This window comes from Kosakonia sp. CFBP8986 (assembly GCF_034044935.1).
GTDB classification, from domain to species: Bacteria; Pseudomonadota; Gammaproteobacteria; order Enterobacterales; family Enterobacteriaceae; genus Kosakonia; species Kosakonia cowanii.
Window position 1 is genome coordinate 56,617 of sequence record NZ_JAXCXB010000008.1, and the last position, 114,466, is coordinate 171,082.

Consider the following 114,466-nt stretch of genomic DNA (forward strand, 5'->3'; position numbering starts at 1 on the left):
GCCCATGTGGTATTTCACGTCGCCGGTGCCGAGATGCTCTTTATGCTTGCCGGCAAACTCGTCAAACAGGTCCTGCGGCTTTTTGCCCAGCACGTTAACCAGCACGTTCAGACGACCGCGGTGCGCCATGCCCAGCACCACTTCGCGGGTGCCGCTTTTACCGGCGTGGCGGATCATCTCTTTCAGCATCGGCACCAGCGCATCGCCACCCTCAAGGGAGAAGCGTTTCGCGCCAGGGAATTTCGCGCCCAGATAGCGCTCCAGCCCTTCGGCGGCGGTCAGTTCGCTTAAGAAGCGCTTTTTCTCTTCTGCCGAGAAGCTGGATTTACCGGTGGCCGACTCGATGCGCTGCTGGATCCAGCGTTTCTCTTCGGTGCTGGTGATGTGCATGTACTCCGCGCCGATGGAGCCACAATAGGTCTCTTTCAGCGCATGGAGCAGCTCGCCCAGCGGCATAGTGTCTTTGCCGATAGCAAATGACCCGACATTGAAGCTGTTCTGGAAATCAGCTTCGGTCAGGTCATGGAATGCGGGATCGAGATCGGCGACCCTCTCCTGCTGCCATAATCCCAGCGGATCGAGATTCGCATGCTGGTGACCACGGAAGCGGTAGGCGTTAATGAGCTGCAGGACTTTGACCTGCTTAACGTTGGTATCGGGGTCGGAAATCGAGGAGGAGTAACGTGAAGCGTCCTTCGCCAGCTGGCGGAAGTAATCACGCGTTTTGGAGTGGAACTGATCCGGTTTGACTCCGGTACCTGGTAACTGCTGGAACATAGATCGCCAGTTCGCATCTACCGAGTCAGGATCGGTTAAGAAGTCTTCATAGAGCTGTTCTATCCAGCTCTGGTTAGACCCAGAGAGGTAAGAAGAGTCCAGCCAGGCTTTCATTGCGCCGTTCTGCATCGTGATCCCTTAAGCATTGTTATGCTTACTTCGCCGTGGATAACTTCGACGTACACGTACGCGCACGTCCCAGGGTTCACCTGCGGGTTCTTTGACCCGCGAAGGAACCTTTAAAAACAGCCTAATCTTCGTTGTTCGGGCTGCGACGGCGTTGGCGGCCTTCACTCACCTCGGTCACATAGTTCACTATGCTCCCCGGGATGCGCTCAATTGCCGCCTTGTCTCGCGCCAAACATCTCAATTATGTTTCAGTGGCGGTTTTTAGAGGTTTCTGCTGCTTTTACTCGCCCGGCGCGCTTGCGCTTACCGGGCTTATCAATACTGTAGGCCGGATAAGCGCAAGTGCCATCCGGCTTTACCTTTTTATGCACTGCGTTGCAGCAACATTGACTTAATGTGGCCAATGGCGCGCGTTGGGTTAAGCCCTTTCGGACATACACTGACGCAGTTCATGATGCTGTGGCAGCGGAATACGCTGAAAGCATCGCTCAGGCCATCAAGGCGCTCATCCGTTTCCGTATCGCGGCTGTCGATCAGGAAGCGGTATGCCGCCAGCAGGCCTGCCGGGCCGATGAATTTCTCCGGGTTCCACCAGAACGACGGGCAAGAGGTCGAGCAGCAGGCACAGAGAATACACTCATACAGACCGTCGAGTTTCTCACGCTGTTCAGGCCCTTGCAGGTGCTCACGCGCCGGCGGATTTTGCCCATTATTCAACAGGTAAGGCTTAATTTTTTCATATTGGGCATAGAACTGCCCCATGTCCACCACCAAATCGCGGATCACCGGCAGGCCAGGCAATGGGCGGATCACAATCTTCTTCTTGCCGTTGCCAAGCGCGGAAATCGGGGTGATACAGGCCAGCCCGTTTTTGCCGTTCATGTTCAGACCATCGGAACCGCACACCCCTTCACGGCAGGAGCGGCGGAACGACAGCGTGGAGTCGGTCTCTTTCAGCTGCATTAACGCATCAAGCAGCATCATGTCGCGACCCTCTTCCGATTCGAGGGTGTAATCCTGCATACGCGGCGCGTCGTCGACGTCCGGGTTATAGCGATAAATCGAGAATTCGAGTTTCATCAATCCTGTCTCCGCATTAATAAGTACGAATCTTCGGCGGGAACGCCGGACGCAGTTTCGGTTCCATATTGACGCTGCGACGCGTCATAGATTCCGTCTCTGGCAGGTACAGGGAGTGACACAACCAGTTCTCATCGTCACGATCCGGATAGTCGAAGCGGCTATGCGCGCCACGGCTTTCGGTACGGAAGTTGGCAGAAACCGCCGTTGCATAGGCCGTTTCCATCAGGTTATCCAGTTCCAGACACTCAACGCGCTGGGTGTTGAACTCGCTGGAGGTGTCGTCCAGACGGGCGTTTTTCAGGCGCTCGCGGATCACTTTCAGCTGCTCAAGGCCCTTCGCCATCGCATCGCCTTCACGGAAGACCGAGAAGTTGTGCTGCATACACTCTTGCAGCGCTTTACGAATGGTGACCGGATCTTCGCCATCGCGGTTGTTGTTCCAACGGTTAAGGCGCTCAAGGGAAGCGTCGATATCAGAGTCGCTGGCATCACGCAGCGCGCCCTGCTCGGCGATAGACTCCTGCAGATGCAGACCCGCCGCGCGGCCAAATACCACCAGGTCGAGCAGCGAGTTGCCGCCCAGACGGTTGGCGCCGTGTACCGATACGCAGGCGATTTCGCCTACCGCAAACAGACCCGGAATAACAACGTCTTCGCCCTGGGCGTTAACGGTCAGCGCCTGGCCGGTCACTTTGGTCGGAATACCGCCCATCATGTAGTGGCAGGTCGGAATAACCGGGATCGGCTCTTTGACCGGATCGACGTGGGCAAAGGTGCGCGACAGCTCAAGGATCCCCGGCAGGCGCGATTCCAGCACCTCTTTACCGAGGTGATCGAGTTTCAGCTTGGCGTGCGGGCCCCATGGACCATCGCAACCGCGGCCTTCGCGAATTTCGATCATGATCGAGCGCGCAACCACGTCGCGGCCCGCCAGATCTTTCGCGTTCGGCGCATAACGCTCCATAAAGCGCTCGCCATGTTTGTTCAGCAGGTAACCGCCTTCACCACGGCACCCTTCGGTGACCAGTACACCTGCGCCGGCAATACCGGTCGGGTGGAACTGCCACATTTCCATATCCTGCACCGGTACACCGGCACGCAGCGCCATCCCAACACCGTCGCCGGTGTTAATGTGTGCGTTGGTCGTGGACTGGTAAATACGCCCCGCCCCGCCGGTTGCCAGCACGGTTGCACGCGCTTTGAAGTAGACCACTTCACCGGTTTCGATACAGAGCGCCGTACAGCCGACCACCGCGCCATCCTGGTTTTTAACCAGATCGAGCGCATACCATTCGGAAAAGATGGTGGTGTGGTTTTTCAGGTTCTGCTGATAAAGGGTGTGCAACAGCGCGTGACCGGTACGGTCCGCTGCGGCCGCAGTACGTGCCGCTTGCTCGCCGCCGAAATCTTTCGACTGGCCGCCAAACGGACGCTGATAGATACGGCCATCTTCCAGACGGGAAAACGGCAGACCCATATGTTCCAGTTCCAGAATCGCTTCCGGGCCGGTTTTACACATATATTCAATGGCGTCCTGGTCACCGATATAGTCGGAGCCTTTTACCGTGTCATACATGTGCCATTCCCAGTTATCTTCATGGGTATTGCCCAGCGCAACGGTGATACCGCCCTGCGCAGAGACAGTGTGGGAACGGGTTGGAAAGACTTTAGAGAGCAGCGCACAGGTTTGCCCGCTCTGGGAAATTTGCAGCGCCGCGCGCATACCTGCGCCACCTGCGCCAATTACAACAGCATCAAATTCTCTGACTGGCAGTTTCATTACACACCCCACACCACAACGAATCCATAAATGACGTACGCGAGCAGCGCAACAACAATCACCAGCTGCAGCAGCAGGCGCGTTGCAACGTGTTTAACGTAGTCGGTCAATACCTGCCACATGCCGATCCACGCGTGGATCAGGATGGAAAAGAGCGCCAGCAGGGTAAAGACTTTCGTGAAGGCGGAGGAGAAGAAGCCCGTCCAGACACCCCAGGTCACTTCGCTATGCAGCGCGAAAAAGCCGACCATGTAGATGATGTATAACGTCAGGACAATAGCGGTAGCACGGACGAGAATAAAATCATGTACGCCGTTGCGTCCTAATGCGGAGGCGTTGCTTACCATACGAGGACTCCTGCGAGAATTGAAAGCACGACAGTGATCACAAAAGAAATATTAGCGGAACGTTTTCCTGCGGCGAAGTTCTCTTCCAGCCAGCCGAAATCCATAAACATGTGGCGAATGCCGCCGACAGCGTGATACGCCAGCGCGGTAAGGATGCCCCAGAAGATGAATTTGACGAAGAAACTGCTCATGATGGCAGAAGCGGCCTGGAAGCCCTCTTCAGATGACAGCGACAAGCCCAGTAACCACAACAGAATGCCGAGCGCCACAAACGTGATGACACCGGAAACGCGGTGGAGAATGGAAGCTATAGCCGTAACAGGAAACTGGATTGTTGTTAAATCCAGATTGACAGGTCTTTGTTTTTTCACATTTTTTATCATGAATAACGCCCACATGCTATTCTTATAGTTTCCTTCCTCCGGTCTGCGTGCGGGTCAGACAGCGTCCTTTCTATAACTGCTCGTCATGCAAAAAATGTGCTTCCATATGCTAAACGACAGGTTACAACGCTGGGTGGCTCGGGATGGCAGGGTATTCCGGAGACCTGGCCGCAGTATAGGTCGTTCACAAAATCATTACAATTAACCTACATATAGTTTGTCGGGTTTTATGCAGAACAGTGACCAAGGTCACGATAACAACATTATTTTAAAATTTAATCATCTGATTTGACAAAAGTTAAACATTCTTGTTACAAACTACGCCAGAAAGAACTTATAATGCTTAAAAGTTATGGGGTCTTGCTTTCACCTGAGAATAAGTTATGTAACAGTGTGATGGTATTGACCGATTTAATCAGGACAGTTATTAGTGATATACAGGTTTGATAAATTCGGACTGCTAAGACGCTGATTTGCTGTTTTTTCACTGTATTTTCAATGTGTATCTGCACGCGCCTATCGCTCTGTACCCTGGTATCTCCTCTTCGCAGAGCAGCGAGCTATATAACAATTCGTTAACATTGACGGTCAAGTGAAGGCAAACCCGGTGGCTGGCGGTCTTAAGCAATAAGGCGCTAAGGAGACCGTAAATGGCTGATAAGAAAGCAACCATCACCTACAATGGTGACGATGCTATTGAACTGGATGTGCTACAAGGCACGCTCGGTCAGGATGTTATTGATATCCGTAGTCTCGGTTCAAAAGGGGTTTTCACTTTTGACCCAGGTTTTACCTCAACCGCATCATGCGAATCGAAAATCACCTTTATCGACGGCGATGAAGGGATTCTGCTGCACCGTGGCTTCCCCATCGATCAACTGGCGACTGAGTCCAACTATCTGGAAGTGTGCTACATCCTGCTGTACGGCGAAAAGCCGACCCAGGCGCAGTTTGAAGAGTTCACACTGACAGTGACCCGCCACACGATGATCCATGAGCAGATCACCCGTCTGTTCCATGGTTTCCGTCGCGACTCGCACCCGATGGCGGTGCTGTGCGGCGTGACCGGCGCGCTGGCGGCCTTCTACCACGACTCGCTGGATGTGAACAACCCGCGCCACCGTGAAATCGCCGCGTTCCGTCTGCTTTCCAAAATGCCGACCGTGGCCGCGATGTGCTACAAGTACTCCATCGGTCAGCCGTTTGTTTACCCGCGCAACGACCTCTCCTATGCGGGCAACTTCCTGCACATGATGTTCTCCACGCCGTGCGAACCGTATGAAGTGAACCCGGTTCTGGAACGCGCCATGGATCGTATTCTGATCCTGCACGCTGACCATGAGCAGAATGCGTCCACCTCTACCGTGCGTACCGCAGGCTCGTCGGGCGCGAACCCGTTTGCCTGTATCGCGGCTGGTATCGCTTCCCTGTGGGGACCGGCGCACGGCGGCGCGAACGAAGCCGCGCTGAAGATGCTGGAAGAGATCAGCACCGTTAAACACATTCCTGAATTCCTGCGTCGCGCCAAAGATAAGAACGATTCGTTCCGTCTGATGGGCTTCGGTCACCGTGTCTATAAGAACTATGACCCGCGCGCCACCGTGATGCGTGAAACCTGCCACGAAGTGCTGCGTGAACTGGGCACCAAAGACGATCTGCTGGAAGTGGCGATGGAGCTGGAGCACATTGCGCTCAACGACCCGTACTTCATCGAACGCAAACTCTACCCGAACGTCGATTTCTACTCTGGCATTATTCTGAAAGCGATGGGGATCCCGTCCTCCATGTTTACGGTGATCTTCGCGATGGCGCGTACCGTGGGCTGGATTGCGCACTGGAACGAGATGCACGATGACGGCATTAAGATTGCCCGTCCACGTCAGCTCTATACCGGTTACGAAAAACGCGAGTTTTCGTCAGATCTGAAAAAAGATTAATCCCCGCTAATGCCCGGTGGCGCTGCGCTTACCGGGCCTGCAACTGCACTACCCCGTAATATTGCCCGATGGCGCTACGCTTATCGGGCCTACGATTGCCCTTCCCCGCTCAATGACACAATGACGCTGCGCTTATCGGGCCTGCGATGGTTGCGGTGGCACGGTCCGTAGGCCGGATAAGGCGTAGCCGCCATCCGGCACGTTCTCGTTTACCACTGACACCCCGGGCACCAATAAAAGGGTCGTGAGGAGAGCGTCGTCTTCTCAATGATCCCGCCACAACGCTCGCACTTCTTCCCGGCCCGGTGAAACACCTTAAAGCGAAACAGCGCCCCGTGATGCTTCTTCTCATCAACACGTCCCCGGGTCTGATATGAGAAACGCGGGATCGCTAACAACGCTTCTGCCAGCAGATCCAGCTCGCTCTCGCTAAGCTGCTCCGCTTTGCGCTGCCCGGTCAGCCCGCTGTGCCAGAGAATTTCGACGCGCAAATAGTTACCTAATCCTGCGAGAAACGCCTGATCGAGCAGCAGCCCGGCAAACTGCCGACGCCGAAAGCGCGGCGAGAGCAAACGCGCTTTCACCTCCTCCACCGTCAGGCGCATATCCAGCACATCCGGCCCTACGCGCAGCAAAAAGGGGTGCTGCGCCAGTTGCTCCGGCGTCAGCAATGCAATCTCCGAGGCGCTGTAGAGCAAAATCGCTTTATCTGCCGCCTGCAAACGCACGCGCAGCACGCGGTTGGTTTCTGGTATCTCCCCCGCCTTCACCACGCGCCAGACGCCGTAAAGCTGATTGTGGCTATAAAGTGTTAACCCGCCGGAAAAGTGCGTTAACAGCGCTTTGCCGCGTGTCTCAATGGCATCGATCTGCTGCCCCACCAGCCCGGCGGCATAATCAGTAAGATGCGGCTGGGCAAACCAGACCTCGGTCAGCGGCTTACCCTTAATCGCGGCTTCCAGCGTATCCGCCGCGCGGCGGATCTCCGGTCCTTCCGGCATGAAAACTCCTTATCAGCGTGATGAAACGGTAATGCCTTCGGCAATAAACGCGGCGCGTAAACGGCGGGCAAAGGCGAGCGCATGCGCGCCGTCCCCATGCAGACAGACCGTCTGCGCGTTAACGGGCGCATAGTCCCCCTCAACGCTTTTGACGCGCCCGCACTGCACCATCTCCAGCGTCTGTGTCAGCGCCAGCTGCTCATCCTCAATCAGTGCGCCCGGCTCACCGCGCGGCACAAGCTGCCCACTGGCCTGATAACCACGATCGGCAAACACCTCTTCACGCGTGGCTAACCCCAGCCGCTCGCCTGCGCGGATCAGCTCGCTGCCCGCCAGCCCGACCAGTATTAGACCAGGATTGAGATCCCGCACCGCGCGAGCGATAGCATCGGCAAGCGCCGTATCTTGCGCCGCCTGGTTGTAGAGCATGCCGTGGGGTTTCACATGCGAAAGGCTCGCGCCGCGGGATTTCGCCAGCGCCGCCAACGCGCCACACTGGTAGAGCACTTCGCTATAGACCACTTCCGGCGCGGTGGACATTCTCTTGCGGCCAAAATTTTCGCGATCGAGAAACGACGGGTGCGCGCCGATAGCGACATCGTTCGCCAATGCCTGCTCAATACAGGTGAGCATGGTGGCGGCATCACCGGCGTGAAAGCCGCAGGCGATATTCACCGAACTCACCACCTGCATCAGCGCGCGGTCGTTGTCGGCAAAGCCTTCGCCGATATCGGCGTTTAAATCAATCCGCATCGCGCAGCCGCCATGCCAGTTGATCGAGGAACAGCCGCTGTTCGCGCCGCGCCTGCAGCGCTTCGTCGAGCGAGCACTGCACAAAGTGCACGGGCTGACCGAGGCGAATTTGCGCCAGACGGTAGAGATCGGCTTCGATAATGCAGGCAATACGCGGATAACCACCGGTGGTCTGGCAATCATTCATCAACACAATCGGCTGACCATTTGCGGGCACCTGGATAACGCCGGGCAGCAGCCCGTGAGAGAGCAGATCCCGCTCGGTTGTGCGCACCAGCGGCTGCCCCTGCAGGCGGTAGCCCATGCGGTTGCTCTGCGGGTTGATATGCCATGGCAGACGCCAGAATGCCTCCTGGGAGGCGGCATCAAATTCGTGATACTCCGGCCCCGGCAAGGCGCGGATACGGTTTGTCCACAATAGCTGTTTCACGCCCTGCTGCGCGCTGAAGTCCCGCGCAGGTGTGCCGAGCGGCAGCGTGTCGCCATCGCGCAGCAAACGCCCCTCCAGCCCGCCGATAGCGGTTTTCAGATCGGTACTGCCCGATCCCATCACCTCCGGCAGATCGAAACCGCCTGCGACTGCGAGATAACTGCGCACGCCAAAGCGCGGGCGATTCAGCACCAGCCGCTGCCCGGCCTTCGCCGCAAAGCGCCAGCCGGTCCAGACGTCAGTGCCATCAAGTGTCGCATCGCAGCCCGCGCCGGTGAGAGCAAACCAGCAATCGCGGGCGAACTCCACTTCGCACTGACCGAGGGTGATCTCAAGTGCGGCAGCATCCGGCGCGTTGCCGACCAGCGCATTGGCAATCTCCAGCGCCGGGCCATCGAGCGCGCCGCTGTAGCTGACACCGGACTGACGCAGGCCGATGCGCTTACCACCCTGCAACGAGGTGTACATCCCCGCGCGATGAATTGTTAACATACGCCCTCCTTGCGCGGGATAAAGCGCAGCGTATCGCCAGGCCGCAGCAGCGACGGCTCCGCCAGGCGCGGGTTAAATAGCGTCAGATCGGTACGCCCAATCAGGTTCCAGCCGCCGGGGCTGGCTAGCGGGTAAATCCCAGTTTGCGCACCGCCAATGCCGACCGACCCGGCAGGCACGCTAATGCGCGGCTCCGCCCGGCGTGGTGTGGTGAGCGCCTCCGGCATGCCGCCGAGATAGGGGAAACCGGGCTGAAAACCGATAAACCACACCCGGTATTCGATAGAGGCGTGCAGCTCCACGACCTGCTTTTCGCTCATGCCGCAGTGGTCGGCGACATGCGCCAGATCCGGCCCGGCCTCGCCGCCGTAAACCACCGGGATCTCAATGGCCCGTGACTCCGGCTCCAGCGCCTCGCTCTCTTCCCACCAGCGCTGCAGATGCTCAATCGCATCGAGCGCCAGCGTGGTGGGATCGCGCAGCACAACGGTAACGTTATTCATCCCCGGGATCGCTTCCACCACCTCCGGAAATGTCGCCAGCCGCTGCGTCAGCCGCCAGATACGCTTTTGCGTCGCCAACTGCACCGGTGGCTCCAGCTCCAGCACGACGGCGGTTTCGCCTAACAGATAACAACGCGCTCGCTGCACTTGCCTGCTCCTTACGCCGGGTTAGGGATATCGATAAAGGTCACATCCAGATCGGTATTGGCGGTCAGCCACTCGCCGAGGGCGCGAATGCCGCCGCGCTCGGTGGCGTGGTGCCCCGCGGCGAAGAAGTGCAGCCCCTGCTCGCGCGCGGAGTGAATAGTCTGCTCAGATACTTCGCCGGTGATAAAGGCATCGACGCCGAAGGCCGCGGCTTTATCAATAAAGCCCTGACCGCCGCCGGTGCACCACGCCACGCGTTTGATGGTGGCAGGCCCGGTATCGCCGCACCACAGCGGTTTACGCCCGAGACGCGCTTCGATCCACGATGCCAGTTCGAGACCGGGAACCGGCATCGACAGCTCGCCCCACGGCACCAGCGGTTCAATCTCCCCTTGCACCGTGATGCCGAGCAGTGCAGCAAGTTGCACGTTATTCCCCAGCTCCGGATGGGCGTCGAGGGGCAGATGCCAGCCGTAGAGGTTGATATCGTTCGCCAGCAGGGTTTTCAGGCGGTTGCGCTTCATGCCGCGAATAATCGGCGCTTCGTTTTTCCAGAAGTAACCGTGATGCACGATCACCGCATCAGCTTCAAGGCGCACGGCTTCATCCAGCAGCGCCTGGCTTGCAGTGACGCCGGTGACGATTTTGCGGATCTCTTCTCGCCCCTCAACCTGCAGACCGTTCGGGCCGTAATCGCTGAACGCCGCACTGTTGAGTTTTTCGTTAATCAATTTTTCCAGTTCGGTATTTTTCATGCTCACTCTCTACCCTTTTCGCGCGGCTTCATAGGCCGCCAGCGTGGCGCTTCGCGCCTGTTTATGATCGACAATCGGGCGTGGATAATCGAGCTTAACGCCCTGCTTATCTGCCCAGACCCAGGGTTGATGGATAGCCTTCGGCGGCACGGTTTTCAGCTCCGGCAGCCAGCGGCGAATAAACTCGCCGTCCGCATCGAAGCGCTCCCCCTGGGTGGTCGGGTTGAAGATACGGAAGTATGGCGCGGCATCGGTGCCGGTCGAGGCCGCCCACTGCCAGCCGCCGTTATTCGCCGCATAATCGCCATCCACCAATTGAGCCATAAAATAGCGCTCTCCCACCCGCCAGTCGATAAGCAGGTCTTTGATCAGGAAGCTGGCGGTAATCATACGCAGACGGTTGTGCATCCAGCCGGTCTCATTCATCTGACGCATCGCTGCATCAACAATCGGATAGCCGGTCATCCCCTTTTTCCATGCTTCCAGATGCTGCGGGTTATCCTGCCACTGCACCTTTTCCGTCCACGTAATAAACGGGCGGTGCTTACACAGCGCCGGATAGTAGGTGATGAGATGGCGATAAAATTCGCGCCAGATAAGCTCACTCAGCCACACCGCGCCCGGCCCGCCCTCCAGCACACCCGGCTGCTCAGCGAGCAAGCGATGCAGACACTGGCGCGGCGAGAGCGCGCCGATGGCGAGGCTGGCGGATAGACGACTGGTGCCCTCAATAGCCGGGAAATCGCGCTGCTGCTCATACTCTGCCACCTGATGCTGGCAGAAGTGGCGCAAGCGGGCGATGGCCTGCTTCTCATCCGGCGGGAAAAGCTTTTCGTCAAAGGGCTGTTGCGGGTAGTTGAGCGACAGCGGCTCCACCTTGAGCGCTCCGCCTTCGCGCGGCTGCGGCGCAGCGACGCACTCCGGCAGATCCTCTTTTAAACGGCGCAAAAAGGCGTTTTTAAAGGGGGTGAAGACCTTAAACATCTCGCGATTGCCGGTCATCACGCTGCCGGGTGCCAGCATCACGCTGTCATCAAACCCCTGGCAGGCGACGTTAGGCAGCGCTTTCTCCACCGCCGCATCGCGCTGGCGCTCGTTAAGCTCGTATTGATAGTTGTAAAACAGGTGGCTGACCTGCTGCTGTTCGCAGACCTCAGCGACTGCCTGCACGCTGGCGGCAAAGTCATCCACTTCGCGGTAGATAAGCTCAATGCCGCGCTCGGCGAGCGCCTGTTGCAGCGCATTGAGATGGGACTCAATCAGTGCAGCCTGTCGCGGTGCCATCAGGTGCTGCTGCCACTGCTTCGGCGTGGCGATAAAGAGGGCTTTTACTGTTGCGTTCGCGCTGCGGCAGGCCGCCGCCAGCGCGAAGTTATCGTGCACGCGCAAATCCGTGCGAAACCAGACCAGATGGGTGGTCATAATGCTCCTAATGTCCGTAACGTAAGCGCAGCGCTTCCGGCCAGGGGTCAAAATAGCGCTGTCCGGAGAGATAAGCGTCCGGGAACTCAGCCATATAGTGTTTCAGTAAGGTGACGGGCGCCAGCAGCGGCTGAATGCCCTGGCGGTAGCTGTCGATCAGCTTCGACAGCTCTTCACGCTGGCGGGCATTGAGCTGCTTGCGGAAGTAGCCCTGCACATGCATCAGCACATTGGTGTGGTTACGGCGGGTTGCCTGGTGTGAGAGCAGATCCATCAGGCGCTGGCGATACTCCACAAACCACTCGTCGAGAGAGGCCCACTCATGGATGGCGGCGACAAAACGCCCCAGCTCGCGGTACTTCGGCTGAGAGTGCGCCAGCAGCAGCAGCTTATAGCGGCTGTGGTAGGCGATCAGTTCGCCACGCGTCAGGCCGCGCTCGCGCACGCTGTTAAGTTCATGCAGGGCGTAAATACGCTCAACAAAGTTCTCACGGATGTGGGGATCGTGCAGGCGACCATCCTCTTCCACCGGCAGCCACGGATGGGTCTCCATCAGAATGTCGGTAAAGATGCCGCGCCCGGCTTTGCGGTTGTTTTTGCCATCCGCGTCGTATATGCGCACCCGCTCCATGCCGCAGGAGGGGGATTTGGCGCAGACGATGTAGCCGCACAAATGGTCGAGACGGCTGACGCGCTCGCGGGAGAAGTGCGCCATCTGCTCGGTTAAATCTCCTTCCCGCTTGTCGCTAAAGCGCAGCGAAACTCCGCTCTCCTCTTTGACCAACCGCAGCGCCGGACGTGGCACCGGCAGGCCAATGGCCATCTCCGGGCAGACTGGCTCAAAACGCATCCACGGTGATAGCTCTTCAACTGCGAAGGCAAGCCGCTTATGGCCGCCGTCAAAACGGACTTGTTCCCCTAATAAACAGGCACTGATGCCGACAGGGATTTTCTCACTCATAGCGACTCCTTGATTAGACATAATCATTGTAGTCAAAGGCCGCAGGTAAAAAAAAGCCACCGCAAGTGCGGTGGCGCGATCGGGTTGCTGTGTGTAGCCCGATTAATAAAAGTCGCAGGTTGCTTTTTCTGCTTGATCCATCCATACCGGTTTCTCGCTGGTCTTAGCCCAGACGCGGTGCAGATAGCTGTAGAACCGTGCGCGATCCTTCCAGAACAACATCACCGGCAGTGCCAGCAGGCCCGCCGCAACGGCGAAAGCACGACGCATCAGCACAATGTGCGCTGGAAACATTTTGTATGTGTTCATAAATCTCTCCCCTTTGTCAGGCCGGTATCGGGCACAGGAAAAAAGTTACCGCAGCGGTAAGTGAGTAACGAAAAAACGCTGCGAGACTGAAATCTGCTCAAAATAATACCGGTTTGTTTGTAATTTTACTACTCATCCGACCACTATTTTTAGCTGATGCGCATTTATTTACACGCAATCCGTAAATAAGTTACAAAGAGGTTAAATTAATAATAACCATCGGTTAAATAATGGTTTTGAATGTTGCATTTGCGAAACGGAGCCGCTGGAGCAATCGGAACCGTGTAGGCCGGATAAGCGGTACGCGCCATCCGGCAACAGGCGTTGCATGTTGCACTGGTGGAAGGGTTCCGTTCACCATACGTGGTGGGGTTTCATTGACCTTTTATGCGGTGAACGGGACAAGGGGGGGACCGCTCCCCCCTTGTCAATCCCCGCGGCCCCGCGAGGAAATCGGTGCTGCGCACTGCGCTCACCTCCCGCGTGCCTGACTGTGGCCGGCTCGACTCGACTTGCTCGCCCGTACCGGGACTCGCTCCCTGTCTCGGTTCGCCTCTGTCCGCCATCCATGGCGTCCAGACCTTGTCATTCACGCTTCGGTTCGCCGATTTCAGCGGGGACACAACCCCATCGCTGTCATTTTGCAGATAACAGCAAAGTCGGTATCGCTGATACATTGCCGGATGGCGCTGGCGCTTATCCGGCCTACGCCGTTTCAGCGGTCTCCGTTTTTGTAGGCCGGATAAGGCGGAGCCGCCATCCGGCAAATGTGCCGCGGTGATAATGCCGGATGGCGCGTAAACGCTTATCCGGCCTACAAAACGTTCATTTCCCATCCATTTTTATACTTTTTTTACACCTCGCCCGGGGATTTTTGCGAAATCTTTGCGCCTGAAAAATTAGCCTCTCTGCACATCCTTAAATCACCCCGGAGGTGAACTGTGAGTGCAGGCGTGCTAATCGGCATCGTGCTGGTTTTCCTGTTATTGGGCTACCTGATTTACGCCCTGTTAAACGCGGAGGCATTTTAATGGCCGCTCAAGCGTTTCTTCTGGTTGCCGGCTTTTTGCTGGTGCTGTTCCTGCTGGCGCGCCCGCTTGGTTCGCTGCTGGCGAAGCTGATTTCCGGTCAGCCTTTGCCGGGCGTTGGCGTGGTGGAAAACCTGCTCTGGCGCGGGTTGGGTATCGACACCCGAGAAATGAGCTGGCGGCACTACCTGCTGGCGATCCTGTGGCTCAATCTGCTGGGCCTCGCCCTGCTGTTTGCCCTGCTGATGCTGCAAGGCATCCTGCCGCTGAACCCGCAGAACCTGCCTGGCCTCTCCTGGCACCTGGCACTCAACACTGCGGTCAGCTTTGTCAGCAATACCAACTGGCAATCCTACGCCGGTGAAAGCACGCTGAGTTACTTGAGCCAGATGGTCGGCCTGACGGTGCAGAACTTCCTCTCTGCCGCCACCGGCATCGCGGTAGTGTTTGCCCTGATCCGCGCCTTCGCCCGCCGCAGCATGGAGACGCTGGGCAACGCGTGGGTCGATCTGACGCGCATTACGCTCTGGGTATTGCTGCCGCTGGCGCTGCTGATCGCCCTCTTTTTCATCCAGCAAGGCACGCTGCAAAACCTGCTCCCCTACCAGCCCTACACCTCTCTCGAAGGGGTTCAGCACCTGATGCCAATGGGCCCGGTCGCCTCGCAGGAAGCGATTAAAATGCTTGGCACCAACGGCGGCGGTTTCTTTAACGCCAACTCCTCCCATCCGTTTGAAAACCCTACCGCGCTGACCAACTTTGTGCAGATGCTGGCGATCTTCCTGATCCCTGCCGCGCTCTGTTTCGCCTTTGGTGAAGCGGTGAGTGACCGTCGCCAGGGGCAGATGCTGCTGTGGGCGATGTCGATAATCTTTGTCGTCTGTGTGGCAATTGTGATGCGGGCCGAGTGGCTAGGTAACCCGCACTTCCTGACGCTCGGCGGCGACAGCACCATCAACATGGAAGGTAAAGAGAGCCGCTTCGGCATTCTCGCCAGCAGCCTTTATGCCGTGGTGACTACCGCTGCTTCCTGCGGTGCGGTCAACGCCATGCATGACTCCTTTACCGCACTCGGCGGCATGATCCCGATGTGGTTAATGCAGATTGGCGAAGTGGTGTTTGGCGGCGTCGGCTCAGGTCTCTACGGCATGCTGCTGTTTGTCCTGCTGGCGGTGTTTATCGCCGGGCTGATGATTGGCCGCACGCCGGAGTTCCTCGGTAAAAAAATTGATGTCCGCGAAATGAAGATGACCGCACTGGCGATCCTCGTCACTCCGGCGCTGGTGTTGATTGGCACGGCGCTGGCGATGATGACCGACGCCGGGCGCAGCGGCATGTTCAACCCCGGCATTCATGGCTTTAGTGAAGTGCTGTATGCCGTCTCCTCCGCCGCCAACAACAACGGCAGCGCCTTTGGTGGCCTGAGCGCCAACACGCCTTTCTGGAACTGTCTGCTCGCCTTCTGCATGTTTTTCGGCCGCTTCGGTGTGATTGTGCCGGTGCTGGCGATTGCTGGCTCGCTGGTGAGTAAAAAGATACAGCCCACCAGTTCCGGCACCCTGCCGACCCACGGCCCGCTCTTTATTGGCCTGCTGATCGGCACCGTGCTGCTGGTTGGCGCATTGACCTTTATTCCTGCCCTGGCCCTTGGTCCGGTGGCGGAATACCTTCAGTTTTGAGTCTGGCGGAGACCACTATTATGAGTCGCAAACAACTGGCCCTGTTTGACGCGAACCTTGTTCGCCAGGCGCTGATGGGTTCCTTAACCAAATTAAGCCCGCAGGTGCAGTGGCGTAACCCGGTGATGTTTATCGTCTGGATCGGCAGCCTGCTCACCACCTTGTTGGCAATCGCTATGGCAACCGGTCACCTGGTCGGTAACGCGTGGTTTACCGGTGCGATCAGCCTCTGGCTGTGGGTGACGGTGCTGTTTGCCAACTTCGCCGAAGCGCTGGCGGAAGGGCGCAGTAAAGCGCAGGCCAACAGCCTGAAAGGGGTGAAAAAGACGGTCTTTGCCCGCAAACTGCGCGCGCCACAGCACGATGCACCGATGGATCATGTTCCGGCAGATGAGTTACGCAAAGGGGATATCGTGCTGGTTGAAGCAGGCGACATTATTCCCTGCGACGGCGAGGTGATCGAGGGCGGCGCGTCGGTGGATGAGAGCGCCATTACCGGTGAATCCGCGCCGGTGATCCGCGAGTCCGGTGGCGATTTTGCCTCCGTGACCGGCGGCACGCGCATCCTCTCTGACTGGCTGGTGATCCAGTGCAGCGTTAACCCAGGCGAAACCTTTCTCGATCGCATGATCGCCATGGTTGAAGGTGCCCAGCGCCGCAAAACGCCTAATGAGATCGCGCTGACCATTCTGCTGGTGGCGCTGACTATTGTCTTTCTGCTGGCGACCGCCACGCTGTGGCCCTTCTCCCTTTACGGTGGCACGGCGGTCAGCGTCACGGTGCTGGTTGCGCTGCTGGTCTGCCTGATCCCGACCACCATCGGCGGCCTGCTGTCGGCGATTGGCGTGGCGGGGATGAGCCGCATGCTGGGTGCGAATGTGATCGCCACCAGCGGTCGCGCCGTCGAGGCAGCGGGCGATGTCGATGTGCTGCTGCTGGATAAAACCGGCACCATCACCCTCGGCAACCGCCAGGCGTCGGACTTTCTGCCCGCGCGCGGCGTCGATGAGAAGACGCTGGCCGATGCTGCCCAGCTCTCTTCGTTGGCCGATGAAACCCCGGAAGGGCGCAGCATTGTGATCCTCGCCAAGCAGCGCTTTAACCTGCGCGAGCGGGATATGCAGAGCCTGCAAGCCACCTTCGTCCCCTTTACCGCGCAAACGCGCATGAGCGGAATTAACGTGCAGGATCGCATGATCCGCAAAGGCTCAGTGGATGCCATTCGTCGCCATATCGAGGCCAATGGCGGTACTTTCCCGGCGGATGTTGAGACGGTGGTGGAAAATGTGGCCCGCCAGGGCGCGACGCCGCTGGTGGTAGCGGAAGGGGCTAACGTACTGGGCGTTATCGCGCTGAAAGATATCGTCAAAGGCGGCATTAAAGAGCGCTTCGCCCAGTTGCGTAAGATGGGCATCAAAACGGTGATGATCACCGGCGATAACCGCTTAACCGCCGCGGCAATTGCCGCCGAAGCGGGCGTGGATGACTTCCTCGCCGAAGCGACGCCGGAAGCGAAGCTGGCGCTGATTCGTCAATACCAGGCCGAAGGTCGGCTGGTGGCGATGACCGGCGACGGCACCAACGATGCCCCGGCGCTGGCGCAGGCGGATGTCGCGGTGGCAATGAACTCTGGTACCCAGGCGGCGAAAGAGGCGGGGAACATGGTCGATCTCGACTCGAACCCGACCAAGCTGATTGAGGTGGTGCATATCGGCAAACAGATGCTGATGACGCGCGGATCGCTCACCACCTTCAGTATTGCCAATGACGTGGCGAAGTATTTTGCCATCATCCCTGCGGCGTTTGCGGCCACCTATCCGCAGCTCAACGCGCTGAACGTGATGCATCTGCACTCCCCCTCTTCGGCGATTTTGAGTGCGGTGATCTTTAACGCGCTGGTGATTGTGTTCCTCATCCCGCTGGCGCTGAAAGGCGTGAGCTACAAGCCGCTGACCGCCTCGGCGATGCTGCGCCGCAACTTGTGGATTTACGGTCTGGGCGGTCTGCTGGTGCCGTTTATCGGTATCAAAGCAATCGATCTGCTGCTCACGCTGTTTGGCCTGGTTTAAGGAGTGAAAAAGATGGCTTTATTACGTCCCGCCTTTCTGCTTTTAATACTGCTGACGTTTATTACCGGCGGGCTTTACCCGCTGCTGACCACCGCCCTTGGGCAGTGGTGGTTTCACGACCAGGCGAACGGCTCGCTGATCGAGCAAGGCGACACGGTGCGCGGCTCCCGCCTGCTGGGCCAGGATTTTACCGCGCCGGGCTATTTTCACGGTCGCCCTTCCGTGACCGCCGATGCGCCTTATAATCCGATGGCTTCGGGCGGCAGTAATCTGGCGGGCAGCAACCCGGAGCTGGATAAGCAGGTGGCCGAACGCGTGGCGCAGCTGCGCGCGGCAAACCCGCACTCACCAAAAGCGATTCCGGTGGAGCTGTTAACCACCTCCGCCAGCGGGCTGGATGGTCAACTCTCGCCGCAGGCGGCCAGCTGGCAGATCCCGCGCGTGGCGCAAGCGCGCGGCTTGTCGGTGCAGACGGTCAATGATTTGGTTAATAGATACACCGATACACCGCTGGTTAACTTCCTCGGTCAGCCGGTGGTGAATGTGGTTGAACTTAATCTGGCGCTGGATGCGCTGAAGGACAAATAACGCATGAGTGATGAGCCGTTGCGCCCCGACCCCGACCGCCTGCTGGAGCATGCTGCAACGGCACACCGGGGCAAACTGAAGATCTTCTTTGGTGCCTGCGCCGGGGTAGGTAAAACCTTTGCCATGTTGCAGGAAGCGCAGCGGCTGCGGGCGCAGGGGCTGGATGTGCTGCCAGGCGTGGTAGAGACGCACGGGCGCAAAGAGACCGCCGCGCTGATGGCGGGCCTGCCCCTGCAACCCGTGCGGCGCATCGCCCATCGCGGGCGCGTGGTGCATGAGTTTGATCTCGACGCCGCCCTTGCGCGGCGTCCGGCGCTGATTTTGATGGATGAGCTGGCGCACAGTAACGCTCCCGGCTCGCGTCACCCGAAACGCTGGCAGGATGTGGAGGAGCTGCTGGAAGCAGGCATCGACGTCTTTACCACCGTCAACGTTCAGCATCTGGAGAGCCTGAATGATGTAGTCAGCGGCGTCACCGGCATTCAAGTGCGCGAAACGGTGCCCGATCCCTTTTTTGATAGCGCTGATGAGATTGTGCTGGTCGACCTGCCGCCGGACGATCTGCGCCAGCGGCTGCATGAAGGCAAAGTCTATATTGGTGGCCAGGCGGAGCGCGCCATTGAGCACTTCTTTCGCAAAGGCAATCTGATTGCACTGCGCGAGCTGGCGCTACGGCGCACCGCCGACCGGGTGGATGACCAGATGCGCGCCTGGCGCGATCGCCTCGGTGAAGAGAAGGTGTGGCATACGCGCGACGCCATTCTGCTCTGCGTCGGTCACGGCGCGGGTAACGAGAAATTGATCCGCACCGCAGCGAGGCTGGCAGCCAAACTCGGTAGCGCCTGGCATGCGGTCTATGTTGAAACCCCTACCCTGCACAAATTACCGGAGTCACAGCGGCGGGCGATCTTAAGCGCCCTGCGGCTGGCCCAGGAGCTGGGCGCCGAGACCGCAACCCTCGCCGATCCGGCGGAAGATCGCGCGATACTGCGCTACGCCCGCGAACATAACCTCGGCAAGATCCTGATTGGCCGCCGCGATAACCGCCGCTGGTGGCACCGCGAATCCTTTGCCGACCGCCTGGCGCGCCGCGCGCCGGATCTCGATCTGGTGATTATCGCCCTGCAGGAGAGCACCCAGCCGCTGCCTGCGCGCAGCGGTGATTCGCGCCCCTTTTTCGACCGCTGGCGCGTGCAGCTTACCGGTTGCGCGGTCGCGCTGGCGCTTTGCGCGGCAATCACTTTTATCGCCTTGCAGTGGCTGACGGCCTTTGAAGCCACCAACCTGGTGATGATCTACTTGCTGGGCGTGGTGCTGGTGGCGCTGTTCTATGGCCGCTGGCCATCGGCTTTCGCCACGGTGATTAACGTCATCAGCTTCGATCTCTTTTTTATCTCGCCGCGCGGCACGCTGGCGGTGTCGGATGTGCAGTATCTGCTCACCTTCGGCGTGATGCTGACCGTCGGGCTGGTGATTGGCAACCTCACCGCAGGCGTGCGTTACCAGGCGAGAGTGGCGCGTTACCGTGAGCGGCGCACGCGTCATCTCTATGAGATGTCGAAAGCACTGGCGGCGGGGCGCAATAATCAGGATATCGCCGCCACCAGCGAAACGTTTATTCACTCCACCTTTGAGGCGCGCAGCAAACTGCTGCTGCCGAATAGCGAAGGCAAACTGGCGGCGGTAACGGAAAACCAGGGCATGACGCCATGGGATGATGCCATCGCCCGCTGGAGTTTTGATAAGGGACAGCCTGCGGGCGCGGGTACCGATACGCTGCCCGGCGTGCCGTATCAAATTTTGCCGCTGAAAAATGACGATACGGTGTATGGCTTGCTGATTGTCGAGCCAGCGAATCTGCGCCAGCTGATGATCCCCGAGCAGCAGCGTCTGCTGGAGACCTTCACCCTGCTGGTGGCGAATGCGCTTGAGCGCCAGGCACTGGCGACGCGCGAAGAGCAGGCGCGGCTTGCAAGCGAGCGCGAGAGCCTGCGCAACTCGCTGCTGGCTGCCCTCTCCCACGATCTGCGCACCCCGCTGACGGTGCTGTTTGGTCAGGCGGAGATCCTGACGCTCGATCTCGCCAGCGAAGGGTCGAAACATGCCCCGCAGGCCAACGAGATCCGCCAGCATGTGCTCAACACCACCCGGCTGGTCAATAATCTGCTGGATATGGCGCGCATCCAGTCTGGCGGCTTTAATTTAAAACGCGAGTGGCTGACGCTGGAAGAGGTGGTCGGCAGTGCGCTGCGCACGCTGGAGCCAGTAATGGGCGGGCGGCAGATTGCGCTGTCGCTACCCGACCCGCTGATGCTGGTACATGTTGATGGCCCGCTGTTTGAGCGGGTGTTGATCAACCTGCTGGAAAACGCGGTGAAATATGCCGGATCCGGCGCGCAGATTGGTATTGAATCGCACAGCACACCGAGCGACTGGACGCTGGAGGTGTGGGATAACGGGCCGGGGATCCCGCCGGGCCAGGAGCACGCCATTTTTGAAAAATTTGCGCGCGGCACCAAAGAGTCGGCCATCCCCGGCGTTGGCCTTGGGCTGGCGATTTGCCAGGCGATTGTCGAGGTGCATGGCGGCACCATCGACGCGCAAAACCGTCCGCAGGGAGGCGCGCGCTTTTATGTTACACTCGCGCGGGAAACGCCCCCGCAACTGGATGAATTACCCGAGGATCTGTGATTAACGTTCTGATTGTCGAAGATGAACAGGCCATCCGCCGCTTTCTGCGCACCGCGCTGGAAGCTGAGGGGCTGCGCGTGCACGAAGCGGAGACGCTGCAGCGCGGGTTAATTGAAGCGGCAACGCGCAAGCCGGATTTGGTGATCCTCGACCTCGGTTTGCCGGACGGTGACGGTCTCGATTTTATTCGCGATGTGCGCCAGTGGAGCCAGATGCCGATTATTGTCCTGTCAGCACGCATCGAAGAGAGCGACAAGATCGCCGCGCTCGATGCCGGCGCGGATGATTACCTCAGTAAACCCTTCGGCATTGGCGAATTACAGGCACGGTTGCGTGTCGCGCTGCGCCGCCATGCCGCCAGCACGCCGGGCGAACCGGTGATCACCTTTGGCGATATCCGTGTCGATCTTGCCAGCCGCCGCATCCAGCGCGGCGATGAGGAGATCCACCTGACGCCGATTGAGTTTCGTCTGCTGGCGGTGCTGCTCAACAACCACGGCAAGGTGCTGACTCAGCGGCAATTGTTAAGCCAGGTGTGGGGGCCAAATGCCGTTGAGCATAGCCACTATCTGCGAATTTATATGGGGCATTTGCGCCAGAAGCTGGAGAGCGATCCGGCGCGCCCGCGTCATCTGTTGACCGAGACCGGGATCGGATATCGGTTTATGTTGTGAGGCAGGCGAGAGAGTAACCGTTTGATTGCCGGATGGCGCTGCGCTTATCCGGGTAATGTGTTTGATGCAGTTGTAGGTCGGATAAGGCGTCAGCCGCCATCCGACACAAAAAAGGCTCCCGAGGGAGCCTTTTTGCTGTGCCGCGATTTACGCGTTTTTCAGCACTTCGCTGACAATTTCCACCGCTTCTTTCTCAATCAGCTTACGGTGTTCGTCGCCGAGGAAGCTTTCACAGTAGATTTTGTAGGCGTCTTCGGTGCCGGACGGACGCGCGGCAAACCAGCCGTTGTCGGTCATCACTTTCAGGCCGCCAATCGAGGCGCCGTTGCCCGGTGCTGCGGTCAGGCGAGCGGTGATCGCATCGCCCGCCAGCGTGCTGGCGCTCACCATCTCAGGCGAGAGTTTGGACAGTGCCGCTTTCTGTGCGGAGGAGGCCGCAGCCTGCAGACGGTTGTAGCTTGGCGCGCCAAAGCGGGCAGCCAGTTCGTCATAGTGCTGCTGCGGGTTTTTGCCGGTCACCGCAGTGATCTCCGCTGCCAGCAGGCACATGATGATGCCGTCTTTGTCCGTGGACCACGGCGTACCGTCGAAGCGCAGGAACGAGGCACCGGCGCTCTCTTCGCCGCCGAAGCCGAAGCTGCCGTCGTGCAGACCATCCACAAACCACTTAAAGCCTACCGGCACTTCCACCAGCTTACGGCCAAGGTCGTTAACCACACGGTCGATCATTGCAGAGGAGACCAGCGTCTTACCGACAGCGACATCTTTGCCCCACTGTGGACGATGCTGGAACAGATAGTTGATCGCTACAGCCAGGTAGTGGTTCGGGTTCATCAGGCCAGCCGGGGTGACGATGCCGTGGCGGTCGTAATCCGGGTCGTTGGCGAAGGCGAGGTCAAACTTATCGCGCAGCGCCAGCAGACCGGCCATTGCACACTCAGAGGAGCAGTCCATACGGATCGCGCCATCTTTGTCGAGATGCATAAAGCGGAAAGTCTGATCGACTTCATCATTCACGATAGTGAGGTCGAGCTTGTAGTGCTCGGCGATACGTTTCCAGTACTCAATACCGGAGCCGCCCAGCGGATCGACGCCCAGTTTCAGGCCCGCTTTCTGGATCGCCGCCATATCGACGATCTCCGCCAGCCCTTCAATAAACGGCTGCACCAGATCTTTTTCAGTGACGTGACCAGAGGCCATCGCAGCATCCAGCGAAATGCGTTTCACGCCTTTCAGACCGTCGGCCAGCAGCGAGTTAGCGCGATCTTCCACCACTTTAGTGACGTTGGTGTCGGCCGGGCCGCCGTTTGGCGGGTTGTATTTGATGCCGCCATCTTCCGGCGGGTTGTGGGACGGCGTGATCACGATACCATCCGCCTGCGCACCACCGTTTTTGTTGTGCACAAGAATGGCGTTAGAGATGGCAGGTGTCGGCGTAAAGCCGTTATTTTCCTGCACAATGATATCAACGCCGTTGGCAGCCAACACTTCCAGCACGGAGATAAACGCCGGCTCAGAGAGGGCATGGGTGTCTTTACCGACATAGCACGGCCCGGTGATGCCGTTTTTCGCACGCTCTTCGGCAATCGCCTGCGCAATGGCAACGATGTGCGGCTCGTTAAAGCTGTGACGCCATGCGCTACCACGGTGACCTGAGGTACCAAATTTCACCGCATGGTCAGCATTGCCAACTTCCGGTTTCAACACATAGTACTGCGCAGTCAGCTGCGCGACGTTAATCAAATCGCCCTGTTGCGCAGGTTGGCCCGCGCGCGGATGGTTTGCCATTGCTTCGTCCTTTTAATGCAAGGATTAAATTGTGCCGCAAACTTTCTCAATCAGCTCCGCCGGGAACTGCATTGACTGCATGATGTGTTCAATCATGCTGCATTTACGGCCCGTATTCGTGTTGGTGATGACCCAGTAAGGGGTGTTCGGCACTTGCTTCGGCTTGGTCTGGTTGCCGTTCTGCAGCAGGGTGCGCTCATCAGCGGCAAAGTATACGCGCGTGCGACCGTGCAGAGATTCAGTGGATTCCGTAAACCCTTTGTCATCGAGTGAATAGAGTGTAGACAGGATTAGCAGAAAGCGATTAACCGCTTTTTTCTGCTCGGCGTATTCGTCGGAGAGCAGAAGCTCGCGAACCGCGCGGACTTTATCCCGGGTGGTGTTGGCCGGTTTCACCTCTTCGACAACGCTTGCAGCGCGTGTCTCTTTCACCGGCGCGGCGGGCGCTGCAGAGGGAGACGATGATGCGGCGGAGAACTTGAGCATACGCCGTAAAATCTCGGATGCGCTCTCGCCAATGTGCTTAGTATGGCTGGCAATGTAACTGTAGAGCTCATCATCAACTTCAATCGTTTTCATCTTAATCCAGTGCTATATAAAATCTGAATACAAGTATTGGGATTATAAAGTGAAATCCCAACAGCGGATAGGTACACCCCAGGATGGCGGCAAAACTCAGAGTAATGCTTAGCCTTGCAGCCGGGCGGCAGAATGTTCACCATAATAACCTAACCCGTTGGAGTGAAAAAAAGAACTTTGCCATGAAATTGAACACGCGCGCGCAAACTGCACAACATCCGCACAACAATTCCCCGATTGTGCTGGTTCACGGCCTTTTCGGCAGCCTTGATAACCTCGGCGTGCTCGCCCGTGACCTGGTGCAGGATCACGATGTACTGCAAGTGGATATGCGTAACCACGGCGTGTCGCCCCGCTCACCGGAGATGAACTACCCGGCGATGGCGCAGGACCTGCTTGATACGCTGGATGCTCATCAGATTGAAAAAGCGACCTTTATCGGCCACTCCATGGGCGGCAAAGCGGTGATGGCGCTAACTTCACTGGCACCGGAACGCATCGACCATCTGGTGGCGATTGATATGGCGCCCGTAGATTATAAGGTGCGCCGTCACGATGAGATCTTTGCCGCCATCAACGCCGTTAGCGAGGCAAATGTTTCGTCGCGCCAGCAGGCGGCGGCGCTGATGCGCGAGCAGCTTGATGAAGAGGGCGTGGTTCAGTTTTTACTGAAATCCTTCGTCGACGGTGAGTGGCGCTTTAACGTGCCGGTGCTGTGGGATCAATATGCCAATATTGTTGGCTGGGAGAAAATCCCGGCGTGGGATAAGCCTGCCCTCTTCGTCTGCGGCGGCAACTCCTCTTACGTCACCGATGCCTACCGCGATGCGCTGCTGGCGCAATTTCCCCAGGCGCGGGCGTATGTCATTGCCGGTGCCGGGCACTGGGTGCATGCAGAAAAACCTGACGCGGTGCTGCGTGCCATTCGCCGTTACCTGGCAGAGTAAGGCCAACTGATTAAAAAGGCGGCGACCGGTCGTTTCAACGCGCCCGGTCGTTGGCGTGCCGATGTTGGTGATGTATGATGGCGCGCTATTCAGCCCGGGCAGCGGCCCGATTGCGTGTTTTCCCGTAGTATTCATATCATGGCTAAAGAACAAACGGACCGTACGACACTAGATCTCTTCGCGAATGAGCGTCGCCCGGGACGGCCGAAGACCAACCCGCTCTCGCGCGATGAACAGTTGCGCATTAATAAACGCAACCAGCTCAAACGCGATAAGGTTCGCGGGCTTAAGCGCGTCGAACTGAAACTGAATGCGGAAGCGGTGGAAGCCTTAAATGAGCTGGCCGAGGCGCGCGAGATAAGCCGCAGCGAACTTATCGAAGAGATGCTGCTGGCGCAGCTTAAAGCCCTGCGCGGATAGCGATTCTTCTGAATCATCGTCAAATTCCCCTTTTCATGTGGCATACAGTGCAGTCCGCGGCAATAGCTGTTTCCGCGTTCTTCTCTGTTCTGCTATGATTGCCCTTATCTGTGGGCTTAGCGCTCCCCCTATACTCATTAAGATTCAAGAGGTTATTTTACTCATGGCAATTACAGGCATTTTCTTCGGCAGCGACACCGGCAACACCGAAAACATCGCCAAAATGATCCAGAGCCAGCTTGGTAAAGACGTCGCCGATGTTCATGACATTGCCAAGAGCAGTAAGGAAGATATCGAAGGGTATGACATCCTGTTGCTCGGCATTCCGACCTGGTATTACGGTGAAGCGCAGTGCGACTGGGATGACTTCTTCCCGACGCTGGAAGAGATTGATTTTAATGGTAAATTAGTGGCGCTTTTCGGCTGCGGCGATCAGGAAGATTATGCTGAGTACTTCTGTGATGCGCTGGGCACCATTCGCGATATTATCGAACCGCGCGGCGCGACCATTGTGGGTCACTGGCCGACTGCCGATTACCATTTCGAAGCTTCAAAAGGCCTGGCGGATGACGACCACTTTGTTGGTCTGGCGATTGACGAAGACCGCCAGCCAGAACTGACCGCCGAGCGCGTACAGAAGTGGGTGAAGCAGGTTTCTGAAGAGCTGCATCTGGATGAAATCCTGAATGCCTGATTTTTATGGCGCAATCTGCTGGTTGCGCCGTATCAATAGGTAAAAGCAATCGAAATAATTGCTACATTTTTTTAACTTTCCTATTCATCCCTGTACAATAAGCCCTGCTTAACGCGTTACGCTCGACCGGGAGTTGTCGGCGATACCACGTTTTAAAAGCTTACTTTACTTGAGGGCTTGCAGTTTTCATTTATACATGGCAGTTCTATAATGATACGCATTCGCCCGGGTGCATTCCTTATAACTTCCGAGAAGGAAGTGAATCGTATAGCAACAGGACAGATTCCGCATGACTGACAACAATACCGCATTAAAGAAGGCCGGCCTGAAAGTCACGCTTCCACGTTTAAAAATTCTGGAAGTGCTTCAGGAGCCGGATAACCATCATGTCAGTGCGGAAGATCTTTATAAGCGTCTGATCGACATGGGTGAAGAGATTGGTCTGGCAACGGTGTACCGCGTGCTGAACCAGTTTGATGACGCCGGGATTGTCACCCGTCACAACTTCGAAGGCGGCAAGTCCGTTTTTGAACTGACGCAGCAGCATCACCACGATCACCTTATCTGCCTCGACTGCGGTAAAGTCATCGAATTCAGTGATGATTCCATCGAATTGCGCCAGCGCGAAATTGCCGCTAAACACGGTATCCGCCTGACGAACCACAGTCTCTACCTTTACGGCCACTGCGCCGAAGGCGACTGCCGCGAAGATGAACACGCGCACGACGCAAAATAAGTTCTTCTGAACGTTAAAAGCCAACCGTCAGGTTGGCTTTTTTTATGCCTGTCGGCTGAGCGGCGCGTTAAAAGGTTACGCCGCTCAGGGTGGAAAGCGATCAGGCTTTCAGCGTGTCGACACGGCTGACGCGCCTGCCGTCCGGGCTTACGGTGCGCACCTGAATTTCTCCTTTAATCTGTGGACGGGATTCCGCTTCGTAGCGCTGCCACGTTTTGCCGCGATCGAGGGAGTACTCCACCACCAGCCCCGGGAAGCGGATGTTGACCTCCAGCACACCGTCAACAATTCGCGCCCCTGGCACCGGCAGACGATAATGGATGCCGGCTTTATCCAGCTTCGCCAGCTCGCGATGCCCTAACAGATTGGCAAAACGCTGCCAGTCAGCCGTAAGCGCTTTCTGATCGACCCACTGCGTCTCGCCGCCTTTGTATTCGCGGCCCGCCTGATAATCCAGCTCCCAGCTTGCGCGATGCCATGCCCGCTCAGCGACGGCGACCAGACGCGGATAGATCATATACTCCATCTGCTCATCCGTGCGCACCACTTCGCTCCACAACTCGGCGGAAAGCCCGTAGGCGCCCGGCCATGGCTTGTCTGATTTAGCGCTGAACGCGTTGCCATCACGGTCAACCGACGTTTCTGCATTTTGCGGCATGTTGTCCGGCGCGAAGCTGAAGATTTTGCGCTCATCGCTGAAACGCGTCCCCCAGTAGTAACCGCTCTCATCAGGGTGAACTTCACTCGGGAAGTCGAGATAGACGTAGTCCGGGTTGGAGACCACCACGCGGAAGCCCTTATTCGCCCAGTCGTTGACGGAATCGAAACCACCCCAGTAGAGCGCATCCCAGAAGTTGACATTCACATGTTGGGTGGCAAACACAGAAGCGTCTTTGGCATCTTTAAGCCCATCCTGCCACGCCTGCATCACATCAATGCCGTGCGCCTTAACCAGCTTGCTTACCTCTGCGCCAAAGTAGCTGGAGAGGTGTTCAACATCGCTCACTTTCCCGGCTTTGATCATCGCCTGGCAGGCCTCGGATTTCGCCCACGGCTTATCCTGCTTGCTCTGATCGATGATGCCTTTACCCGGCTGCGGATCTTTCATATCCGTATAACCAGCGCCCAGGTAGATATTTTTTGCTTCATCGCCGCCAAAGTGCCAGGTGCGCAGTGGCAGACCCGCTTCTCTGTGCATCTGCAGGATTTCGCCCATCACCTTATCGACGAAGTTGCGCGAGGAGTCCAGGCACGGATTGAGGTAGCCGGTGCGATCATAGAACTGTACGCCAGCGGTAACAGAGGTATCCGTCGGATCGAGCAGGCGGTAGCGGCTCGCCTCGCTCTCATCCTTACCCTCTTTTATCAGGCGATCGTAACGTGCTTCCATTGAGATCACAGCAGCGCGCGCATGGGCGGGCATGTCGATCTCCGGGATCACCTCAATGTGTCGCGCTTTGGCGTATTTGAGGATCTCGATGTAGTCGGCGCGGGTAAAGTACCCGCTGCCGTTGTTATCACGATCCGGTCCCGAGCCCAGCTGCGGCAGCAGGCACTGCTTCTCGCTCAGATCGTGGCAGCGCTGGCTGCCAATCTCAGTCAGCTCCGGCAGCCCCGGAATTTCAATGCGCCACCCTTCATCGTCCGTCAGATGGAAGTGGAATTTATTCAGCTTGTAAGCCGCCATCTGATCCAGCAGGCGCAGCACCGCCGCTTTGCTGTGGAAATTACGCCCGACATCCAGATGAATACCGCGATAGTCGAAGCGCGGCGCATCTTTCGCCGTCAGAGCGGGGAGCGTCATCGACCCCTGCGCGGGGAAAAGCGAAAGCAGAGATTGCAGGCCATAGAACACGCCGCTCTGATCAAAACCGGTCACCACCGCCTCTTTATCATTGATACGCAGCTGATAGGCACCGTTGATCGCCTCGTCCCCCCTGAACGCTTTACGGGCAATCTCGGTACGTAGCGGATAACTCCCCTCTTCCACGCCGAGCATGGCGAAGCGCCCTTTGATGGCGTTTTGCGCATCAGGCATCAGCGCTGAGAGGTCAAACTTCACTCCCTGGCTGAGATCGATATCCCGACCGTAGATTTTTACCTCGCGCGGCGTTGGCACAATCTGCCCGCGCAGCGAGGCGAGGTTAATTGTTTTGATATCGCTGTTTTGCGCAAAGCGCGCTTCAGCAGTCATCAGGGTATTTTTATCCTCCGGCGTCCGCTTCCAGTGCTCGCCAAGCGGCGTGACGAACCGGGCAAGATCTTCCGTATTGGTATTGGCGATGGTTTTTGGCGTTGCCTCCTCTCCTGTGACATACCAGCGCGGCAGCACGTCGGTAATAAAGAGTTGCCAGTACTCATTAATAATCGGGATCTCAACGGAGTGCTTCGCCGGAAAACCACTAAATTGCTCCGTAGGCTCAAGCTTATGCAGGTCGCCCATAATATGGGTCACTTTGAACTGCGGGTTCGCGACTTGCAGGATGGGACGAATGCTGTGGAAGTAGATCGCCCATGCGTTATCGGTCACCGCCTCGCCTTTGTTGGTCAGCGTGATCACCGCTTTGTTGCAGGAGGCCCAGTCTGCGCCGAGCTTCGCACAATCAACGCCATGCTGAGCGGCAAAGTTATCTTTTACGGCGTAGTTCAGGTTGAACTGGCTGATGGCGTCAACCGTGCTCTGGCTTGCCAGTGCCGCGCCGCTGCTGAGCAGCGCTGTGATGGCGCCCGCCAGCAGGCTTAAACGTGCTGTATGCATGCTCTATTCCTTAAGGTTGCCAATGTCCGGCAACAAATGACTTAGAAAAGGGTAAACGGCGCGATGACCATCAATTTCACGTCTCGCTCATCCTGAAAAATGTTGCCGTAACCACCGGCATAGCTCGGGATAGCAGAGTGGTTGTCATACTGGGTAAAGTGCAGCTTAAAGATCGTCCCTTTGGCGCGACCCTCTTGCAGGGTATAGATGGCATCGAGGCTGTAAGCGGACTCTTTCAGACGATAATCGGCGTTGTACCACGCATCCGGCACGGTCATTTCGGCAGGTTTCGCGCCCCACGCGTAGGCGTAAGAGGCGCCGATTTGCCAGCCGGGCAAGTTGCAGCTCGCCAGATCGTACATCGCCCCCAGGAAGAGCGCTTTTTCGCCGTTGGCATTGAAGTCGGAGCGGTTATCCCACCAGATATCGAGGCGGCCATTGGAAGAGGCGTAGGTTGGCGTCATGCGTTGCAAAAAGTAGCCCTGTTGGCCTTCTGCTTTTACCCACGTTCCTTCGAGGCGCAACGCGAGTGGCCCGACCGTGTAACCGAAGGTTAGTGCCTGTAGCCAGGCGGTGCCGTCGTAAAGATCGTTGATGCCGCGATCGCGGACTTTGTCGCGGGCACCATAAAACTGATAGCTGGTGCTGAACGGTTGGTTCGCCACATCAAGCTGGTAGCTGGCTTTTGCAAAATACTGATCGACATAGCCCTGCGCCTGGCCAAATGCAGCTTCCAGCACCAGATTGTTTTTGAAGTCATATTTTGCACCGAGCGAATGGAGATAATCGACCCGGCGCTGTCTGTCGTTTTGCCAGAACTTATCCATTTCGATATGCCACGGCGCTTTATATCCATTGGCCCACATATAGGAGACGCTCAGCGCGCCGGCATCGCCATAATCGTTATTAATGCCCGCTTCCGCACCCTGATAAGTGCCCGGCATAAAACTCCAGTGCGGCGCTAATAGCGTCTGCCCGGTGGGCTGAATATAACCTGCTCGCGCCCAGAGAGCGCCATATTTGAATTTTGCTGCGGCTTTATAGAGGCTGACTCCGCTCTTGTCGCCGGACCAGCGCTCTTTATAGGCTTTATTACTGGCGGAGAAAGCAATTTCATTTGGGTGAGCGCTATCGCCATTTTCCGCCATTTCGATTGCCGTGAAAGCAGCGATATCCAGGCCAAACATATCTGCTGCAAAGCCTGACTGGAAATCCAGATTCGCATTCCACGTGGCGTGAGAGAGGTTCGTTTTATATTTATTATCGAGAATATCCTTACGGTCGCGCTCACGTTGCCAGTAATAGATCCCGCCGGTGAGCGTTGAGTCATCAATAAAACCGCTCTCCTGCGCCTGCGCGGGAAGCGCCAGGCCTGACATGGCGGTAACGGCGGCAATAGCCAGCGAAAGCGTACTCCGTTTATCTGCAAACGCACGCATACATTGATTCCTTTTAAATGTAAAAACCCCCGCCGCGGCGGCGATAAAAATTAACAACAGGAAGCCGTTATGGATATTCCCTAAATAAACAACAGCACAAAGCCTATTTTTCGCCTTGCGAATTATCAATGTGTTTTTAAGCGAAAATAACGGAGTATGACGAAGTGCACAGAATTAAATGAGGATTAAAGCTCGTTTCATAAATCACGCAAATAATTAACTAAACCGTATTCACTCGATATTTAATTCTTTATCAGAAAGCGAGTTTTCCCACTATTCTGATTACTGCATCTGCAAGATTTCAGAAATAGAAAAGCAGAACACCAACAGGGGGCGGTATTAATTTTCAGCACGAATATGTATTAATTGTAATTCGGTGGTTAATAAATAAAAAACGCCGCGGGAAGCGGCGTTTTTAAATAGCGATCTCTGATTGAGGAAATCAGTCGCCGATTTTTGCCCAGGTATCACGCAGGCCTACCGTGCGGTTAAACACGAGTTTGTCTGCGGTTGCATAGCGGCTGTCGAGGCAGAAGTAGCCTTCGCGCTCGAACTGATACGCTTTGCCCGCCTGCGCCTCTTTCAGCGATGGCTCAGCAAAACCCTGCTTAATGACCAGCGATTCCGGGTTAATGGTGGCGAGGAAATCCTCGGCGGCGCCCGGGTTTGGCACGCTGAACAGACGATCGTAGAGACGAATTTCAACCGGCTGCGCATGCTGCGCACTAACCCAGTGGATCACGCCTTTAACCTTGCGGCCATCGGCAGGATCTTTACTCAGCGTCTCGGCGTCGTAAGAGCAGAAAATGGTGGTGATATTGCCTTCGGCATCTTTCTCAACGCGTTCCGCTTTGATCACATACGCGTTGCGCAGACGCACCTCTTTGCCAAGCACCAGACGTTTGTACTGCTTGTTGGCTTCTTCGCGGAAATCAGCACGATCGATCCAGATCTCACCGCTAAATGGCACTTCACGGGTGCCCATTTCCGGCTTGTTCGGATGGTTCGGCATGGTGACGATTTCGCTGCTGCCCTGCGGGTAGTTTTCGATAACCAGTTTCACCGGGTCGATAACCGCCATTGCGCGCGGTGCGTTTTCGTTGAGATCTTCACGGATGCAGGATTCCAGCGACGCCATTTCAATGGTGTTGTCCTGCTTGGTCACGCCAATGCGCTTGCAGAATTCACGGATAGAAGCAGCGGTGTAGCCACGACGGCGCAGGCCAGAGATGGTCGGCATACGCGGATCGTCCCAGCCCTCGACATGCTTGTCGGTCACCAGCAGGTTGAGCTTACGCTTGGACATCACGGTATATTCGAGATTCAGGCGCGAGAATTCGTACTGGCGCGGATGAACCGGAATGGTGATGTTATCCAGCACCCAGTCATACAGACGGCGGTTGTCCTGGAACTCCAGCGTACAGAGCGAGTGGGTGATCCCTTCCAGCGCATCGCTGATGCAGTGGGTAAAGTCGTACATCGGGTAGATGCACCACTTGTTGCCGGTCTGATGGTGTTCAGCAAATTTAATACGGTAGATAACCGGGTCGCGCATCACGATAAAAGGCGAAGCCATATCGATTTTTGCACGCAGACAGGCTTTACCCTCTTCAAAACCACCCGCACGCATCTTTTCAAACAGCGCCAGGTTCTCTTCTACACTGCGATCGCGGTACGGGCTGTTTTTACCCGGCTGCGTCAGCGTGCCGCGGTATTCGCGAATTTCGTCGCCGGTCAGCTCGTCAACATAGGCCAGGCCTTTATTGATCAGCTCAACTGCGTAGCTATACAGCTTATCGAAGTAGTCTGAGGAGTAGCAGATGTCGCCAGACCAGTGAAAGCCCAACCACTGCACGTCATTTTTGATTGACTCAACGTACTCGATATCTTCTTTTGCCGGGTTGGTATCATCGAAACGCAGGTTGCACTGGCCGTTATAGTCCTGTGCGATACCGAAATTCAGGCAGATGGATTTCGCGTGGCCGATATGCAGGTAGCCATTCGGCTCCGGCGGAAAACGGGTATGGACGGTGGTGTGTTTACCACTGGCCAGATCTTCATCAATGATCTGGCGGATAAAGTTAGTCGGGCGGGCTTCAGCCTCACTCATCACAGGTTCCTCAAGGCGTAAACAACGTATAACGGCATATGATCTAATAAGAGGACGCAGGAAACAACCTTTACTTATACAAATCACTGATGCTCAGGGGAAAGGTATTCGTCCGCATAGTGTGCCTGTCGACAGCGGAGATCCTGCGTGGTCGGCGTGAGGATCACAGGGCTGACGATCTCATCACCTCTTCCACTGCGCGGGAGATAACCGGGCGCTTCAATACACCAGCCCCAGGAGTAAAAATTGGTGCCGTGAAGAAAGAAGATCATATTTTCCCACTGGGATTTTTTCTCGACATCAATATGGCCCTGCCTGTCGGCGCGGAACTCCTCCGGTGCGGGATAGTATCCCGGTGGGGAACGCCCGGTGCTGACCCACATCATCGCTGTTGGCAGCGGCTCTCCGGCCGGATTACGCACATCCACTTCATAATGCGGACGTATGGTTGCGTAACGCGGGATACAGCCGCTAAGCGCCGTCGTCATCACCAGCGCGTATAAAATCCTTTTCATTATTCACCTCTGTAAAGTAGCGGCTACCAGTATGGCATTCATTAAACGGCGGGTAAAAAAAAGCGGCGGAGGAGATCCCCCGCCGCTTAAGGCTAATGTGCCGACTCAGGAGCAATCAGCCTTTAATTTCGTATAACGGCGTCTGACCCGCAACGACATGGCCTTGCGCCTTAATGACAAGACCACTGAAATCATCAATATTGCTGACGACAACCGGGCTAATCATTGAGCGGGCATTGGCATTGAGGTACGCCAGATCCATTTCGAGGATCGGTTGACCGGCAACCACCTCCGCGCCCTCTTCCACCAGACGGGTAAAGCCCTGGCCGCCCAGCGCAACCGTATCAATGCCCATATGGACAACAATCTCGGCACCTTTTTCGGTCTCCAGGCAGAACGCATGGTTGGTATTGAAGATTTTCACAATCGTGCCAGCTGCCGGGGAAACCACGGTTTTATCCGTCGGTTTTACCGCCACGCCATCGCCTACCGCTTTGCTGGCAAAGGCTTCGTCCGGAACCTGCTCCAGCGCTACCACTTCACCAGTGACCGGCGACAGGAGCTCGGCAATTACCACCGCGTTTGGCACCGCCTGTGGTTTTGCGGCGGCTACTGGCGCGGCCTGGGCCGGCGCTGCGCTGCTGCTTGCCGCTGCCGGGACATCCCCTGCCGTTTTCATCGCGTTGGCAATTTTCTCTGCCACAAAGCCGACGATAATCTGCACGCTGGTTTTATTAAGACGAATCACGCCAGTTGCGCCCAGGCGTTTCGCCATCGTTTCATTGACCAGGGAAGAGTCATTCACGTTAAGGCGCAGACGGGTAATACAGGCATCAATACCGGTCAGGTTCGCCGAGCCACCGACGGCAGCAATATACTGACGCGCCAGGCCGCTGACATCCTGCTCGCTATTAGCACTGATATTGACATCCTGACCATCGGTTTCATCCCCGGCGACAGCCAGTTCACGACCCGGGGTCAGCATGTTGAATCGCTTAATGGTGAAGCGGAATACCACGTAGTAGATAACAAAGAACACCAGCCCCTGCGGGATCAGCATCCACCACTGGGTCGCCAGCGGGTTCCGCGAGGAGAGCACCATATCCACCAGCCCGGCGCTGAAGCCGAAACCGGCAATCCAGTGCATGCTGGCTGCGATATAGACGGAGATACCGGTCAGAATGGCGTGAATGACATACAGCACCGGTGCCACGAACATAAAGGAGAATTCCAGCGGCTCGGTGATGCCGGTAAAGAAGGCGGCGAAGGCACCGGCCATCATAATCCCCAGCACTTTGGCTTTGTTCTCAGGACGCGCGCACTGATAGATCGCCAGCGCCGCACCCGGCAAGCCGAACATCATGATCGGGAAGAAGCCCGCCTGATAACGCCCGGTGATCCCCACTGTCGCTTTACCAGCTTCGATAGACTGCGCGCCGCCAAGGAAGTTAGGGATATCATTGATGCCCGCCACGTCGAACCAGAAGACCGAGTTCAGGGCGTGATGCAGACCTACCGGGATCAGCAGACGGTTGAAGAAGGCGTAAACACCCGCGCCGACAGAGCCGAGTTTCTGAATATGTTCACCGAAGCTGACCAGGCCACTAAAGACCACCGGCCAGATAAACATCATGATAAAGGCCACAGCGATCATCACAAAAGAGGTGATGATCGGCACCAGACGGCGGCCGCTAAAGAAGGAGAGCGCTTTCGGCAGCTCGACGGTGCTGAAGCGGTTATAAAGCTCAGCGGCGATGATGCCGACCAGAATACCGACAAACTGGTTTTCAATTTTGCCGAAGGCCGCGGGAACCTGATCCAGCGGAATTTTTTGAATCATCGACACCGCGGCAGGCGAGCAGAGGGTCGTTAACACCAGGAAGCCGACGAAACCGGCCAGCGCCGCAGCGCCATCTTTATCTTTGGACATCCCATAAGCGACGCCGACCGCGAACAACACGCCCATATGGTCGATGATCGCCGAACCGGATTTGATAAACAGCGCGGCCAGGGCGTTTTGGCTTCCCCAACCAACAGGGTCGATCCAGTAGCCGACTCCCATCAAAATCGCTGCCGCAGGCAGCGTGGCGACCGGCACCATCAGCGCGCGGCCAACCTTCTGTAAATAGCCTAAAATACTCACTTTATTCCCCCTATGAGCTCAACGTAAGCTCACTGAAACAGTTGTTTTTTATTGTGCAACGAACCCTGAACTGATGCCTGTTTTTCCACTACCTGACGAAGTGTCTGCAAAATTAATTCGCCTCGCAAATTAAACACGCATTTTCTGTGATTAAAATCACTAACTATCGTTATCACCACTCCTCAATACTGGCAATCAACAAAAACTTATTTTAAGATCAAAAATATCAAAGCGGATCGCTCCCTTCTTATGACGAAACCAGGTTACGCTTAACGCTGAGCCAGAAGGCGCACCGCCAATGCTTTTCATTAAACTTTGAGGTGAACAATGAGACTGATTCCCCTGGCGACAGCTGAACAGGTCGGTAAATGGGCCGCCCGCCATATCGTCAACCGCATTAACGCATTCAACCCCACCGCCGATCGTCCTTTTGTACTTGGCCTGCCAACGGGCGGAACGCCGCTTACGGCCTACAAAGCATTAGTTGAAATGCACAAAGCGGGCCAGGTCAGCTTTAAGCATGTCGTCACCTTTAACATGGACGAATATGTAGGCCTGCCGAAGGATCACCCGGAGAGTTACCACAGCTTTATGCACCGTAATTTCTTCGATCACGTTGATATTCCTGCTGAAAACATTAACCTGCTCGATGGAAACGCGCCCGATATTGACGCAGAATGCCGTCGTTACGAAGAAAAAATTCGCGCTTACGGCAAAATTCATCTGTTTATGGGCGGTGTAGGCAACGATGGTCATATCGCTTTTAACGAACCGGCATCGTCGCTGGCATCGCGTACCCGTATTAAAACGTTGACCCATGATACCCGCATAGCGAACTCGCGCTTCTTCGACGGCGATGTTAATCAGGTGCCAAAATATGCCCTGACCGTAGGCGTCGGCACGCTGCTCGATGCCGAAGAGGTGATGATTCTGGTGCTGGGCAACGTTAAGGCGCAGGCACTGCAGGCGGCCGTTGAGGGTAACGTCAACCATATGTGGACCATCAGCTGCCTGCAACTGCATCCGAAAGCGGTCATCGTCTGCGACGAGCCGTCCACGATGGAGCTGAAAGTCAAAACGCTGAAATACTTCAACGAGTTAGAAGCGGAAAATATTAAAGGTCTGTAAGTCTGTATCCGCTTCGCAGGCCACTGCGGAGCGGCACTCATCGTTAACCGGGGGTTGTTATGTATGCTTTAACCCATTGCCGAATCTTTACCGGCCATGAAATTTTGGATGACCATGCGCTCGTTGTAGCCGATGGCCTGATTGAACGCCTTTGCCCACAGGCTGAGCTACCAGCGGATATTGAACAACGATCGCTGAATGGTGCCCTCCTCGCCCCTGGTTTTATTGATGTGCAGCTCAACGGCTGCGGCGGCGTGCAGTTTAACGATACCGCCGAAGCTGTCAGCGTTGAGACGCTGGAGATCATGCAGCGCGCTAACGAGAAGTCCGGCTGCACCAGCTACCTGCCGACGCTGATTACCACCAGCGATGACCTGATGAAGCAGGGCGTGCAGGTGATGCGCGACTACCTCGCAAAATACCCGAACCAGGCGCTGGGCCTGCATCTGGAAGGGCCGTGGCTCAACATCATCAAAAAAGGCACCCACAATCCGGACTTCGTGCGTAACCCGGATGCGGCGCTGGTCGATTTCTTATGTCAAAACGCGGATGTGATCACAAAAATCACCTTAGCCCCCGAAGTGGCAGGATGTGAGGTGATCCGCAAGCTTGCCGACGCGGGGATTGTGGTTTCCGCCGGTCACTCCAACGCCACGCTGAACGAGGCGAAAGCCGGTTTCCGCGCCGGTATCACCTTCGCCACCCATCTTTATAATGCTATGCCGTACATCACCGGACGCGAGCCGGGTCTGGCGGGCGCCGTGCTTGATGACACAGATGTTTACTGTGGCGTGATTGCCGATGGGTTGCATGTCGACTACGTTAATATTCGCAATGCGAAGCGGCTGAAGGGAGACAAGCTCTGTCTGGTTACCGATGCAACCGCGCCCGCAGGTGCACATATTGATCAGTTCATTTTTGCTGGCAAAACAATATACTACCGGAATGGATTGTGCGTAGATGAAAACGGAACGCTGAGCGGCTCGGCCCTGACGATGATCGAAGGGGTGCGTAACCTGGTCGAGCATGTCGGTATTGCGCTCGATGAAGCGCTGCGTATGGCCACGCTCTACCCGGCTCGCGCCATTGGCGTTGACAAAAAGCTGGGCACTCTCGCCGCAGGCAAGGTGGCGAACCTGACCGCATTTACGCGTGATTATGAAATTATCAAGACCATCGTTAATGGTAACGAGGTCGCCACTGCATAAAGAGACGGTATGACATCAGGCGGACAAGCTCAAATTGGTAACGTTGACCTCGTAAAACAGCTTAACAGTGCGGCGGTTTACCGCCTGATTGACCAACACGGCCCCATCTCACGCATACAGATTGCCGAACAGAGCCAGCTTGCTCCCGCCAGCGTGACAAAAATCACGCGTCAGCTGATTGAACGCGGGCTGATCAAAGAAGTCGATCAGCAGGCCTCCACCGGGGGCCGCCGCGCCATCTCTATCATTACCGAAACCCGCAATTTTCAGGCCATCGGCGTGCGCCTCGGGCGCAACGACACCACCCTTACGCTTTATGATCTGAGCAGCAAGGTACTGGCCGAAGAGCACTACCCTCTACCGGAGCGCACCCAGGAGACGCTGGAGCACGCACTGCTCAACACCATCAGCCAGTTTATCGACGCCAGCCAGCGTAAAATCCGCGAGCTGATCGCCATTTCGGTGATCCTGCCGGGGCTGGTCGATCCGGAGAGCGGCGTGATCCGCTATATGCCGCATATTCAGGTTGAAAACTGGGCGCTGGTTGAGGCGCTGGAAAAACGCTTCAAATTGACCTGTTTCGTTGGGCACGATATCCGTAGCCTGGCGCTGGCCGAGCACTATTTTGGCGCAAGCCAGGATTGCGAAGACTCCATTCTGGTGCGCGTGCATCGCGGCACCGGTGCCGGGATCATCTCCAGCGGCCGCATCTTTATCGGTCGCAACGGTAACGTCGGTGAAATTGGTCACGTGCAGGTAGAACCCCTCGGCGAACGCTGCCACTGCGGTAACTTCGGTTGCCTGGAGACGATTGCCGCCAATGCCGCCATTGAGCAGCGGGTCCGCCATCTGTTACAGCAGGGTTATCAGAGCCGCCTGAAAGAGGAGGATTGCTCAATCAAGGCTATCTGCAAAGCCGCCAACAAAGGCGATGCGCTGGCCTGCGAAGTGATTGAGTACGTCGGGCGTCATCTCGGTAAAACTATCGCTATCGCCATTAACCTCTTCAACCCGCAAAAAGTGGTGATTGCCGGCGAGATTGTTGAAGCGGAAAAAATCCTGCTGCCCGCCATTGAAGCCTGTATCAATACGCAGTCACTGAAGGCGTTTCGCAAAAATCTGCCGGTTGTGCCCTCTACCCTCGATCATCGCTCTGCGATTGGCGCCTTCGCGCTGGTGAAACGGGCGATGCTGAACGGTCTGCTGCTACAGCGGTTGCTGGAAAACTGACAAGGTTTATAGTTAACACTTATTTTTTTATCCGGACACTCCATGACCATTCAGAATGTAATCTGCGATATTGATGGCGTGCTGATGCACGATAACGTTGCCGTTCCCGGCGCTGCCGAGTTTGTTACCCGCATCCTTGAAAAAGAGATGCCGCTGGTATTGCTGACTAACTACCCTTCTCAGACCGGTCAGGATCTGGCTAACCGCTTTGCCTCCGCGGGGATTGATGTGCCCGCCAGCGTCTTTTACACCTCGGCGATGGCAACAGCGGACTTCCTTAAGCGTCAAGAGGGGAAAAAAGCGTATGTGGTCGGCGAAGGTGCACTGATTCATGAGCTGTATAAAGCTGGCTTCACCATTACCGACATCAACCCGGATTTTGTCATCGTCGGCGAAACCCGCTCCTATAACTGGGAGATGATGCACCGCGCGGCCTTCTTCGTCGCCAACGGCGCACGCTTTATCGCGACCAACCCGGACACGCACGGCCGCGGCTTCTACCCCGCCTGCGGCGCGCTCTGCGCCGGTATTGAGAAGATCTCTGGCCGTAAGCCCTTCTATGTTGGCAAACCGAGCCCGTGGATCATTCGCGCCGCGCTGAATACCATGCAGGCACACTCGGAGCAGACGGTCATTGTCGGCGATAACCTGCGCACCGACATCCTGGCTGGCTTCCAGGCCGGTCTGGAGACCATTCTGGTGCTCTCTGGCGTCTCGCGGCTCGACGATATCGACAGCATGCCGTTCAGGCCATCGTGGATTTACCCCTCGGTCGCCGAAATTGATGTGATCTGAACGTAACCACGCCTTTGGGCGTGGTTTTTTATTTTTGCCGCCACAAAAAACCGCTTCGTTTAATAAATACCGCTTAATTTTGAAGAATCATCAATAAACCAGCGCAATACATACGCGATTTTCAGCATTCATTAATCAACGTTGCACTTTTTCATTTCCTGCCGCTAAAAGGCTTGCGCCCTGCCCGTCTTTTGCGGCATTTTGGCTACAAGCACACAACATTACAGCAATGCCCTCAAGGTTAACGGAGAAGTCTATGTGTTCAATTTTTGGCGTACTGGATATCAAAACCGACGCAGGCGAATTACGTAAAAAAGCGCTCGAATTATCCCGTCTGATGCGCCACCGCGGTCCGGACTGGTCCGGCGTTTATGCCAGTGACAAAGCGATTCTCTCCCATGAACGTCTGTCGATTGTCGACGTCAACGCCGGTGCGCAGCCGCTCTATAACCAACAAAAAACCCATGCGCTGGCCGTTAACGGTGAAATTTATAACCACCAGGCGCTGCGCGCAGAGTACGGCGACCGCTACGCCTTCCAGACCGGCTCCGACTGCGAAGTGATCCTCGCGCTCTATCAGGAAAAAGGGCCAGCATTCCTCGACGAATTGCAAGGTATGTTTGCCTTCGTGCTTTACGACAGTGAACAGGATGCTTACCTGATTGGCCGCGACCATATCGGCATCATCCCGCTCTATATGGGCCATGATGAGCACGGCAACCTCTATGTTGCTTCTGAAATGAAGGCGCTGGTGCCGGTTTGCCGCACCATTAAAGAGTTCCCGGCGGGCAGCTATCTGTGGAGCAAAGAGGGCGAAATCCGCTCCTACTATCAGCGCGACTGGTTCTCTTATGACGCCGTAAAAGATAACGTTACCGATAAAGACGCGCTGCGCCAGGCGCTGGAAGATGCGGTGAAGAGCCACCTGATGTCCGACGTGCCGTACGGTGTGCTGCTCTCCGGCGGGCTGGACTCCTCGGTTATCTCTGCGATCACCAAAAAATTCGCCGCCCGCCGCGTGGAAGACCAGGAGAAATCAGAAGCCTGGTGGCCGCAGTTGCACTCTTTCGCCGTTGGCCTGAAGGGCGCGCCGGATCTGAAAGCGGCGCAGGAAGTGGCGAACCATCTCGGCACCGTACACCATGAAATTCACTTCACCGTGCAGGAAGGTCTGGATGCGATCCGCGATGTGATCTATCACATTGAAACCTATGACGTAACCACCATTCGCGCTTCGACGCCGATGTATCTGATGTCGCGCAAAATCAAAGCGATGGGCATCAAAATGGTGCTCTCCGGCGAGGGTTCTGACGAAGTGTTTGGCGGCTACCTCTATTTCCATAAAGCGCCGGATGCCAAAGAGCTGCACGAAGAGACGGTGCGTAAACTGCAGGCGCTGCATATGTTCGACTGCGCCCGCGCCAACAAAGCGATGTCTGCCTGGGGCGTGGAAGCGCGCGTGCCGTTCCTTGATAAAAACTTCCTCGACGTGGCGATGCGTATTAACCCGCAGGATAAGATGTGCGGCAGCAACGGTAAGATGGAAAAACATATCCTGCGCGAATGTTTTGAATCCTACCTGCCGGCAAGCGTGGCGTGGCGTCAGAAAGAGCAGTTCTCCGACGGCGTAGGTTATAGCTGGATCGACACCCTGAAAGAGGTGGCGGCGCAGCAGGTGACGGATCAGCAACTGGCGACTGCCAGCTACCGCTTCCCGTACAACACCCCTTCGTCGAAAGAGGCTTATCTCTACCGTGAAATCTTCGAGGAGCTGTTCCCGGTCGCCAGTGCCGCTGAATGTGTGCCGGGCGGTCCGTCCGTGGCCTGTTCATCGGCTAAAGCATTCGAATGGGACGAAGCGTTCAAAACCATGAACGATCCATCGGGCCGCGCTATTGGTGTTCACCAGTCAGCCTACTGATGAGCGATGGTTATGCATACAGGCCCTGCGGGGCCTGTTGTTTTTGTGTCGCTGATTTCACGCAGAAAATCGTTTTTTGCTGAATAAAGCGACATGCTGTTCGCAACCTAACCAAACAGTCACATTCCGGCAATTTTCGATGAAAAAGGTGTTGACGCTCTCAGGCTCAATACGCATAATGCGCCCCGCAACGCCGATAAGGTAACGCGAAAAAAAGATGGCTACGTAGCTCAGCTGGTTAGAGCACAGCACTCATAATGCTGGGGTCACAGGTTCGATTCCCGTCGTAGCCACCATCTTTTTTTGCGGGAGTGGCGAAATTGGTAGACGCACCAGATTTAGGTTCTGGCGCCGCAAGGTGTGCGAGTTCAAGTCTCGCCTCCCGCACCATTCCCAAAGAAGCGTTGCACGGATGGGGTATCGCCAAGCGGTAAGGCACCGGTTTTTGATACCGGCATTCCCTGGTTCGAATCCAGGTACCCCAGCCATCTCTTCTTCGACTCCTGCGTGTTAACGCGTTAGTCGTTGGGGTATCGCCAAGCGGTAAGGCACCGGTTTTTGATACCGGCATTCCCTGGTTCGAATCCAGGTACCCCAGCCAGTCGATGACTGGGTAAGCAGTAAAATTTGGCTACGTAGCTCAGCTGGTTAGAGCACAGCACTCATAATGCTGGGGTCACAGGTTCGATTCCCGTCGTAGCCACCATATTCAAGGCGTAATGCTCAGGCATTAAACCGAAAAAGATTTGTTGGGGTATCGCCAAGCGGTAAGGCAGTGGATTCTGATTCCACCATTCCGAGGTTCGAATCCTCGTACCCCAGCCAACTTCAAAGACGTTTGCTTCGGCAAGCGCACTTTTGGGGTATCGCCAAGCGGTAAGGCAGTGGATTCTGATTCCACCATTCCGAGGTTCGAATCCTCGTACCCCAGCCAATCAAAACAAAAAAGCTCGCTTCGGCGGGCTTTTTTGTTTTCTGCCTCCTGACAATCAGTAGCTGTTAAGCGCCTGAACAGCATGCTAATTTGAGCCATCTTTCCCCTGTCGGGTGCGCACCATGAATTACCAAACTACGACTCTGTGGTTTTACTCCCCCTATCATCTGCTGCTGGTCGTCGCGGTTATTGCCGCCACCTTTCTCGGGCTGACCGCGCCAATCCTCTATTTTCTGGTTATCGGGCTGCTGTTTCCGGTGCTGGTCTCGATGCGGCTGCATATCCTGAGCGAGAACGGCAAAGCAACGTTGATAAAAGAGCGCGAGGAGTGGATGGTCTACGTGCAGGGGATCCCGGTGCATGAGAAGCGCGCCTCGCTGAAAAACCCCTGTTTTTCCACGCCTGAGCGGCTGTGCCAGTTTTTTATGCGCGGTTTTATGACGAGAGCGCTGATCCAACTCGCAGCCATCGCGATGTTGATCGACCAGGCGCGCGCCAATCCGCTGGTAAGTTATGAAGGGCTGGCGGCGGGCACCATGCTGGTTCTGCTGCTGATACCGCTCTACCGCACAGCGCGCGCCATCAGCGATGTGCATGCAGGGAAATGGGCGTTGCAGGAGATTGATGCGACAACAGGCTATCAGGCCTATTTCGTTGACAACAAACGGGTGAAGACGGCACTCGACAGGATGCTTGCGGTGCCGTAACGGTATACGCGAGCGACCTGTCGCTCGCGCTTTTTTACAGACCTAAGGCGTATTTCAGCGCCTGGCGTTTCAACCCTCCGGCGCGCTCTGCCGCCATCAGGCCAATATTGCGTAACACACGCAGCGGGCCAAGATCGTTACTGAACCCGGCATAAAAGAGATCCATACCGCTCTGCATAATGAAGTTATCCGCCCTGCGCCGCGTCTGGTAGCGTTGCAGCACCTCGCGGCTGGCCCATGCTTCGCCGTGGCTGCGGGCGCGTGACAGCACATCCAGCAGCGCATCAACATCGCGATAACCAAGATTCACCCCCTGCCCTGCCAGCGGATGAACGGTGTGCGCCGCATCGCCCACCAGCGCCAGCCCCGGCTGCACATATTGCAGCGCATGGCGACGCACCAGCGGGAACGACGCCGCAGAGACCGCCTTAACGCGCCCCAGCCGTGGTGGAAAGTTGCGGGCGATCTCCTGCTCCAGCTGCGTCATGGAGAGGGTTTGTAACTGGCGGATGCGCGCAGGCTTGTCGTACCACACCAGCGACGCCCAGCGATCATAAAGCGGTAAAAAGGCGTGCGGCCCGTTCGGCGTAAAGTGCTGCCAGGTCGACTCGCCCGCCTCCTGCTCGCACTCAACGCTTATCAGCATGCAGGATTGATCGTACTGCCAGGCATGAATACCGATCCCCGCAGACTGGCGTACCCAGGAGTTGGCACCATCCGCGCCAATCAGCAGTTGTGCCGTTAACGTTTCGCCATTTTCAAAACTTAGGGTTTGGCTGCCCTCACTGGCTTCACGCCCGCTTAGCGTCCCGGTGCTCAACGTCACCTGCGGATGCGCCTGTAACGCCTGCCATAAGGCATACTGCAGAACGCTGTTTTCCACCATATACCCGAGCAGCGGCAGCTTCAGCTCACTGGCGTCAAACAGCACATGGGCGTTTTCCCACTCCCACGTCTCCAGCTGTCGGTAGGGGTGGCAACGCATCGCTTCGATGCTCTCCCAGACGCCCAATCCGCGCAGCAGTTCGACCGAGGCGGCGCTGATCGCCGAGATGCGCACATCCGGCGGCGCGCTGGCATCAAAGGGCGCAGGCGTCTGTTTATCGATAACCGTGACGGCAAAACCCTGTTGCGCCAGCCCTAACGCCAGCGCCCCGCCGACCATACCGCCGCCAACAATAGCGACCTCTGTGGAGTGATTTGTCATGGCGAAGTGTCCTTTTAGATGAATGGCCTAAGTCTACCGGATTTTTGCGCCCTTGCCCCCCGTCAACCGTCATACTGGTCAGGGCGCAACCAAAGCATTACAATACGCGGCCTGCAATCCTGGCTTATACCCGTCATACTCCGGGTATACGAACTTACGCAAGAGCAAGTCGATGACAAAAAAACTCCATATTAAAACCTGGGGCTGTCAGATGAACGAATATGATTCATCAAAGATGGCCGATCTGCTGGATGCCACCCACGGCTATCAACTGACCGAGGTTGCGGAAGAAGCGGATGTGCTGCTGCTCAATACCTGCTCAATCCGCGAAAAAGCCCAGGAGAAAGTTTTCCATCAGCTGGGCCGCTGGAAGCTGCTGAAAGAGAAAAACCCGGAGCTGATTATTGGCGTCGGCGGCTGCGTGGCCTCGCAGGAGGGCGATCACATTCGCCAGCGCGCCCACTATGTCGACATCATTTTCGGGCCGCAAACCCTGCACCGTCTGCCGGAGATGATCAACTCCGTGCGCGGCAACCGCAGCCCGGTCGTCGATATCAGCTTCCCGGAAATTGAAAAATTCGACCGCCTGCCGGAGCCGCGCGCCGAAGGCCCGACCGCCTTTGTCTCGATCATGGAAGGGTGCAATAAATATTGCACCTACTGCGTGGTGCCTTACACCCGCGGCGAAGAGGTGAGCCGTCCTTCTGACGACATCCTGTTTGAGATCGCCCAACTGGCGGCGCAGGGCGTGCGTGAAGTGAACCTGCTTGGCCAGAACGTTAACGCCTGGCGCGGTGAAAACTATGACGGCACAACCGGCACTTTTGCCGATCTGCTGCGCCTGGTCGCCGCGATTGACGGCATCGACCGTATTCGCTTTACCACCAGCCACCCGATTGAGTTCACCGACGATATCGTTGATGTCTATCGCGATACGCCGGAGCTGGTGAGCTTCCTGCATCTGCCGGTGCAGAGCGGTTCCGACCGCGTGCTGAACCTGATGGGGCGTACCCACACCGCGCTGGAGTATAAAGCGATCATTCGTAAGCTGCGCGAGGCGCGTCCCGATATTCAGATCAGCTCTGACTTTATCGTCGGCTTCCCGGGCGAAACCACCGATGACTTTGAGAAGACTATGAAGCTGATTGCCGATGTCAATTTCGACATGAGCTACAGCTTTATCTTCTCTGCGCGTCCGGGTACCCCGGCTGCCGACATGGTTGACGACGTGCCGGATGAAGAGAAGAAGCAGCGTCTCTATATCCTGCAAGACCGTATTAACCAGCAGGCGATGGCCTGGAGCCGCCGCATGCTGGGCACCACGCAGCGTATTCTGGTGGAAGGTACTTCGCGTAAGAGCATCATGGAGTTGTCCGGTCGTACCGAGAACAACCGCGTGGTGAACTTCGAAGGCACGCCGGAGATGATCGGCAAGTTTGTCGACGTCGAGATCGTTGATGTTTATACCAACTCCCTGCGCGGCGTGCTGGTGCGTACCGAAGAGGAGATGGGGCTGCGCGTTGCGGAATCTCCGGCTTCGGTGATCGCCCGTACCCGTAAAGAGAACGAGCTTGGCGTAGGTACGTATCAGCCGTAAAACCTCAGGCCTGCCATTTCTGGCAGGCCTTGCTTTTCCCCGCGATCACCCCAACATGCTGTCTGATGCTTGCGACTTCTGGCGATGCCGTAAATACTTGCCAGAGAGACGCTATGGCGACACATATCAAAGAGGAACAGTTTGAACATAGATACGCGTGAAATCACCCTTGAGCCAGCGGACAACGCACGTCTGCTAAGTCTGTGCGGCCCGTTTGACGACAACATCAAACAACTGGAGCGGCGACTGGGCATCGAAATCAACCGCCGCGATAATCACTTCAAACTCACCGGACGCGAAATTTGCGTCAACGCGGCTGCCGATATTCTGCACACGCTGTATGTCGACACTGCGCCGATGCGCGGTCAGACCCAGGATATCGAGCCGAACCAGATCCACCTGGCGATCAAAGAAGCGCGCGTGCTGGAGCAGAGCGCTGAGAGCGTGCCGGAGTACGGTAAAGCGGTCAACATCAAGACCAAGCGCGGCGTTATCAAGCCACGCACGCCGAACCAGGCGCAGTACATCGCTAACGTGCTCGATCATGACATCACCTTCGGCGTTGGCCCGGCGGGTACGGGTAAAACCTACCTCGCAGTCGCAGCCGCCGTGGATGCGCTTGAGCGCCAGGAAGTGCGTCGCATTCTGCTGACCCGCCCGGCGGTGGAAGCGGGTGAAAAGCTCGGCTTCCTGCCCGGCGATCTCAGCCAGAAGGTTGACCCTTATCTGCGCCCGCTCTACGACGCGCTGTTTGAGATGCTTGGCTTTGAGCGCGTTGAGAAGCTGATGGAGCGCAACGTCATTGAGGTCGCCCCGCTCGCTTATATGCGTGGTCGCACCCTGAATGATGCCTTTATCATTCTTGATGAGAGCCAGAACACCACCATCGAACAGATGAAGATGTTCCTGACGCGTATTGGTTTTAACTCGAAAGCGGTGATCACCGGCGACGTCACACAGATTGACCTGCCGCGCAGCACCAAATCGGGCCTGCGCCACGCTATCGAAGTGTTGGCGAATGTCGATGAGATCAGCTTCAACTTCTTCCACAGCGAAGACGTGGTGCGCCACCCGGTGGTAGCACGCATTGTTATCGCTTATGAAGCCTGGGAAGAAGCGGAGCAAAAACGGAAAGCAGAACTGGCCGCCGAGCGTAAGCGCGAAGCCCAGGATCAGGAGCAGAAATGAGTCAGGTGATCCTCGATTTACAGCTGGCCTGCGAAGATAACACCGGCCTGCCGGATGAAGCGCAGTTTCAGGCCTGGCTGGACGCGGTGATCCCGCAGTTCCAGCCGGAAGCGGAAGTGACCATCCGCCTGGTCGACAGCGCAGAGAGTCACGAGCTAAACCTGACCTATCGCGGGAAAGATAAGCCGACCAACGTGCTCTCTTTCCCGTTCGAAGCGCCGCCCGGTATCGAAATGCCGCTGCTGGGCGATCTGATCATCTGCCGCCAGGTGGTTGAGCAGGAGGCGCTCGAACAGGTTAAACCCCTCGAAGCCCACTGGGCGCATATGGTGATCCACGGCAGCTTACACCTGCTGGGGTATGACCATATCGAGGATGAGGAAGCGGAAGAGATGGAAGGGATCGAGACAGAGATAATGCTTGCTCTGGGCTATGAGGATCCGTACATTTCCGAGAAGGAGTAGTCTGTGCGCCAGTTCGCTGGCGCATTGGCACAAAATGCCGTCCGGCGCTGAGTTTACGCGTGACGAGCGACAATTCAACCAACATGAGAACCCACACGACGCCATGAGCGACGATAACTCACACAGTAGCGACAACACCAACAGCAAAAAGGGATTCTTCTCCCTTTTACTCAGCCAGCTCTTTCACGGCGAACCGAAAAACCGTGATGAATTACTGGCTCTGATCCGAGACTCCGGGCAGAACGAGCTTATCGATGAAGATACGCGCGACATGCTCGAAGGGGTGATGGATATTGCGGACCAGCGCGTACGCGACATCATGATCCCCCGTTCACAAATGATCACCCTGAAACGCAACCAGACGCTGGACGAGTGTCTCGATGTCATTATCGAGTCCGCCCACTCGCGTTTCCCGGTCATTAGCGAAGACAAAGATCATATCGAAGGGATTCTGATGGCGAAGGATCTGCTGCCGTTTATGCGCAGCGATGCCGAAGCATTCAGCATGGAAAAAGTGTTACGCCCGGCAGTGGTGGTACCGGAGAGCAAGCGCGTTGACCGTATGCTCAAAGAGTTCCGTTCCCAGCGCTACCACATGGCTATCGTTATTGATGAGTTTGGTGGTGTCTCCGGTCTGGTCACTATCGAAGATATTCTTGAGCTGATCGTCGGAGAAATCGAAGACGAGTATGACGAAGAAGAGGATATCGATTTCCGCCAGCTGAGCCGTCACACCTGGACGGTGCGCGCGCTGGCGCCGATTGAAGACTTTAACGACACCTTCGGTACCCACTTCAGCGATGAAGAGGTCGATACCATTGGCGGTCTGGTGATGCAGGCGTTTGGTCACCTCCCCGCGCGCGGCGAATCTATCGACATTGATGGTTACCAATTCAAGGTCGCTATGGCAGACAGTCGACGTATTATTCAGGTCCATGTCAGAATGCCGGATGATTCTCCGCAACCGAAACTGGATGAGTAATGTAAATGGTATTTGCCGCCTTGTTTGAGCGCCAGCGCGTCCGTCTGCTGCTGGCGTTACTGTTCGGAGCCAGCGGAACGCTGGCTTTTTCACCTTATGACCTCTGGCCCGCCGCGCTTCTCTCCCTGATGGGCCTGCAGGGCTTAACCCTTAACCGCCGTCCGTTACAGGCCGCCTGGATTGGCTACGCCTGGGGGCTTGGCCTGTTTGGCAGCGGCGTGCACTGGGTCTATGTCAGCATCGCGCAGTTTGGCGGCATGCCTGGCCCAATCAATGTCTTTATCGTCGCGCTGCTGGCGGCTTATCTCTCGCTCTATACCGGCCTGTTTGCCGGCCTGCTCGCGCGCCTGTGGCCAAAAACCAGCTGGCTGCGCGTGGCGGTTGCCGCGCCGGTGGTGTGGCAGATCACCGAGTTCCTGCGTGGCTGGGTGCTGACCGGCTTCCCGTGGCTGCAGTTTGGCTATAGCCAGATTGATGGCCCGCTGAAAGGTCTGGCACCGGTGCTCGGCGTCGAGTCGATTAACATCCTGCTGATGGTCGTCAGCGGCCTGCTGGTGCTGGCGCTGGCAACCCGTAACTGGCGTCCGCTGGTGGCGGCGGTTGTGCTCTTCGCCCTCCCCTTCCCGCTGCGTTTTATTCAGTGGTATCAGCTGCTGCCAGATCGCACCACCCAGGTGACGATGGTGCAGGGTAATATTCCCCAGTCGATGAAGTGGGACGCAGGTGAGCTACTCAATACGCTGAAGATTTACGCCGGTGCGACAGAGCAGGTGCTGGGCAAGTCGCAGCTGATTATCTGGCCAGAGTCGGCAATCCCGGATCTGGAGATTAATCAGCAGGGTTTTCTCAACCAGATGGATAAAACCCTGCGGGCGAACAATGCCACGCTGATTACCGGTATTGTTGATGCGCGTCTCAATCAACAGAATCGCTACGACACCTACAACGCGGCGATTACGCTGGGGACCGGCAGCCCGTATAGCTATCGCTCAACGGATCGCTACAACAAAAATCACCTCGTGCCGTTTGGCGAGTTTGTGCCGCTGGAGTCGATTCTGCGACCGCTCGCGCCCTTCTTCGATCTGCCGATGTCCTCCTTTAGCCGTGGCTCTTATGTGCAGGCACCGCTGTCGGCTCATGGTTTAAAACTGACGGCGGCAATCTGCTACGAGATTATTCTCGGCGAGCAAGTGCGGGATAACTTCCGTCCGGACACCGACTTCCTGTTGACCATCTCCAACGATGCCTGGTTTGGTAAGTCAATTGGGCCATGGCAGCACTTCCAGATGGCGCGTATGCGTTCGCTGGAGCTGGCGCGCCCGCTGCTGCGCAGCACCAATAACGGCATTACCGCCGTGATTGGGCCGCAGGGGGAGATCCAGGCGATGCTGCCGCAGTTCACCCGCGAGATGCTGACGGCGAAAGTAACCCCCACCAGCGGGTTAACGCCGTATGCACGAATGGGTAACTGGCCGGTGTGGATTATCACGGTTCTGCTGGGCTTTGCCGCGCTGGTGTTGGGCCTGCGTCAACGCCGCCGTTAATTTCTGCCTTAGATTGCCGGATGGCGCTGCGCTTATCCGGCCTACAAAACTTCACACTTCCCCGTAGGCCGGATAAGGCGCAAGCCGCCATCCGGCAGTGACCTCATCTCTTTGCCGAATAGCGCTGCGCTTATCCGGCCTGGGTGACTTCTCACTTCTTCATCCGCCAAACTGGCATGCCGCTTGCTTATATCTACCCTGTGACGACCAAATCTGCCCGTGCGTAAACGGGTCGCACCGGCAGGGATCGGTCGCAGCACTATTCTGGTGCAATGTGAGATTTTTGCCTCTAAACGGTGCGGCGCGCCTCGCAAAAATAAACAATACCGCAGCAAATTCTTTACATTAAGCCAGACTAAATGTAACAAACACACACGACACTGCACGAATATGTAGCAGCACATAACAACAACACAACGGGTATCACTGTGCTTTACGCACTGACGATAAAGGAGTCTGGATATGCAATTACGTAAACTGGCCGCCGCCATGCTGGTGATGGGACTGTCCGCCGGTCTGGCACACGCCGAAGAGGCGAAGCCTGCCGACGCAGCGGCTCAGCAATCGACGCTGGATAAAATTGCCAAAAACGGCGTTATCGTCGTCGGTCACCGTGAATCTTCCGTACCGTTCTCCTATTACGACAACGCACAGAAAGTTGTCGGTTATTCACAAGACTACTCCAATGCTATCGTTGAAGCGGTGAAGAAAAAGCTCAACAAGCCGGATCTGGCCGTTAAGCTGATTCCTGTCACCTCGCAGAACCGCATTCCGCTGCTGCAAAACGGCACCTTCGATTTTGAGTGTGGCTCCACCACTAACAACGTCGAGCGCCAGAAACAGGCGGCCTTCTCTGACACCATTTTCGTGGTTGGCACCCGTCTGCTGACCAAAAAAGGCGGCCCGATCAAAGATTTCGCCGACCTGAAAGGCAAAGCCGTGGTTGTCACCTCCGGCACCACCTCCGAGATCCTGCTTAACAAGCTGAACGACGAGAAGAAGATGGATATGCGCATCATCAGCGCGAAAGATCACGGCGACTCCTTCCGTACGCTGGAGAGCGGCCGCGCGGTGGCCTTTATGATGGATGATGCCCTGCTGGCTGGCGAGCGCGCGAAGGCGAAGAAACAAGATAACTGGGAGATCGTCGGCACGCCGCAGTCGAAAGAGGCTTACGGCTGTATGCTGCGCAAAAACGATCCGGAATTTAAAAAGCTGATGGATGAGACCATCGCGCAGTACCAGACCTCTGGCGCGGCGGAAAAATCGTTCACCAAGTGGTTTAAAAACCCGATTCCACCGAAAAACATGAACCTGAACTTCGATCTTTCTGACGACATGAAAGCGCTGTTCAAAGAACCGAATGACAAAGCTCTGAACTAATTACAACCATTAGGGGCGGGTTTACCTGCCCTCTCGATTGTCGAAGCTGCACGGACAGACTATGCGTTGAGTGGCCGTTCCCCACTCAGCGTGAACATTCGCACTTCACACAATCTTCGAGGGTAGCGCTGCTACCCTTTTTTTTCTGGAGTAGATTTATGTCCATAGACTGGAACTGGGGAATCTTCCTGCAACAGGCCCCGTTCGGCAACACCACCTATCTTGGCTGGTTATGGAGCGGTTTTCAGGTCACCATTGCCCTGTCGGTGACGGCCTGGATTATCGCCTTCCTGGTCGGCTCCCTCTTTGGCATCCTGCGCACCGTTCCCAACCGCTTCCTCTCCGGAATCGGCACCTTATATGTGGAACTGTTCCGTAACGTGCCACTGATTGTGCAGTTCTTTACCTGGTATCTCGTGGTACCGGAGCTGCTGCCGGAAGATATCGGCATGTGGTTTAAGGCAGAACTGGATCCCAACATCCAGTTCTTCCTCTCGTCAATGGTCTGCCTTGGGCTGTTTACTGCCGCTCGCGTCTGCGAGCAGGTGCGTGCCGCGATCCAGTCGCTGCCGCGCGGGCAGAAGAACGCCGGGCTGGCGATGGGCCTGACGCTGCCGCAAACCTACCGCTACGTGCTGCTGCCGAATGCCTACCGCGTGATCGTTCCGCCGATGACCTCCGAGATGATGAACCTGGTGAAAAACTCGGCCATCGCTTCGACCATTGGTCTGGTGGATATGGCGGCGCAGGCGGGCAAACTGCTCGATTACTCCGCCCACGCATGGGAATCTTTTACCGCCATTACCCTCGCTTACGTGGTGATTAACGCCGTGATTATGCTGGTGATGAACCTGGTTGAACGCAAAATCCGCCTGCCGGGCAATATGGGAGGCAAATAACGATGTATGAGTTTGACTGGAGTTCAATCGTCCCTTCCCTCCCCTATCTGTGGGCGGGATTGCTGGTGACGCTGAAAATCACCGCCATCGCCATTGTGTTCGGTATCGTCTGGGGCACGCTGCTGGCAGTGATGCGTCTGTCGACCTTCGCGCCGCTGCGCTGGTTCGCCAAAAGCTACGTTAACGTCTTCCGTTCGATTCCACTGGTGATGGTGCTGCTGTGGTTCTATCTGATCGTGCCGGGTTTTCTGCAAAACGTGCTGGGCCTGTCGCCGAAAACCGATATCCGGCTTATCTCGGCGATGGTCGCCTTCGCGATGTTTGAGGCGGCGTACTACTCAGAGATTATCCGCGCCGGGATCCAGAGTATCTCCCGCGGGCAGTCGAGCGCGGCGCTGGCGCTCGGCATGACGCACTGGCAGTCGATGAAGCTGATTATTCTGCCGCAGGCGTTTCGCGCCATGGTGCCGCTGCTGCTTACCCAGGGCATCGTCTTATTCCAGGACACCTCGTTAGTGTATGTCCTGAGCCTGGCGGATTTCTTCCGCACGGCCTCCACGATTGGCGAGCGTGACGGTACGCAGGTCGAGATGATCCTGTTTGCCGGCGCTGTCTATTTTGTTATCAGTTTGAGTGCTTCGCTGTTGGTCAGCTGGCTGAAGAAAAGGACCGTCTAATGATTTCCCTGAAAAATGTTTCGAAATGGTATGGCCACTTTCAGGTGTTGACCGACTGCTCCACCGAAGTGAAAAAGGGCGAGGTGGTGGTAGTTTGCGGCCCGTCGGGTTCCGGTAAATCGACGCTGATCAAAACCGTCAATGGCCTTGAGCCGGTGCAGAAAGGCGAGATCCTGGTAAACGGCACCAAAGTGAACGACAAGAAAACCAATCTCGCAGAGCTGCGCTCCCACGTGGGTATGGTGTTCCAGCACTTTGAGCTCTTCCCGCACCTGTCGATTATCGAAAACCTGACGCTGGCGCAGGTGAAAGTGCTGAAACGCGATAAAGCGGCGGCGCGCGACAAAGGACTGAAGCTGCTGGAGCGCGTTGGGCTGACGGCACACGCCAATAAGTTCCCGGCACAACTCTCCGGCGGTCAGCAGCAGCGCGTGGCGATTGCCCGTGCGCTCTGCATGGATCCCGTAGCAATGCTGTTTGATGAACCGACATCAGCACTCGATCCGGAGATGATCAACGAAGTGCTGGACGTGATGGTCGAACTGGCTAACGAAGGGATGACGATGATGGTGGTAACCCACGAAATGGGCTTCGCCCGTAAAGTGGCGAACCGCGTGATCTTTATGGATGAAGGGAAAATCGTCGAAGACTCGGAGAAGGATGCCTTCTTTAACGATCCGAAATCGGATCGCGCAAAAGACTTCCTCGCCAAGATCCTGCATTAATCCCCTTACGCCTGCCCGCGCGATGTGGGCAGGCGCTTGCTGTTAAGGTTCGAACGGACGGCGCTGGAACTGATCGTGCCCGCATTTCGGGCATAACGGCAGCACATCCGGCGTGTAGACCGCCAGATGGAAATGGCACTTCTCGCAGACCAGGTTCCCCAGCCCGACCACCTCCCCGCTGTGATAGACGCCGTGATGGTTGAGATCCTGAAACACCTCGCGCCACTCCAGCTGGGTTTTATCGGTAATATCCGCCAGCTCCTGCCAGATGCTCTCTTTAATTACCCGCATAAAGACGCCGTCGGTGACCTCACTCTGGCTTTCGTTGTAGCTGCGGGCGAACTCTTCCAAATCGCGACGAATAGCGCGCATTAACTCATCCGTCTCGGTTCGCGTTAACTCACCGGTCTGTGTGACCCTCAGGCGAGCCTGTTCAACCAATGCGTCAATATCGCGATCGCCATTACGCAGGCGCTCGGTCAGTGAAGCGACCAGTTCACGGTAAAATTGCGCAACCTTGTTCATCGTTTCGCCTCCGGTTAAGTGATTCATTTTAATGATAGACGTTAATTTCCCCCGCCTCTGCCGAGCCGTCTGTTGCGTGATGAAAAAGTGATGTGGCGCAGAGAAGGGCTATTTCGACGGCGCTTTTCGGAAAGGCTGTTTTGAGGCTGGCGTTTGGGCTATGCTATGCCGACTAAAAACCACCTATTAACGCTACATTTGTAGCTGTAGCAAAAACAGGACTACTGGCTGCCATGCAAGAGCAATACCGCCCGGAAGAGATAGAATCCACCGTACAGCGTCACTGGGAAGAAAAACGCACATTCGAGGTCACCGAAGACGAGAGCAAAGAGAAATACTATTGCCTGTCGATGCTTCCCTATCCTTCTGGCCGACTACACATGGGCCACGTCCGTAACTACACCATTGGCGATGTGATCGCCCGCTACCAGCGCATGCTGGGTAAAAACGTGCTGCAGCCGATTGGCTGGGATGCGTTTGGCCTGCCGGCTGAAGGCGCCGCGGTGAAAAACAAAACCGCCCCTGCGCCGTGGACCTACGACAATATCGCCTACATGAAAAACCAGCTCAAAATGCTGGGCTTCGGCTACGACTGGAGCCGTGAAGTGGCGACCTGCACCCCGGAATATTACCGCTGGGAGCAAAAATTCTTCACCGAGCTCTATAAAAAAGGGCTGGTCTACAAAAAAACCTCCGCGGTGAACTGGTGCCCGAATGACCAGACCGTACTCGCTAACGAACAGGTTATCGATGGCTGCTGCTGGCGCTGCGATACCAAAGTTGAGCGTAAAGAGATCCCGCAGTGGTTTATCAAAATCACCGCCTATGCCGACGAGCTGCTGAACGATCTGGATAAACTGGATCACTGGCCGGATACCGTGAAAACGATGCAGCGTAACTGGATCGGCCGTTCTGAAGGGGTGGAGATCACCTTTGATGTGCAGAACAGCGACGAGAAGCTGACCGTTTACACCACCCGCCCGGACACCTTTATGGGCGTGACCTATCTCGCCGTTGCCGCCGGTCACCCGCTGGCGCAGCAGGCTGCCCAGAGCAACCCGGAGCTGGCGAGCTTTATCGACGAATGCCGCAACACCAAAGTCGCGGAAGCCGAAATGGCGACGATGGAGAAAAAAGGCGTCGATACCGGCCTGAAAGCGATTCATCCGCTGACCGGCGAAGCGATTCCGGTCTGGACGGCGAACTTTGTGCTGATGGAGTACGGCACCGGCGCGGTGATGGCCGTACCGGGTCACGATCAGCGCGACTACGAGTTTGCCAGCAAATATCAGCTGAACATCAAGCCGGTCATCCTGAATGCCGACGGCAGCGAGCCGGATCTCAGCGCCCAGGCGCTGACCGAAAAAGGCGTGCTGTTTAACTCCGGCGAGTTTGACGGTCTCGACTTCAACGCCGCCTTTAACGCCATTGCTGACAAGCTGGCAGAGAAAGGCGTCGGTGAGCGTAAAGTGAACTTCCGTCTGCGCGACTGGGGCGTTTCCCGTCAGCGTTACTGGGGCGCGCCAATCCCGATGGTGACCCTTGAAGATGGCACCGTGATGCCGACGCCAGAAGACCAGCTGCCGGTGATCCTGCCCGAAGATGTGGTGATGGACGGCATTACCAGCCCGATCAAAGCCGATCCGGAGTGGGCGAAAACCACCGTTAACGGCCAGCCTGCGCTGCGCGAAACGGATACTTTCGACACCTTTATGGAGTCCTCCTGGTACTACGCGCGCTACACCTGCCCGCAGTACAACGAAGGGATGCTGGATCCGAACGCGGCGAACTACTGGCTGCCGGTTGATATCTATATTGGCGGTATCGAACACGCCATCATGCACCTGCTCTACTTCCGCTTCTTCCACAAGCTGATGCGCGATGCGGGCATGGTCACCTCTGATGAACCGGCTAAACAGCTGCTGTGTCAGGGCATGGTGCTGGCAGATGCCTTCTACTACCTCGGCGAAAGCGGCGAGCGTAACTGGGTGTCACCGAAAGAAGCTATCGTCGAGCGTGATGAGAAAGGCCGTATCGTGAAGGCGACCGATGCTGCGGGCCATGAGCTGGTCTACACCGGTATGAGCAAGATGTCGAAGTCGAAAAACAACGGCATCGACCCGCAGGAGATGGTAGAGCGTTACGGCGCGGATACCGTGCGTCTGTTTATGATGTTCGCCTCCCCGGCAGATATGACGCTGGAGTGGCAGGAGTCCGGCGTTGAGGGGGCAAACCGCTTCCTGAAACGCGTCTGGAAACTGGTCTACGAACACACCGCCCAGGGTGCCGTTGCGCCGCTGGATCTGGCTGCGCTGAATGACGATCAGCAGGCGCTGCGCCGTGATGTGCATAAAACCATCGCCAAAGTCTCCGATGATATCGGCCGTCGCCAGACCTTCAACACCGCCATCGCGGCGATCATGGAGCTGATGAACAAGCTGGCGAAAGCGCCGCAGGAGAGCGAGCAGGATCGCGCTCTGATGCAGGAAGCGCTGCTGGCAGTGGTGCGTATGCTCAACCCGTTCACCCCGCATGCCAGCTTCACGCTGTGGCAGGAGCTGGGCGGCGAAGGCGACATCGATAACGCGCCGTGGCCGGTTGCCGACGAGAAAGCGATGGTTGAAAACACCACGCTGGTCGTCGTGCAGGTCAACGGCAAAGTGCGCGGTAAAATTACCGTCGCTGTTGATGCAACAGAAGAACAGGTTCGTGAACGCGCAGGCCAGGAGCACCTGGTGGCGAAATATCTTGAGGGCGTTACCGTACGTAAAGTGATTTATGTACCGGGCAAACTGCTCAATCTGGTCGTTGGTTAAGCGCGGGAGGAAGCGTGCGATATCTGGCAACACTGTTCGTAACCCTGGCGGTGCTGGTCACCGCCGGATGCGGCTGGCATCTGCGGAACACAACTCAGGTGCCGCCGGAAATGAAAACGATGATCTTTAACTCTGGCGATCCGAATGGACCGCTGAGCCGGGCTGTTCGTAGCCAGCTTCGCCTCAACGGCGTGACGCTGCTCGATGACAGCACGCTGCGTCAGGATGTACCGTCGCTGCGTCTCGGCTCTGTATCAATGGGACGTGATACTGCTTCCGTTTTCCAGAATGGCCAGACCGCAGAGTATCAAATGGTGCTGACCGTACATGCAAGTGTGTTGATCCCGGGTCACGATATCTATCCGATCAGCACCAAGGTGTACCGTTCGTTCTTTGATAACCCGCAGAAAGCGCTGGCAAAAGCGGCTGAGCAGGAGATCATTACACAAGAGATGTATAACAAAGCCGCAGAGCAGCTGATTCGTCAGTTGCCGAGCGTGCGTACGGCGGATGCGAAAAACACGCAAAATAGTGAGGCTTCCTCAAGCGTGACGCCCGCCCCGGCAACGCCAGGTAGCTGATGCTCAGGCTTTATCCGGAACAACTCCGCGCGCAGCTCAATGAAGGGCTGCGCGCGGCCTATCTGCTGCTCGGTAACGACCCGTTACTGCTGCAAGAGAGCCAGGATGCGGTGCGGCAGGTTGCCGCCACGCAAGGCTTCACGGAACACCACACCTTCTCGCTTGATGCCAGCACCGACTGGGATGCCATCTTCTCTATTTGCCAGGCGCTGAGCCTGTTCGCCAGCCGACAAACCCTGCTGTTACAGCTGCCGGATAACGGCCCGAACGCCGCGTTGAACGAACAACTGGCGAAGCTGGTTGGCCTGCTGCATGAGGATCTGATCCTGATTGTGCGCGGCAATAAGCTTACCAAAGCGCAGGAGAACGCCGCCTGGCTTAGCCAGCTTAATACGCAGGTGGTGCAGGTCAGTTGCCAGACGCCCGAACAGGCGAACCTGCCACGCTGGGTGGCGGCACGGGCAAAACAGAACAAACTGGAGCTGGACGACGCGGCCAATCAACTCCTCTGCTACTGCTACGAGGGGAATTTGCTGGCGCTGGCGCAGGCGCTCGAACGCCTGGCGCTGCTGTGGCCCGACGGCAAGCTTACCCTGCCCCGCGTCGAGCAGGCGGTTAACGATGCCGCGCACTTCACGCCGTTTCACTGGGTCGATGCCCTGCTGGCCGGTAAGAGCAAGCGCGCGTTACATATTCTGACCCAGCTGCGGCTGGAGGCGTGCGAGCCGGTGATCCTCCTGCGTACCGTGCAGCGCGAACTGCTGCTGCTGGTCACGCTGAAACGCCAGATGACGCAGATGCCGCTGCGTGCGCTGTTCGATAAACACCGGGTGTGGCAAAACCGCCGCGGCACCACCACGGAGGCGCTGAACCGGCTGAGTGCCGATCAGCTTCGCCAGGCAGTGCATCTGCTGAGCCGTATTGAGCTGATCGTCAAGCAGGATTACGGTCAGTCGGTCTGGGCGGAGCTGGAGGGGCTTTCTCTGCTACTCTGTCACAAAGCCCTCGCTGACATCTTTATTGATGGTTGATATGAAACAGTTACAAGCGCTGTTTGGCGGCACCTTCGATCCTGTCCATTACGGTCACCTGAAACCGGTGGAAGCGCTGGCAAATCTAATTGGCCTGTCAAAAGTGACGATCATGCCCAATAATGTGCCGCCCCATCGCCCGCAGCCGGAGGCGAACAGCCAGCAGCGCAAAACCATGGTCGAGCTGGCAATCGCGGATAAACCGCTCTTCACCCTTGATGAGCGTGAACTGATGCGCAATGAGCCCTCCTATAGCGCGGATACGCTGCAGGCGTGGCGGCAGGAGTCTGGCGAGCAGGCACCGCTGGCATTTATTATTGGCCAGGACTCGCTGCTCACCTTTCACAGCTGGCATCACTACGACACCATTCTTGATAACTGCCACCTGATAGTCTGCCGCCGCCCGGGTTATGCCCTGACGATGCGCGAAGAGGCGCATCAGCGCTGGCTGGACGCACACCTTACAACCCGCGTAGAGGATCTGCATACTCTGCCCGCCGGCAAAATCTATCTTGCCGAAACGCCGTGGTTTGATATCTCCGCCACGCAGATTCGCCAGCGGCTGGCTCATAATGAGCCGTGCGACGATCTGCTGCCTGCTGCCGTGCTCGAGTACATCCATCAGCAGGGCCTCTACCGCTAAACCGCGCGATAAACAGGAGAAGTGCATGCGACTCTGGTTAATACGCCACGGCGAGACCGAAGCGAACGTGGCCGGGCTCTACAGCGGACATGCCCCTACCCCCTTAACGCCAAAAGGATTAGCCCAGGCGCAAACCCTTCACCACCTGCTCCACGCCGTGCCGTTCGATTATGTGCTCTGCAGCGAACTGGATCGCGCCCAACAGACCGCGGCGCGCGTGCTGGCATCGCGCGATATCAAAACTCATACCACGCCCCTGCTCAATGAGATGTTTTTTGGCGACTGGGAGATGCGCCACCACCGCGATTTAACGCACGACGATCCCGAGCGCTACGCCGCCTGGTGTACCGACTGGCAGCATGCGGTTCCGACTAATGGTGAAGGTTTTCAGGATTTTTCGGCGAGGATCGAGCGCGTGGTGACGCTATTGCAGGAGCTAAAACAGACGCAGAAAAATGTGCTGATCGCCAGCCATCAGGGGGTTATCAGCCTGCTGATTGCACGTTTATTGAGTATGCCCGCCTCGTCGCTGTGGCATTTCCATATTGACCAGGGCTGCTGGAGCCGGGTGGATCTGCGCGACGATTTTGCCACGCTGCGGGTGCTAAACAGCCGCGCGGTCTGGCATCCTGACGATAAGTAGCCGCTTTTTCATCCATCTTTTAAGCTGTAGTGATTCGGTGATTGACAGGACCCCGCAGGCTGCTATTCTCCGCGCGCAGAAATTGTTTTACAAAATTGGCGATGCAATCGCGCGGCCAGGATGGGATGATAGCCCACTTTTCATGTCGCGAAGCCTGGACTTTTGTCCCGACATTCGCCGTCTTTCAGGTATAATGTCAGGCTGTTTATGACCAGTACATTTTTTACTCACCCAGGGGGAACACTTGCAGGGTAAAGCACTCCAGGATTTTGTTATCGACAAAATTGACGACCTGAAAGGTCAGGACATCGTCGCCATTGACGTTCAAGGCAAATCGAGCATCACCGATTGCATGATCGTCTGTACCGGCACTTCAAGCCGCCATGTTGCTTCTATCGCGGATCACGTGGTTCAGGAGTCCCGCGCAGCGGGCATGCTGCCACTGGGCGTAGAGGGTGAAAGCGCCGCCGATTGGGTGGTCGTTGATCTGGGCGACGTCATGGTCCACGTCATGCAGGAAGAGAGCCGTCGTCTGTACGAGCTGGAAAAACTCTGGGGTTGATGCGTGAAGCTGCAACTCGTCGCCGTCGGCACAAAAATGCCGGACTGGGTACAGACAGGTTTTACCGAGTATCTGCGCCGTTTTCCGAAAGATATGCCGTTTGAGCTGGTGGAAATTCCCGCCGGCAAGCGCGGCAAGAACGCGGATATCAAGCGCATCCTCGATAAAGAGGGTGAACTGATGCTGGCCGCCGCCGGCAAAAACCGCATCGTCACCCTTGATATCCCCGGCAAACCGTGGGATACGCCGCAGCTGGCACATGAGCTGGAGCGCTGGAAGCAGGACGGACGCGATGTCAGCCTGCTGATCGGCGGCCCGGAAGGGTTGTCTCCCGCCTGCAAAGCGGCAGCTGAACAAAGTTGGTCGCTCTCTGCGTTGACACTTCCTCACCCGCTGGTGCGTGTGTTGGTTGCCGAAAGCCTGTATCGCGCATGGAGTATCACGACCAACCATCCTTATCACCGTGAGTAACGAGTCTTAGGCGGATTTAGCAGCGGATGAAATTACAGAACTCTTTTCGCGACTATACGGCTGAGTCCGCGCTGTTTGTGCGCCGGGCTGTAGTCGCTTTTACGGGGATATTGCTGCTTTCCGGCGTGCTGATCGCCAACCTTTATAACCTGCAAATCGTCCGCTTTGCGGACTATCAAACCCGCTCCAACGAAAACCGCATCAAACTGGTGCCCATCGCGCCCAGTCGCGGCATTATTTACGATCGCAACGGTACGCCGCTGGCGCTGAACCGCACCATCTACCAGGTGGAGATGATGCCGGAGAAGGTCGATAACGTGCAGCAAACCCTCGACGCGCTGCGCGATGTGGTCGATCTGAACGATGACGATATCGCCAACTTCAAAAAGGAGCGCGCGCGCTCGCACCGCTTTACCTCGATTCCGGTGAAAACCAACCTCACGGAAGTGCAGGTGGCCCGCTTCGCCGTCAACCAGTACCGTTTCCCCGGCGTGGAAGTAAAAGGCTATAAGCGCCGCTACTACCCCTTCGGCTCTGCGTTGACCCACGTGATCGGCTATGTGTCGAAAATCAACGATAAAGACGTAGAGCGGTTGGATAAAGATGGCAAGCTTGCCAACTATGCCGCGACTCACGATATCGGCAAGCTCGGCATCGAGCGCTACTACGAAGATGTGCTGCACGGCCAGACCGGTTATGAAGAAGTAGAAGTGAACAACCGGGGCCGCGTGATCCGCCAGCTGAAAGAGGTGCCGCCGCAGGCAGGACACGATATCTACCTGACGCTCGATCTCAAACTGCAGCAGTATATTGAAACCCTGCTCGCCGGCAGCCGTGCGGCGGTCGTGGTGACCGATCCGCGCACCGGCAGTATCCTGGCGCTGGTCTCAACGCCGAGCTACGACCCGAACCTGTTTGTGGATGGTATCTCCAGCAAGGATTACTCCGGGCTGCTCAATGACCCGAACACGCCGCTGATTAACCGCGCCACCCAAGGCGTCTACCCGCCAGCATCAACGGTTAAGCCTTATGTCGCGGTCTCCGCGCTCAGCGCCGGGGTGATCACCCGCAATACCAGCCTGTTCGATCCCGGCTGGTGGCAGCTTCCGGGTTCCGAAAAACGGTATCGCGACTGGAAAAAATGGGGACACGGGCATCTGAACGTCACCAAATCCCTGGAAGAGTCCGCCGATACCTTCTTCTACCAGGTCGCTTACGACATGGGCATCGACCGCCTTTCCGAGTGGATGAGCAAGTTTGGTTACGGCCACTACACCGGCATCGACCTTTCGGAAGAGCGATCCGGCAACATGCCAACCCGCGAATGGAAACTGAAGCGCTTTAAGAAACCCTGGTATCAGGGCGATACCATCCCGGTCGGCATCGGCCAGGGGTACTGGACCGCGACGCCGATCCAGATGAACAAAGCGATGATGACGCTGATTAATGATGGCATCGTGAAAGTGCCGCACCTGTTAATGAGCACCGTCGAGGACGGCAAAAAAGTGCCGTGGAAGCAGCCCACGCAGCCGCCGGTGGGTGATATTCACTCCGGCTACTGGGAGATTGCCAAAGATGGCATGTATGGCGTCGCGAACCGCCCTAACGGTACCGGTCACAAATACTTTGCCAACGCGCCTTACAAAGCGGCGGCGAAATCGGGTACCGCGCAGGTCTTCGGCCTGAAGGCAAACGAAACCTATAACGCCCATCGTATTGCCGAGCGTCTGCGTGACCATAAATTGATGACCGCTTTCGCCCCGTACGACAATCCGCAGGTCGCCGTCGCCATGATTCTGGAAAACGGCGGCGCAGGTCCGGCCGTGGGTACCATCATGCGGCAGATCCTCGACCACATTATGCTTGGCGACAACAACACCGAATTGCCGGCGGAAAACCCCTCCACGGCCGCGGCAGAGGACCAATAATCATGACGGATAATCCGAACAAAAAATCGTTCTGGGATAAGATCCATCTCGACCCAGCGCTGCTGCTGATCATTCTCGCGCTGCTGTTTTACAGCGCGATCGTTATCTGGAGCGCCAGCGGCCAGGATATCGGCATGACCGAACGTAAAATCGGCCAAATCGCTATGGGGCTGGTGGTCATGGTCGTGCTGGCGCAGGTGCCGCCGCGCGTCTATGAAGGCTGGGCGCCCTATCTCTATGTCTTCTGCGTTATCCTGCTGATTGCGGTTGACGCCTTCGGTGCTATCTCCAAAGGCGCGCAGCGCTGGCTCGATCTCGGCGTGGTGCGCTTTCAGCCGTCAGAGATTGCCAAAATCGCCGTACCGCTGATGGTGGCGCGCTTTATCAACCGTGATGTCTGCCCGCCGTCGCTGAAAAATACCGGCATTGCGCTGGTGCTGATCTTCGTCCCTACCCTGCTGGTAGCGGCGCAGCCGGATCTCGGCACCTCGATTCTGGTAGTGCTCTCCGGGCTGTTTGTGCTGTTTCTCTCCGGCCTGAGCTGGCGGCTAATCGGCATTGCCGCGCTGCTTGTCGCCGCCTTTATTCCGATAATGTGGTTCTTCCTGATGCATGATTATCAGCGCCAGCGCGTGATGATGCTGCTCGATCCGGAAACCGATCCGCTCGGCGCGGGCTACCATATTATTCAGTCGAAAATTGCCATTGGTTCCGGCGGCCTCAGCGGCAAAGGCTGGCTGCACGGTACCCAGTCACAGCTGGAGTTTCTGCCGGAGCGCCACACGGACTTTATCTTCGCCGTACTGGCGGAGGAGCTAGGCCTGGTGGGGATTTTGATCCTGCTGGCGCTCTACCTGCTGTTGATTATGCGCGGGCTGTGGATCGCCGCGCGGGCGCAAACCACCTTTGGCCGGGTGATGGCCGGCGGTTTGATGCTGATTCTGTTCGTATATGTGTTCGTAAATATTGGTATGGTAAGCGGTATCTTGCCGGTGGTAGGCGTTCCGCTGCCGCTGATCAGTTACGGGGGTTCCGCCCTCATCGTACTCATGGCCGGGTTTGGTATCGTGATGTCGATCCATACCCACAGAAAAATGTTGTCCAAGAACGTTTAAGAGGTGCGCAATGCATAAGCTTTGGCCTGGGATCTGTATAGCAGCAGGGTTACTGGCGGCCTGTACGAGTAATGATAATCAGCAGCAGACAATGGTTGCGCCACAGCCTGCGGTCTGCAACGGCCCGGTGGTGGAGATCAGCGGCGCTGAGCCGCGCTATGAAACACCTAACGCCACGGCGAATCAGGATTATGAGCGCGACGGTAAACGCTACACCATCGTGCAGGATCCCTCCCGCTTCAGCCAGGCGGGCTTTGCCGCCATCTATGACGCCGAGCCGGGCAGCAACCTGACCGCCTCCGGTGAAGCGTTCGATCCGATGCAGCTCACTGCCGCGCACCCGACGCTGCCGATTCCAAGCTATGCGCGCATTACCAACCTGGCGAACGGCCGCATGATTGTGGTGCGCATCAACGACCGTGGTCCTTACGGCAGCGACCGCGTTATCTCGCTGTCGCGCGCCTCTGCCGACCGCCTGAACACTTCGAATAACACCAAAGTGCGCATCGATCCGATTATCGTCACGCAGGATGGCTCGCTTTCCGGCCCGGGAATGGCCTGTACCAAAGTGGCGCAGCAGACCTACGCCCTGCCGGCGCGCCCGGATTTGAGCGGGGGCGGCATGAGCGCTGCGCCGCAGCCGAACGAAGCCCAGCCGATGCAGCCGATTGCCGCACAGCCGAGCGACGCTCAGCCAGCGGAAACGCAGGCTAACGTGCAGCCGATCAGTAACGATACGCTGAAAAGCGATGATCCGACCGGTGCCCCGGTGCGCAGCGGCGGTTTCCTCGGCGCGCAAACGCCGCTCGCCTCCGGCGTGCTGGAGAGCAGCGAGGCCGCGCAGCCCGCAATGAACACCACCACCCAGCCTGCTGCCGCTACGCCGGTAAACCAGACAGAGCCGGTTACACAAACGGCTGCGCCTGCCACGCGTAACTCCCCGGTGACGGCACCTGGTTCGGTGCAGGGCACCGTTCACAGCGCGGCACCGGCTGCCAGTGCGCCTGCTGCTGCCGCAGCGGCCAGCGGAAGCTATGTGGTGCAGGTTGGCGCAGTAAGCGATCAGACCCGCGCGCAGCAGTACCAGCAGCGCCTGGCACAGCAGTTCTCCGTGCCGGGTCGCGTGACGCAGAATGGCGCGGTGTGGCGTATTCAGTTAGGGCCGTTCAGCAATAAGTCTGAGGCCAGCGCGTTGCAGCAGCGTCTGCAGAGCGAAGCGCAGTTACAATCTTTTGTAACGCGCGCCCAGTAGTCAGGAAAGGTGTCTGATTTTGTCAATTTGTGTAAGTATGATTCACACTCTCACGCGCAAAGTCAGATGCCTGCCGGTATAGCTTTTGCTATAGTAAGGCACTTTTTTTAACTCCATCACGGATGTCGTTGTTCGACCATGAAGACCACTTTTTCCGCTCGTTTCGTGCAGCGCCTGGCGCTCACCACGGCGCTGACCGCAGCTGCCCTCTCCGCTGCGCATGCCGATGACCTGAACATTAAAACCATGATCCCAGGCGTTCCGCAGATCGATGCGGAGTCCTATATCTTGATCGATTACAACTCCGGCAAAGTGCTGGCGGAACAGAACGCCGATGCGCGTCGCGATCCGGCAAGCCTGACCAAAATGATGACCAGCTACGTTATCGGCCAGGCGATGAAAGCGGGTAAGTTCAAAGAGAGCGATGTGGTGACCATTGGTAATGACGCCTGGGCAACCGGCAACCCGGTGTTCCGCGGCTCCTCGCTGATGTTCCTGAAACCTGGCATGCAGGTGCCGGTTTCCCAGCTTATCCGTGGTATTAACCTGCAATCGGGCAATGACGCCTGCGTGGCGATGGCCGACTACGTCGCCGGCAGCCAGGACGCATTTGTTGGCCTGATGAACAGCTACGTCAACGCGCTGGGCCTGAAAAACAGCCACTTCCAGACCGTGCACGGCCTGGATGCTGAAGGTCAGTACAGCTCCGCCCGTGATATGGCGCTGATTGGCCAGGCGCTGATCCGCGATGTGCCGAACGAATACTCCATCTACAAAGAGAAAGAGTTCACCTTCAACGGCATCCGCCAGACCAACCGTAACGGTCTGCTGTGGGATAACAGCCTGAACGTTGACGGCATCAAAACCGGTCACACCGATCGCGCCGGGTATAACCTGGTGGCCTCGGCAACCGAAGGCCAGATGCGTTTGATCTCCGCCGTGATGGGTGGGCGCACCTTTAAAGGGCGTGAAACCGAGAGCAAAAAACTGCTCACCTGGGGCTTCCGCTTCTTCGAAACCGTCAGCCCGCTGAAAGCCGGGAAAGAGTTCGCCTCTGAGCCAGCCTGGTTCGGTGACAGCGATCGCGCCTCGCTGGGCGTGGATAAAGATGTCTACCTGACCATTCCGCGCGGTCGTATGAAAGATCTGAAAGCGAGCTATGTGCTGAACAGCAGCGAGCTGCACGCGCCGCTGCAGAAAAACCAGGTAGTCGGCAGCATCAACTTCCAGCTGGATGGCAAAACCATCGAACAGCGTCCGCTGGTGGTGTTGCAGGAGATCCCGGAAGGGAACTTCTTCGGCAAAATCATTGATTACATTAAATTGATGTTCCACCACTGGTTTGGCTAAAGATTGCGCACTTGAAAGTGTGATCTCTGCCCCCATATACTGAACATCTCAAAAACTCCTGCCCCTTCGGCAGGAGTTGTTATTTTTTACGCCGGAGCTGACATGAAAACCAATCTTAAAGAACTGCTTGAATTCCCGACACCTTTTACTTACAAAGTGATGGGTCTGGCGAAGCCTGAGCTGGTTGATCTGGTGGTTGAAGTGGTACAGCGCCATGCGCCAGGTGATTACTCTCCGCAGGTAAAACCGAGCAGCAAAGGCAACTACCACTCGGTCTCAATTACCATCAACGCGACGCATATTGAACAAGTTGAAACGCTGTACGAAGAGCTTGGCAATATCGAAATTGTTCGTATGGTGCTGTAAAAGTTAGTGACGTTACCCGGAGCCATTCGGGTAACGTTTTCGCTGTGATATACTCCCCGCACTCTTTTCTCCGCCGGAGATGCCGTTTTGTCTCAGGACACCATTCTTATCCGCAATCTTGGTTTACAGCCCTACGCGCCTGTCTCTCAGGAGATGCACGACTTCACCGATCGCCGCGATGACGACACCCCCGACGAGATCTGGCTGGTGGAACACCCGCCTGTTTTTACCCAGGGCCAGGCCGGTAAAGCCGAACACGTGCTCGCCGCGGGCGATATTCCGGTCATTCAGAGCGATCGCGGCGGCCAGGTAACCTACCACGGGCCGGGTCAGCAGGTTATGTACGTGTTGATTAACCTCAAGCGCCGGAAAATTGGCGTGCGTGAGCTGGTGACGCTGCTGGAAAACACGGTGATCAATACCCTGGCGCAGCTCGATATTGTGGCGAATGCACGGCCGGATGCGCCGGGCGTCTATGTCGATGGCAAGAAGATCTGCTCGCTCGGTTTGCGCATCCGCAAAGGCTGCTCATTCCATGGCCTGGCGCTGAATATTGATATGGACCTGGCGCCGTTTATGCGCATCAACCCGTGCGGTTATGCCGGAATGGAAATGACCCAGGTCAGCAAACTTGTTGAAAACGCGAGCATGGATAAAATAAGGACGATTCTTATCCAGCACTTTTTAGCGTTACTAAACAATCCGCCTCATCAATATATGAGCGCTTAATGTATGATGTATCACGGCCCGCAATTTGTGCGGGTCGTTATATATTTGCCCTGTTAACGCTTTACAATAGAAGCCATATTCTCTATTTTCAACCTGCCTGCCCTCTCTGGCTAATATGCGTTACCATGCTTCGCCAGACTTCTTACATATGCTTCAGGCCAATTGTTTTCCGACTGCATTGCCCGGCATCGTGATGAAAAAATCTACGTAATGATGAGACGAGACAGGACGTTAACTCAGTTTGCTGATGAACAAAAAAAACAAATTCAACTATCATTCATATTGCGAATGAAAACGGAGCACAAGCGTGGATAATAAGAGCCTGCCGGAAAAGCGAATAACAGTGCGTCCCCAGGATGATAAGCCGCAAGTCTTCCGAACCCTGCGCAATATTGATCTCAATTTATTGACCATTTTTGAGGCGGTATATGTGCATAAAGGGATCGTTAACGCCGCGAAAGTGCTAAACCTGACGCCATCCGCTATTAGCCAGTCAATCCAAAAATTGCGTTCAATATTTCCCGATCCGCTTTTCATTCGCAAAGGTCAGGGCGTGACGCCGACCGCTTATGCAGCCCATCTGCATGAATATATCAGCCAGGGGCTGGAGTCGATTCTCGGCGCGCTCGATTTAACCGGCAGCTACGATAAGCAGCGCACGATAACGGTGGGCACGACGCCCTCTATCGGCGCGCTGGTGATCCCGGTGGTCTTTCAGGCGATCAAAGAGAGCGCCCCGCATCTGATGATGCGCAACATCCCGATAAGCGATGCTGAAAGTCAGCTCAGCCAGTTCCAGACCGATCTGATTATCGATACCCATATCGCCAGTTCGCGCACCATCAATCATCACGTACTCTTTTCTGACCGCCTGATGCTGGTGTGCCGCAAAGATCACCCTTGCCTGAACGAACCGATTAATGAGCTGGCGTTGCAGAAGTATGAGCACACGCTGTTGATGCTTGAGGGACAAAACCTGAGCGCGCTGCGCCAGCGGATGCAGGATCTCTTCCCTGAACGCCAGGTCTCGTTTAGCAGTTACAATATGTTCACAATCGCTGCACTGATTGGTAACAGCGATCTGCTCGGGCTGATGCCGTACCGTTTATATGAACTTTTCCGCCACTGCTGGCCGCTGGTCGAGATCCCCTTCCCGCCGGTCAACAATGAGCGCCTGGATATTTCGCTTTACTACAACAAGTTAAGCCTGCGCGACCCGGTGCTGGAGAGCGTGGTAGATGTGATCAGACGGGCGTTTTAACGCCCGCTGGTACCAGGAAAAGTGATAAATGGCCTGCGGGCCTTTAGCACAAAACAACAACTATTTCACAATTTGGCAGTCCGTCAGGCTGCTTTATCCCCGCTATAGATGGTATACTGCGCCTACGTTAATTCAAAAATAGTTGATAAATACAACTTCTCCTTGAATTGAAATGCCTTCTTCGTCACCCGCAACTGGAACACGCACGCTATGAGTAAACCCATTGTGATGGAACGCGGTGTAAAGTATCGCGACGCCGATAAAATGGCGCTTATCCCGGTAAAAAACGTGGCAACAGAGCGTGAAGCCCTGTTAAGAAAACCGGAATGGATGAAAATCAAACTCCCGGCCGACTCCTCCCGTATCCAGGGTATCAAAGCTGCCATGCGCAAAAACGGGCTGCACTCTGTTTGTGAAGAGGCTTCCTGCCCGAACCTCGCTGAGTGTTTCAACCACGGTACCGCCACGTTTATGATCCTTGGCGCCATCTGTACGCGTCGCTGCCCCTTCTGCGATGTGGCGCATGGCCGTCCTGTTGCGCCGGACGCGAACGAACCGCTGAAACTGGCGCAGACCATTGCTGATATGGCGCTGCGTTATGTGGTCATCACCTCCGTTGACCGCGACGATCTGCGTGACGGCGGCGCCCAGCACTTTGCTGACTGCATCACCGCGATTCGTGAGAAGAGCCCGACGATCAAAATTGAAACCCTGGTGCCGGACTTCCGCGGCCGTATGGATCGCGCGCTTGATATTCTCACCGCCACGCCGCCGGACGTGTTCAACCACAACCTGGAAAACGTGCCGCGTATCTACCGCCAGGTGCGCCCTGGTGCGGATTACAACTGGTCGCTGAAACTGCTGGAGCGTTTTAAAGAAGCGCATCCGGAGATCCCGACGAAATCGGGCCTGATGGTCGGTTTAGGCGAAACCAATGCGGAAATCATTGAAGTGATGCGCGATCTGCGTCGCCATGGCGTGACCATGCTGACGCTGGGGCAGTATCTGCAACCGAGCCGTCATCACCTGCCGGTGCAGCGCTACGTCAGCCCGGATGAGTTTGAAGAGATGAAAGAGGAAGCGCTGGCGATGGGCTTTACCCATGCAGCTTGCGGTCCGTTCGTCCGCTCCTCCTACCATGCAGATTTGCAGGCCAAAGGGATGGAAGTGAAGTAACACTTACTTACACTCAATACAGAAAAACCGGCTGATAGCCGGTTTTTTTTCGCCTGTCGTGGCGCGATTACTCTTTGTGAGAGAGTTTCTCTGCTGTGACAACGTCTGCGTCTTTCTTCGCGGCATCATCATCGTTCATGGCTTTTTTGAAGCCCTTGATCGCTGCACCAAGATCGCCGCCCAGTGTACGCAGTTTCTTGGTCCCAAACAGCAGAACCACTAACGCGGCCACGACCAGCAGTTTAGTAATACTAATCTCACCCATAGATACCTTCTTTCATAAAACAGGCTGTAAAAAGCACCGTTGATAACCTGACACCATTAACGGTCATTCAGTGCGCGCACACAATAGCAATCTGTAACGAGATGAATCAAGCACTGATTAAAAAAACATCACAACAATTGAGGATGTGCAAAACGGCGATTGCGTAAAACGGGAAGTTTTTCCCGCGTTTGCGCCACGCGCTCAGCCGTCACATCGGCAAAAATTAACTGCGCCTCCTCGGCTGCCGCGGCAAGCGTAACACCTTGCGGATCGACGATCCGGCTTTGGCCAATATTCTTGTTGCCGCACTCGCCGGCAGCCACCAGATAACAGGTGGTGTCCAGCGCCCGCGCAGCAAGCAGCGTCGCCCAGTGCATCTCTTTTAGCGGCCCGCGTACCCAGGCGGCGGGCAGCACCAGCAGCTCAGCACCCTGTAACGCCAGCGATAACGCTAGCTCCGGGAAACGAAGATCGTAACAGGTCATCAAACCCACCTGCATCCCCTCCACCTCAATCAGCGGTGGCAATGTGTTTCCGGCATCGACCCGCGCGGACTCCTGCATGCTGAACGCATCATAAAGATGCAGCTTGGCATACTGCGCGATGATCTCCCCGCCGCGCAATACCACCAGCGTATTAACCGCCCTGCCCGCTGTCGACGGAACATGGATGGTCAGCACAGTGGTCATGGTATTACGTCGGCTCTCTTCGCAGAGCAGGCTCAGAAAGCCCTCATCAAGCCGCTGCGCGGATTTCACCGACATATGCGGGTCATTATCATCCCGCGCCAGTAATGCCTCTGGCAGCACCAGCAGCGAGGCCTGTTGACGCGCGGCCTGTGCCATTAAGGATACACACGTACGGGCGTTAGTTTGCCACACGGGTGTGACAGCAAATTGTCCGGCAGCAACAATCATCACGTTTCTCCTTACAGTATTGCCATAGCCAGCTTCCGGCCACGACGGTAAACTCGGCACATTCACTTATCAGATAGCAGGATAGCTCAGTGTTACAACTCCTTTTAGCGGTATTTATCGGCGGAGGCACGGGCAGCGTGGCGCGCTGGATGCTGAGTATGAAACTTAACCCGGTTCATCAAATTATTCCGCTCGGTACGCTGACGGCTAACTTAATTGGCGCGTTTATTATTGGTGCCGGGCTGGCGTGGTTTAACCGTATGACGCATATCGATCCGGTGTGGAAAGTGCTGATAACTACCGGATTTTGCGGCGGGTTAACGACCTTCTCCACCTTTTCGGCAGAAGTGGTGTTTTTACTGCAGGAAGGGCGCGCAGGCTGGGCGCTGCTGAATGTCGCCGTTAACCTGTTGGGATCGTTTGCCATGACCGCACTGGCGTTCTGGCTCGTCTCAACCGCTAACGCAAACTAAAGGCAATAAAAAACCCGCCTTGCGGCGGGTTTTGGAATTCTTGCTGTACGCGCTGATTAAACAGGCATTACGTTAGCAGCAGATGGGCCTTTGGCACCGTTAGTGATTTCAAACTCAACGCGCTGACCTTCGGCCAGGGTTTTGAAACCATTGCTCTGGATTGCAGAGAAGTGTACGAACACGTCTTTGCTGCCATCTTCCGGAGTAATGAAACCGAATCCTTTGGATTCATTAAACCACTTAACGTTACCTTTAATCTTAGACATCAAAATTACCTTTACATGAAAAAACGACACAAATGCTGTGTCGGGTATCAGTACAACAATTGTCGCGAGTTTTGTCCAGTCGTTATTCGCGAAAAAGTGATAAATGTCGCGAACTTTTTTTCCAGCGCCGCATTATTCCGCGTTTTTCGCGCTGTTTACTCTTTGTCCACTATAACCACTGATGCGTCGATCAAAACTGGAAGCGCATCCACGCGAAGTAAACGTTACCGTTGTTGTAAGTGCCGGGAATGTAGGTCATCTGGAACGTCGCCGGTCCATAGCCAATTGAGGCCAGCGGCAGCAGCACCGGAATCGGAATGTACTTCCAGTTATCGCGCGCGGTGACACCCGCGGTGTAACCAAGACCCAGATGGAAATTCTCATCCGCCAGCGGGCGCCAGGTCTTTTCCCAGCCGTAGCCGCCAATCGGCTCCCACTTGTTAAAGGAGTCTTTAAACGCCATCAGGTAGAGCCCGTGCCAGTTCCCCTTCTCATCCCAGCGATCCTGACCAAAGCCTGCGCCCCACGGACGCTCGTTATAGCGATCGGTTTTGTCCTTGTCATAGGCGAAACGCGCATGCCAGGTGATGGCAGGCACATAGAGATCGTAGTTATCCGGCTGCTGCCACGTTTGCTTAACGTTGTCAGCGAAAACGGTGTACCAGGGTTTGTCTGCTGCGTGAAGTGTTGGAATCAGTAAAATCTGTAAACACAAAAAGACAGCGAAATATTTAAATTTTTTATAAACAGCCACAACAAATTTTCCATATAACAAATCAACTTCTATTTTCCGACACCTTACCTTAATAGTTCCTTAACGAAATTAGTGTTGTTCTTAAACCTGCCAGGAAGAGTCCCATTTGCTGGCTGGTTACAAAACTTAATAAAGTATCAAGCGCCCCGTTGCCGAGGCGCATATTAAGGTCAGCGTTTTCGATGGAGTAAATAATAGAGCGCCGGAATCACCAGCATTGAGAGCAGCGGTGCGGTAACCATCCCGCCGATCATCGGTGCCGCGATACGACTCATCACCTCTGCACCGCTGCCGCCGCCCCACATGATCGGCAGCAGCCCGGCCATAATGGTCGCTACCGTCATCACTTTTGGGCGCACGCGTAAAACCGCCCCCTCGTGTATCGCGAGAAGCAGTCGCGTATTAGGTTCATCGGATTCAGAGATGCGATATTTCTCAAGGGCATGATTAAGATAGAGCACCATAATAACTCCGAACTCTGCCGCCACACCGGCCAGCGCAATAAAGCCGACGGCGCCCGCCACCGATAAGTTATATCCCAGCAGCCAGAGCAACCAGACGCCGCCTATTAACGCGAAGGGCAGTGTCCCCATAATTAATAAGACATCACCCACCCGCTTGAAGGTAATAAACAGCAGCACAAAGATAATTATCAGCGTTACCGGCAGGACAATTTTCAACTTCGCCGTCGCGCGTTCGAGATACTCAAACTGCCCGGACCAGCTGAGCGTAACGCCCTGCGGCAGCGCCACCTGATGCGCCACCCGCTGCTGCATCTCCTCTACCGCAGATTTCAAATCACGCCCGCGCAGATCGACGTAGATCCAGTTCGACAAGCGTGCATTTTCGCTCTTCAGCATCGGCGGCCCTTCGGTAATCACCACTTCCGCCAGATCGCCGAGCGCAATCTGGCTGCCGCTGGCGGTGATCACCGGTAGTGCGCGCAGATCGTCGACGTTCGCCCGAAGATCCCGCGGGTAACGCACATTGATGGGGAACCGCTCGCGCCCCTGTAACACCTCGCCAATCTTTTCGCCGCCTACTAAGGTTGCGACCAGCGACTGCAACTCCTGCACCGAGACGCCATAACGCGCGGCCTGCTGGCGATTAATGTTGATATCAACATAGCGCCCCCCCGCTAGCCGCTCCGCCAGCGCGGAGGTGACGCCCGGCACGCTTTTTACCACCTGCTCAATCTGCTGCGCCACGCGCTCAATATCGGCAATGTTATTGCCGTTCACCTTAATCCCTACCGGGCTCTTAATGCCGGTCGCCAGCATGTCGAGGCGGTTACGGATCGGCGGCACCCAGACATTGGCGATGCCCGTTACGCTGACGGTTTTATCCAGCTCGTCGATCAGTTTTTCCGGCGTCATGCCGGGCCGCCACTGCGCGCGCGGTTTAAAGCGAATGGTGGTTTCCAGCATGGTCAACGGCGCAGGGTCGGTCGCGCTCTCCGCCCTGCCCGCCTTACCAAACACGCTCTCCACCTCCGGCACGCTCTTGATCAAACGGTCCGTTTGTTGCAGTAAGCGCCCCGCTTCACGGGCGGAAATGCCCGGCAGCGTCGAGGGCATATAGAGCAGATCGCCCTCATCCAGCGGCGGCATAAACTCACTGCCAAGGCGGCTGAGCGGCCAGGCGGTCGCCACTAACAGCAGCAGGGCGATGGCGAGCGTCGCTTTCGGCCACGCCAGCACCTTATCGAGCAGCGGTTCATACAGGCGGATCAGCACGCGGTTAATCGGGTTGGCCTTTTCATCAGGGATCTTGCCGCGGATAAACAGCGCCATCAGCACCGGCACCAGCGTGATGCCCAGCCCGGCGGCGACAGCCATCGCCCAGCTTTTGGTAAACGCCAGCGGCGAGAACATCCGCCCCTCCTGCGCCTCCAGTGAGAAGACCGGAATAAACGACAGGGTGATGATAAGCAGGCTGCAAAAGAGCGCCGGGCCGACCTCCACCGCTGCCTGCTCGGAGAAGCGCCAATAATCGCCCCGCGCTGGCAGGCGGCCAGGGTTATCGTGCCGCCACTGCTCCATCACTTTGTGCATGTTCTCAATCATCACAATCGCCGCATCGACCATCGCGCCGATGGCAATCGCGATGCCGCCCAGCGACATAATATTGGCGTTGATCCCCTGATAGTGCATGACGATAAAGGCACCGAGAATGCCCAGCGGCAGTGAGACAATCGCCACCAGCGCCGAGCGAAAGTGAAACAGGAACAGCGTGCAGACCAGCGCAACAACAATAAACTCTTCAATCAATTTATGGGTCAGCGTGCCGACGGCGCTCTCAATCAGCGTTGAGCGGTCGTAAACCGGCACAATCTCCACTCCGACGGGCAGCGTTTTTTGTATCTCAGCAAGCTTCACTTTGACCGCATGAATGGTTTCCAGCGCATTCTTGCCATAGCGCATCACAATCACGCCGCCCGCTACTTCGCCTTCGCCGTTATACTCCGCTACGCCCCGGCGCAGCTCCGGCCCGAGGCGCACGGTCGCGATATCGGAAAGCATCACCGGCACGCCGTCGCGGCTGGCAATCACCGTCTGGCGAAAATCCTCCGGCTGGCGTAAGTACCCGCTGGTGCGCAGCATAAACTCCGCTTCGCCCATCTCCAGCAGCGCGCCGCCGCTCTCCTGATTCGCCGCCTGCACCGCGCTTACTAACTGCTGATGGGTGATGTTGAGCGCGCGCATCTTTTGCGGGTCCGGCACAATCTGGTACTGGCGCACCATGCCGCCGACGCTGGCAACCTCGGCGACATTGGGCACAGTTTTCAGCTCAAATTTCAGCGTCCAGTCTTGCAAGGCACGCAGATCGGCGAGGTTGTGCTTACCGCTGCGATCCACCAGCGCATACTCATAGATCCAGCCGACGCCGGTGGCATCCGGCCCAAGGCCCACCTCCACCCCGGCGGGCAGCGATGCCTGAATCTGGCTCAGGCTCTCCAGCACCCGCGAGCGCGCCCAGTAGAGATCGGTATCATCGTCAAACAGCACATAGACATAGGCATCGCCAAACATCGAGTAGCCGCGCACGGTTTTCGCCCCCGGCACCGAGAGCATGGCGGTGGTGAGCGGATAGGTCACCTGATCCTCTATCAGCTGCGGCGCTTTGCCCGCATAGCTGGCGCGAATAATCACCTGCACATCCGAGAGATCGGGCAGCGCATCAAGCGGCGCGCGCTGCAACGACCAGATGCCCCAGCCGGTGAGGACAAGCGCCGCCAGCAAAACCAGCAGGCGGTTGCGTAATGAGGCGCGAATCACGGCAGCAATCATTTCGTCTCCTCCGGCATCAGATGGGTAATAACCGCGCCCGCTTCGTCATCCAGCGTGAAGCTGAACATCACCTTATCGCCCACTTTCACCTGCGGATCGGGATCTGTAAGCGTAAAGTCCATCGTCATCGCCCCCCAGTTCAGTTCGGGGATCGGTTGATGACTCAGGGTGATAGTGCCGTTATCTACCGCCTGCACCACGCCGCTGGCGCGATATTCCGGTGTTTTTTTGACGACAGGCGATGGCTCTGGCAAAGCACTGCGCAGGCTCGCTTCGGAGTCGATCAAGAACTGGCCGGAAGTGACTACCACATCCCCCTCCTGCAACCCGGAGAGGATCTCCCGCCAGCCCTGCGCGCGCCGTCCGGCCGTCACATTCACCGCACGGAAATGGCCCTCGCCGGTTGCCAGCAGCACGCGGCTGGCGCGCCCGCTTTCGATCAACGCCTCTTCCGGGATTGCCAGCACCGCAGGCTGCTGTGCTCCTTCCTTCTGGGTGACGATAAGAAACATGCCGGGTTTCAGCTTCTGCTGCGGGTTTTCCAGCACGATGCGCGCTTGCAGCGTGCGCGTGGCGCTGGCGAGCTGCGGCAACAGTTCGCTGACGCGACCGTGGAAACGCTCGCCCGGCCAGCTTTCGCTGGTCGCTTCCACTTCGCTGCCAACCTTCAGCGCCTGCGCCTGGCTTTGCGGATAATCGACCAGCAGCCAGACCGGATCGAGGCTCGCCAGTTCAAACAGCGTTTGCGTGGCGGCGACCTGCGCCCCTTCGCGGGTATCGAGTTTGGTGATATAGCCGTCGCGCGCGGCGCGGATGATCAGCCGGGTCTGCGCTTTGGCGCTGCGCTCCACCGCGCGAATCACCTCTTGCGGCATAAACTGCAGCGCCAGCCGTTCGCGGGCGGCGCGCGTCAGTTCGCTGTCGCCGAGTTGGCGCACCGCCAGATACTCCTGCTGCGCGCTGGTCCACTGCGGGATCCAGAGCTGCGCCAGCGCCTCGCCCTTTTTCACCCACTGCTGCGGCGCGCGGACAAAGAGTTTCTCCACCACGCCCGCCGCCGGTGAGGGTACGATCTGCATCGCACGCTCGTCGGTAGTGACGGTGGCAAACGCGCTGAAAGCACTGGCGAGCGGCCGTTTCTCCACCTTCGCGGTGGTCATGCCAAGATTTTGCTGCTGTTGGGCGCTGATGCGCACGCCGCCGTCAGCGGGCGCATCATCGGCATATTTCGCCACCAGCGGCATATCCATAAAGGGCGATTTGCCCGGTTTATCGAAGCGCTGGTCCGGCACCATCGGGTCGTACCAGTAGAGCACTTTGCGCGCCTGTGGCGGCTGGCTGCTATCAGCGGGCACGCTCTCTTGGCGACCAGTAAGGTAACCGGCGCTGGCCGCCACGCAGGCAGCAACCGCTACGGCTAACAGGGTTCGTTTCATCACATCACCTCCTGTGGGATAAGCCAGCGGATCGCTGCCCACTGCTGCGCCATCGTTTTTTCGGCCTGATTGAGCGCCAGTTCACCGTCGAGCACGCTGCGGCGCGCCTCAAGCAGCGCCGGGAGATCGGACTGCCCGGCGCGGTACTGGGCCGCTAACAGCGCGGAACGGCTACGCAAAAGCGGCAGCACGTCATCCCGCTGGCGCTGCCAGAGGGTTTGCGCGGCGTTGTACTGGGCAATCAGGGTGTGAAGTTCGGCGAGATGCTCGCGTTCGGCGAGCGCCAGTTGGTCATTGGCCTGCAAGGTACGGGAGACGTCGGCGGCGTGATCTTTATCCTGACGGCGGGACTGAAACAGCGGCAGGTCGACGGTAAACATCACCCCGGCCATATCCTCATACCCCTCGGCACGCCGCCCATACCACACCTCCACCTCGACATCGGGCAGTGCGGCAATCGCCGACTCCGCCGAGCGGGCTTTGGCGCTGTTGGCAACGCTTGCGGCAGCCAGGATATCGGGATGTTGGCGAATCGCCTCTTCCAGCGTTTTCTCATCGCCTGGAAGACGCTGATAGCGGGGAAGCTCGCCGCTGACGGCGGTGATCGGCTGCCCGGTCAGCTGCATCAGCCGGGTTTGCGCCAGTTGCACATCCCGCTCGGCAAGGGTGACTTTATCGCGCATCGCGCTCAGGCCGATCTGAAAGGCGAGCACGCTGTCCGGCAGGGCATTACCCGCGCCGACGCTGGCGCGTTGCGCGCCCTGCTGACGAGCGGTTTCCGCCACTAATTGCCGGGCGGTGTGCAGCGCCTGCTGTGAGAGCGCCAGCTCAAGCCACGCCTGGGCGGTATCGCGCTGGAGTGCCGCGCGCACCGCGTGGGATTTGGCCTCGATGCTGCGCGCTTCGGCCAGCAAGGTGTCGGCCTTGCGATCGCGTTTTTCCGCGCTGACATACTGCTGCATCACGCCAATGCGCTGCATAGTCATGCCTTCGCGGGTCAAACGGCGGTCGTTATTGCCCTGTACCGGCACATTCTCAATGCCGAATTTGAGTTTGGGGTCGGGCAACTGGCGGGCGGAATCGGCCATCGCATCCAGCGCCCGGGCTTCGTTACGGTTGGCAGAAAGCTCAGCGGAGTAGCGCTCTGCGGCGGCGAGGGTTTGCGTCAGGGTCAGCGACTCCGCCTGCGCGGCGGAGCAGATAAGCGCAAGGCAAACCCCGCCGAGCCGCAGGCTCAGCGAGTATCGTTTCATGGTTACTCCCGCTTACGGTAACGGCGTTACAGAGATGAGGGTGTAACCCTGTTCGCTCTGGCTGAAGCTGAAGCGAACGTTATCGCCCACCTTCACCTGCGCCAGCGGATGCTCCGGCGTAACCGTAAACTGCATGGTCATCGGCGGCCAGTGCAGCGCGGGAATAGCCTGATGGGCGATAGCGATCGCCTGCGGGGTGATTTTTTTGATACTGCCCTGGCTTTGATAAATCTGAGCCGGCATCGCGTGATGGTGCGCCATGTCGTGCGTTTGCGCGTAAGCGCTAAGATGCGGGAAAAGCAGGATGCCTGAGAGCAGGCAGAGTAAATAGCTACGCATAGAAAAACTCCTGTTAAACATTAATGAAATTCAAATCAATGTGTTAACAGGTCTCTATTCGCGAAAACGGCAGAAGCGGATGGTTGCCGGAGGGCCAGCGGCAGGCGGGGTTAATACCCAGCTGCGCGAAGTGATAGCAGAACAAACAGGTTCGGCAATCGCCAGCGTTAGCGTGGCGGGCAGCGCCGCCAGTGAAGGGTAATGGCTCTCTTTTTGCACCTGATCGGGCACGCAGTGCTTCTCGCAGAGCGGCGCTTTCATGGCGTGGGCTTTGGGCGCGTCATCACCCATTGCCAGATGGTGCAGATGCTGCTGCGCCATCGCCTCACTCGGTACCGGAAGCGCGCAGCCGTGAGAGGCTATCGCCATCTGGCTCTGGATCAGCAGCCAACCCAATGCGATAAGCAGCATTAATAAATGCCGCTTAATAAAGCGCAATCGGTAGAGCCAGGCTGCGTGCATAACATCGCCATGGGTGAGTGAAGGTAACGGCGAGTATAAGCAGCCCGCTTTCTATTTTTAAAGGCTTTTTTAGTGAATTTTGCTGTCAAATCAAACTGAAACGAAAAACGCCAAAACAATTAACCAACCGTTATCACGAATAAAACATAACTGCCGAAATTCATTAGCCTGAATTATCGTTTCGCCCGTATTTATTTTTCTGATTTATAACAATTCACGTAATATTGCGCGCAATGCAGCGCTTTGTTGATTTTAATCAGCTATCACGCTGCCGTTATTCGGCACATTGCGGTGCAGTTTTGATTACTTTACTTTTTTTGTCCAACCTCCGGGACCCAATATGATTTCAACCCTGATTGAGCTGTTGATCGGCGTCGTGGTAATTGTCGGCGTTGCCCGCTACATCATTAAAGGCTACTCCGCCACCGGCGTACTGTTTGTCGGCGGTCTGGCGTTATTGATCGTCAGCGCGCTGATGGGCCACTCAATATTACCCTCCAGCGCCACCAGCACCGGGTATCGCGCTACCGACATTGTCGAATATATAAAAATCCTGCTGATGAGCCGCGGCGGCGATCTCGGCATGATGATCATGATGCTGTGCGGTTTTGCTGCCTACATGACGCACATCGGCGCTAACGATATGGTGGTTAAGCTGGCGTCGCGCCCGCTGCGCTTTATCAACTCGCCCTATATCCTGATGATTGCCGCCTATTTTGTCGCCTGCCTGATGTCGCTGGCGGTCTCTTCGGCAACCGGCCTTGGCGTGCTGTTGATGGCAACGCTCTTCCCGGTGATGGTTAACGTCGGCATCAGCCGCGGCGCGGCGGCGGCGATTTGTGCCTCCCCGGCAGCGATTATTCTCTCGCCCACCTCCGGCGACGTAGTGCTGGCCGCGAAAGCCGCAGAGATGCCGCTGGTTGATTTCGCCTTTAAAACCACCCTGCCGATCTCTATCGCCGCGATTATCGCCATGGCCATCGCCCACTTCTTCTGGCAGCGCTATCTCGATAAGAAAGAGAATATTGTTAGCGAAATGCTGGATGTGAAAGAGATCACCACCCGCGCGCCCGCGTTTTACGCCATCCTGCCCTTTACACCGATCATCGGCGTGCTGATTTTTGACGGCAAATGGGGCCCGGAGCTGCACATCATTACCATCCTCGTGATCTGTATGCTGATTGCCGCAGTGCTGGAATTTTTGCGCGGTTTTAATACGCAGAATGTCTTCAGCGGGCTGGAAGTGGCCTGGCGCGGCATGGCCGATGCCTTTGCCGGTGTCGTGATGCTGCTGGTTGCCGCGGGCGTCTTCGCCCAGGGGCTGAGCACCATCGGCTTTATCCAGAGCCTGATCTCCATTGCTACCTCGTTCGGTTCCGCGAGCATTATTTTGATGCTGGTGCTGGTGATCCTCACCATGCTGGCAGCAATGACGACGGGTTCCGGCAACGCACCGTTTTACGCGTTTGTGGAGATGATCCCAAAACTGGCGCGCGAAGCGGGCATTAACCCGGCCTATCTGTCGATTCCAATGTTGCAGGCCTCCAACCTCGGTCGCACCATTTCGCCGGTTTCAGGCGTGGTAGTTGCCGTTGCCGGGATGGCAAACATTTCGCCGTTTGAAGTGGTAAAACGCACCTCCGTGCCGATTCTGGTTGGCCTGGTGGTGGTGATTGTCGCCACCGAGATCCTCGTACCTGGTGCAGCAGTTCACTAACGCTGCCGGGTTTCAGAAGTTGAAAAAGCGCCTGCCCGGCGCTTTTTTTATGGTTTAATAACCTATGGCAATTATCTGGACCCATTAATCAGGAACTGAAATGTTTAAAAAGGGACTCTTCATCAGCACAGGCATTGCCGCGCTACTCTTTACTTCTGCCTATGCCGCACCGCTGCAACCGAAGCAGTATGGCGATTTTGATCGCTACGTGCTGGCGCTCTCCTGGCAGACCGGTTTTTGCCAGAGCATGCACGACAACGGGCGCGACGAGCCTGACGAGTGCCGCCTGCAAAAATCCCCCGACGACAAAGCCGATAATTTGACGGTGCACGGTTTATGGCCGGGCCTGCCGAAATCGATCGCCGCGCGCGGCGTCGATAACCGCCGCTGGATGCGCTTTGGCTGCGCCACGCGCCCGATCCCCAATATGCCGGAAGCGAAGACCAGCCAGAAATGCGCGGCGGCAGAGACCGGTTTATCGCTGGAGATGGCAGATAAACTCAACGCCGCCATGCCCGGCTCCGGCGGTAACTCCTGCCTTGAGCGTTATGAATATGCCAAGCACGGCGTCTGTTTCGGCTTCGATCCCGATGACTATTTTGGCGCGATGGTGCGTCTGAATCATGAGATCAAAACCAGCCCGCTCGGAGTATTTCTTGCCAACAATTACGGCAAAGCGGTCACCCGCGCCGCCTTTGATTCTGCCGTCGCCGAGGCTTACGGTAAGCAGAGCGTAAAAGCGGTGAAACTCACCTGTAACGGTAATCCGGCCTATTTGACCGAGATGCAGGTTGCCATCAAAGCCGAGGCGATTAACGCGCCGCTCTCTGGCCGCTCGCTGCTGCCACAGCCGCACCCCGGCAACTGCGGGGATCACTTTATCCTCGACAGCGCGGGCTACTGATCGCTGCGGAATAATCATAATTGAGGCAAATGTGCGCCTGGTCACTTCACAGCATGGGGCCGGGTTAGTATCATCAGCTTTAGACAAACCCTCGCTGCCCGTCGGCGAGGGTTTTTCTTTGGATCAATCACCTGACACGGAGTAAGAGATGTCCAGACCTGCCATTATCATTAATGAGCGAGACGCTGAGCGCCTTGACCGCTTGCTGGAGCAGCCTGCACATGCCAGCCTTGCGGTCGCGGATGCGCTGAATGAGGAGTTGGATCGCGCCAATATGTGCGCGCCAGAAGCGATGCCGCATGATGTGGTGACGATGAACAGCACGGTAAAATTCCGCGAGCTGAAAAGCGGTGAAATCCGCGTGCGTACGTTGGTCTACCCGGCGCAGATGACAGACAGCGCCACGCAGCTGTCGGTACTGGCCCCGGTGGGCGCGGCGCTGTTAGGTTTACGTGTTGGTGATTCCATTCACTGGACGTTGCCGGGGGGAACCACCACCGACCTTGAAGTGCTGGAGCTGCTTTACCAGCCCGAAGCCGCTGGCGATTTCATGCTCTGATCCCCGCCCTGCTTTGTTTTGCAGAGGATGCGCCCGCATCCTCTTTCCGGCACCCGCCATTGTTCAGATTTGCCACCCATGCAGCAAAATCCCCCCTCTCTTTGTGCTTCAATTCCCGGGACATAACCCACAGGGAGACGCGTTTATGTATCAGACAATCATTATGCCGGTCGATATTTTCGAAATGGAGTTAAGTGATAAAGCAGTTCGTCACGCCGAATTCCTCGCCCAGAGCGAAGGTGTTATTCACCTGCTGCATGTGTTACCCGCTTCCGCGAGCCTCAGCCTGCACCGTTTCGCCGCCGATTTACGCCGCTTCGAAGAGCATCTGCACCAGGAGGCGCAAACCCGCCTGGAGAGTATGCGAAGCCATTTCTCCATCGATCCTTCGCGCATTCATACCCATGTTCGCTTCGGCAGCGTGCGCGATATGGTCAATGAGCTTGGCGAAGAACTGCATGCGGATATGGTGGTGATCGCCTCGCGCAACCCCTCCATCAGCACCCATTTGCTCGGCTCCAATGCCTCCAGCGTGGTGCGCCATGCGCATATTCCGGTGTTGGTCGTGCGGTAGAGGATGGTTATTGCCGGATGGCGGCTCCGCCTTATCCGGCCTACAAACGGCGGCGATCCCCGCAGGCCGGATAAGCGCCAGCGCCATCCGGTAAAAAAGAGGCACCCAACCCGCAACCCGGCTCCATCCGGGTAAAAAAAAAGCTGCCTTGCGGCAGCTTTTTATATGCAGGTGACTCTTACTCTCTTATTTTTGCTTACGCTTTGGTACGGATCAGGTAATCAAACGCGCTCAGCGACGCTTTGGCACCTTCGCCGGTAGCGATAATGATCTGTTTGTAAGGCACCGTGGTGCAGTCACCCGCCGCGAACACGCCTTTCACGCTGGTTTCGCATTTGGCATCGATGATGATTTCGCCCATGCGGTTGCGCTCAATCGCGCCTTCCAGCCAGGTGGTGTTCGGCAGCAGACCGATCTGAACGAAGATCCCCGCCAGCGCAACCTGGTGCACATCGCCGCTGACGCGGTCGCGGTACTCAAGGCCGGTCACTTTGGTGCCGTCGCCTTTCACTTCGGTGGTCTGCGCATTCAGCACGATATCAACGTTCTTCAGGCTGCGAACTTTATCCTGCAACACCTGATCCGCTTTCATCTCCGGAGCAAACTCCAGCAGCGTCACATGTTCAACAATCCCGGCCAGATCGATAGCCGCTTCCACACCGGAGTTACCGCCGCCGATCACTGCCACGCGCTTGCCTTTAAACAGCGGGCCGTCGCAGTGCGGGCAGTAGGTCACACCCTTAGTGCGATACTGATCTTCGCCCGGCACGTTCATGTTGCGCCATTTCGCACCGGTCGCAATGATGACAGTACGCGCTTTCAGCACCGCGCCAGACGCGGTTTCAATCTGATGCAGGCCGCCTTCAACCGACGCCGGAACCAGCTTGCTGGCGCTCTGGCTGTCGATCACGTCAACATCATAATCCGCAACGTGCGCTTTCAGGGCGCCCGCGAACTGCTGGCCTTCGGTTTTCGGCACGGAGATGTAGTTTTCGATATCAACGGTATCCAGCACCTGGCCGCCGAAGCGTTCGCCCATCAGACCGGTACGAATGCCTTTACGGGCAGAGTATACGGAGGCCGCTGCGCCCGCCGGGCCGGAGCCGACAATCAGCACATCGTAAGCGTCACGTTTGTTCAGCTCTTCCGCCGCACGTTTTTCCGCGCCGGTATCAATTTTCGCCACGATCTCTGTCAGCGTCATACGACCCTGACCAAACTCCTGACCGTTAACGTAGACCGCCGGAACGCCCATCACGTTACGATCGGTGATCTCGTTCTGGAAAGTACCGCCGTCAATCGCCGTGTGCTTGATGCGCGGGTTCAGCACCGACATCAGGTTCAACGCTTGCACCACGTCCGGGCAGTTGTGGCAGGAGAGCGAGTAGTAAGTCTCGAACTCGAAGTCGCCGTCGATATCGCGGATCTGCTCCAGCAGCGCCTGCGCTTCTTTCGACGGATGACCGCCGGTCCACAGCAGCGCCAGCACCAGCGAAGTAAATTCATGCCCCAGCGGAGAGCCAGCAAAGCGCGGGCCAGTGTGCGAGCCTGGGTTCGTGATCAGGAAAGAGGGCTTACGCACCGCCAGAGTGTTGTCCTCTTTAAAGGTCACTTTGTCAGAGAGCTCGGCGATTTCGCCCAGCAGCTCTTTGATCTCATTCGATTTTGCGCTGTCATCCAGCGTCGCGATCAACTCAACAGGCTTGGTCAGTTTCTCAAGATAAGCCTTGAGCTGGGTTTTCATTGTGGTGTCGAGCATGTCGGTATCCTTCTCTTAAAACATCATCATGCAAGCTGCCTCATTGGAGCCGCCTGGATGCAACTTGAATCATGGTGTGTGGAAGAAAAACGGGTGCATTGCACCCGTTTTACGCCGGGTGGCGCTACGCTTACCCGGCCTACGTTTTGCAGACCGGGAGAGACTTTGCGCCGCCGGAAATTTAGATTTTGCCAACCAGGTCCAGGGACGGAGCCAGGGTCGCTTCGCCTTCTTTCCACTTAGCCGGGCACACTTCGCCTGGGTGAGAAGCAACATACTGAGCCGCTTTGATTTTACGCAGCAGGTCAGATGCGTCACGGCCGATGCCTTCAGCGGTCACTTCGATAGCCTGGATGATGCCCTGCGGGTCAACGATGAAAGTACCGCGGTCTGCCAGACCTTCATCTTCACGCATGATTTCGAAGTTACGGGTCAGGGCACCAGTCGGGTCGCCGATCATCGTGTATTTGATTTTCGCGATGGTGTCAGAGCTGCTGTGCCATGCTTTGTGCGTGAAGTGGGTGTCGGTGGAAACAGAGTAAACGTCAACGCCCAGTTTCTGCAGTTCTTCGTAGTGGTCAGCCACGTCGCCCAGTTCGGTCGGGCATACGAAGGTGAAGTCAGCCGGGTAGAAGAAGAAGACGCTCCAGCGGCCTTCGGTATCTTTCTCGGTTACTTCGATGAATTCACCGTTTTTGAACGCCTGGTTTTTGAAAGGTTTGATCTTGGTGTTAATTAAGGACATCTATACTTCCTCCGTGTTTTCGTTGGGGCATAAGTTAACGAACTTTGCTTACGACGGCTAATGCGTTTGCATTATCAAATCAATAAGCGTTAGCTAACAAACGCCAACGAACAACTCTGTGAACAGACATTAGCCAAAAGTAAAAAGGCCACCGGTACGGGTGGCCTCAATATCTGAAATACCCGTGGGTGACTTCAGTGCCAGCGCGCTGGCTGTGCGATACGCCTGCCATCTGTCGACGGCAAACAGGGTTGATTACACCACTCCCCTGGGAGTTCGACAATCATTATTCCCTGTCTCTTGCCTATGGCTGTGATAGGTTTAGCCTTTCTTACCTTTACCCACTGAATTGATAAGGATTTTTATGCTCAAGCGCCTGTTAATGCTCACCCTGCTGCCGCTGACCCTGCACGCCGAAGATCTGCCCGCGCCGGTTAAAGCCATTGAAAAGCAAGGCATTACCATCATTAAATCCTTTGACGCGCCGGGCGGCATGAAGGGTTATCTGGGTAAATATCAGGAGATGGGCGTCACCATCTACGTCACGCCGGACGGTAAACACGCCATCTCGGGCTATATGTATGACGAAGCGGGCACCAATCTTAGCGAAAAGCTGTTCAATCAGGAGCTTTATGGCCCGGCCGGGCGCGAACTCTGGCAGCGGATGGAGAAAGCAGACTGGATCCTCGACGGGCAAAAAACCGCGCCGCGCGTGATTTACGTCTTTGCCGACCCTTACTGCCCCTACTGCAAACAGTTCTGGCAGCAGGCGCGCCCGTGGGTGGAGTCCGGCAAGGTGCAGATCCGCACCTTAATGGTCGGCGTAATCAAACCGGAAAGCCCGGCGGCGGCAGCGGCGATCCTCAGCGCGAAAGATCCGGCCAAAAACTGGCATGAGTATGAGCAGTCGAACGGCAAAATGACGCTTGCGCTGCCGAAAACTATCCCGCCGGCGATCATGCGCTCGCTCAATCTCAATCAGAAAATCATGGACGATCTCGGGGCCAACGCCACACCCGCTATCTACTATATGAATGAAGAGAATGTGCTCCAGCAGGCGGTCGGCCTGCCGGATGCGGAAAAACTCAAAACGATTATGGGCGAGAAGTAAGCCGTTACAGCGTGCAGAGTCGCTCTGCCGCTGCCAGCAGCGTCGATTCCTGTTTCGCAAAGCAGAGGCGAATCAGCTTATGCGGGAAGGGATCGGCGCAGAACACCGATAGTGGAATAGCCGCCACACCCACCTCTTTCGTCAGCCACTGGCAAAACGCGACATCATCGAGATCGGAGATAGCGCTGTAATCCGCCAGCAAAAAGTAGGTTCCTTCGCAGGGCAAAATCTCCAGCTTGCTCTCACGCAACGCATTCACCAGCACGTCACGACGCGCGCGGTAAAACGCCGGCAACTCGCGGTAGTGTTGCGGCTCGGCGCGCAGCATATCAGCCAGCGCCAGCTGCGCCGGGGTGTTCACCGAAAAGGTTAAGTACTGGTGCACTTTGCGCAGCTCGGCGCTGATGGCGGCGGGCGCAATGCAGTACCCCACTTTCCAGCCGGTCATATGGTAGGTTTTGCCAAACGACGACACGGCAACGGCGCGCTCGCGCAGCTGCGGATGCTTCAGCACGCTGGCATGGCCGCCGTCGGCAAAGCAGATATGCTCGTAGACTTCATCGCTCAGCACATAGATCTCCCGATCGGCAATCGCCTGCCACAGCGCGGCAAAATTGGCCTCCTGCCACACCGTCGCCGACGGGTTATGCGGCGTATTAACAATCACCAGCCGGGTGCGATCGCTGAGCAGCGCGGCAAAAGCCTGCCAGTCAACGCGAAAGTGCGGCGGTTGCAGGGCGATGCGCTTCAGCACCCCGCCTGAAAGCTCAACCGCAGGCGCGTAGCTGTCGTAACTCGGATCGAAACAGATAACCTCATCGCCCTCGCGCACCAGCGCAGTGATCGCCGCATAGAGCGCTTCCGTCGCCCCGGCGGTAACGGTAATGTCGCTGTTCACGTCCGGCTGATGGCCATAAAGCGCCACCGTTTTTTCGGCAATCGCTTCGCGCAATGCCTGCACGCCGGTCATCGGCGCATATTGATTTGCGCCCTGCGCAACGTGATACGCCAGCCGCTCCTGCAAATAGCGCGGGCCGTCAAAATCCGGGAAGCCTTGTGAAAGATTAATCGCCTGATGCTGCTGGGCGAGCGCGCTCATTTGCGTGAAGATAGTGGTGCCTAAAGCGGGGAGTTTACTCTCAGGAATCAAAGGGTTATTGCGCATCTTTTCGTGCCTGCTGTCGAGACTCAAGTTGCCGCCACTATAACACGATGCTAGTATTTGGCAATCAAGACGCTTAGACGTCTATATCACAACGATATTCCTGATAAGGAAACGCGATGACCGACAACCTGCAACTCCAGCAACTTGTTTCTGCCTGCCACTGGATCGGCGCCAAAGGGTGGGCACCCGCGACGGGCGGTAATATGTCCCTGCGCCAAAGTGCCGAATGGTGCTGGCTGAGCGAGTCCGGAAAAGATAAAGGCAGCCTGACGCCGGAGGATTTTTTGCAGGTTTCCATCGCCGATAACCATGCGCCATCCGGGCGCAAACCCTCCGCCGAAACGGGTCTGCATACCCTGATTTACCGCCTCTACCCTGACGCTAATGCAGTGCTGCATGTCCACACCGTCAACGCCACCGTGCTGTCGCGGGTGGAGAAAAGCGCCGCGCTGCAACTGAGCGGGTATGAGATGCAAAAATCCCTCAGCGGGCAGCAGACGCACCTCGATAGCGTGCCGATTGCCATTTTCGATAACGATCAGGATATCGACGCGCTCGCCGGGCGCATCGCCGCTTATGCCGAATCAAACCCGTTACGTTATGGTTTTCTGCTGCGCGGCCACGGGTTAACCTGCTGGGGGCGCGACGTTGCCGAAGCGCGCCGTCACCTCGAAGGGCTGGAGTTTTTATTTGAATGCGAATTGCAGCGCCGACTGCTGGAGAGATTATGATCCGCGCGATTGTCACCGATATAGAAGGCACCACCAGCGATATCCGCTTTGTGCACAACGTTCTCTTCCCCTACGCCCGCGAGCGGCTGGCGGGTTTTGTCACTGCGCAGCAGTACCAGGAACCGGTCAGCACCATTCTCGATAATCTGCGGGAAGAGATTGCGCAGCCGAACGCCACCAGCGTAGAGCTTATCGAGGTGCTGTTTGCGTTTATGGATGAAGACCGCAAATCGACGGCGTTGAAAGCATTGCAGGGCATTATCTGGCGCGATGGCTACGTGAACGGCGATTTTACCGGCCACCTCTACCCCGACGTGCTGCCCGCGCTGGAGAACTGGAAAGCGCAGGGCATTGATCTCTATGTATATTCCTCTGGCTCCGTTGCTGCGCAAAAACTGCTATTTGGCTACAGCGACGAAGGTGATATTACTCATCTCTTCAGCGGCTATTTCGACACGCTGGTCGGTGCGAAGCGCGAAGTGCAATCCTATCGCAATATCGCCGCACAGATTGCGCTACCGCCCTCTTCTATTCTCTTCCTCTCCGATATTCATCAGGAGTTGGACGCTGCCGAAGAGGCCGGTTTTCGCACCACGCAACTGATTCGTGATGATGATGACGCAGCCAGCCATCATCACCAGGTTAACTCATTCAGCACCATCAAGCCGGAGCAGATCCCCTCATGAGCGCACTGACGATTTACACCGACACCGATGCCAGCACGCCGGTATGGCACAGCACCGACGCCACAGAGATTCAGCAGAAGCTGAATGCGAAGGAGGTGCGCTTTGAGCGCTGGCAGGCCGACCGCGATTTGGGCGCTAACCCAACACCGGAAACGGTGATCAACGCTTATCAGCACGCTATCGACAAGCTGGTGGAGGAGAAAGGCTACCAGAGCTGGGATGTGATCAGCCTGCGCGCCGACAACCCGCAAAAAGAGGCGCTGCGCAGCAAGTTCCTCAGCGAACACACCCACGGCGAAGATGAAGTGCGTTTCTTCGTTGAAGGTGCCGGGCTCTTCTGCCTGCATATCGGCAACGAAGTCTACCAGGTGCTGTGCGAGAAGAACGACCTTATCTCCGTCCCCGCCGGCACACCGCACTGGTTTGATATGGGTTCAGAACCCAACTTCACGGCGATCAGGATTTTTGATAATCCCGAGGGATGGATCGCGCAGTTTACCGGTGATGCGATTGCGGACGGGTATCCAAGGTTGGCGTAAACAAAAAAGGCTCCGCAGGGAGCCTTTAATCTTTTAATCGACCTTCTTCAGTCCACCGCTTTGCCTGAGAATGTACGCATCGTCATCAATATCGAACTGGATATCGCCATTTTTTCGGTAACGGACAATCATTAAAATATCTTTATCAAGGCAATTCTTTGGTTCCTTCATATCGTCGAAACAGAGGCGATCCTCTTTGCCTGACTCCTGATAGCCTTCGCCAAAACGGTAGATGTAGTAATTCAAAGCGCGATTATGGATTTGCGCGTCATCTTCGTTGGCGAGGATATTTTTGCTTTCATCCCGCCACCACGCAATTTTCTTCGCATCTGACAGCGGCAGCCGGTCAACGACAACAACCGGGGCGTAATTATCTTTATGGATGGCAATGATTTTTACGGGAACGGTGATGAATACATAGTAAAAAATGAGTAAAGCACCCGCCATAAAGCAGCAAATCGATATTCCCTTTTTCATGCAAAAACTCCATATGGAGGGGCAATGAATCTTGTGTCATGCCATTCACTTAATGATTTTTAGTACGTCTTCCACCGCCAGCCCTACCAGCCTCGCCAGATGCACAAACTCCACCACATCCAGCCTCCTCTCGCCGCTCTCGATTTTGGCGATAAAGGATTGTGGTCGCCCGAGCGCCTCAGCAAGCTGCATCTGCGTGATGCCCTGCGCTTTACGCGCTTGCTTAAGTGCCGCGATAACGCGTTGGTACTCGTCTGAGTAGACAGAAGCCATAAATTCGATCCCTTAGAAATATCCTGAAATCGAATATCTTCCCATTGCCATTTTATCCCAAAACAGGATAATTGAGTGCATAACAGCCACGTGTAAGGAGAACACTATGGAACATCAGAACTGGCACCATGCTGACATTCTCGCCGCGCTGAAAAAGCGCGGGATGAGCCTAGCGGCGTTATCGCGTTCAGCAGGGTTATCATCGTCAACGTTAGCTAACACGTTGTATCGCCCCTGGCCGAAGGGTGAATACATCATTGCTCATGCTCTCGATCTCACTCCCGACGCCATCTGGCCGGAGCGCTACAAAGATGCTCAAGGGAACAAAATCAGGCGTCGTTTGCGTCAGGTTCCTTGCTAAGCGTTGGATATAAAACAAAGGTTTTCTTCCTACTGCCCAATTTTTTGGGCGGTAGTCTATTCAGGCACTCTTTTGATTTACCAACTTTATTATTAAGTTTAAGTTAATAAGAATTTACACACACTAAACTCCCAAGCTAATAAAGATTTAGAATGTACAATATATCCATAAGCCATCATCAAAACAGGCGGAATATATTATATAAAGCGTTCACAACACATTTATTTAGCCTTATTAACCTTTGTATTTAATCATTATTCATCCGCAATCCGTGTCCAGATCAAAAAAGGCTTAAAAGACCTCTCTTTTTATAATGTTCTGGCTGAAGATTTCACTTTAGTCGCCGATAAAAATAGCATCCGCGTTGGATATGGATTGCACCTGAGGCCGTTATGACTATTTTAAGAAAATTAATTATTGTTTTTGCCATCACCTTTATTGCGATGCTTGTGCTGGGCGGATTAAGCATCAGGGCATTAGATAATGCGCAAACGCGTTTTGACTATGTTGTGTCAAATAGTCTGCCGAGCATCAGCAAGCTGAGCGAAGCGGTGCAGCACCGCGAAGAAGCAAGACGCCAAATCCTGATGTCGCTGCTGGTGACCGATGAGGCGGTGTTTACCAAACATATGGCGCAGGCGAAAGATGAGTTAAATAAAACTCGCCAGATCTTTGATGAGTACCAGGCCAATCTGGTCAGCGATAAAATTGACGGTCAATTACTGAAAAAGACGCGTGATATTTTTGATGATTATGTGCAAAAAACCGAGGCTATGTCTGATACCTACCATAACCAGGGAATAGAAGCGGCGCGTCTGATGGTCTCTGACGGCGGTGCTACTGCCAATGCATCAGTGGCATTAAGTGCCGGTTTAAAAGAGATGCTGGCACATAATTACAGTATTGCGAAAGAGTATGCCGAAAATAACCATACGCAATATATCAATACTTTCTGGCTGTTAGTGGGCACGATTGTCTTTCTGGTTGCGCTGGTCGCGGTCTTCGCCTCGGTTATTCTGCGCTACTTAAGTAAGGGCTTAAAAAGTTTGCAGGAGAGCATGGGATTAATCAGTCGCTCTCTCGATTTAACCCATAAAGTGGCGCTGAATAATAACGATGAACTCGGCGCGACGGCAGCAAGTTTTAACGCGCTGATGGATAAAATCCGCCACGTATTAGCCAGCGTAAAAGATGCCAGTAACGAAGTGGATACCGCCGCCAGCGAGATCGCCAAAAGCAATGATGATCTCTCTTCGCGCACCGAGTCTCAGGCATCGTCGCTGGAGCAGACCGCAGCCAGCATGAATGAGCTGTCGGTAACGGTGAAACACAATATGGACAACGCCAAAGAGGCGAATACCTATATCGGCCGCGTGCAGACGATGGTCAACGAGAGCCACCGCGAACTCAGTTCGCTGCAAAAATCGATTGATGATATTTCGGCTTCTTCCGCGAAGATTTCAGAAATTACAGACATCATTGACGGCATTGCTTTCCAGACCAATATCCTGGCACTGAACGCCGCCGTTGAAGCCGCCCGCGCGGGTGAACAAGGCAAAGGCTTTGCGGTGGTGGCAGGCGAAGTACGCTCGCTGTCACAGCGCTCATCCGTTGCGGCGCGCGATATTCGTGGTCTGATTGATGAAGCGATTAAGAATGTCGGCCAGGGGGTAAATTACGCCGCCAATGTCACCACGCGCATGAACGATGCCCTCGGCGCAGTGGATGAAACCACGGTGCTGATAAACCAGGTGAATAACTCATCCACCGAGCAGAGCTACGGCATTGAGCAGGTCAACGTCGCCGTCAGCCAGATGGAAGGCAACCTGCAACAGAACGCCGCGATGGTGGAAGAGATGGCCACCGCCGCCAACTCCCTCAGCCATCAGGCCGGCAAGCTGTTGAATGATGTGAACGCCTTCAGGCTGTAACCTGAATGCCATTGCCGGATGGCGGCTCACGCCTTATCCGACCTACGCAACACCCGCCGGATGGTGCCCAACATAATTCCGGCCTAGTTGTAGGCCCGATAAGCGTAGCGCCATCGGGCAATGTGTCCCGGTCGCCTGAGCGCACAGCCAATTAAAGATGTTTAACCAGCCTTGCATGTAACCTGAGCACATTTGTCGATATCGCTTTTTCTACGCGCGATGAAAAATCTTCCGGCAGAGAGTGCCTTGCTCGCTCAAGGGCTGTCGGCAGGTTTTCCGCGAAAGAGTGCAGGATCTCTTCCATGTATTGCTGAGGGAAATTGACCTCTTTGGCCGTTGCCAGAAAGTGACGCGGCAAGATTTTATCAATAGCCGTTTTCCGGCCTTTCGTCGCTTTCAGGCTCATGGCCAGTTTCAGGTCACTCATATGTAACCCCGTGCCGCCGAGTAGAGGAAACGCCGAAATTATGTCGTAGAAAGGCGTAAGGCTGTAGCTTCCTCCGGCATAAATAAAGAGGGAGAAGTTTTTTGCATGCCCGTCTGTCGCGCCCATCAGCCACTGAAAAACCTGAAACTTCATAAAATCATAACGATCTTTTAGCGCGTCACGCGAACCGGACAGCAACGACATAATTCTTGCAATCCCCGGGCCGTTATCTGCTTCATACTTCAGGGAAGAGGGCAGCCCCAGCGCCTGACAAACATCGTCTTGCGGTAACCGCAGCAGAACCGTTTTATCCGCGTTCCAGCGCCTGTCGAAGCGCTCAACGGCCAGCGCCCGGATCGCACCCGCGCGAACAATTTCCGCTTCCGGCACGGCAAAACCCAACGCCCTGGCCAGCGCTAAGCAAAAGAATTCGTTATCGACGCTCTCGCTTAAATCCAGCGTCGCATTCGGCTGGCGAATTTCGCCAATCGGTAACTTAATGATGTGGGTTGTGGGGGTCATGCCTTTTGGAATGCACCACACATCTTCTATTTTTAACAGCGCTGTTTTCTCCTGCGCGCCCGCAACCGAGATCCTGAAATCATCTTCATCCTCAATCATGCCCAGCGGAATATCAGCCTGATAAGCAGTCAGCACTTTTTCCAGCCTCGGCCCATCAAGCGTTGTCCAGCTTAATGCCCGGGAAGCACTCTCCTCCTCAGGAGGCAGTAATGTCACCGCACCAACGCTGTCTCTGCCAATCTCTGCCAGCAGATCAAAAGGTTGTTTAGAAGCAGCGTGATAACGCTTCACGATGCGATCGCGGACACGCGGGTTATCGGGGAGCAGGTTATCAAAGTAGTTAAAGACGGCGTCTGAGGTGATGGCACCAAACTGTAGCGGTAATGATAACGAGAGAGGCCGTGCGCGTGCGCTTTGCAGCCAGCCCTCATCATATTTGAACGTATGCGCGCCGTTGCTTTGCTTCGTCAGCTCGCCGACGCGTTCGTTGTTCATCCATGTACTTAACTTGCGCATTACCAGTCCAGATCCTGTTGATGGAGGTTATCGACGCCTGCTTCCTTTTTCTCTTGCAAAATTAACGACATCTCAAGGGACTGGAGAATTTTAAACAGGGTCGTCAGCGTGGTTTTATCGGGGTTATTTTCGAAGTTCGAGATCGTGGCCTGCTTGATACCAATCCGTTGGGCCAGATCATTTTGCGTCCAGCCATTTTTCTGCCGAATAAGCTTCATGGCATTGGCAAGTTGTACCGGGCTGTAGATCGCTGGCGTGGTCATAGGCTTCTCGTTTTTCGCAGATTATCCGCAGTAAGGGATAAAAAGCGTTTTATACCCTAGAAGGGATATTGTCAATATTGCCATTATCCCCACCAAGGGATATTTCTATCAATATCCCTTAGTGGGGATAAACGCCTTTTCACCCCGCATGCTGCTGGCGTCGCAGCTGGCTGAGCTTGCGGTATTTCTGCGGCGGCATGCCGACATACTTCTGAAAGGTGCTGTAAAAACGGCTGCTGGAGCCGAACCCGGCGGTGAGCGCGATATCAAGAATGGTTTTATCGGTATCGCTCAGCAATGCTCGAACGTGGTTGATGCGCATGGCGGTAATGTACTGCTTCATGGTCAGCTGCATAACGCGCTGAAAAATGCCCATCGCATAGTTGGGATTGAGCTTCACATGCTCGGCGATGGCGTTAATCGTCAGCACCTGATCGTAATTGACCGCAATAAACTCCAGCATCTGGCTGACGTAAAACTGCGCATGGCGCGAGACGCTGTTTTTATGGGTGCGCGAAGTTTTATTAACGAGGATCGGCTGCCAGCCGGAGAGGCTAAAGCGCTTGAGCATCAGGGCGATCTCCTCAATCGCCAGCTGGCGCAGCTGCTCGTTGTCGCTGTTGAGTTCATGCTGCCAGCGCTGCACTTCAAACGCGCTTAGCTGCTGGGCGGCGAGGGATTTGATCACCATGCCGTGGGTGACGTGGTTGATCAGTTCACGATCCAGCGGCCACGAGAGAAACAGGTGCATCGGCAGGTTAAAAATCGCCATCTGCGTACAGTCACCGGGGCGCGTTAGCTGGTGCGGGGTACAGGCCCAGAACAGGGTGATATACCCCTGCTTAATGCGCACCACTTCGTTATTGATCAGGTACTCGACGTCGCCATCAAACGGCACATTCACTTCCACCTGGCCATGCCAGTGGCTGGCGGGCATCGCCAGCGGCGCGCGCAGCTCAATCTCCATACGCTGATATTCGGAGTAGAGCGACAGCGGGCCGCGCGTGGTTTTCTCATCCCCGCTGCACATATCTGCTCTGATAAGTTCTTTTGCCATCGATCCTTCTCGCATCATCACTTTCGCGCTTCACCGCGCCCTCACCTGCTCTAGTTTAGTGAAAGCCGTTGCCATTAACTCTGCTTAAGCGCCCATTTTCTCCCGGAAACTCAGATCGCGCGCGGCGCATTACGCGATCTGAGTTTTCGGGAATCTCCCGCCGGGAAGAAGGCAGATGGCACAGGCCTGCCGTGCCACGCTCAGAACGTACAACCACATCTGGGAGAAAGGTTCATGTCTGCACCAAAAATCACTTTTATCGGCGCCGGTTCCACGGTGTTTGTCAAAAACATTCTCGGCGACGTGTTCCAGCGTCCGGCACTGAAAAACGCGCAGGTAGCGCTGATGGATATTGACGCCACGCGCCTTGAGGAGTCGCACATCGTGGTGCGCAAACTGATGGATTCGGTCGGCGCTTACGGGAACATCAGCTGCCATACGGATCAAAAAACGGCGTTAAAAGAGGCCGATTTTGTGGTCGTCGCGTTCCAGATTGGCGGCTACGAACCCTGCACCGTCACCGATTTTGAAGTGTGTAAACGCCACGGTCTTGAGCAGACCATCGCCGACACCCTCGGCCCCGGCGGCATCATGCGCGCCCTGCGCACCATCCCTCACCTGTGGCAGATTTGTGAGGATATGACCGACGTCTGCCCGAACGCGACGCTGTTGAACTACGTCAACCCGATGGCGATGAACACCTGGGCGATCTATGCCCGCTACCCGCATATCAAACAGGTTGGATTATGCCACTCGGTGCAGGGCACAGCGGAGGAGCTGGCGCGCGATCTCGATCTCGACCCGGCCTCGTTACGCTACCGCTGCGCCGGGATCAACCATATGGCCTTTTACCTGTCGCTGGAGAAAAAGCAGCAGGACGGTAGCTATGTCAGCATCTATCCCGAGCTGTTGCAGGCCTATGCCGAGAAACGCGCGCCGAAGCCGAACATGCACGGCAACCCGCGCTGCCAGAACATTGTGCGCTATGAGATGTTCAAAAAGCTCGGCTACTTCGTTACCGAATCCTCGGAACACTTTGCTGAATATACGCCGTGGTTTATCAAGCCGGGACGCGAGGATTTACTTGAACGCTACCAGGTGCCGCTCGATGAGTACCCGAAACGCTGCGTGGAACAGCTGGAAACCTGGCAGAAGGAGCTGGCGGAGTACAAAACCGCCGATCGCATTGAGGTGAAAGCTTCGCGGGAGTATGCCAGCACCATTATGAACGCCATCTGGACCGGTGAGCCGAGCGTTGTCTATGGCAACGTGCGCAACGATGGGCTGATTGACAACCTGCCGGAAGGGTGCTGCGTCGAAGTGCCGTGCCTGGTCGATGCCAACGGCATTCAGCCAACCAAAGCTGGCAAGCTGCCCGCCCATCTTGCGGCGATGATGCAGACCAACATCAATGTGCAGACGCTGCTCACCGAAGCGGTGCTGACCGAGAACCGGAATTATGTCTATTACGCCGCGCTGATGGATCCGCACACTGCGGCGGTGCTTGGTATCGATGAAATCTATGCGCTGGTGGATGACCTGATCGCAAGCCACGGCGAGTGGCTGCCCGCGTGGCTGCATCGCTAACGCATTCGCCGGGCCGCGCGCCCGGCGGTTTTGCAACCCTTCCGACACTGAAAGAGGCAATCGGTACCCTATGAGTATTTCAATCACAACAAAGCTCAGCTACGGATTTGGTGCATTTGGTAAGGATTTTGCGATCGGCATCGTCTACATGTACTTGATGTATTACTACACCGATATTGTTGGCCTGTCGGTCGGCATGGTCGGCACGCTCTTTCTGGTGGCGCGCATTCTCGACGCGCTGGCCGACCCGATCATGGGCTGGATAGTCGACTGCACCCGCACGCGCTGGGGCAAGTTCAAGCCGTGGATTTTAGTCGGCACGCTGACCAACTCGCTGGTGCTCTATATGCTCTTCAGCGCCCACCACTTTACCGGCACCACGCAGCTGGTGTGGGTGTGGGCGACCTATCTGCTGTGGGGTTTCACCTACACAATTATGGATGTGCCGTTCTGGTCGCTGGTGCCGACCATTACCCTGGACAAGCGCGAGCGCGAACAACTGGTGCCCTACCCGCGTTTTTTCGCCAGCCTCGCCGGGTTTGTTACTGCGGGGATCGCACTGCCGTTTGTGAACGCCGTCGGCGGAGCGGATCGCGGGTTTGGCTTCCAGATGCTGACGCTGGTGCTGATCGCCTTTTTTATCCTCTCGACCATCGTCACCCTGCGCAATGTGCATGAGGTCTACTCCTCTGATAAACAGGGCGGTGAACAGAGCACGCCAATGAACCTGAAAGCGATGCTGCAACTGATTATTAAGAACGATCAGCTCGCCTGCCTGCTGGTGATGGCGCTGGCCTACAACACCGCCGCTAACGTCATCGAAGGCTTTGCGATCTACTACTTCACCTATGTGATTGGCGATGTCGACCTCTTCCCCTATTACATGTCCTATGCGGGCGTCGCGAACCTGCTGATCCTGATGCTTTTCCCGAAGCTGGTGAAACTCTTCTCACGCCGCGTACTCTGGGCGGGTGCATCGGTGCTGCCGATTATCAGCGGCGGCGTGCTGCTGTGGATGGCGCTGCTGGGCCAGACTCACGCATGGGTGATTTTGCTGGCGGGCGTGCTGTTCAGCATCGGCAAAGCCTTCTTCTGGGTGTTACAGGTGATTATGGTTGCCGACACCGTCGATTACGGCGAATACAAACTCAATGTGCGCTGTGAGAGCATCGCCTACTCGGTGCAGACGCTGGTGGTGAAAGCGGGCGCGGCCTTTGCGGCCTACTTTATCGCCGTGGTGCTCGGGGTGATTGGGTATGTGCCGAACGTGGCGCAGTCCGCCAGCACCTTAATGGGCATGCAGCTGATTATGCTGGCGCTCCCCGCCTGCTTCTTCGTCATCTCGCTGCTGGTCTACTTCCGCTTCTACAAACTCAATGGCGATATGCTGCGCCGCATTCAAATCCATCTGCTGGATAAGTATCGGCACGTCGGCAATGCCAATGCACCGCAGACGCCGCCGGTGGTGGGCGACCGGGTGCAGGCGTAAGTGCGCGTTATTGCCGGATGGCGGCTAACGCCTTATCCGGCCTACGCACTATTCGACATACGCCTCCCGTAGGCCCGATAAGCGCAGCGCCATCGGGCAATGCACCGGGCCTTATCAGGTCATCATTTCCCTGCGGGTTGTCACTTTTACGCAACAGGTTGTCAGCTGCGCGGGCGCGCGCAACCGCTGTGGTGTGGAAACTAAAACCACACCCTGTGGAGAGCCGAAAATGTTAACTAACCCTGCTGATAAATATCACCCCCATGCCCCGCTGCCCCTGCGCGATCGCCGCTGGCCGGATAACACGCTGACTCACGCGCCGCGCTGGCTGTCGACGGATTTGCGCGACGGCAACCAGGCCCTCGCCGAGCCGATGGACGCGGCGCGCAAACTGAAATTCTGGGATTTACTGCTGGAGTGCGGTTTTAAAGAGATTGAGGTCGCCTTCCCTTCCGCGTCGCAAACGGATTTTAACTTTGTGCGCCAGCTGATCGAAGAGCAGCGCATCCCTGAAGATGTCACCATTCAGGTGTTAACCCAGGCGCGTGACGATCTGATTCGCCGCACCTTCGAATCCTTGCAGGGCGCGCGCCGCGCGACGGTGCACCTCTACAACGCCACCGCGCCGGTGTTCCGCGAGCAGGTTTTTCGCCAGAGCAAAGAAGAGATTGTCGCGCTGGCGGTCAATGCGGCGCGGCAAATCCGCACGCAGTGCGAAGCCGCACCCGAAACGCAGTGGGTGTTCCAGTATTCGCCGGAAACCTTCTGCTTTACCGAAGCGGAGTTCGCGCTGGCGATTTGCGAAGCGGTGGCCGATGTCTGGCAGCCCGATTCCACGCGGCCGATGATCATCAACCTGCCGGCCACCGTGGAAGTGAGCATGCCCAATGTCTATGCCGACCAGATTGAGCACTTCTGCCGCCACTTCTCGCGCCGTGAGCAGGTGTGCATCAGCGTGCATACCCATAACGATCGCGGCACCGGCATTGCCAGCGCCGAGCTGGCGCTGCTGGCGGGCGCGGAGCGGGTTGAAGGCTGCCTGTTTGGCAACGGCGAGCGCACAGGTAATGCCGATCTGGTGACGCTGGCGCTCAATCTCTACACCCAGGGTATTGCGCCGGGCCTTGAGTTTAGCCAGATGAAAAAGGTAGTGGAGGTGGTCGAGGAGTGTAATCAGTTGCCAGTTGCGCCGCGCCACCCGTACGCCGGTGAACTGGTCTTTACCGCCTTTTCCGGCTCGCATCAGGATGCGATTAAGAAAGGGTTTGCCGCGCGGCAAAACAGCCCGGCGGACGTCTGGCAAGTGCCCTATCTGTCGCTCGACCCGGCGGATATCGGCTGTAGCTACGAAGCGGTTATCCGCGTCAACAGCCAGTCGGGCAAGAGCGGCGCGGCCTGGCTGCTGGAGCAGAACCACGGCCTGACACTGCCGCGCAAGCTTCAGCAGGAGTTTAGCGGGCATGTGCAGCAGGCGGCGGACAGCGCAGGCAAAGAGATGTCGCAAATGGCGATCTGGAATCTGTTCCGCCAGACCTACGGCCTGGTGGATCAGCCGCCGCTGGCGTTGATTGAGTATGTCTGCACCAACCAGCCGGGGCAGCGCACCACTCTGCACGCGGAGATCCGCTGGCATAACGAGACGCTGAAGCTGGATGCAACGGGCAAAGGTTTTCTCTCGGCGGCGTTAACCGCGCTGTGTCGCAGCCTGTGCGTTGAGATCAATATTGAGAGCTACCACGAACACACCCTCGGCAAGCACAGCGACAGCCGCTCGGTGGCCTACGTCTGCTGTACCAACGCGCGGGGCGAGCGCGCATGGGGTGTCAGTATTGACAGCGATATCACCCGCGCCTCACTACAGGCAGTGCTTAACGCCGCGCAGCCCTTTATCACTGGGTAAAGTAGTCGCCGGGCGGCACACCCATTACCCGGCGAAACATGGCGCTAAAGGCGCTGGGGGTGGCATAGCCGCACTCCAGCGCCACCCGCGTCACCGGCTCGCCGTGCGCCAGCCGCGTCAGGGCGATCAGCAACCGCGCACGGCGCACCCATTCGCTAAACTGCAACCCGGTCTGCTGGTAGAAGTGGCGCGCGAGCGTGCGCCCGCTCATATTCACCTGCCGCGCGGCGTGCTCCAGCGTCCACGCCTGCGTCGGCGTTTGCCGTATCGCGTCACACAGCGGTTTTAAGCGCGCCGAAGTCGGCTCCGGCAGGCAAAACGGCAGCGTATTCATCAGCCGGATCTCATCCAGAATCAGCTCATAGATACGCTCGGCGCGGCTGCCGGGCTGGTAACTATCATCCAGCCGCAGCGCCTCGACCATCAGGGCGCGCAGCAGATCGTTGACGCGCACCACCTGGCACACCACCGGTAAATCGGCCCTCGCCAGCGGCTCGACAAATACCCCGCGCGCCTGCACATCGCCCTCAATAAAGAGCGTGTGCACCACCTGCGCCGGGATCCACACCCCGCGTCCGGGCGGCACGATCCAGATCCCCTGCTCCGTCTCCACGCGGATCACACCGGTCAGGGTGTGGATCAGCTGGTCGCAGGGGTGCGAATGCCACGGCTCATGCTCCCCGTGTCGGTAGTCATGGGCGTAGGGAATCAACGCGCGGTGGGAGAAATCGAGTGCAAATGTCTGTTTCACGGCGTGACCGTTGGCGATTTATCAGGAAGCTTTACCATAATCACCGATGCCCACGCTGTCACCTACTTAACCCGGCAGAGCGGGCAGTTGAGGCAATACTCCATCGGCGTTGAGGCTTTGTAGTAGAAGCAGCAGGTGCGGCGAAAACGCACCGCCTCGCCAGCGCCATTGCGCTGCGCCGGGCGGCGAAAACGCTTAAGCGGGTTCCAGTTCAGGCCGAACAGCGCCGGGTCGGCCTCAGCAATCAGCCAGGCGAAATCCGCCTGCTGACGCGCGACCTGCGCCTCATTCAGCCCCTCCATGCGCCCTTCGTAGAGGGAGTAGACGCGCACCGCGCAGTTCTCCCAGAGGATTTGCGCAGGCAGGCCGCTCACCGCTGAAAGCGCGTGCCAGAGCGGGGCGATAAAATCACGAAACAGCCCGCCGACCACTTTTTCGCGCCACGCGTCCCGTGCGCCGGGTGCATAGCCGGTAACGGTAAGCGCTGCGGGGAGTGACGAGGTCCACAAACCGTTGTCATGGGCAAACTCCAGGCGGCTGGCGTCAAGAGAGAGATGCAGCCCTTTATCAAACACACTCATCCCATAGAGCACATTTCCGGTCAGCAGAAATGAGAGCCGCTTGGTCAGCAGCGACGCGGCGATAGCGTGATCCGGTGCGCCAATCAGCGGCATGATCGTATCAAGCACGTCAGCACAAATGTCGGCATTAAGCATCTCGCCGCTCACCACGCTGCGTGCATCGGCCTCCTCCAGCGCGCGCAGGCGAAACGCCTTACGCAGGTAAGCGAGTTCGTCAGGGTTCAGCATGGTGATCACCTGGAAACGGAATGCACATCGGCGTATGGAAAAAGGGATCGTCAATGATGCGACAGTGCAGGTTAAAGACGTGGCTCACTAACGCTTCGGTCATGATCTGCTGCGGCGCGCCCTCGGCAACAACCCGCCCTTCACGGATAGCGACCAGGTGATCGGCGTAGCGGCAGGCGAGATTGAGATCGTGCAGCACCATAATGATGGTTTTGCCCTGCCGACGGTTGAGATCGCGCAGCAGTTCGAGGATCTCCACCTGGTGCGCCAGATCGAGCCAGGTGGTCGGCTCATCGAGCAGCAGGGTGTCGGTGGCCTGCGCTAGTGTCATTGCAATCCATACCCGCTGGCGCTGGCCGCCGGAGAGCGCTTCGATCGGGCGGTGCTGCAACGCCGTGGTCGCGGTTAAGCGCAGCGCCTCATCAACATGACGATCGTCCTCAACTGACCACTGCCGCAGCCAGTTTTGATAGGGAAAGCGCCCAAGGCTCACTAGCTGGCGCACGGTGATGCCTTCCGGTGCCACCGGCGTTTGCGGCAAAATCGCCAGCTTGCGCGCCACTTTTGCGCTGGAAGTGGCGTGAATATCCATTCCGTGGAGAGTGACCGTGCCGGATTGCGGCGTGATCAGGCGCGCCATCGTTTTTAACAGCGTGCTTTTGCCGCAGCCGTTGCTGCCAATCAGCACCGACACTTTGCCCGTCGGCAGGGTTAAATCGAGCCCGTCGATCACCTGCCGCTGCGCGTAGCTGACGCGCAGTTTTTCCGTTATCAGAGACACAATTTCCCCATTGCTTACGAACGCTGCCTTATCAGCAGCCAAAGAAAGAGCGGCGCGCCGGCCAGCGCGACAAAGATCCCGGCGGGGAGATCGGCGGGGCGAAACAGCGTGCGCGCCAACAGGTCGGCTACCACCACCATACTGCCGCCGCTGCACGTCGCGACATATGCCTGGCTGAAAATCCCCTGCGCCACCACGAGACGAGCAAGATGCGGTGCCACCAGCCCGACAAAGGCCATCGCCCCGACCTGCGCCACCGCGCTGCCGGAGAGCGCGACGCAGGCCAGCAACAGCAGGAGGCGAATGGCATTCACCCGCACACCCAGCCCGGTTGCCAGCGCATCCTCAAGCTGCAGCGCCTTCAGGTAGCGCAGCAGAACGACCAGCAGCGGGATCGCCCACAGGTAGAAGAGAAGCAAGTGCAGCACCTTCGGCCAGCTGGCGGCATAGACGCTGCCGCTCAGCCACACCCACGCGGAAAAGGTGGTGGTCAGCGGGCTGAAGACGAGGATTAGCGTTACCACCGCCCCCGCCAGCGCCGAAACCCCTACGCCGGTGAGGATCATGCGCAGCGGCGTTAACCCGCGCCGCGCGCTTAACAGAAAGATCAGCCCGACGGCGCAGGCCGCACCAGCCATTGCGGCATAAGGCATGCCCGCGCTGCCATAACGCAGGCTAAAAAAGGTGAGCCACAGCAGCGCACCAGCGCTGGCACCCGCAGTGACGCCAAGGGTGTCCGGCGAGGCGAGCGGGTTGCGCACGAGGGTTTGCAAAATCAACCCGGCAAGCCCTAACCCGCCACCCGCCAGCAGCGCCAGCGCCACGCGCGGCAGACGCAGCTCATGCAGAATAAAATGCTCTGCGCTGTTATCTGCCAGCACCAGTAAGCGAAGGGTGTGCAGCGGCGGGATCGGCACATCGCCGACGCTCAGTGCGATAAGCACAATCAGCGCGGCGATTAGCGTGCAGCTCGCCAGCATCAGCAACTGGCGGCGCGAGTAGAGGCGGGCAAACGCGCCGCAGCGAAAGAGTTGGCTATCCGGCATGCTGCCCCCGGCGCTGCGCCAGCAGAATAAAGAAGGGTGCGCCGAGCAGTGCCGTCATCACACCGACCGGCACTTCCTGCGGCAGGATCACCACCCGCGCGGCAATATCCGCCGCCAGCAGCAGCAACGCGCCCAGCAGCGCGCAGGCGGGAAGCAAAGTGCGTACATCGCTGCCAAAAAGTTGCCGGGCGATGTGCGGCACAATCAGCCCGACAAAGCCGATATTGCCCGCCAGCGCCACCGCGCAGCCCGCCAGCCCGACCACCAGCACGCTCGCCAGCAGGCGCACGCGGGCAATGTTCTGCCCCAGCCCGCGGGCAATCTCTTCACCCGCGTTGAGCACTCCCATCTGCCCGCCACAGAGCATGGCGACAATCAGCAGCAGCCCGCCCGGCAGCAGCATCGGGTAGAGATGCGCGAGATCGTTGCCCGCAAGGCTCCCTGCCAGCCAGAAGAGCATGGTGTCGAGGCTCTCCTGATCCATCACCAGGATCGCCTGGGTAAACGCGTTGCACAGCGCGGTGATCGCCACGCCCGCCAGCACCAGCCGCAGCGGGTTAAGCTGACCGCTGCTTCTCTGGCTGGCAAACCACACCAGCGACCCGGTGATACACGCGCCGGTAAATGCCAGCAGCAGCGTGACCCACGCCTCGCCAATGCTGAACAGCGCGCCCGCCAGCACAATCAGCAGCGCCGCCCCGGCATTGACGCCAAACAGCCCCGGCGAGGCGAGCGGATTACGTGTTAACGCCTGCATTAACGCCCCCGCCACCGCAAGGAAAGCGCCGACGGCCGCCGCCAGCAGCGTGCGCGGTAAGCGCGAGGTGTGAATAATCACATCACGCGCGAGGGCGGCATCCGGCTGCCACAGCGCGCGCGCAATCTCGCCCGGCGTATAAATTTGCGTGCCGACCATTACGCTGAGTGCCGCCATCACCAGCAGCAGCGCAAAGCAGAGCAGAAAGCGCCCCTTCATGCCCCCTCCCCGCGCAGCGCGGCGTCGACATCATCAAGCATGTGATTCGCGCCAAGAATGCCGCCGGATAAACTCCACGGCACGCTGTCCACCGTCCAGAGCCGCTGCGCCTTCACCGCCCGCAGCTGTTGCCAGAGCGGGTGCGCGGTCAGCGCCTGATAGTGGCGCATAATCGCCGCGCTCTCTGTGCGCAGCAAAATGAAGAAGAGATCGGCATTAAGCAGCGGGATATTCTCGAAGCCGGAGAAGCGCAGCGAGGTGCTGCGCGCCTGCTGCGCGGCGCTGTTCCAGCCAAAACCCAGTTCGCTCATCACCGAGCCGGGAAAACTGGCGGCGACATAGCTGCGAATATGATCGGGGCGCACTTCGATAACCGACACCGTCGGCGGTGCGGCAAAGTGCTGCGCAATGCGCCCGCGCAGCGTCACCACCCGGCTCTGCCACTGGTGCAGCAGCGCGTTGGCACTGTCGGCAAGACCGAGCCTGTCGCCAACCACGCTGAGCGTTTTTTTAAACTCAAACACATCATCGAGCAGCGCCACCGGGGCGATTTTCGCCATCAGCGGCGCGACATCCTGGTGGCGAAAACGCGAGGCGAAGATGATATCGGGCTTCAGCAGCACCATCTTTTCCAGCTGCGGTTGCGTCTCCAGCCCGAGTTGCGGCACGTTTGAGAAGCGCGGGCGCAGGTAGCGGTAGACCGGCTTTTCCGCCCAGGACGCCACCATGCCGCAGGGCGTCACGCCGAGCGCTGCCAGGCTGTCCGTCGCCCCCTGAAAGAGTGAGATGGCGCGCGGTAAGGCTGGCGGTGCGGCAAACAGGCCGGGGGCGATGCCATAGAGCAGCATCGCTTGCAGGCCGCGCCGCCGGGAAAGTGAGATATTCAGGCTATTCATCCGTTACGTTGCCGCTCCCGCGAGGGGAGCGGCGACCATCAGAAGTTGAGGCTGTAACCGAGTGTGGCCGTGCGGCCCCGCCCGGCGAAGTAGCGATCCGGATCGACCGAGGCGCTTTGCGAATAGTAGGTGACGTACTGCTTGTTGAGCAGGTTAGAGATGCCAAGGCTCAGCTGACCATAAGGCAGCTTGTAGCCCACCGCCGCATCGACAATCGCATAGCCGGAGAAATCCTTCTCCTCGTCGTCGAACTTCTTACTCAGCGCCCAGTTAGCCTGCAAGAAGGTGCTCAGTTCGGCATTCCAGTTCGCCGACCAGCTGGCGATGATGCGATCCGGGGCGATATTAAGACCGTCGAGTTTGGCATCAAGGCTGCCGTTATCATCGCTGTCGTAGCGACCGCGCATATGCGACCACGCCAGCGTCAGCTTGTGGTCAGCGTTCGGCGCGTAGCCCGCGCTCACTTCAACGCCATCGATCTCGGTCTTTTCACGCCGCGCAACAAAGGCGTCGTTTTGCAACTCGACGCGGCTGCCCAGTTTAGAGGTCGATTTGTAGTAGCTGGCCTCAAAATCGAACGGCGCCTGCTGGACGCGGAATCCCACTTCACTGTTTTTGGTAATGATCGGTTGCAGGCTGTTGTAATCACTCAGCTTCACCCCCGGCGTGTCGATGCCACGCAGTACGCGGCCGACATCCGGCACGGTAAAGCCTTCGCTGTAGCTGGCAAACAGGCTCAGCGGCGTGACCGGCGTCCAGACAATTCCGGCGTTGTAGAGGGTTTCATCGAACGACGGCGTGCCCCCTTCGACCGTAACGCGATCGTTGGCCCACACCGTCTGGTAGCTGTCGATCTTCAGGCGCGCATATTCGTAGCGAATGCCGCCGCTCAGTTTGACCGACTCCACCGGCGCGTACTCAAGTTGCAGGAAAGGCGAGAGATCGGTGTAGTTGATCTCCGGCACGTAGGTGCGCCCGGTGCTCCACAGATCCTGTTTCGAGTTATCAAACAGCGTGTCGAAGCCCACCGTCGCCTTAATGCGATCGTCCCAGATATCGTCTTTTGTCAGGGCGATTTTGCTGCCGTACTTATCGGTGTAAGCGCGGCTCTGATCGTAGAGTGTGCCAATTGGCGCAATCTGCGGGTCCTGGAAGGAGGAGGAGTTGGTGGCACCGAACAGCGCTTCGTAGCGCTGATAGTAGGCCAGCGCAGTCAGCTTCATCCCGGCGAGATTGTAGTTGTCGTAGGTGGTGCCCACGGTCCAGACATCGTTATGCGGCGCGGTGCCTTCCGGCGTGCCTTTGCGTGAGGTGGTCAACCTGCCCGCGTCGCGATCGCCGGTGACGCTGACATAATTATCTTTATTTTTCAGTCGGTAGCGGTTAAGGCTTAACTGCACACGCTGGTCGTTATCGAGCCAGTAACCTACTTTCGCCAGCAGATCCCACGCACGGGAGTCCATCAAATCACCCTGGGTGTTATCCACGCCAATGGCGTGATTATTCGCATCTTTGAACAACCCCTGATCTTCATAGCTGAGGGCGAAGAGGTAGTCGAGATACTCCTCGCTGCCATTGATGCTGTAGTTGGTTTTGTAGGCCAGCGTATCGTGATTAAGTTCAGAGGTCGGCGTGGTGGTTTCGATGCTGAAGTGCTGGTTGGCGGTGCCCGGCTTCGCCCGTTTAGTGATGATGTTGATCACCCCACCCGTCGCGCCCACGCCGTTACTGGTGTTGGCCCCTTTGATCACCTCAATGCGCTCAATCATGGAGGCATCGACGGTGTGCATTTCACGCCCGGTCGGGCGCAGGGGGTTGGATTGCGGAATACCGTCAATCATCACCAGCGGCGTACGCCCGCGCAGGGTCTCACCGCTGCCGGACATCTTCTGCCGCGACGGCGAAAACGACGGCAGCAGGTTACTTAAGATCTGCGAGGTATCGGAGGTGAGCTGGCGCTGTTGGGCAATCTCCTTTTCAGTGATCACTTTGATCACCTGCGGGGAGTCATTGCGCGAGCCGTCGGTACGCGTAGCCGTTACAACCACGTCTTCTTCACTGCTTGTCGCATCCTGCGCATAAAGCGGCGACGCGATGACCAGAGTAAGCGCGCCATAGAAAGGGGAAAATCGCATGCAAACAACCCTCAAGGTAATATCTCGCCGCACGGGCGAAGATCATCCGTAACAACATCAAATAAGAACAATAAGAAACAATTTGAGACCGATTATCATTATCAATAACTCAATGTAAAGTGAATATTCCCGTCTCGAAACTTATAACTATGCAGAATGCGTTATGGCGCACAACGCTGCTAACAAACCGCCGTTTCACATTATTTTGTCTACCCTTTATCAGGCACGTTCTGTGGCTTGAGTCGTGGTCACTTCCCGATCCCCCGTTTACTAAGGAAGACCAATGCAAACTACCTCCGGACCATCGCGGGTCGCCATTGCGCTCTATGAACTGTTAAACCCCCTGCCGCTCGGCTTTTTCACCGCCGCGTGGATCTTCGATATTCTCTACCTCAAATCTTTTCAAATTATGTGGACCGACGCGGCAAGCTGGCTTATCGCCATCGGGCTGGTGCTGGCGATTGTGCCGCGGCTAATAAACCTGGTGCAGGTGTGGTTCACCCAACGCCCGCTGGCGACGGCGGCGGTAAAAATCCACTTCTGGCTCTGGCTGCTGGCCATTGTGCTGGCGATTTTTAACGCCTTTGTCCACAGCCGTGACGCCTACGCCGTGGTGCCGCTGGGGGTGATCCTCTCCACCGCCGTGGTGGCGCTGCTGCTGATTGCTAACGTCCAGCTTGCCCTTCGTACCCGCAAAGGAGTGATCGCATGAGAATCCACCGCAAAACACTCCTCGCCTTTACGCTCACCGCGCTGCTGGCCGGCTGCGATCAGGGCGCCAGCCTCGATCCGGCTAAACAAGTGGGGCCAAACCCTGAACTGCCAAAAGCGCAAAACTTCCTGATGCCGCCGATGCAGGTGCCGGAAGGGGTGGCGTGGAAAGAGGGCGAGATGCCAAAAGTGGCGCAGGGGCTGAAGATTGAGAAAGTCGCCGATGGCCTGCAACACCCGCGTCAGGTCTATGTGCTGCCAAATAACGATGTGCTGGTGGCGGAAGCTAACGGCCCGGCGAAGCCAACCACGCGCCCGAAACAGCTGATTATGGGCATCGTGCAGAAAGCCTCCGGCAAAGGCGGCCCCGGCGGCAATCGCATTACCCTGCTGCGCAATGTCGACGGCAAATGGCAGAAGCACACCTTTATTGAAAACCTGCACTCGCCGTTCGGTATCCAGCTGATTGGCAACACCCTGTGGGTGGCGAATGCCGACAGCCTGGTGAAATTCCCCTATCAGGAGGGGCAAACCTCCATCACCGCGCCGGGTGAAGTAGTAACGGAACTGCCGGGCGGGCCGATTAACCACCACTGGACCAAATCCCTGCTCGCCAGCCCTGATGGCAGCAAGCTCTATGTCGGTGTTGGCTCCAACAGCAACATCACTGAGAACGGTATCGGCGCGGAATACCGCCGTGCGGCGGTGCTGGAGGTGGATGCCGCAACCGGAGCGAGCCGCATTTTCGCCAGCGGCCTGCGTAACCCGACGGGGTTGCAGTGGGAACCGGAAAGCGGCGCGCTGTGGGCGATCGTCAACGAACGTGACGAGATTGGCTCCGATCTGGTACCGGATTACATGACTTCGGTGCAGGATAAGGGCTTCTACGGCTGGCCTTACAGCTATTTCGGTCAGCATGTGGATGAGCGCGTCCAGCCGCCGCGCCCGGATCTGGTGAAGCAGGCGATTAAGCCCGATTACGCGCTCAGCTCTCACGTCGCCCCGCTCGGCCTGCTCTTCTACACCGGCGAGAATATGCCGCAATATCGCGGCGGCGCGTTTGTCAGCGAGCACGGCAGCTGGAACCGCAAGCCGCTTAACGGCTATCAGGTGGTGTGGGTGAAGTTTGAAAACGGCAAACCGGTTGGGCAACCGCAGCCGGTGGTGAGCGGTTTTCTTACCGATGACGAGAAGCTGGTGCGCGGTCTGCCGGTCGGCCTGGCAATGGATAAGCAGGGCGGCGTCCTGATTGCCGACGATGCGGGCAACACCATCTGGCGGGTCAGCGCGCGCTAACCTTGTGGCTGCCTGCCGCCTCGCTTATAACATAGCCTCAACATTTTTAAGGAGAGGCGAATGGAGAGCAGGTTGCAGGCAGCGATTGCGCTGCGAAAAGCGGGCGAGCATGAGCAGAGCCGCGCGGCGTTAAAGATACTTGCCGATGAACCGACGCTGCGCGCGCAGGCGCTGCTCAATATCGCCTGGTCGTTTGATAACCAGGGCCGCGAGCGGGATGCCGAAGGGTATTACCTGGCGGCGATTGAGGCTGGCCTTAGCGATGAAGATGAGTTTGAAGCGCGCTTTGGCCTCGCCTCAACCTGGCGCTGCCTGGGGAAATACCCGCAGGCGAAAGCGCAGTTTGAGGAGATTATCGCCCGCTGGCCGCAGGCAACCGAAGTGCCGCCCTTCTATGCGCTCTGCCTGCACAACCTTGGCGAGCACGACGCCGCGCTTGCCGTGCTGCTGGGATCCATTGTGCAAAACCCCGATGCCCGCACGGCCCCCTACGCTGAGGTGCTGCGCCACTACGCGCAGAACCCGCATCAGCGCTGGTGATCGCGCTGCGGCGGCTTACGCTCAGCTTAAACCGTCAATAATCACCTGTTTCATGCCCTGCGAGCAGGGCTCCACCCGCCCGCGCACGCCGTACACCTCTGCCAGCGTGTGCGGGGTGATCACTTCTCCCGGATCGCCGTCGGCCACCAGTTGGCCCTTTTTCAGGATCAGCACATGGTCGCCGTGGCGCAACGCGATATTGATATCGTGCACCACCACCACGGTGACGATGTTACGGCGCTGAGTTTCGCGCTTCACCAGATCCATCACGTGAAATTGATAATTAAGATCCAGCGCGCTGAGCGGCTCGTCCAGCAGCAACAAAGTGGGCTGGCGGATCAGCGACTGCGCCAGACCGACCAGCTGTTTCTGCCCGCCGGAGAGCTGATCAAGATAGTGCAGCGCCAGGTGCTCAATCCCCAACTGGCGCAACAGCGTCATCACCTGCGCCTGCTGCTCAGCGCTGTGCAGGCCGCCGGACGCGCGCTGCGCCACGATAATCGACTCCAGCACATGCAGATGCACGCCTGCCGGCAGCGACTGCGGCAGGTAAACCACCTGCTCGGCGCGTCTGGCGAAGGGTTGCGTCAGCAGATCATCGCCATCGAGGAGCAGTTCGCCCTGGGCTTTGTTCAGCCCGGCCATGGCGCGCAGCAGCGTCGATTTGCCGCTGCCGTTCGGCCCGAGCAGGATCGTCACTTTGCCGCGCGGCAGATGGTCAATCGCCAGATCCTGAATAATCGGCTGTTTGTGGTAACCCGCGCTGAAGCCGCGCAGGGATAAACCGGACTGCGGGCTCATACACTCCCCCGGTGGCGCACAATAATGGTGATAAAGAACGGCACGCCGACCAGCGAGGTGACGATGCCGACCGGGATGATGACGCCATCAATCAGGTTTTTGGAGACAATCGACGCCAGTGACAGCACCAGCGCGCCAATCAGCGCACTGCCCGGAAGATAGAAGCGGTGATCTTCGCCAAACAGCATGCGGGCAATGTGCGGGGCTACGAGGCCGATAAAGCCAATCGGCCCGACGAATGCCACCGACAGCGCCGACAAAATACTGATGCGCAGCAGCGTTGTCAGCCGCAGGCGGCGCACGTTGATACCAAAGCTGATGGCGCGATCTTCGCCTAAACGCAGGGAGGTAAGCTTCCAGGAGCTGAGCATCGACAGCGGCATAATCACCGCCAGCGCCAGCAGCAGAATGCCGAGCTTCTCCCACGAGGCGCGGGCAATGCTGCCCATCGTCCAGAAGACCAGCCCCTGCAAGGTGTCCTCATTGGCGATAAATTGCAGCATCGACACCAGCGCGTTGAAGGTGAAGACCAGCGCAATACCAAACAGCACCACGCCGGAGGTCGCCACCTGCGTCCAGCGGGTGATGCCATCGAGCAGCAGCGCCGCCAGCAGCGCGAAGATAAAGGCGTTAGCCGAGATAAACCACTGGGCGGGGATGCCGGGAATGCCGATGCCAAGCACGATCGCCAGCGCCGCGCCAAAGGCCGCCGCCGACGAAACGCCAAGGGTAAACGGGCTGGCGAGCGGGTTATTGAGGATGGTCTGCATCTCAGCCCCCGCCAGCCCCAGCGTTAAGCCGACGACAATCGCCATCAGCGCATAGGGCATGCGGATATCCCAGACAATCACCCGTGTTCCGGCATCCACGCTCTGCGGATGCAGCAGCGTTTGCCCCAGCACATCCAGCGACAGGCCAGAGGGGCCAAGGGTAAAATCGAGCAGCATCGAGGCGATAATCAACCCCACCAGCAGTGCCAACAGGCCGACGCGACGACGAATTATCGCGCGGTAGTTATCCATCAACGCGCCCGCGTCAAGAGTGGTACTCATTGTGGTTATTTGCCCTGCTGCCAGCTGTAAACAAAACCGTCATCCGGCAATTTGGTGAAGTTTTTGATGATGTGATGGTAAGTCGCATCCGGGTCGAGATCGGCAAACGCCTGTGGGTAGATATCCTTCGCCAGATACTCCATGCCCACGATGTTATACGGGTGGTTGTAGAAGTGGTGATAAACACCATAAACGTGCTTCTGCGCTACTGCCGGGATCTGGCTGATGCCGGTGCGGCTCAGCAGCACCTGCGCCTGCTTGTTCACCTCGTCCGGCGAGGCATTCAGGCCGAGCGGCAGCACCTGGCCGTTGCCGCGTTTGGAGCCGGTCATGATGTAGACGTCCGGGTTGACACTGATGAGCTTCTCAAGGGAGATAAAACCGGTGGCGCCCGGCAGCAGCTCGGAGCCGAGGTTGGTTGCGCCGACCGCTTCCACCAGACCGCCCCAGCCGCTGTGGCCATGGGTAAAGCAGCAGCTGTCGGCTCTGCCCGCCAGCGCTTCGACAAACACTTTCGGCTTCGGCTTAATGGTGGCGGTTTTCTGCGTGATCGCCTGCTGATGCTGGCGGTAGTAGGTGGTGTAAGCTTCAGCGTTGCTTTCGCGGTTAAGCACTTTGCCCAGCAGATCGACGCTTGGCGCGGTATCTTTCGCCGGGTTCACATTGTAATCGACAAACACCACCGGGATTTTCAACGCCGTCAGCTTGTCGAGCACGCCGCTGTCGGTGAGCGACGGTTTCGCGCGCAGCTGGGCAATCATCAGGTCCGGCTGCTTTGCCAGCACGCTTTCGAGTTCAACATTCCCTTTATCGCTAAAG

108 protein-coding genes and 7 tRNA genes (2 of these 115 running past the window's edge) are annotated in these 114,466 nt (G+C 56.9%); 66 read left to right on the forward strand and 49 right to left on the reverse strand.

Annotated features, from left to right (window positions below):
• The 5 genes from sucA to sdhC form a co-directional block, all read right to left on the reverse strand.
• Positions 1–906: the start of a 2-oxoglutarate dehydrogenase E1 component gene (gene sucA / locus SOM48_RS17835; protein WP_042712261.1), read on the reverse strand. Its footprint begins 1,902 nt before the window's first position; 906 of the gene's 2,808 nt are visible here — the first part of the coding sequence; its start codon is at positions 904–906; its stop codon lies off the left edge, out of view.
• Between the two features lie 363 nt (positions 907–1,269).
• On the reverse strand, positions 1,270–1,986 hold the full coding sequence (locus SOM48_RS17840) for a succinate dehydrogenase iron-sulfur subunit (protein ID WP_042712260.1): 717 nt from the start codon (positions 1,984–1,986) through the stop codon (positions 1,270–1,272).
• Positions 1,987–2,002: 16 nt separating this feature from the next.
• Complete coding sequence (gene sdhA, locus SOM48_RS17845; RefSeq protein ID WP_034811756.1) at positions 2,003–3,769, reverse strand: succinate dehydrogenase flavoprotein subunit; 1,767 nt, start codon at positions 3,767–3,769, stop codon at positions 2,003–2,005.
• Positions 3,769–4,116 (reverse strand): succinate dehydrogenase membrane anchor subunit, encoded by a 348-nt coding sequence (sdhD, locus tag SOM48_RS17850; RefSeq protein ID WP_023478217.1) that lies wholly within the window; start codon positions 4,114–4,116, stop codon positions 3,769–3,771. The genes sdhA and sdhD overlap by 1 nt, the downstream gene beginning before the upstream one ends.
• Positions 4,110–4,514, reverse strand: coding sequence for a succinate dehydrogenase cytochrome b556 subunit (gene sdhC, locus SOM48_RS17855; RefSeq protein ID WP_034811753.1), 405 nt, complete (start codon positions 4,512–4,514; stop codon positions 4,110–4,112). Before sdhC ends, sdhD begins: the two co-directional genes overlap by 7 nt.
• Before the next feature lie 324 nt (positions 4,515–4,838).
• Between sdhC and SOM48_RS22770 the strand changes: the two genes are divergently transcribed.
• The gene (locus SOM48_RS22770) at positions 4,839–4,946 is read left to right on the forward strand and encodes a hypothetical protein (protein ID WP_420028337.1); all 108 of its coding nucleotides are present in this window, start codon (positions 4,839–4,841) and stop codon (positions 4,944–4,946) included.
• A 203-nt stretch (positions 4,947–5,149) separates the two neighbouring features.
• A complete protein-coding gene (locus SOM48_RS17860; RefSeq protein ID WP_042712794.1) occupies positions 5,150–6,436 on the forward strand; it encodes a citrate synthase in 1,287 nt (428 codons plus the stop codon).
• 209 nt (positions 6,437–6,645) lie between these two features.
• Here SOM48_RS17860 and nei read toward each other — a convergent pair whose 3' ends face one another.
• The 8 genes from nei to SOM48_RS17900 all read right to left on the reverse strand — a co-directional run bounded on the left by nei (position 6,646) and on the right by SOM48_RS17900 (position 13,209).
• Positions 6,646–7,437: an endonuclease VIII gene (nei, locus tag SOM48_RS17865; protein ID WP_320512673.1), complete on the reverse strand. Its 792-nt coding sequence runs from the start codon at positions 7,435–7,437 to the stop codon at positions 6,646–6,648.
• 12 nt (positions 7,438–7,449) lie between these two features.
• Positions 7,450–8,190, reverse strand: a complete 741-nt coding sequence (gene pxpA / locus SOM48_RS17870; protein ID WP_320512674.1) for a 5-oxoprolinase subunit PxpA — start codon at positions 8,188–8,190, stop codon at positions 7,450–7,452.
• Positions 8,180–9,112 (reverse strand): 5-oxoprolinase subunit PxpC, encoded by a 933-nt coding sequence (pxpC, locus tag SOM48_RS17875; protein WP_319551627.1) that lies wholly within the window; start codon positions 9,110–9,112, stop codon positions 8,180–8,182. Before pxpC ends, pxpA begins: the two co-directional genes overlap by 11 nt.
• Entirely contained in the window at positions 9,106–9,762 is a 657-nt protein-coding gene (pxpB, locus tag SOM48_RS17880) for a 5-oxoprolinase subunit PxpB (RefSeq protein ID WP_128483382.1), read from the reverse strand. The genes pxpC and pxpB overlap by 7 nt, the downstream gene beginning before the upstream one ends.
• An 11-nt stretch (positions 9,763–9,773) precedes the next feature.
• Entirely contained in the window at positions 9,774–10,517 is a 744-nt protein-coding gene (locus tag SOM48_RS17885) for a type 2 GTP cyclohydrolase I (RefSeq protein ID WP_094420463.1), read from the reverse strand.
• Positions 10,518–10,526: 9 nt separating this feature from the next.
• Complete coding sequence (gene phrB, locus SOM48_RS17890) at positions 10,527–11,939, reverse strand: deoxyribodipyrimidine photo-lyase (protein ID WP_320512675.1); 1,413 nt, start codon at positions 11,937–11,939, stop codon at positions 10,527–10,529.
• Between the two features lie 7 nt (positions 11,940–11,946).
• Positions 11,947–12,900, reverse strand: coding sequence for a YbgA family protein (locus tag SOM48_RS17895; protein WP_320512676.1), 954 nt, complete (start codon positions 12,898–12,900; stop codon positions 11,947–11,949).
• 102 nt (positions 12,901–13,002) lie between these two features.
• Positions 13,003–13,209, reverse strand: coding sequence for a YbfA family protein (locus SOM48_RS17900; protein ID WP_054803727.1), 207 nt, complete (start codon positions 13,207–13,209; stop codon positions 13,003–13,005).
• Between the two features lie 941 nt (positions 13,210–14,150).
• On the opposite strand from SOM48_RS17900, the gene kdpF reads away from it, so the two are divergent.
• The 6 genes from kdpF to kdpE are packed head-to-tail and all read left to right on the forward strand — an operon-like array spanning position 14,151 to position 21,938.
• On the forward strand, positions 14,151–14,240 hold the full coding sequence (gene kdpF / locus SOM48_RS17905; protein WP_034813094.1) for a K(+)-transporting ATPase subunit F: 90 nt from the start codon (positions 14,151–14,153) through the stop codon (positions 14,238–14,240).
• The gene (kdpA, locus tag SOM48_RS17910; protein ID WP_315083231.1) at positions 14,240–15,916 is read left to right on the forward strand and encodes a potassium-transporting ATPase subunit KdpA; all 1,677 of its coding nucleotides are present in this window, start codon (positions 14,240–14,242) and stop codon (positions 15,914–15,916) included. The genes kdpF and kdpA overlap by 1 nt, the downstream gene beginning before the upstream one ends.
• Positions 15,917–15,936: 20 nt before the next feature.
• The gene (kdpB, locus tag SOM48_RS17915) at positions 15,937–17,985 is read left to right on the forward strand and encodes a potassium-transporting ATPase subunit KdpB (protein ID WP_076769560.1); all 2,049 of its coding nucleotides are present in this window, start codon (positions 15,937–15,939) and stop codon (positions 17,983–17,985) included.
• Between the two features lie 12 nt (positions 17,986–17,997).
• Positions 17,998–18,573, forward strand: a complete 576-nt coding sequence (gene kdpC, locus SOM48_RS17920; protein ID WP_320512677.1) for a potassium-transporting ATPase subunit KdpC — start codon at positions 17,998–18,000, stop codon at positions 18,571–18,573.
• Positions 18,574–18,576: 3 nt separating this feature from the next.
• Positions 18,577–21,264 carry a two-component system sensor histidine kinase KdpD gene (gene kdpD / locus SOM48_RS17925; protein ID WP_320512678.1) on the forward strand — a complete coding sequence of 896 codons (2,688 nt, stop codon included), beginning with the start codon at positions 18,577–18,579 and terminating at the stop codon, positions 21,262–21,264.
• The gene (gene kdpE, locus SOM48_RS17930) at positions 21,261–21,938 is read left to right on the forward strand and encodes a two-component system response regulator KdpE (RefSeq protein ID WP_054804207.1); all 678 of its coding nucleotides are present in this window, start codon (positions 21,261–21,263) and stop codon (positions 21,936–21,938) included. Before kdpD ends, kdpE begins: the two co-directional genes overlap by 4 nt.
• 147 nt (positions 21,939–22,085) lie before the next feature.
• Here kdpE and pgm read toward each other — a convergent pair whose 3' ends face one another.
• Positions 22,086–23,726 (reverse strand): phosphoglucomutase (alpha-D-glucose-1,6-bisphosphate-dependent), encoded by a 1,641-nt coding sequence (gene pgm / locus SOM48_RS17935; protein WP_320512679.1) that lies wholly within the window; start codon positions 23,724–23,726, stop codon positions 22,086–22,088.
• Positions 23,727–23,750: 24 nt separating this feature from the next.
• The gene (gene seqA / locus SOM48_RS17940; RefSeq protein ID WP_076769558.1) at positions 23,751–24,305 is read right to left on the reverse strand and encodes a replication initiation negative regulator SeqA; all 555 of its coding nucleotides are present in this window, start codon (positions 24,303–24,305) and stop codon (positions 23,751–23,753) included.
• Between the two features lie 182 nt (positions 24,306–24,487).
• On the opposite strand from seqA, the gene ybfF reads away from it, so the two are divergent.
• The 4 genes from ybfF to fur all read left to right on the forward strand — a co-directional run bounded on the left by ybfF (position 24,488) and on the right by fur (position 27,102).
• Positions 24,488–25,252 (forward strand): esterase, encoded by a 765-nt coding sequence (gene ybfF / locus SOM48_RS17945; RefSeq protein ID WP_076769557.1) that lies wholly within the window; start codon positions 24,488–24,490, stop codon positions 25,250–25,252.
• A 138-nt stretch (positions 25,253–25,390) separates the two neighbouring features.
• Positions 25,391–25,672, forward strand: a complete 282-nt coding sequence (gene ybfE / locus SOM48_RS17950; protein ID WP_023479957.1) for a LexA regulated protein — start codon at positions 25,391–25,393, stop codon at positions 25,670–25,672.
• A gap of 163 nt (positions 25,673–25,835) precedes the next feature.
• Complete coding sequence (gene fldA / locus SOM48_RS17955; protein WP_320512682.1) at positions 25,836–26,366, forward strand: flavodoxin FldA; 531 nt, start codon at positions 25,836–25,838, stop codon at positions 26,364–26,366.
• Between the two features lie 289 nt (positions 26,367–26,655).
• Complete coding sequence (gene fur / locus SOM48_RS17960; protein ID WP_023479956.1) at positions 26,656–27,102, forward strand: ferric iron uptake transcriptional regulator; 447 nt, start codon at positions 26,656–26,658, stop codon at positions 27,100–27,102.
• A gap of 100 nt (positions 27,103–27,202) precedes the next feature.
• Here fur and SOM48_RS17965 read toward each other — a convergent pair whose 3' ends face one another.
• From SOM48_RS17965 to nagE, 5 genes are all read right to left on the reverse strand, one after another.
• Positions 27,203–29,860, reverse strand: a complete 2,658-nt coding sequence (locus tag SOM48_RS17965) for a beta-N-acetylhexosaminidase (RefSeq protein ID WP_320512683.1) — start codon at positions 29,858–29,860, stop codon at positions 27,203–27,205.
• Between the two features lie 41 nt (positions 29,861–29,901).
• On the reverse strand, positions 29,902–31,299 hold the full coding sequence (gene chiP / locus SOM48_RS17970) for a chitoporin ChiP (RefSeq protein ID WP_320512684.1): 1,398 nt from the start codon (positions 31,297–31,299) through the stop codon (positions 29,902–29,904).
• A 442-nt stretch (positions 31,300–31,741) separates the two neighbouring features.
• A complete protein-coding gene (gene glnS, locus SOM48_RS17975; RefSeq protein WP_076769555.1) occupies positions 31,742–33,409 on the reverse strand; it encodes a glutamine--tRNA ligase in 1,668 nt (555 codons plus the stop codon).
• An 83-nt stretch (positions 33,410–33,492) separates the two neighbouring features.
• Positions 33,493–33,924: a membrane lipoprotein lipid attachment site-containing protein gene (locus SOM48_RS17980; protein WP_042712855.1), complete on the reverse strand. Its 432-nt coding sequence runs from the start codon at positions 33,922–33,924 to the stop codon at positions 33,493–33,495.
• 115 nt (positions 33,925–34,039) lie between these two features.
• Complete coding sequence (gene nagE, locus SOM48_RS17985; RefSeq protein ID WP_076769554.1) at positions 34,040–36,067, reverse strand: N-acetylglucosamine-specific PTS transporter subunit IIBC; 2,028 nt, start codon at positions 36,065–36,067, stop codon at positions 34,040–34,042.
• 327 nt (positions 36,068–36,394) lie between these two features.
• On the opposite strand from nagE, the gene nagB reads away from it, so the two are divergent.
• The 13 genes from nagB (at position 36,395) to SOM48_RS18050 (ending at position 43,990) form a co-directional block, all read left to right on the forward strand.
• A complete protein-coding gene (gene nagB / locus SOM48_RS17990) occupies positions 36,395–37,195 on the forward strand; it encodes a glucosamine-6-phosphate deaminase (protein ID WP_042713656.1) in 801 nt (266 codons plus the stop codon).
• Between the two features lie 59 nt (positions 37,196–37,254).
• Positions 37,255–38,403 (forward strand): N-acetylglucosamine-6-phosphate deacetylase, encoded by a 1,149-nt coding sequence (gene nagA / locus SOM48_RS17995; RefSeq protein WP_320512686.1) that lies wholly within the window; start codon positions 37,255–37,257, stop codon positions 38,401–38,403.
• Positions 38,404–38,412: 9 nt separating this feature from the next.
• A complete protein-coding gene (gene nagC / locus SOM48_RS18000; protein ID WP_042713659.1) occupies positions 38,413–39,633 on the forward strand; it encodes a DNA-binding transcriptional regulator NagC in 1,221 nt (406 codons plus the stop codon).
• Between the two features lie 42 nt (positions 39,634–39,675).
• Positions 39,676–40,428 carry an HAD-IIA family hydrolase gene (locus SOM48_RS18005; protein WP_023479994.1) on the forward strand — a complete coding sequence of 251 codons (753 nt, stop codon included), beginning with the start codon at positions 39,676–39,678 and terminating at the stop codon, positions 40,426–40,428.
• Between the two features lie 256 nt (positions 40,429–40,684).
• Complete coding sequence (gene asnB / locus SOM48_RS18010) at positions 40,685–42,349, forward strand: asparagine synthase B (RefSeq protein WP_023479951.1); 1,665 nt, start codon at positions 40,685–40,687, stop codon at positions 42,347–42,349.
• A 219-nt stretch (positions 42,350–42,568) separates the two neighbouring features.
• Positions 42,569–42,645 (forward strand) — tRNA-Met (locus SOM48_RS18015).
• 9 nt (positions 42,646–42,654) lie between these two features.
• Positions 42,655–42,739, forward strand: a tRNA-Leu gene (locus SOM48_RS18020).
• Between the two features lie 23 nt (positions 42,740–42,762).
• Positions 42,763–42,837: transfer RNA gene (locus tag SOM48_RS18025), tRNA-Gln, on the forward strand.
• Positions 42,838–42,875: 38 nt separating this feature from the next.
• Positions 42,876–42,950, forward strand: a tRNA-Gln gene (locus SOM48_RS18030).
• A 28-nt stretch (positions 42,951–42,978) separates the two neighbouring features.
• Positions 42,979–43,055, forward strand: a tRNA-Met gene (locus SOM48_RS18035).
• 44 nt (positions 43,056–43,099) lie between these two features.
• Positions 43,100–43,174, forward strand: a tRNA-Gln gene (locus SOM48_RS18040).
• A 34-nt stretch (positions 43,175–43,208) separates the two neighbouring features.
• Positions 43,209–43,283 (forward strand) — tRNA-Gln (locus tag SOM48_RS18045).
• Between the two features lie 122 nt (positions 43,284–43,405).
• Positions 43,406–43,990 carry a hypothetical protein gene (locus tag SOM48_RS18050; RefSeq protein ID WP_139965427.1) on the forward strand — a complete coding sequence of 195 codons (585 nt, stop codon included), beginning with the start codon at positions 43,406–43,408 and terminating at the stop codon, positions 43,988–43,990.
• 34 nt (positions 43,991–44,024) lie between these two features.
• Here SOM48_RS18050 and ubiF read toward each other — a convergent pair whose 3' ends face one another.
• A complete protein-coding gene (gene ubiF / locus SOM48_RS18055; protein WP_320512688.1) occupies positions 44,025–45,197 on the reverse strand; it encodes a 3-demethoxyubiquinol 3-hydroxylase in 1,173 nt (390 codons plus the stop codon).
• Between the two features lie 172 nt (positions 45,198–45,369).
• On the opposite strand from ubiF, the gene miaB reads away from it, so the two are divergent.
• From miaB to SOM48_RS18100, 9 genes are all read left to right on the forward strand, one after another.
• Positions 45,370–46,794 (forward strand): tRNA (N6-isopentenyl adenosine(37)-C2)-methylthiotransferase MiaB, encoded by a 1,425-nt coding sequence (gene miaB, locus SOM48_RS18060; protein WP_023480007.1) that lies wholly within the window; start codon positions 45,370–45,372, stop codon positions 46,792–46,794.
• Between the two features lie 141 nt (positions 46,795–46,935).
• Complete coding sequence (locus SOM48_RS18065; protein ID WP_023479981.1) at positions 46,936–47,982, forward strand: PhoH family protein; 1,047 nt, start codon at positions 46,936–46,938, stop codon at positions 47,980–47,982.
• Positions 47,979–48,446 carry an rRNA maturation RNase YbeY gene (gene ybeY, locus SOM48_RS18070; protein WP_023479990.1) on the forward strand — a complete coding sequence of 156 codons (468 nt, stop codon included), beginning with the start codon at positions 47,979–47,981 and terminating at the stop codon, positions 48,444–48,446. The genes SOM48_RS18065 and ybeY overlap by 4 nt, the downstream gene beginning before the upstream one ends.
• A gap of 103 nt (positions 48,447–48,549) precedes the next feature.
• Positions 48,550–49,428, forward strand: coding sequence for a CNNM family magnesium/cobalt transport protein CorC (gene corC, locus SOM48_RS18075; protein WP_023479952.1), 879 nt, complete (start codon positions 48,550–48,552; stop codon positions 49,426–49,428).
• A gap of 5 nt (positions 49,429–49,433) precedes the next feature.
• Positions 49,434–50,972, forward strand: a complete 1,539-nt coding sequence (gene lnt, locus SOM48_RS18080; protein WP_313277887.1) for an apolipoprotein N-acyltransferase — start codon at positions 49,434–49,436, stop codon at positions 50,970–50,972.
• A gap of 462 nt (positions 50,973–51,434) precedes the next feature.
• Entirely contained in the window at positions 51,435–52,355 is a 921-nt protein-coding gene (locus tag SOM48_RS18085) for an amino acid ABC transporter substrate-binding protein (protein ID WP_076769549.1), read from the forward strand.
• 158 nt (positions 52,356–52,513) lie between these two features.
• Complete coding sequence (gene gltJ, locus SOM48_RS18090) at positions 52,514–53,254, forward strand: glutamate/aspartate ABC transporter permease GltJ (RefSeq protein WP_023480005.1); 741 nt, start codon at positions 52,514–52,516, stop codon at positions 53,252–53,254.
• 2 nt (positions 53,255–53,256) lie between these two features.
• Complete coding sequence (gene gltK, locus SOM48_RS18095; protein WP_054804212.1) at positions 53,257–53,931, forward strand: glutamate/aspartate ABC transporter permease GltK; 675 nt, start codon at positions 53,257–53,259, stop codon at positions 53,929–53,931.
• Positions 53,931–54,656, forward strand: a complete 726-nt coding sequence (locus SOM48_RS18100; protein ID WP_023479949.1) for an amino acid ABC transporter ATP-binding protein — start codon at positions 53,931–53,933, stop codon at positions 54,654–54,656. The genes gltK and SOM48_RS18100 overlap by 1 nt, the downstream gene beginning before the upstream one ends.
• A 42-nt stretch (positions 54,657–54,698) precedes the next feature.
• On the opposite strand, the gene SOM48_RS18105 is transcribed toward SOM48_RS18100, so the two are convergent.
• Entirely contained in the window at positions 54,699–55,181 is a 483-nt protein-coding gene (locus SOM48_RS18105; protein ID WP_054804213.1) for a zinc ribbon-containing protein, read from the reverse strand.
• Positions 55,182–55,414: 233 nt separating this feature from the next.
• Here SOM48_RS18105 and leuS point away from each other — a divergent pair, with 233 nt between their 5' ends.
• The 15 genes from leuS to lipA all read left to right on the forward strand — a co-directional run bounded on the left by leuS (position 55,415) and on the right by lipA (position 71,105).
• Positions 55,415–57,997 carry a leucine--tRNA ligase gene (gene leuS / locus SOM48_RS18110; protein ID WP_139568426.1) on the forward strand — a complete coding sequence of 861 codons (2,583 nt, stop codon included), beginning with the start codon at positions 55,415–55,417 and terminating at the stop codon, positions 57,995–57,997.
• Between the two features lie 14 nt (positions 57,998–58,011).
• Complete coding sequence (lptE, locus tag SOM48_RS18115; RefSeq protein WP_076769547.1) at positions 58,012–58,578, forward strand: LPS assembly lipoprotein LptE; 567 nt, start codon at positions 58,012–58,014, stop codon at positions 58,576–58,578.
• Positions 58,578–59,609 (forward strand): DNA polymerase III subunit delta, encoded by a 1,032-nt coding sequence (holA, locus tag SOM48_RS18120; protein WP_320512689.1) that lies wholly within the window; start codon positions 58,578–58,580, stop codon positions 59,607–59,609. The genes lptE and holA overlap by 1 nt, the downstream gene beginning before the upstream one ends.
• Before the next feature lies 1 nt (position 59,610).
• Entirely contained in the window at positions 59,611–60,252 is a 642-nt protein-coding gene (gene nadD, locus SOM48_RS18125) for a nicotinate-nucleotide adenylyltransferase (RefSeq protein WP_320512690.1), read from the forward strand.
• 25 nt (positions 60,253–60,277) lie between these two features.
• Positions 60,278–60,895 (forward strand): adenosylcobalamin/alpha-ribazole phosphatase, encoded by a 618-nt coding sequence (locus SOM48_RS18130; protein WP_320512691.1) that lies wholly within the window; start codon positions 60,278–60,280, stop codon positions 60,893–60,895.
• A 244-nt stretch (positions 60,896–61,139) separates the two neighbouring features.
• Positions 61,140–61,457, forward strand: coding sequence for a ribosome silencing factor (rsfS, locus tag SOM48_RS18135; protein WP_023479923.1), 318 nt, complete (start codon positions 61,140–61,142; stop codon positions 61,455–61,457).
• Between the two features lie 3 nt (positions 61,458–61,460).
• A complete protein-coding gene (rlmH, locus tag SOM48_RS18140; protein WP_003858701.1) occupies positions 61,461–61,928 on the forward strand; it encodes a 23S rRNA (pseudouridine(1915)-N(3))-methyltransferase RlmH in 468 nt (155 codons plus the stop codon).
• Between the two features lie 26 nt (positions 61,929–61,954).
• On the forward strand, positions 61,955–63,856 hold the full coding sequence (mrdA, locus tag SOM48_RS18145; protein WP_042715218.1) for a peptidoglycan DD-transpeptidase MrdA: 1,902 nt from the start codon (positions 61,955–61,957) through the stop codon (positions 63,854–63,856).
• A gap of 2 nt (positions 63,857–63,858) precedes the next feature.
• The gene (gene mrdB, locus SOM48_RS18150) at positions 63,859–64,971 is read left to right on the forward strand and encodes a peptidoglycan glycosyltransferase MrdB (RefSeq protein WP_023479966.1); all 1,113 of its coding nucleotides are present in this window, start codon (positions 63,859–63,861) and stop codon (positions 64,969–64,971) included.
• 10 nt (positions 64,972–64,981) lie between these two features.
• Positions 64,982–66,223, forward strand: a complete 1,242-nt coding sequence (gene rlpA / locus SOM48_RS18155) for an endolytic peptidoglycan transglycosylase RlpA (protein WP_320512709.1) — start codon at positions 64,982–64,984, stop codon at positions 66,221–66,223.
• Between the two features lie 138 nt (positions 66,224–66,361).
• Complete coding sequence (gene dacA, locus SOM48_RS18160) at positions 66,362–67,573, forward strand: D-alanyl-D-alanine carboxypeptidase DacA (protein WP_023479926.1); 1,212 nt, start codon at positions 66,362–66,364, stop codon at positions 67,571–67,573.
• A 102-nt stretch (positions 67,574–67,675) separates the two neighbouring features.
• The gene (gene ybeD / locus SOM48_RS18165; RefSeq protein ID WP_017455881.1) at positions 67,676–67,939 is read left to right on the forward strand and encodes a DUF493 family protein YbeD; all 264 of its coding nucleotides are present in this window, start codon (positions 67,676–67,678) and stop codon (positions 67,937–67,939) included.
• Positions 67,940–68,026: 87 nt separating this feature from the next.
• Positions 68,027–68,668: a lipoyl(octanoyl) transferase LipB gene (gene lipB / locus SOM48_RS18170; RefSeq protein WP_094420487.1), complete on the forward strand. Its 642-nt coding sequence runs from the start codon at positions 68,027–68,029 to the stop codon at positions 68,666–68,668.
• 307 nt (positions 68,669–68,975) lie between these two features.
• Positions 68,976–69,929, forward strand: coding sequence for a YbeF family transcriptional regulator (locus SOM48_RS18175; protein WP_128483401.1), 954 nt, complete (start codon positions 68,976–68,978; stop codon positions 69,927–69,929).
• 210 nt (positions 69,930–70,139) lie between these two features.
• Positions 70,140–71,105, forward strand: coding sequence for a lipoyl synthase (lipA, locus tag SOM48_RS18180; RefSeq protein WP_034813118.1), 966 nt, complete (start codon positions 70,140–70,142; stop codon positions 71,103–71,105).
• A 67-nt stretch (positions 71,106–71,172) separates the two neighbouring features.
• On the opposite strand, the gene tatE is transcribed toward lipA, so the two are convergent.
• Both tatE and SOM48_RS18190 read right to left on the reverse strand, forming a co-directional pair.
• Positions 71,173–71,370: a twin-arginine translocase subunit TatE gene (gene tatE / locus SOM48_RS18185; RefSeq protein WP_023479962.1), complete on the reverse strand. Its 198-nt coding sequence runs from the start codon at positions 71,368–71,370 to the stop codon at positions 71,173–71,175.
• 128 nt (positions 71,371–71,498) lie between these two features.
• Positions 71,499–72,287 carry a deaminated glutathione amidase gene (locus SOM48_RS18190; RefSeq protein ID WP_320512732.1) on the reverse strand — a complete coding sequence of 263 codons (789 nt, stop codon included), beginning with the start codon at positions 72,285–72,287 and terminating at the stop codon, positions 71,499–71,501.
• A gap of 89 nt (positions 72,288–72,376) precedes the next feature.
• On the opposite strand from SOM48_RS18190, the gene crcB reads away from it, so the two are divergent.
• On the forward strand, positions 72,377–72,760 hold the full coding sequence (crcB, locus tag SOM48_RS18195) for a fluoride efflux transporter CrcB (protein ID WP_128483402.1): 384 nt from the start codon (positions 72,377–72,379) through the stop codon (positions 72,758–72,760).
• Between the two features lie 56 nt (positions 72,761–72,816).
• On the opposite strand, the gene cspE is transcribed toward crcB, so the two are convergent.
• The 7 genes from cspE to SOM48_RS18230 all read right to left on the reverse strand — a co-directional run bounded on the left by cspE (position 72,817) and on the right by SOM48_RS18230 (position 80,560).
• Positions 72,817–73,026 carry a transcription antiterminator/RNA stability regulator CspE gene (gene cspE / locus SOM48_RS18200; protein WP_007373839.1) on the reverse strand — a complete coding sequence of 70 codons (210 nt, stop codon included), beginning with the start codon at positions 73,024–73,026 and terminating at the stop codon, positions 72,817–72,819.
• A 190-nt stretch (positions 73,027–73,216) separates the two neighbouring features.
• Complete coding sequence (pagP, locus tag SOM48_RS18205; protein WP_076769543.1) at positions 73,217–73,780, reverse strand: lipid IV(A) palmitoyltransferase PagP; 564 nt, start codon at positions 73,778–73,780, stop codon at positions 73,217–73,219.
• A 170-nt stretch (positions 73,781–73,950) separates the two neighbouring features.
• The gene (locus SOM48_RS18210) at positions 73,951–77,070 is read right to left on the reverse strand and encodes an efflux RND transporter permease subunit (RefSeq protein WP_320512710.1); all 3,120 of its coding nucleotides are present in this window, start codon (positions 77,068–77,070) and stop codon (positions 73,951–73,953) included.
• The gene (locus SOM48_RS18215; protein ID WP_320512733.1) at positions 77,067–78,506 is read right to left on the reverse strand and encodes an efflux RND transporter periplasmic adaptor subunit; all 1,440 of its coding nucleotides are present in this window, start codon (positions 78,504–78,506) and stop codon (positions 77,067–77,069) included. Before SOM48_RS18215 ends, SOM48_RS18210 begins: the two co-directional genes overlap by 4 nt.
• On the reverse strand, positions 78,506–79,759 hold the full coding sequence (locus tag SOM48_RS18220) for a TolC family protein (RefSeq protein WP_320512711.1): 1,254 nt from the start codon (positions 79,757–79,759) through the stop codon (positions 78,506–78,508). The genes SOM48_RS18215 and SOM48_RS18220 overlap by 1 nt, the downstream gene beginning before the upstream one ends.
• A gap of 12 nt (positions 79,760–79,771) precedes the next feature.
• A complete protein-coding gene (locus tag SOM48_RS18225; protein ID WP_320512712.1) occupies positions 79,772–80,098 on the reverse strand; it encodes a copper-binding protein in 327 nt (108 codons plus the stop codon).
• 54 nt (positions 80,099–80,152) lie between these two features.
• A complete protein-coding gene (locus SOM48_RS18230) occupies positions 80,153–80,560 on the reverse strand; it encodes a DUF2946 domain-containing protein (protein ID WP_139965440.1) in 408 nt (135 codons plus the stop codon).
• Between the two features lie 343 nt (positions 80,561–80,903).
• Here SOM48_RS18230 and dcuC point away from each other — a divergent pair, with 343 nt between their 5' ends.
• The 4 genes from dcuC to uspG all read left to right on the forward strand — a co-directional run bounded on the left by dcuC (position 80,904) and on the right by uspG (position 84,314).
• Positions 80,904–82,277, forward strand: coding sequence for an anaerobic C4-dicarboxylate transporter DcuC (dcuC, locus tag SOM48_RS18235; RefSeq protein WP_094193105.1), 1,374 nt, complete (start codon positions 80,904–80,906; stop codon positions 82,275–82,277).
• A 100-nt stretch (positions 82,278–82,377) separates the two neighbouring features.
• A complete protein-coding gene (gene rna / locus SOM48_RS18240) occupies positions 82,378–83,181 on the forward strand; it encodes a ribonuclease I (protein WP_320512713.1) in 804 nt (267 codons plus the stop codon).
• Positions 83,182–83,329: 148 nt separating this feature from the next.
• Positions 83,330–83,740 carry a nucleoside diphosphate kinase regulator gene (rnk, locus tag SOM48_RS18245; protein ID WP_042715712.1) on the forward strand — a complete coding sequence of 137 codons (411 nt, stop codon included), beginning with the start codon at positions 83,330–83,332 and terminating at the stop codon, positions 83,738–83,740.
• Positions 83,741–83,885: 145 nt separating this feature from the next.
• Positions 83,886–84,314, forward strand: a complete 429-nt coding sequence (uspG, locus tag SOM48_RS18250) for a universal stress protein UspG (RefSeq protein ID WP_023479942.1) — start codon at positions 83,886–83,888, stop codon at positions 84,312–84,314.
• Positions 84,315–84,510: 196 nt separating this feature from the next.
• On the opposite strand, the gene ahpF is transcribed toward uspG, so the two are convergent.
• A complete protein-coding gene (gene ahpF, locus SOM48_RS18255) occupies positions 84,511–86,073 on the reverse strand; it encodes an alkyl hydroperoxide reductase subunit F (RefSeq protein WP_023479972.1) in 1,563 nt (520 codons plus the stop codon).
• A gap of 181 nt (positions 86,074–86,254) precedes the next feature.
• Complete coding sequence (gene ahpC / locus SOM48_RS18260) at positions 86,255–86,818, reverse strand: alkyl hydroperoxide reductase subunit C (protein WP_042715710.1); 564 nt, start codon at positions 86,816–86,818, stop codon at positions 86,255–86,257.
• Positions 86,819–87,182: 364 nt separating this feature from the next.
• Between ahpC and dsbG the strand changes: the two genes are divergently transcribed.
• Complete coding sequence (gene dsbG, locus SOM48_RS18265; RefSeq protein WP_320512714.1) at positions 87,183–87,929, forward strand: thiol:disulfide interchange protein DsbG; 747 nt, start codon at positions 87,183–87,185, stop codon at positions 87,927–87,929.
• A gap of 4 nt (positions 87,930–87,933) precedes the next feature.
• Here the strand turns inward: dsbG and SOM48_RS18270 are convergent, their stop codons facing one another.
• A complete protein-coding gene (locus SOM48_RS18270; protein WP_320512715.1) occupies positions 87,934–89,094 on the reverse strand; it encodes a pyridoxal phosphate-dependent aminotransferase in 1,161 nt (386 codons plus the stop codon).
• A 116-nt stretch (positions 89,095–89,210) separates the two neighbouring features.
• Between SOM48_RS18270 and SOM48_RS18275 the strand changes: the two genes are divergently transcribed.
• The 3 genes from SOM48_RS18275 to SOM48_RS18285 are packed head-to-tail and all read left to right on the forward strand — an operon-like array spanning position 89,211 to position 91,050.
• A complete protein-coding gene (locus tag SOM48_RS18275; RefSeq protein ID WP_023479934.1) occupies positions 89,211–89,825 on the forward strand; it encodes a methylthioribulose 1-phosphate dehydratase in 615 nt (204 codons plus the stop codon).
• Positions 89,822–90,511 carry an acireductone synthase gene (gene mtnC, locus SOM48_RS18280; RefSeq protein WP_320512716.1) on the forward strand — a complete coding sequence of 230 codons (690 nt, stop codon included), beginning with the start codon at positions 89,822–89,824 and terminating at the stop codon, positions 90,509–90,511. The genes SOM48_RS18275 and mtnC overlap by 4 nt, the downstream gene beginning before the upstream one ends.
• Complete coding sequence (locus SOM48_RS18285; RefSeq protein WP_076769540.1) at positions 90,508–91,050, forward strand: 1,2-dihydroxy-3-keto-5-methylthiopentene dioxygenase; 543 nt, start codon at positions 90,508–90,510, stop codon at positions 91,048–91,050. Before mtnC ends, SOM48_RS18285 begins: the two co-directional genes overlap by 4 nt.
• Positions 91,051–91,083: 33 nt before the next feature.
• On the opposite strand, the gene SOM48_RS18290 is transcribed toward SOM48_RS18285, so the two are convergent.
• Both SOM48_RS18290 and SOM48_RS18295 read right to left on the reverse strand, forming a co-directional pair.
• Positions 91,084–91,527: a DUF943 family protein gene (locus tag SOM48_RS18290; RefSeq protein WP_320512717.1), complete on the reverse strand. Its 444-nt coding sequence runs from the start codon at positions 91,525–91,527 to the stop codon at positions 91,084–91,086.
• Between the two features lie 45 nt (positions 91,528–91,572).
• Positions 91,573–91,800: a helix-turn-helix domain-containing protein gene (locus SOM48_RS18295; RefSeq protein ID WP_128483415.1), complete on the reverse strand. Its 228-nt coding sequence runs from the start codon at positions 91,798–91,800 to the stop codon at positions 91,573–91,575.
• A gap of 106 nt (positions 91,801–91,906) precedes the next feature.
• Between SOM48_RS18295 and SOM48_RS18300 the strand changes: the two genes are divergently transcribed.
• Both SOM48_RS18300 and SOM48_RS18305 read left to right on the forward strand, forming a co-directional pair.
• Positions 91,907–92,161 carry a helix-turn-helix domain-containing protein gene (locus tag SOM48_RS18300; RefSeq protein WP_128483416.1) on the forward strand — a complete coding sequence of 85 codons (255 nt, stop codon included), beginning with the start codon at positions 91,907–91,909 and terminating at the stop codon, positions 92,159–92,161.
• Between the two features lie 392 nt (positions 92,162–92,553).
• The gene (locus tag SOM48_RS18305) at positions 92,554–94,092 is read left to right on the forward strand and encodes a methyl-accepting chemotaxis protein (RefSeq protein WP_289745428.1); all 1,539 of its coding nucleotides are present in this window, start codon (positions 92,554–92,556) and stop codon (positions 94,090–94,092) included.
• 151 nt (positions 94,093–94,243) lie between these two features.
• On the opposite strand, the gene SOM48_RS18310 is transcribed toward SOM48_RS18305, so the two are convergent.
• From SOM48_RS18310 to melR, 3 genes are all read right to left on the reverse strand, one after another.
• Complete coding sequence (locus tag SOM48_RS18310) at positions 94,244–95,557, reverse strand: type II toxin-antitoxin system HipA family toxin (protein WP_320512718.1); 1,314 nt, start codon at positions 95,555–95,557, stop codon at positions 94,244–94,246.
• Positions 95,557–95,820, reverse strand: a complete 264-nt coding sequence (gene hipB, locus SOM48_RS18315) for a type II toxin-antitoxin system antitoxin HipB (protein ID WP_023479979.1) — start codon at positions 95,818–95,820, stop codon at positions 95,557–95,559. Before hipB ends, SOM48_RS18310 begins: the two co-directional genes overlap by 1 nt.
• A gap of 139 nt (positions 95,821–95,959) precedes the next feature.
• Complete coding sequence (gene melR / locus SOM48_RS18320) at positions 95,960–96,877, reverse strand: transcriptional regulator MelR (protein WP_042715696.1); 918 nt, start codon at positions 96,875–96,877, stop codon at positions 95,960–95,962.
• A gap of 234 nt (positions 96,878–97,111) precedes the next feature.
• Between melR and melA the strand changes: the two genes are divergently transcribed.
• The 3 genes from melA to leuA all read left to right on the forward strand — a co-directional run bounded on the left by melA (position 97,112) and on the right by leuA (position 101,853).
• On the forward strand, positions 97,112–98,464 hold the full coding sequence (gene melA, locus SOM48_RS18325) for an alpha-glucosidase/alpha-galactosidase (protein ID WP_320512719.1): 1,353 nt from the start codon (positions 97,112–97,114) through the stop codon (positions 98,462–98,464).
• A gap of 70 nt (positions 98,465–98,534) precedes the next feature.
• On the forward strand, positions 98,535–99,953 hold the full coding sequence (gene melB / locus SOM48_RS18330) for a melibiose:sodium transporter MelB (protein WP_320512720.1): 1,419 nt from the start codon (positions 98,535–98,537) through the stop codon (positions 99,951–99,953).
• A gap of 229 nt (positions 99,954–100,182) precedes the next feature.
• On the forward strand, positions 100,183–101,853 hold the full coding sequence (gene leuA / locus SOM48_RS18335) for a 2-isopropylmalate synthase (RefSeq protein WP_320512721.1): 1,671 nt from the start codon (positions 100,183–100,185) through the stop codon (positions 101,851–101,853).
• Here the strand turns inward: leuA and SOM48_RS18340 are convergent.
• From SOM48_RS18340 to SOM48_RS18370, 7 genes are all read right to left on the reverse strand, one after another.
• On the reverse strand, positions 101,843–102,604 hold the full coding sequence (locus tag SOM48_RS18340; protein ID WP_320512722.1) for an AraC family transcriptional regulator: 762 nt from the start codon (positions 102,602–102,604) through the stop codon (positions 101,843–101,845). The genes leuA and SOM48_RS18340 overlap by 11 nt on opposite strands.
• A gap of 62 nt (positions 102,605–102,666) precedes the next feature.
• On the reverse strand, positions 102,667–103,413 hold the full coding sequence (locus SOM48_RS18345) for an IucA/IucC family C-terminal-domain containing protein (protein WP_320512723.1): 747 nt from the start codon (positions 103,411–103,413) through the stop codon (positions 102,667–102,669).
• Positions 103,400–104,197, reverse strand: coding sequence for an ABC transporter ATP-binding protein (locus tag SOM48_RS18350; protein WP_320512734.1), 798 nt, complete (start codon positions 104,195–104,197; stop codon positions 103,400–103,402). The genes SOM48_RS18345 and SOM48_RS18350 overlap by 14 nt, the downstream gene beginning before the upstream one ends.
• Before the next feature lie 11 nt (positions 104,198–104,208).
• Positions 104,209–105,240 carry a FecCD family ABC transporter permease gene (locus tag SOM48_RS18355; protein ID WP_320512724.1) on the reverse strand — a complete coding sequence of 344 codons (1,032 nt, stop codon included), beginning with the start codon at positions 105,238–105,240 and terminating at the stop codon, positions 104,209–104,211.
• Positions 105,230–106,216, reverse strand: a complete 987-nt coding sequence (locus SOM48_RS18360) for a FecCD family ABC transporter permease (protein WP_139568039.1) — start codon at positions 106,214–106,216, stop codon at positions 105,230–105,232. The genes SOM48_RS18355 and SOM48_RS18360 overlap by 11 nt, the downstream gene beginning before the upstream one ends.
• Positions 106,213–107,112, reverse strand: a complete 900-nt coding sequence (locus SOM48_RS18365) for an iron-siderophore ABC transporter substrate-binding protein (protein ID WP_320512725.1) — start codon at positions 107,110–107,112, stop codon at positions 106,213–106,215. Before SOM48_RS18365 ends, SOM48_RS18360 begins: the two co-directional genes overlap by 4 nt.
• A 38-nt stretch (positions 107,113–107,150) precedes the next feature.
• Positions 107,151–109,247 carry a TonB-dependent receptor gene (locus tag SOM48_RS18370; protein WP_128483426.1) on the reverse strand — a complete coding sequence of 699 codons (2,097 nt, stop codon included), beginning with the start codon at positions 109,245–109,247 and terminating at the stop codon, positions 107,151–107,153.
• A 283-nt stretch (positions 109,248–109,530) separates the two neighbouring features.
• Here SOM48_RS18370 and SOM48_RS18375 point away from each other — a divergent pair, with 283 nt between their 5' ends.
• Genes SOM48_RS18375 through SOM48_RS18385 form a run of 3 tightly spaced genes read left to right on the forward strand, consistent with a single transcriptional unit; the run spans position 109,531 to position 111,794 of the window.
• Entirely contained in the window at positions 109,531–109,959 is a 429-nt protein-coding gene (locus SOM48_RS18375) for a DUF2231 domain-containing protein (protein ID WP_023479947.1), read from the forward strand.
• Positions 109,956–111,254 carry a PQQ-dependent sugar dehydrogenase gene (locus tag SOM48_RS18380; protein WP_289745443.1) on the forward strand — a complete coding sequence of 433 codons (1,299 nt, stop codon included), beginning with the start codon at positions 109,956–109,958 and terminating at the stop codon, positions 111,252–111,254. Before SOM48_RS18375 ends, SOM48_RS18380 begins: the two co-directional genes overlap by 4 nt.
• A 60-nt stretch (positions 111,255–111,314) precedes the next feature.
• Positions 111,315–111,794 carry a tol-pal system YbgF family protein gene (locus SOM48_RS18385; protein WP_289745445.1) on the forward strand — a complete coding sequence of 160 codons (480 nt, stop codon included), beginning with the start codon at positions 111,315–111,317 and terminating at the stop codon, positions 111,792–111,794.
• Between the two features lie 21 nt (positions 111,795–111,815).
• Here SOM48_RS18385 and SOM48_RS18390 read toward each other — a convergent pair whose 3' ends face one another.
• The 3 genes in view from SOM48_RS18390 to SOM48_RS18400 are tightly spaced (at most 32 nt apart) and all read right to left on the reverse strand, a layout consistent with a single transcriptional unit that may run on beyond the window.
• Positions 111,816–112,595 carry an ABC transporter ATP-binding protein gene (locus tag SOM48_RS18390; protein ID WP_076769532.1) on the reverse strand — a complete coding sequence of 260 codons (780 nt, stop codon included), beginning with the start codon at positions 112,593–112,595 and terminating at the stop codon, positions 111,816–111,818.
• Complete coding sequence (locus SOM48_RS18395) at positions 112,592–113,620, reverse strand: FecCD family ABC transporter permease (protein WP_023480010.1); 1,029 nt, start codon at positions 113,618–113,620, stop codon at positions 112,592–112,594. The genes SOM48_RS18390 and SOM48_RS18395 overlap by 4 nt, the downstream gene beginning before the upstream one ends.
• Before the next feature lie 32 nt (positions 113,621–113,652).
• A protein-coding gene (locus SOM48_RS18400; protein WP_320512726.1) for an ABC transporter substrate-binding protein crosses the window boundary here: on the reverse strand, positions 113,653–114,466 show its 3' portion. The gene runs 305 nt beyond the window's last position; the window shows 814 of its 1,119 coding nt (coding positions 306–1,119); its start codon lies off the right edge, out of view; its stop codon occupies positions 113,653–113,655.

What these genes read in the sequence shown, in the direction of transcription:
- SOM48_RS18295 (WP_128483415.1), bottom strand. Translation starts at nt 91,800, where the DNA reads ATGGCTTCTGTCTACTCAGACGAGTACCAACGCGTTATCGCGGCACTT.
- gltJ (WP_023480005.1), top strand. Translation starts at nt 52,514, where the DNA reads ATGTCCATAGACTGGAACTGGGGAATCTTCCTGCAACAGGCCCCGTTC.
- SOM48_RS18375 (WP_023479947.1), top strand. Translation starts at nt 109,531, where the DNA reads ATGCAAACTACCTCCGGACCATCGCGGGTCGCCATTGCGCTCTATGAA.
- SOM48_RS18275 (WP_023479934.1), top strand. Translation starts at nt 89,211, where the DNA reads ATGACCGACAACCTGCAACTCCAGCAACTTGTTTCTGCCTGCCACTGG.
- lnt (WP_313277887.1), top strand. Translation starts at nt 49,434, where the DNA reads ATGGTATTTGCCGCCTTGTTTGAGCGCCAGCGCGTCCGTCTGCTGCTG.
- SOM48_RS17840 (WP_042712260.1), bottom strand. Translation starts at nt 1,986, where the DNA reads ATGAAACTCGAATTCTCGATTTATCGCTATAACCCGGACGTCGACGAC.
- SOM48_RS17965 (WP_320512683.1), bottom strand. Translation starts at nt 29,860, where the DNA reads ATGCATACAGCACGTTTAAGCCTGCTGGCGGGCGCCATCACAGCGCTG.
- SOM48_RS18050 (WP_139965427.1), top strand. Translation starts at nt 43,406, where the DNA reads ATGAATTACCAAACTACGACTCTGTGGTTTTACTCCCCCTATCATCTG.
- cspE (WP_007373839.1), bottom strand. Translation starts at nt 73,026, where the DNA reads ATGTCTAAGATTAAAGGTAACGTTAAGTGGTTTAATGAATCCAAAGGA.
- mtnC (WP_320512716.1), top strand. Translation starts at nt 89,822, where the DNA reads ATGATCCGCGCGATTGTCACCGATATAGAAGGCACCACCAGCGATATC.
- nagA (WP_320512686.1), top strand. Translation starts at nt 37,255, where the DNA reads ATGTATGCTTTAACCCATTGCCGAATCTTTACCGGCCATGAAATTTTG.
- kdpB (WP_076769560.1), top strand. Translation starts at nt 15,937, where the DNA reads ATGAGTCGCAAACAACTGGCCCTGTTTGACGCGAACCTTGTTCGCCAG.
- pgm (WP_320512679.1), bottom strand. Translation starts at nt 23,726, where the DNA reads ATGGCAAACCATCCGCGCGCGGGCCAACCTGCGCAACAGGGCGATTTG.
- asnB (WP_023479951.1), top strand. Translation starts at nt 40,685, where the DNA reads ATGTGTTCAATTTTTGGCGTACTGGATATCAAAACCGACGCAGGCGAA.
- SOM48_RS18380 (WP_289745443.1), top strand. Translation starts at nt 109,956, where the DNA reads ATGAGAATCCACCGCAAAACACTCCTCGCCTTTACGCTCACCGCGCTG.
- gltK (WP_054804212.1), top strand. Translation starts at nt 53,257, where the DNA reads ATGTATGAGTTTGACTGGAGTTCAATCGTCCCTTCCCTCCCCTATCTG.
- ybeY (WP_023479990.1), top strand. Translation starts at nt 47,979, where the DNA reads ATGAGTCAGGTGATCCTCGATTTACAGCTGGCCTGCGAAGATAACACC.
- ahpC (WP_042715710.1), bottom strand. Translation starts at nt 86,818, where the DNA reads ATGTCCTTAATTAACACCAAGATCAAACCTTTCAAAAACCAGGCGTTC.
- SOM48_RS18100 (WP_023479949.1), top strand. Translation starts at nt 53,931, where the DNA reads ATGATTTCCCTGAAAAATGTTTCGAAATGGTATGGCCACTTTCAGGTG.
- SOM48_RS18385 (WP_289745445.1), top strand. Translation starts at nt 111,315, where the DNA reads ATGGAGAGCAGGTTGCAGGCAGCGATTGCGCTGCGAAAAGCGGGCGAG.
- sdhC (WP_034811753.1), bottom strand. Translation starts at nt 4,514, where the DNA reads ATGTGGGCGTTATTCATGATAAAAAATGTGAAAAAACAAAGACCTGTC.
- SOM48_RS18105 (WP_054804213.1), bottom strand. Translation starts at nt 55,181, where the DNA reads ATGAACAAGGTTGCGCAATTTTACCGTGAACTGGTCGCTTCACTGACC.
- nagC (WP_042713659.1), top strand. Translation starts at nt 38,413, where the DNA reads ATGACATCAGGCGGACAAGCTCAAATTGGTAACGTTGACCTCGTAAAA.
- leuA (WP_320512721.1), top strand. Translation starts at nt 100,183, where the DNA reads ATGTTAACTAACCCTGCTGATAAATATCACCCCCATGCCCCGCTGCCC.
- SOM48_RS18355 (WP_320512724.1), bottom strand. Translation starts at nt 105,240, where the DNA reads ATGCCGGATAGCCAACTCTTTCGCTGCGGCGCGTTTGCCCGCCTCTAC.
- SOM48_RS18005 (WP_023479994.1), top strand. Translation starts at nt 39,676, where the DNA reads ATGACCATTCAGAATGTAATCTGCGATATTGATGGCGTGCTGATGCAC.
- ahpF (WP_023479972.1), bottom strand. Translation starts at nt 86,073, where the DNA reads ATGCTCGACACCACAATGAAAACCCAGCTCAAGGCTTATCTTGAGAAA.
- SOM48_RS18310 (WP_320512718.1), bottom strand. Translation starts at nt 95,557, where the DNA reads ATGCGCAAGTTAAGTACATGGATGAACAACGAACGCGTCGGCGAGCTG.
- ubiF (WP_320512688.1), bottom strand. Translation starts at nt 45,197, where the DNA reads ATGACAAATCACTCCACAGAGGTCGCTATTGTTGGCGGCGGTATGGTC.
- fur (WP_023479956.1), top strand. Translation starts at nt 26,656, where the DNA reads ATGACTGACAACAATACCGCATTAAAGAAGGCCGGCCTGAAAGTCACG.
- SOM48_RS18220 (WP_320512711.1), bottom strand. Translation starts at nt 79,759, where the DNA reads ATGAAACGATACTCGCTGAGCCTGCGGCTCGGCGGGGTTTGCCTTGCG.
- SOM48_RS18285 (WP_076769540.1), top strand. Translation starts at nt 90,508, where the DNA reads ATGAGCGCACTGACGATTTACACCGACACCGATGCCAGCACGCCGGTA.
- rlpA (WP_320512709.1), top strand. Translation starts at nt 64,982, where the DNA reads ATGCATAAGCTTTGGCCTGGGATCTGTATAGCAGCAGGGTTACTGGCG.
- melA (WP_320512719.1), top strand. Translation starts at nt 97,112, where the DNA reads ATGTCTGCACCAAAAATCACTTTTATCGGCGCCGGTTCCACGGTGTTT.
- pxpC (WP_319551627.1), bottom strand. Translation starts at nt 9,112, where the DNA reads ATGTTAACAATTCATCGCGCGGGGATGTACACCTCGTTGCAGGGTGGT.
- phrB (WP_320512675.1), bottom strand. Translation starts at nt 11,939, where the DNA reads ATGACCACCCATCTGGTCTGGTTTCGCACGGATTTGCGCGTGCACGAT.
- SOM48_RS18230 (WP_139965440.1), bottom strand. Translation starts at nt 80,560, where the DNA reads ATGCACGCAGCCTGGCTCTACCGATTGCGCTTTATTAAGCGGCATTTA.
- SOM48_RS18305 (WP_289745428.1), top strand. Translation starts at nt 92,554, where the DNA reads ATGACTATTTTAAGAAAATTAATTATTGTTTTTGCCATCACCTTTATT.
- fldA (WP_320512682.1), top strand. Translation starts at nt 25,836, where the DNA reads ATGGCAATTACAGGCATTTTCTTCGGCAGCGACACCGGCAACACCGAA.
- SOM48_RS18300 (WP_128483416.1), top strand. Translation starts at nt 91,907, where the DNA reads ATGGAACATCAGAACTGGCACCATGCTGACATTCTCGCCGCGCTGAAA.
- SOM48_RS17895 (WP_320512676.1), bottom strand. Translation starts at nt 12,900, where the DNA reads ATGAGTGAGAAAATCCCTGTCGGCATCAGTGCCTGTTTATTAGGGGAA.
- SOM48_RS18085 (WP_076769549.1), top strand. Translation starts at nt 51,435, where the DNA reads ATGCAATTACGTAAACTGGCCGCCGCCATGCTGGTGATGGGACTGTCC.
- dsbG (WP_320512714.1), top strand. Translation starts at nt 87,183, where the DNA reads ATGCTCAAGCGCCTGTTAATGCTCACCCTGCTGCCGCTGACCCTGCAC.
- SOM48_RS18215 (WP_320512733.1), bottom strand. Translation starts at nt 78,506, where the DNA reads ATGAAACGAACCCTGTTAGCCGTAGCGGTTGCTGCCTGCGTGGCGGCC.
- SOM48_RS18270 (WP_320512715.1), bottom strand. Translation starts at nt 89,094, where the DNA reads ATGCGCAATAACCCTTTGATTCCTGAGAGTAAACTCCCCGCTTTAGGC.
- SOM48_RS17980 (WP_042712855.1), bottom strand. Translation starts at nt 33,924, where the DNA reads ATGAAAAGGATTTTATACGCGCTGGTGATGACGACGGCGCTTAGCGGC.
- hipB (WP_023479979.1), bottom strand. Translation starts at nt 95,820, where the DNA reads ATGACCACGCCAGCGATCTACAGCCCGGTACAACTTGCCAATGCCATG.
- rnk (WP_042715712.1), top strand. Translation starts at nt 83,330, where the DNA reads ATGTCCAGACCTGCCATTATCATTAATGAGCGAGACGCTGAGCGCCTT.
- SOM48_RS18225 (WP_320512712.1), bottom strand. Translation starts at nt 80,098, where the DNA reads ATGCGTAGCTATTTACTCTGCCTGCTCTCAGGCATCCTGCTTTTCCCG.
- miaB (WP_023480007.1), top strand. Translation starts at nt 45,370, where the DNA reads ATGACAAAAAAACTCCATATTAAAACCTGGGGCTGTCAGATGAACGAA.
- glnS (WP_076769555.1), bottom strand. Translation starts at nt 33,409, where the DNA reads ATGAGTGAGGCTGAAGCCCGCCCGACTAACTTTATCCGCCAGATCATT.
- melB (WP_320512720.1), top strand. Translation starts at nt 98,535, where the DNA reads ATGAGTATTTCAATCACAACAAAGCTCAGCTACGGATTTGGTGCATTT.
- SOM48_RS17860 (WP_042712794.1), top strand. Translation starts at nt 5,150, where the DNA reads ATGGCTGATAAGAAAGCAACCATCACCTACAATGGTGACGATGCTATT.
- tatE (WP_023479962.1), bottom strand. Translation starts at nt 71,370, where the DNA reads ATGGGTGAGATTAGTATTACTAAACTGCTGGTCGTGGCCGCGTTAGTG.
- uspG (WP_023479942.1), top strand. Translation starts at nt 83,886, where the DNA reads ATGTATCAGACAATCATTATGCCGGTCGATATTTTCGAAATGGAGTTA.
- chiP (WP_320512684.1), bottom strand. Translation starts at nt 31,299, where the DNA reads ATGCGTGCGTTTGCAGATAAACGGAGTACGCTTTCGCTGGCTATTGCC.
- dacA (WP_023479926.1), top strand. Translation starts at nt 66,362, where the DNA reads ATGAAGACCACTTTTTCCGCTCGTTTCGTGCAGCGCCTGGCGCTCACC.
- SOM48_RS18365 (WP_320512725.1), bottom strand. Translation starts at nt 107,112, where the DNA reads ATGAATAGCCTGAATATCTCACTTTCCCGGCGGCGCGGCCTGCAAGCG.
- holA (WP_320512689.1), top strand. Translation starts at nt 58,578, where the DNA reads ATGCTCAGGCTTTATCCGGAACAACTCCGCGCGCAGCTCAATGAAGGG.
- SOM48_RS18130 (WP_320512691.1), top strand. Translation starts at nt 60,278, where the DNA reads ATGCGACTCTGGTTAATACGCCACGGCGAGACCGAAGCGAACGTGGCC.
- SOM48_RS18370 (WP_128483426.1), bottom strand. Translation starts at nt 109,247, where the DNA reads ATGCGATTTTCCCCTTTCTATGGCGCGCTTACTCTGGTCATCGCGTCG.
- mrdB (WP_023479966.1), top strand. Translation starts at nt 63,859, where the DNA reads ATGACGGATAATCCGAACAAAAAATCGTTCTGGGATAAGATCCATCTC.
- SOM48_RS17900 (WP_054803727.1), bottom strand. Translation starts at nt 13,209, where the DNA reads ATGAACACATACAAAATGTTTCCAGCGCACATTGTGCTGATGCGTCGT.
- leuS (WP_139568426.1), top strand. Translation starts at nt 55,415, where the DNA reads ATGCAAGAGCAATACCGCCCGGAAGAGATAGAATCCACCGTACAGCGT.
- SOM48_RS22770 (WP_420028337.1), top strand. Translation starts at nt 4,839, where the DNA reads ATGCTTAAAAGTTATGGGGTCTTGCTTTCACCTGAGAATAAGTTATGT.
- SOM48_RS18345 (WP_320512723.1), bottom strand. Translation starts at nt 103,413, where the DNA reads ATGCTGAACCCTGACGAACTCGCTTACCTGCGTAAGGCGTTTCGCCTG.
- nei (WP_320512673.1), bottom strand. Translation starts at nt 7,437, where the DNA reads ATGCCGGAAGGACCGGAGATCCGCCGCGCGGCGGATACGCTGGAAGCC.
- SOM48_RS18190 (WP_320512732.1), bottom strand. Translation starts at nt 72,287, where the DNA reads ATGATTGTTGCTGCCGGACAATTTGCTGTCACACCCGTGTGGCAAACT.
- nadD (WP_320512690.1), top strand. Translation starts at nt 59,611, where the DNA reads ATGAAACAGTTACAAGCGCTGTTTGGCGGCACCTTCGATCCTGTCCAT.
- sdhA (WP_034811756.1), bottom strand. Translation starts at nt 3,769, where the DNA reads ATGAAACTGCCAGTCAGAGAATTTGATGCTGTTGTAATTGGCGCAGGT.
- SOM48_RS18210 (WP_320512710.1), bottom strand. Translation starts at nt 77,070, where the DNA reads ATGATTGCTGCCGTGATTCGCGCCTCATTACGCAACCGCCTGCTGGTT.
- ybeD (WP_017455881.1), top strand. Translation starts at nt 67,676, where the DNA reads ATGAAAACCAATCTTAAAGAACTGCTTGAATTCCCGACACCTTTTACT.
- ybfF (WP_076769557.1), top strand. Translation starts at nt 24,488, where the DNA reads ATGAAATTGAACACGCGCGCGCAAACTGCACAACATCCGCACAACAAT.
- SOM48_RS18290 (WP_320512717.1), bottom strand. Translation starts at nt 91,527, where the DNA reads ATGAAAAAGGGAATATCGATTTGCTGCTTTATGGCGGGTGCTTTACTC.
- corC (WP_023479952.1), top strand. Translation starts at nt 48,550, where the DNA reads ATGAGCGACGATAACTCACACAGTAGCGACAACACCAACAGCAAAAAG.
- SOM48_RS17885 (WP_094420463.1), bottom strand. Translation starts at nt 10,517, where the DNA reads ATGAAAAATACCGAACTGGAAAAATTGATTAACGAAAAACTCAACAGT.
- SOM48_RS18360 (WP_139568039.1), bottom strand. Translation starts at nt 106,216, where the DNA reads ATGAAGGGGCGCTTTCTGCTCTGCTTTGCGCTGCTGCTGGTGATGGCG.
- sdhD (WP_023478217.1), bottom strand. Translation starts at nt 4,116, where the DNA reads ATGGTAAGCAACGCCTCCGCATTAGGACGCAACGGCGTACATGATTTT.
- mrdA (WP_042715218.1), top strand. Translation starts at nt 61,955, where the DNA reads ATGAAATTACAGAACTCTTTTCGCGACTATACGGCTGAGTCCGCGCTG.
- seqA (WP_076769558.1), bottom strand. Translation starts at nt 24,305, where the DNA reads ATGAAAACGATTGAAGTTGATGATGAGCTCTACAGTTACATTGCCAGC.
- SOM48_RS18390 (WP_076769532.1), bottom strand. Translation starts at nt 112,595, where the DNA reads ATGAGCCCGCAGTCCGGTTTATCCCTGCGCGGCTTCAGCGCGGGTTAC.
- rna (WP_320512713.1), top strand. Translation starts at nt 82,378, where the DNA reads ATGTTTAAAAAGGGACTCTTCATCAGCACAGGCATTGCCGCGCTACTC.
- ybfE (WP_023479957.1), top strand. Translation starts at nt 25,391, where the DNA reads ATGGCTAAAGAACAAACGGACCGTACGACACTAGATCTCTTCGCGAAT.
- kdpA (WP_315083231.1), top strand. Translation starts at nt 14,240, where the DNA reads ATGGCCGCTCAAGCGTTTCTTCTGGTTGCCGGCTTTTTGCTGGTGCTG.
- kdpD (WP_320512678.1), top strand. Translation starts at nt 18,577, where the DNA reads ATGAGTGATGAGCCGTTGCGCCCCGACCCCGACCGCCTGCTGGAGCAT.
- kdpC (WP_320512677.1), top strand. Translation starts at nt 17,998, where the DNA reads ATGGCTTTATTACGTCCCGCCTTTCTGCTTTTAATACTGCTGACGTTT.
- pxpA (WP_320512674.1), bottom strand. Translation starts at nt 8,190, where the DNA reads ATGCGGATTGATTTAAACGCCGATATCGGCGAAGGCTTTGCCGACAAC.
- nagB (WP_042713656.1), top strand. Translation starts at nt 36,395, where the DNA reads ATGAGACTGATTCCCCTGGCGACAGCTGAACAGGTCGGTAAATGGGCC.
- lipA (WP_034813118.1), top strand. Translation starts at nt 70,140, where the DNA reads ATGAGTAAACCCATTGTGATGGAACGCGGTGTAAAGTATCGCGACGCC.
- melR (WP_042715696.1), bottom strand. Translation starts at nt 96,877, where the DNA reads ATGGCAAAAGAACTTATCAGAGCAGATATGTGCAGCGGGGATGAGAAA.